The sequence below is a fragment of the Aeromonas sp. QDB34 genome, assembly GCF_027705405.1.
Taxonomy (GTDB): domain Bacteria; phylum Pseudomonadota; class Gammaproteobacteria; order Enterobacterales; family Aeromonadaceae; genus Aeromonas; species Aeromonas hydrophila.
On the sequence record NZ_JAPDBT010000005.1, the window covers coordinates 1 to 114544 of the forward strand.

The 114544-nt window shown below is 63.5% G+C and carries 102 protein-coding genes and 2 pseudogenes; 65 read left to right on the forward strand and 39 right to left on the reverse strand.

Annotation, left to right across the window (positions count from 1 at the left end):
• Positions 1-403: 403 nt before the first annotated feature.
• The gene (locus OKC29_RS08930; RefSeq protein WP_073351258.1) at positions 404-2893 is read left to right on the forward strand and encodes a penicillin-binding protein 1A; all 2490 of its coding nucleotides are present in this window, start codon (positions 404-406) and stop codon (positions 2891-2893) included.
• Positions 2894-2968: 75 nt separating this feature from the next.
• On the opposite strand, the gene oxyR is transcribed toward OKC29_RS08930, so the two are convergent.
• The 4 genes from oxyR to OKC29_RS08950 form a co-directional block, all read right to left on the reverse strand.
• Positions 2969-3865 (reverse strand): DNA-binding transcriptional regulator OxyR, encoded by an 897-nt coding sequence (oxyR, locus tag OKC29_RS08935; RefSeq protein ID WP_029299361.1) that lies wholly within the window; start codon positions 3863-3865, stop codon positions 2969-2971.
• Between the two features lie 147 nt (positions 3866-4012).
• A complete protein-coding gene (locus OKC29_RS08940) occupies positions 4013-5653 on the reverse strand; it encodes a methyl-accepting chemotaxis protein (RefSeq protein WP_073351260.1) in 1641 nt (546 codons plus the stop codon).
• Between the two features lie 222 nt (positions 5654-5875).
• The gene (locus OKC29_RS08945) at positions 5876-6511 is read right to left on the reverse strand and encodes a DsbA family protein (protein WP_073351262.1); all 636 of its coding nucleotides are present in this window, start codon (positions 6509-6511) and stop codon (positions 5876-5878) included.
• An 80-nt stretch (positions 6512-6591) separates the two neighbouring features.
• Positions 6592-7452 (reverse strand): Vmh family MBL fold metallo-hydrolase, encoded by an 861-nt coding sequence (locus tag OKC29_RS08950; RefSeq protein WP_016351638.1) that lies wholly within the window; start codon positions 7450-7452, stop codon positions 6592-6594.
• 126 nt (positions 7453-7578) lie between these two features.
• Between OKC29_RS08950 and OKC29_RS08955 the strand changes: the two genes are divergently transcribed.
• Entirely contained in the window at positions 7579-8478 is a 900-nt protein-coding gene (locus OKC29_RS08955; protein ID WP_073351264.1) for a LysR family transcriptional regulator, read from the forward strand.
• Between the two features lie 82 nt (positions 8479-8560).
• Here the strand turns inward: OKC29_RS08955 and OKC29_RS08960 are convergent, their stop codons facing one another.
• Positions 8561-9337: a BPSS1780 family membrane protein gene (locus OKC29_RS08960; protein ID WP_073351271.1), complete on the reverse strand. Its 777-nt coding sequence runs from the start codon at positions 9335-9337 to the stop codon at positions 8561-8563.
• A 176-nt stretch (positions 9338-9513) separates the two neighbouring features.
• On the opposite strand from OKC29_RS08960, the gene OKC29_RS08965 reads away from it, so the two are divergent.
• Positions 9514-10368 (forward strand): hypothetical protein, encoded by an 855-nt coding sequence (locus OKC29_RS08965; protein ID WP_073351273.1) that lies wholly within the window; start codon positions 9514-9516, stop codon positions 10366-10368.
• Between the two features lie 43 nt (positions 10369-10411).
• A pseudogene (locus OKC29_RS08970) lies at positions 10412-11237 on the forward strand (peptidoglycan DD-metalloendopeptidase family protein).
• Between the two features lie 76 nt (positions 11238-11313).
• Here the strand turns inward: OKC29_RS08970 and OKC29_RS08975 are convergent.
• Entirely contained in the window at positions 11314-12648 is a 1335-nt protein-coding gene (locus OKC29_RS08975) for an MATE family efflux transporter (RefSeq protein ID WP_162275756.1), read from the reverse strand.
• 155 nt (positions 12649-12803) lie between these two features.
• Between OKC29_RS08975 and mscM the strand changes: the two genes are divergently transcribed.
• The 7 genes from mscM to frdD all read left to right on the forward strand — a co-directional run bounded on the left by mscM (position 12804) and on the right by frdD (position 22740).
• Positions 12804-16082, forward strand: coding sequence for a miniconductance mechanosensitive channel MscM (gene mscM, locus OKC29_RS08980; protein WP_073351275.1), 3279 nt, complete (start codon positions 12804-12806; stop codon positions 16080-16082).
• Between the two features lie 22 nt (positions 16083-16104).
• Positions 16105-16824: a glycerophosphodiester phosphodiesterase gene (locus tag OKC29_RS08985; RefSeq protein ID WP_073351277.1), complete on the forward strand. Its 720-nt coding sequence runs from the start codon at positions 16105-16107 to the stop codon at positions 16822-16824.
• A gap of 125 nt (positions 16825-16949) precedes the next feature.
• The gene (locus OKC29_RS08990) at positions 16950-18827 is read left to right on the forward strand and encodes a methyl-accepting chemotaxis protein (protein WP_029299351.1); all 1878 of its coding nucleotides are present in this window, start codon (positions 16950-16952) and stop codon (positions 18825-18827) included.
• A 517-nt stretch (positions 18828-19344) separates the two neighbouring features.
• Positions 19345-21129: a fumarate reductase (quinol) flavoprotein subunit gene (frdA, locus tag OKC29_RS08995; protein WP_011706984.1), complete on the forward strand. Its 1785-nt coding sequence runs from the start codon at positions 19345-19347 to the stop codon at positions 21127-21129.
• Entirely contained in the window at positions 21122-21856 is a 735-nt protein-coding gene (locus OKC29_RS09000) for a succinate dehydrogenase/fumarate reductase iron-sulfur subunit (RefSeq protein WP_011706985.1), read from the forward strand. Before frdA ends, OKC29_RS09000 begins: the two co-directional genes overlap by 8 nt.
• Positions 21857-21872: 16 nt before the next feature.
• The gene (locus OKC29_RS09005; RefSeq protein ID WP_005298336.1) at positions 21873-22271 is read left to right on the forward strand and encodes a fumarate reductase subunit C; all 399 of its coding nucleotides are present in this window, start codon (positions 21873-21875) and stop codon (positions 22269-22271) included.
• Between the two features lie 112 nt (positions 22272-22383).
• Positions 22384-22740, forward strand: a complete 357-nt coding sequence (gene frdD / locus OKC29_RS09010) for a fumarate reductase subunit FrdD (protein ID WP_011706986.1) — start codon at positions 22384-22386, stop codon at positions 22738-22740.
• Positions 22741-22872: 132 nt separating this feature from the next.
• Here frdD and OKC29_RS09015 read toward each other — a convergent pair whose 3' ends face one another.
• Entirely contained in the window at positions 22873-23571 is a 699-nt protein-coding gene (locus tag OKC29_RS09015; protein ID WP_073351279.1) for a DAPG hydrolase family protein, read from the reverse strand.
• A gap of 93 nt (positions 23572-23664) precedes the next feature.
• On the opposite strand from OKC29_RS09015, the gene OKC29_RS09020 reads away from it, so the two are divergent.
• The gene (locus OKC29_RS09020) at positions 23665-24306 is read left to right on the forward strand and encodes a TetR/AcrR family transcriptional regulator (RefSeq protein WP_073351281.1); all 642 of its coding nucleotides are present in this window, start codon (positions 23665-23667) and stop codon (positions 24304-24306) included.
• Positions 24307-24440: 134 nt separating this feature from the next.
• On the opposite strand, the gene OKC29_RS09025 is transcribed toward OKC29_RS09020, so the two are convergent.
• The 3 genes from OKC29_RS09025 to OKC29_RS09035 all read right to left on the reverse strand — a co-directional run bounded on the left by OKC29_RS09025 (position 24441) and on the right by OKC29_RS09035 (position 27409).
• Positions 24441-25217: a substrate-binding periplasmic protein gene (locus OKC29_RS09025; protein ID WP_073351283.1), complete on the reverse strand. Its 777-nt coding sequence runs from the start codon at positions 25215-25217 to the stop codon at positions 24441-24443.
• Between the two features lie 55 nt (positions 25218-25272).
• Positions 25273-26493 carry a winged helix-turn-helix domain-containing protein gene (locus OKC29_RS09030; RefSeq protein WP_073351285.1) on the reverse strand — a complete coding sequence of 407 codons (1221 nt, stop codon included), beginning with the start codon at positions 26491-26493 and terminating at the stop codon, positions 25273-25275.
• Between the two features lie 277 nt (positions 26494-26770).
• Positions 26771-27409 (reverse strand): class I SAM-dependent methyltransferase, encoded by a 639-nt coding sequence (locus OKC29_RS09035; protein WP_073351286.1) that lies wholly within the window; start codon positions 27407-27409, stop codon positions 26771-26773.
• A 218-nt stretch (positions 27410-27627) separates the two neighbouring features.
• Here OKC29_RS09035 and OKC29_RS09040 point away from each other — a divergent pair, with 218 nt between their 5' ends.
• From OKC29_RS09040 to OKC29_RS09070, 7 genes are all read left to right on the forward strand, one after another.
• Positions 27628-28272, forward strand: coding sequence for a thermostable hemolysin (locus OKC29_RS09040; RefSeq protein ID WP_073351287.1), 645 nt, complete (start codon positions 27628-27630; stop codon positions 28270-28272).
• Complete coding sequence (locus OKC29_RS09045; protein ID WP_073351290.1) at positions 28269-29735, forward strand: AMP-dependent synthetase/ligase; 1467 nt, start codon at positions 28269-28271, stop codon at positions 29733-29735. The genes OKC29_RS09040 and OKC29_RS09045 overlap by 4 nt, the downstream gene beginning before the upstream one ends.
• Positions 29732-30391: a TenA family transcriptional regulator gene (locus OKC29_RS09050; RefSeq protein ID WP_060389966.1), complete on the forward strand. Its 660-nt coding sequence runs from the start codon at positions 29732-29734 to the stop codon at positions 30389-30391. The genes OKC29_RS09045 and OKC29_RS09050 overlap by 4 nt, the downstream gene beginning before the upstream one ends.
• Positions 30388-31233, forward strand: a complete 846-nt coding sequence (locus OKC29_RS09055) for an SDR family oxidoreductase (RefSeq protein ID WP_024944214.1) — start codon at positions 30388-30390, stop codon at positions 31231-31233. Before OKC29_RS09050 ends, OKC29_RS09055 begins: the two co-directional genes overlap by 4 nt.
• 1 nt (position 31234) lies before the next feature.
• Positions 31235-31873, forward strand: a complete 639-nt coding sequence (locus OKC29_RS09060; RefSeq protein ID WP_073351292.1) for a tetratricopeptide repeat protein — start codon at positions 31235-31237, stop codon at positions 31871-31873.
• A gap of 82 nt (positions 31874-31955) precedes the next feature.
• Positions 31956-32645: a response regulator gene (locus OKC29_RS09065; RefSeq protein WP_073351294.1), complete on the forward strand. Its 690-nt coding sequence runs from the start codon at positions 31956-31958 to the stop codon at positions 32643-32645.
• Complete coding sequence (locus OKC29_RS09070; RefSeq protein ID WP_073351296.1) at positions 32642-34075, forward strand: ATP-binding protein; 1434 nt, start codon at positions 32642-32644, stop codon at positions 34073-34075. Before OKC29_RS09065 ends, OKC29_RS09070 begins: the two co-directional genes overlap by 4 nt.
• A 56-nt stretch (positions 34076-34131) precedes the next feature.
• On the opposite strand, the gene rloA3 is transcribed toward OKC29_RS09070, so the two are convergent.
• On the reverse strand, positions 34132-34638 hold the full coding sequence (gene rloA3 / locus OKC29_RS09075; RefSeq protein WP_043119333.1) for a retropepsin-like aspartic peptidase RloA3: 507 nt from the start codon (positions 34636-34638) through the stop codon (positions 34132-34134).
• 405 nt (positions 34639-35043) lie between these two features.
• On the opposite strand from rloA3, the gene OKC29_RS09080 reads away from it, so the two are divergent.
• From OKC29_RS09080 to OKC29_RS09105, 6 genes are all read left to right on the forward strand, one after another.
• A complete protein-coding gene (locus OKC29_RS09080; protein ID WP_011707000.1) occupies positions 35044-36087 on the forward strand; it encodes a GMP reductase in 1044 nt (347 codons plus the stop codon).
• Between the two features lie 198 nt (positions 36088-36285).
• On the forward strand, positions 36286-37494 hold the full coding sequence (gene earP, locus OKC29_RS09085) for an elongation factor P maturation arginine rhamnosyltransferase EarP (protein WP_073351297.1): 1209 nt from the start codon (positions 36286-36288) through the stop codon (positions 37492-37494).
• A 43-nt stretch (positions 37495-37537) separates the two neighbouring features.
• Positions 37538-38104, forward strand: a complete 567-nt coding sequence (efp, locus tag OKC29_RS09090; protein ID WP_011707002.1) for an elongation factor P — start codon at positions 37538-37540, stop codon at positions 38102-38104.
• Positions 38105-38245: 141 nt separating this feature from the next.
• Positions 38246-38872 carry a DUF2238 domain-containing protein gene (locus tag OKC29_RS09095; RefSeq protein ID WP_073351299.1) on the forward strand — a complete coding sequence of 209 codons (627 nt, stop codon included), beginning with the start codon at positions 38246-38248 and terminating at the stop codon, positions 38870-38872.
• Positions 38873-38939: 67 nt separating this feature from the next.
• Positions 38940-39692: a DUF3530 family protein gene (locus OKC29_RS09100; protein ID WP_011707004.1), complete on the forward strand. Its 753-nt coding sequence runs from the start codon at positions 38940-38942 to the stop codon at positions 39690-39692.
• Positions 39693-39809: 117 nt separating this feature from the next.
• Entirely contained in the window at positions 39810-40766 is a 957-nt protein-coding gene (locus OKC29_RS09105; protein ID WP_011707005.1) for a D-2-hydroxyacid dehydrogenase, read from the forward strand.
• 61 nt (positions 40767-40827) lie between these two features.
• Here the strand turns inward: OKC29_RS09105 and OKC29_RS09110 are convergent, their stop codons facing one another.
• Positions 40828-41298, reverse strand: a complete 471-nt coding sequence (locus OKC29_RS09110) for a YMGG-like glycine zipper-containing protein (protein ID WP_073351301.1) — start codon at positions 41296-41298, stop codon at positions 40828-40830.
• A 209-nt stretch (positions 41299-41507) separates the two neighbouring features.
• Positions 41508-43061: a GGDEF domain-containing protein gene (locus tag OKC29_RS09115; protein WP_073351303.1), complete on the reverse strand. Its 1554-nt coding sequence runs from the start codon at positions 43059-43061 to the stop codon at positions 41508-41510.
• Positions 43062-43349: 288 nt separating this feature from the next.
• Here OKC29_RS09115 and OKC29_RS09120 point away from each other — a divergent pair, with 288 nt between their 5' ends.
• On the forward strand, positions 43350-43952 hold the full coding sequence (locus OKC29_RS09120) for a nitroreductase family protein (RefSeq protein WP_016351664.1): 603 nt from the start codon (positions 43350-43352) through the stop codon (positions 43950-43952).
• Between the two features lie 48 nt (positions 43953-44000).
• Here OKC29_RS09120 and OKC29_RS09125 read toward each other — a convergent pair whose 3' ends face one another.
• Together OKC29_RS09125 and OKC29_RS09130 are read right to left on the reverse strand one after the other, a co-directional pair.
• Complete coding sequence (locus tag OKC29_RS09125) at positions 44001-44651, reverse strand: HAD-IA family hydrolase (RefSeq protein ID WP_073351305.1); 651 nt, start codon at positions 44649-44651, stop codon at positions 44001-44003.
• The gene (locus OKC29_RS09130; protein WP_011707010.1) at positions 44648-44893 is read right to left on the reverse strand and encodes a hypothetical protein; all 246 of its coding nucleotides are present in this window, start codon (positions 44891-44893) and stop codon (positions 44648-44650) included. The genes OKC29_RS09125 and OKC29_RS09130 overlap by 4 nt, the downstream gene beginning before the upstream one ends.
• 117 nt (positions 44894-45010) lie before the next feature.
• Between OKC29_RS09130 and OKC29_RS09135 the strand changes: the two genes are divergently transcribed.
• Positions 45011-45919 carry a LysR family transcriptional regulator gene (locus OKC29_RS09135; protein WP_073351306.1) on the forward strand — a complete coding sequence of 303 codons (909 nt, stop codon included), beginning with the start codon at positions 45011-45013 and terminating at the stop codon, positions 45917-45919.
• A 71-nt stretch (positions 45920-45990) separates the two neighbouring features.
• Here the strand turns inward: OKC29_RS09135 and OKC29_RS09140 are convergent, their stop codons facing one another.
• From OKC29_RS09140 to OKC29_RS09155, 4 genes are all read right to left on the reverse strand, one after another.
• Positions 45991-46947 carry a diguanylate cyclase domain-containing protein gene (locus OKC29_RS09140; protein ID WP_073351308.1) on the reverse strand — a complete coding sequence of 319 codons (957 nt, stop codon included), beginning with the start codon at positions 46945-46947 and terminating at the stop codon, positions 45991-45993.
• A gap of 161 nt (positions 46948-47108) precedes the next feature.
• Complete coding sequence (locus OKC29_RS09145; protein ID WP_073351310.1) at positions 47109-47747, reverse strand: cold shock domain-containing protein; 639 nt, start codon at positions 47745-47747, stop codon at positions 47109-47111.
• A 116-nt stretch (positions 47748-47863) separates the two neighbouring features.
• Positions 47864-48430: an isochorismatase family cysteine hydrolase gene (locus OKC29_RS09150; protein ID WP_073351313.1), complete on the reverse strand. Its 567-nt coding sequence runs from the start codon at positions 48428-48430 to the stop codon at positions 47864-47866.
• Positions 48431-48463: 33 nt separating this feature from the next.
• Positions 48464-49627 carry an FAD-dependent oxidoreductase gene (locus tag OKC29_RS09155; protein WP_073351315.1) on the reverse strand — a complete coding sequence of 388 codons (1164 nt, stop codon included), beginning with the start codon at positions 49625-49627 and terminating at the stop codon, positions 48464-48466.
• 267 nt (positions 49628-49894) lie between these two features.
• Here OKC29_RS09155 and miaB point away from each other — a divergent pair, with 267 nt between their 5' ends.
• From miaB to lnt, 5 genes are all read left to right on the forward strand, one after another.
• On the forward strand, positions 49895-51328 hold the full coding sequence (gene miaB / locus OKC29_RS09160) for a tRNA (N6-isopentenyl adenosine(37)-C2)-methylthiotransferase MiaB (protein WP_011707016.1): 1434 nt from the start codon (positions 49895-49897) through the stop codon (positions 51326-51328).
• Positions 51329-51383: 55 nt separating this feature from the next.
• Complete coding sequence (locus OKC29_RS09165) at positions 51384-52427, forward strand: PhoH family protein (RefSeq protein WP_073351317.1); 1044 nt, start codon at positions 51384-51386, stop codon at positions 52425-52427.
• Positions 52424-52888 carry an rRNA maturation RNase YbeY gene (ybeY, locus tag OKC29_RS09170; RefSeq protein WP_017409246.1) on the forward strand — a complete coding sequence of 155 codons (465 nt, stop codon included), beginning with the start codon at positions 52424-52426 and terminating at the stop codon, positions 52886-52888. The genes OKC29_RS09165 and ybeY overlap by 4 nt, the downstream gene beginning before the upstream one ends.
• A gap of 95 nt (positions 52889-52983) precedes the next feature.
• Positions 52984-53868 carry a CNNM family magnesium/cobalt transport protein CorC gene (gene corC / locus OKC29_RS09175; protein ID WP_011707019.1) on the forward strand — a complete coding sequence of 295 codons (885 nt, stop codon included), beginning with the start codon at positions 52984-52986 and terminating at the stop codon, positions 53866-53868.
• Positions 53869-54078: 210 nt separating this feature from the next.
• Positions 54079-55623: an apolipoprotein N-acyltransferase gene (gene lnt, locus OKC29_RS09180; RefSeq protein ID WP_039215572.1), complete on the forward strand. Its 1545-nt coding sequence runs from the start codon at positions 54079-54081 to the stop codon at positions 55621-55623.
• Positions 55624-55838: 215 nt separating this feature from the next.
• On the opposite strand, the gene OKC29_RS09185 is transcribed toward lnt, so the two are convergent.
• Positions 55839-56327: a zinc ribbon-containing protein gene (locus tag OKC29_RS09185; protein WP_005298255.1), complete on the reverse strand. Its 489-nt coding sequence runs from the start codon at positions 56325-56327 to the stop codon at positions 55839-55841.
• 145 nt (positions 56328-56472) lie between these two features.
• Here OKC29_RS09185 and leuS point away from each other — a divergent pair, with 145 nt between their 5' ends.
• From leuS to OKC29_RS09270, 17 genes and pseudogenes are all read left to right on the forward strand, one after another.
• The gene (gene leuS / locus OKC29_RS09190; RefSeq protein WP_073351319.1) at positions 56473-59052 is read left to right on the forward strand and encodes a leucine--tRNA ligase; all 2580 of its coding nucleotides are present in this window, start codon (positions 56473-56475) and stop codon (positions 59050-59052) included.
• Positions 59053-59169: 117 nt separating this feature from the next.
• Positions 59170-59652 carry an LPS-assembly lipoprotein LptE gene (locus OKC29_RS09195; RefSeq protein WP_016351676.1) on the forward strand — a complete coding sequence of 161 codons (483 nt, stop codon included), beginning with the start codon at positions 59170-59172 and terminating at the stop codon, positions 59650-59652.
• Positions 59653-59679: 27 nt separating this feature from the next.
• Positions 59680-60711: a DNA polymerase III subunit delta gene (gene holA / locus OKC29_RS09200; RefSeq protein ID WP_073351320.1), complete on the forward strand. Its 1032-nt coding sequence runs from the start codon at positions 59680-59682 to the stop codon at positions 60709-60711.
• Between the two features lie 40 nt (positions 60712-60751).
• Positions 60752-61396 carry a nicotinate-nucleotide adenylyltransferase gene (gene nadD / locus OKC29_RS09205; RefSeq protein ID WP_073351321.1) on the forward strand — a complete coding sequence of 215 codons (645 nt, stop codon included), beginning with the start codon at positions 60752-60754 and terminating at the stop codon, positions 61394-61396.
• Positions 61397-61581: 185 nt separating this feature from the next.
• Positions 61582-61923 (forward strand): ribosome silencing factor, encoded by a 342-nt coding sequence (gene rsfS / locus OKC29_RS09210; protein WP_011707026.1) that lies wholly within the window; start codon positions 61582-61584, stop codon positions 61921-61923.
• A 22-nt stretch (positions 61924-61945) separates the two neighbouring features.
• Positions 61946-62413, forward strand: a complete 468-nt coding sequence (gene rlmH, locus OKC29_RS09215) for a 23S rRNA (pseudouridine(1915)-N(3))-methyltransferase RlmH (protein WP_005298242.1) — start codon at positions 61946-61948, stop codon at positions 62411-62413.
• Positions 62414-62518: 105 nt separating this feature from the next.
• Positions 62519-64435 carry a penicillin-binding protein 2 gene (mrdA, locus tag OKC29_RS09220; RefSeq protein ID WP_073351323.1) on the forward strand — a complete coding sequence of 639 codons (1917 nt, stop codon included), beginning with the start codon at positions 62519-62521 and terminating at the stop codon, positions 64433-64435.
• Positions 64428-65531 carry a rod shape-determining protein RodA gene (gene rodA / locus OKC29_RS09225; protein ID WP_016351680.1) on the forward strand — a complete coding sequence of 368 codons (1104 nt, stop codon included), beginning with the start codon at positions 64428-64430 and terminating at the stop codon, positions 65529-65531. The genes mrdA and rodA overlap by 8 nt, the downstream gene beginning before the upstream one ends.
• Positions 65532-65563: 32 nt before the next feature.
• Positions 65564-65665 (forward strand): annotated as a pseudogene (locus OKC29_RS09230) (FtsW/RodA/SpoVE family cell cycle protein); the annotation flags it as partial.
• Positions 65665-66663, forward strand: coding sequence for a lytic murein transglycosylase B (mltB, locus tag OKC29_RS09235; protein WP_073351328.1), 999 nt, complete (start codon positions 65665-65667; stop codon positions 66661-66663). The pseudogene OKC29_RS09230 and the gene mltB, both read left to right, overlap by 1 nt.
• Complete coding sequence (locus OKC29_RS09240; RefSeq protein WP_073351330.1) at positions 66605-67567, forward strand: septal ring lytic transglycosylase RlpA family protein; 963 nt, start codon at positions 66605-66607, stop codon at positions 67565-67567. The genes mltB and OKC29_RS09240 overlap by 59 nt, the downstream gene beginning before the upstream one ends.
• Positions 67568-67761: 194 nt before the next feature.
• Complete coding sequence (locus OKC29_RS09245) at positions 67762-68952, forward strand: D-alanyl-D-alanine carboxypeptidase family protein (protein ID WP_011707032.1); 1191 nt, start codon at positions 67762-67764, stop codon at positions 68950-68952.
• A gap of 292 nt (positions 68953-69244) precedes the next feature.
• Entirely contained in the window at positions 69245-69508 is a 264-nt protein-coding gene (gene ybeD, locus OKC29_RS09250) for a DUF493 family protein YbeD (RefSeq protein WP_005298227.1), read from the forward strand.
• A 96-nt stretch (positions 69509-69604) separates the two neighbouring features.
• On the forward strand, positions 69605-70309 hold the full coding sequence (lipB, locus tag OKC29_RS09255; RefSeq protein WP_270669263.1) for a lipoyl(octanoyl) transferase LipB: 705 nt from the start codon (positions 69605-69607) through the stop codon (positions 70307-70309).
• 85 nt (positions 70310-70394) lie between these two features.
• Entirely contained in the window at positions 70395-71360 is a 966-nt protein-coding gene (lipA, locus tag OKC29_RS09260) for a lipoyl synthase (RefSeq protein WP_011707035.1), read from the forward strand.
• A 164-nt stretch (positions 71361-71524) separates the two neighbouring features.
• The gene (locus OKC29_RS09265) at positions 71525-72022 is read left to right on the forward strand and encodes a GNAT family N-acetyltransferase (protein ID WP_162275757.1); all 498 of its coding nucleotides are present in this window, start codon (positions 71525-71527) and stop codon (positions 72020-72022) included.
• Between the two features lie 136 nt (positions 72023-72158).
• Positions 72159-72728 carry an RBBP9/YdeN family alpha/beta hydrolase gene (locus tag OKC29_RS09270; RefSeq protein WP_073351335.1) on the forward strand — a complete coding sequence of 190 codons (570 nt, stop codon included), beginning with the start codon at positions 72159-72161 and terminating at the stop codon, positions 72726-72728.
• Positions 72729-72772: 44 nt separating this feature from the next.
• Here the strand turns inward: OKC29_RS09270 and nqrE are convergent, their stop codons facing one another.
• The 6 genes from nqrE to OKC29_RS09300 all read right to left on the reverse strand — a co-directional run bounded on the left by nqrE (position 72773) and on the right by OKC29_RS09300 (position 78443).
• Positions 72773-73372: an NADH:ubiquinone reductase (Na(+)-transporting) subunit E gene (gene nqrE / locus OKC29_RS09275; protein WP_011707038.1), complete on the reverse strand. Its 600-nt coding sequence runs from the start codon at positions 73370-73372 to the stop codon at positions 72773-72775.
• A 154-nt stretch (positions 73373-73526) separates the two neighbouring features.
• Positions 73527-73937 carry a hypothetical protein gene (locus OKC29_RS09280; RefSeq protein WP_049048182.1) on the reverse strand — a complete coding sequence of 137 codons (411 nt, stop codon included), beginning with the start codon at positions 73935-73937 and terminating at the stop codon, positions 73527-73529.
• Between the two features lie 218 nt (positions 73938-74155).
• Positions 74156-74659 carry a GNAT family N-acetyltransferase gene (locus OKC29_RS09285; RefSeq protein ID WP_073351339.1) on the reverse strand — a complete coding sequence of 168 codons (504 nt, stop codon included), beginning with the start codon at positions 74657-74659 and terminating at the stop codon, positions 74156-74158.
• A gap of 39 nt (positions 74660-74698) precedes the next feature.
• On the reverse strand, positions 74699-75880 hold the full coding sequence (locus tag OKC29_RS09290; RefSeq protein WP_073351341.1) for a MerR family transcriptional regulator: 1182 nt from the start codon (positions 75878-75880) through the stop codon (positions 74699-74701).
• Positions 75881-76030: 150 nt separating this feature from the next.
• On the reverse strand, positions 76031-77761 hold the full coding sequence (gene recJ / locus OKC29_RS09295; RefSeq protein ID WP_073351343.1) for a single-stranded-DNA-specific exonuclease RecJ: 1731 nt from the start codon (positions 77759-77761) through the stop codon (positions 76031-76033).
• Positions 77727-78443 carry a disulfide isomerase DsbC N-terminal domain-containing protein gene (locus tag OKC29_RS09300; protein WP_024944245.1) on the reverse strand — a complete coding sequence of 239 codons (717 nt, stop codon included), beginning with the start codon at positions 78441-78443 and terminating at the stop codon, positions 77727-77729. Before OKC29_RS09300 ends, recJ begins: the two co-directional genes overlap by 35 nt.
• Positions 78444-78702: 259 nt before the next feature.
• Between OKC29_RS09300 and mscL the strand changes: the two genes are divergently transcribed.
• Together mscL and OKC29_RS09310 are read left to right on the forward strand one after the other, a co-directional pair.
• On the forward strand, positions 78703-79110 hold the full coding sequence (mscL, locus tag OKC29_RS09305; RefSeq protein WP_017409264.1) for a large-conductance mechanosensitive channel protein MscL: 408 nt from the start codon (positions 78703-78705) through the stop codon (positions 79108-79110).
• Positions 79111-79301: 191 nt separating this feature from the next.
• Positions 79302-80840, forward strand: coding sequence for a sensor domain-containing diguanylate cyclase (locus tag OKC29_RS09310; RefSeq protein ID WP_162275758.1), 1539 nt, complete (start codon positions 79302-79304; stop codon positions 80838-80840).
• Here the strand turns inward: OKC29_RS09310 and xerD are convergent.
• Complete coding sequence (xerD, locus tag OKC29_RS09315; RefSeq protein WP_073351345.1) at positions 80837-81736, reverse strand: site-specific tyrosine recombinase XerD; 900 nt, start codon at positions 81734-81736, stop codon at positions 80837-80839. The two genes, OKC29_RS09310 and xerD, sit on opposite strands and share 4 nt — an antisense overlap.
• Positions 81737-81923: 187 nt before the next feature.
• Here xerD and fldB point away from each other — a divergent pair, with 187 nt between their 5' ends.
• From fldB to OKC29_RS09335, 4 genes are all read left to right on the forward strand, one after another.
• A complete protein-coding gene (fldB, locus tag OKC29_RS09320; protein ID WP_016351694.1) occupies positions 81924-82442 on the forward strand; it encodes a flavodoxin FldB in 519 nt (172 codons plus the stop codon).
• A 300-nt stretch (positions 82443-82742) separates the two neighbouring features.
• Positions 82743-84143 carry a TldD/PmbA family protein gene (locus OKC29_RS09325; protein ID WP_073351346.1) on the forward strand — a complete coding sequence of 467 codons (1401 nt, stop codon included), beginning with the start codon at positions 82743-82745 and terminating at the stop codon, positions 84141-84143.
• Positions 84143-85483 (forward strand): TldD/PmbA family protein, encoded by a 1341-nt coding sequence (locus tag OKC29_RS09330; protein ID WP_073351347.1) that lies wholly within the window; start codon positions 84143-84145, stop codon positions 85481-85483. Before OKC29_RS09325 ends, OKC29_RS09330 begins: the two co-directional genes overlap by 1 nt.
• 175 nt (positions 85484-85658) lie before the next feature.
• Positions 85659-86051, forward strand: a complete 393-nt coding sequence (locus OKC29_RS09335) for a VOC family protein (protein WP_162275759.1) — start codon at positions 85659-85661, stop codon at positions 86049-86051.
• A gap of 75 nt (positions 86052-86126) precedes the next feature.
• Here OKC29_RS09335 and OKC29_RS09340 read toward each other — a convergent pair whose 3' ends face one another.
• The 5 genes from OKC29_RS09340 to OKC29_RS09360 form a co-directional block, all read right to left on the reverse strand.
• Positions 86127-87053 (reverse strand): L,D-transpeptidase family protein, encoded by a 927-nt coding sequence (locus tag OKC29_RS09340; RefSeq protein WP_011707051.1) that lies wholly within the window; start codon positions 87051-87053, stop codon positions 86127-86129.
• Positions 87054-87331: 278 nt separating this feature from the next.
• Positions 87332-88615 carry a glycosyltransferase gene (locus OKC29_RS09345; protein ID WP_073351348.1) on the reverse strand — a complete coding sequence of 428 codons (1284 nt, stop codon included), beginning with the start codon at positions 88613-88615 and terminating at the stop codon, positions 87332-87334.
• Positions 88615-89490 carry a TauD/TfdA dioxygenase family protein gene (locus OKC29_RS09350; RefSeq protein WP_024944250.1) on the reverse strand — a complete coding sequence of 292 codons (876 nt, stop codon included), beginning with the start codon at positions 89488-89490 and terminating at the stop codon, positions 88615-88617. The genes OKC29_RS09345 and OKC29_RS09350 overlap by 1 nt, the downstream gene beginning before the upstream one ends.
• Positions 89491-89500: 10 nt before the next feature.
• Complete coding sequence (locus OKC29_RS09355) at positions 89501-90475, reverse strand: L-tyrosine/L-tryptophan isonitrile synthase family protein (protein ID WP_011707054.1); 975 nt, start codon at positions 90473-90475, stop codon at positions 89501-89503.
• Between the two features lie 555 nt (positions 90476-91030).
• A complete protein-coding gene (locus OKC29_RS09360) occupies positions 91031-91867 on the reverse strand; it encodes a patatin-like phospholipase family protein (protein WP_073351350.1) in 837 nt (278 codons plus the stop codon).
• A gap of 139 nt (positions 91868-92006) precedes the next feature.
• On the opposite strand from OKC29_RS09360, the gene OKC29_RS09365 reads away from it, so the two are divergent.
• Positions 92007-93368, forward strand: coding sequence for an endonuclease/exonuclease/phosphatase family protein (locus OKC29_RS09365; RefSeq protein WP_162275760.1), 1362 nt, complete (start codon positions 92007-92009; stop codon positions 93366-93368).
• A gap of 56 nt (positions 93369-93424) precedes the next feature.
• Here the strand turns inward: OKC29_RS09365 and OKC29_RS09370 are convergent, their stop codons facing one another.
• Genes OKC29_RS09370 through dsrO form a run of 3 tightly spaced genes read right to left on the reverse strand, consistent with a single transcriptional unit; the run spans position 93425 to position 98416 of the window.
• Entirely contained in the window at positions 93425-96532 is a 3108-nt protein-coding gene (locus OKC29_RS09370) for a tetrathionate reductase subunit A (protein ID WP_073351354.1), read from the reverse strand.
• Entirely contained in the window at positions 96532-97638 is a 1107-nt protein-coding gene (gene nrfD / locus OKC29_RS09375) for an NrfD/PsrC family molybdoenzyme membrane anchor subunit (RefSeq protein WP_073351356.1), read from the reverse strand. Before nrfD ends, OKC29_RS09370 begins: the two co-directional genes overlap by 1 nt.
• Complete coding sequence (gene dsrO, locus OKC29_RS09380; RefSeq protein WP_042649144.1) at positions 97628-98416, reverse strand: sulfate reduction electron transfer complex DsrMKJOP subunit DsrO; 789 nt, start codon at positions 98414-98416, stop codon at positions 97628-97630. Before dsrO ends, nrfD begins: the two co-directional genes overlap by 11 nt.
• A gap of 259 nt (positions 98417-98675) precedes the next feature.
• Here dsrO and OKC29_RS09385 point away from each other — a divergent pair, with 259 nt between their 5' ends.
• The 7 genes from OKC29_RS09385 to fumC all read left to right on the forward strand — a co-directional run bounded on the left by OKC29_RS09385 (position 98676) and on the right by fumC (position 108293).
• Positions 98676-100619 (forward strand): sensor histidine kinase, encoded by a 1944-nt coding sequence (locus OKC29_RS09385; protein WP_162275761.1) that lies wholly within the window; start codon positions 98676-98678, stop codon positions 100617-100619.
• Between the two features lies 1 nt (position 100620).
• Positions 100621-101232, forward strand: coding sequence for a response regulator transcription factor (locus tag OKC29_RS09390; RefSeq protein ID WP_073351360.1), 612 nt, complete (start codon positions 100621-100623; stop codon positions 101230-101232).
• 223 nt (positions 101233-101455) lie between these two features.
• Positions 101456-103150, forward strand: a complete 1695-nt coding sequence (locus tag OKC29_RS09395; protein WP_073351362.1) for a sensor histidine kinase — start codon at positions 101456-101458, stop codon at positions 103148-103150.
• Positions 103144-103881 carry a two-component system response regulator BtsR gene (gene btsR / locus OKC29_RS09400; protein ID WP_073351363.1) on the forward strand — a complete coding sequence of 246 codons (738 nt, stop codon included), beginning with the start codon at positions 103144-103146 and terminating at the stop codon, positions 103879-103881. Before OKC29_RS09395 ends, btsR begins: the two co-directional genes overlap by 7 nt.
• 215 nt (positions 103882-104096) lie before the next feature.
• Positions 104097-105905, forward strand: coding sequence for a carbon starvation CstA family protein (locus OKC29_RS09405; protein WP_073351364.1), 1809 nt, complete (start codon positions 104097-104099; stop codon positions 105903-105905).
• A gap of 191 nt (positions 105906-106096) precedes the next feature.
• Positions 106097-106825, forward strand: coding sequence for a dipeptidase PepE (gene pepE, locus OKC29_RS09410; protein ID WP_041216229.1), 729 nt, complete (start codon positions 106097-106099; stop codon positions 106823-106825).
• 73 nt (positions 106826-106898) lie between these two features.
• Positions 106899-108293, forward strand: coding sequence for a class II fumarate hydratase (gene fumC, locus OKC29_RS09415; RefSeq protein WP_073351365.1), 1395 nt, complete (start codon positions 106899-106901; stop codon positions 108291-108293).
• Positions 108294-108362: 69 nt separating this feature from the next.
• On the opposite strand, the gene OKC29_RS09420 is transcribed toward fumC, so the two are convergent.
• Positions 108363-108737, reverse strand: a complete 375-nt coding sequence (locus tag OKC29_RS09420; protein WP_073351367.1) for a DUF1090 domain-containing protein — start codon at positions 108735-108737, stop codon at positions 108363-108365.
• A 179-nt stretch (positions 108738-108916) separates the two neighbouring features.
• On the opposite strand from OKC29_RS09420, the gene OKC29_RS09425 reads away from it, so the two are divergent.
• Both OKC29_RS09425 and OKC29_RS09430 read left to right on the forward strand, forming a co-directional pair.
• Entirely contained in the window at positions 108917-109270 is a 354-nt protein-coding gene (locus OKC29_RS09425; RefSeq protein WP_073351368.1) for a DsrE/DsrF/TusD sulfur relay family protein, read from the forward strand.
• A gap of 134 nt (positions 109271-109404) precedes the next feature.
• The gene (locus tag OKC29_RS09430) at positions 109405-110487 is read left to right on the forward strand and encodes a protoglobin domain-containing protein (RefSeq protein ID WP_043121007.1); all 1083 of its coding nucleotides are present in this window, start codon (positions 109405-109407) and stop codon (positions 110485-110487) included.
• 3 nt (positions 110488-110490) lie between these two features.
• Here the strand turns inward: OKC29_RS09430 and OKC29_RS09435 are convergent, their stop codons facing one another.
• From OKC29_RS09435 to rpsO, 3 genes are all read right to left on the reverse strand, one after another.
• The gene (locus tag OKC29_RS09435) at positions 110491-111786 is read right to left on the reverse strand and encodes an MFS transporter (protein ID WP_269149520.1); all 1296 of its coding nucleotides are present in this window, start codon (positions 111784-111786) and stop codon (positions 110491-110493) included.
• 48 nt (positions 111787-111834) lie between these two features.
• Positions 111835-113973 carry a polyribonucleotide nucleotidyltransferase gene (pnp, locus tag OKC29_RS09440; protein ID WP_011707071.1) on the reverse strand — a complete coding sequence of 713 codons (2139 nt, stop codon included), beginning with the start codon at positions 113971-113973 and terminating at the stop codon, positions 111835-111837.
• Between the two features lie 167 nt (positions 113974-114140).
• A complete protein-coding gene (gene rpsO / locus OKC29_RS09445) occupies positions 114141-114410 on the reverse strand; it encodes a 30S ribosomal protein S15 (RefSeq protein ID WP_005298162.1) in 270 nt (89 codons plus the stop codon).
• Positions 114411-114544: the final 134 nt, after the last annotated feature.

Genomic DNA, 114544 nt, shown 5'->3' on the forward strand with positions numbered 1-114544 from the left:
GAAGGGTACCACCAATCAGCAGTTGGCCACCTCTCGCCATTCATCCATGAGTGTCGCACTTATTATCTGAATTCCCGGAGAACCTTTGTTGAATAGCCCAAACATATACACATCCATGCGTTATTGGGTTTTAGGATTGATTGTAGGACAGCTAATCAGAAGATGATGGCTTAACGCATCCTAAATGCTCTATCTATCAATGTCATAAAGTTTATGCCGAAAAGTGATACAACTCGCTTTCCGGCTGCCCCTCGCCTCCCCTTGGTTATTGAGCCGCAGAATGCTAACCTCCCGCCTCTTCTCGAGGAGCCGGGCTGCCGTCAGGAAAACCTCGAATTTCCGGAGGCAAAAGGGCTATACTCTGCGCCCGTTGGCTAATTTTAAGACGATTGGTAGTTCTTCCATGCTGAAATGGCTCGTACGCCTGTTTATTGTCATGATGCTGGGTGCTGTGCTGGGTGTTGCCAGCCTCATCGGTATCTACTTCTACATCAAGCCCCAGTTGCCGGATGTGACCGCGCTGCGCGACGTCAAGCTGGCCACCCCGATGAAGGTGTACAGCCGGGATGGGGAATTGATCTCCCAATTTGGCGAAATTCGTCGCATCCCGCTGCATCTGGATGAAATCCCCCAGTCGATGATCGATGCGGTACTGGCGACCGAAGATGCCCGTTTCTATGAGCACCCGGGGATCGACCCCATCGGCATCATTCGCGCTGCCACCGTCTGGGCCGTCTCCGGTCAGGCCCGCCAGGGCGCCAGTACCATTACCCAGCAGGTCGCCCGCAACTTCTTCCTGAGCAATGAAAAGACGCTGGTGCGCAAGATAAAAGAGGTCTTCCTGGCCTGGCGCATCGAGCAGAATCTCTCCAAGGACGAGATCCTGCAGCTCTATCTCAACAAGATCCCGCTCGGCTACCGGGCATTCGGGGTCGGTGCCGCCGCCCAGGTTTACTTTGGCAAGGAGGTCAAGGACCTGACGCTGGACGAGATCGCCATCATCGCCGGTCTGCCCAAGGCGCCGTCCATGCTGAACCCGATCCGCTCGCCGGAACGTGCCTTTGCTCGCCGCAACGTGGTACTTGGTCGCATGCTGGAAACCGGCAAGATCACCCAGGCTCAGTTTGACGAAGCGTCCAAGATGCCGGTCAAGGCCCGCTATCACGGTGCCGAGATCACCTTGAATGCCCCTTATCTGGGGGAGATGGTGCGCCAGAAGATGGTGGAGCAATTTGGTGAAGATGCCTACACCATGGGCCTGCACGTCTACACCACAGTCACCGCCAAGCGCCAGCGCGCCGCCCGGCTGGCCTTGCTCGACGGCGTGTTCGATTATGACACCCGCCATGGCTACAAGGGCGTGACCGCCCAGCTGTGGAAAGCAGGCGAAGCCGATTGGGATTATGACAAGATCATGGCCCATCTGGCCAAGCAGCCCACCTATGAGCCGCTGATGGCCGCCGTCGTCACCAAGCTGGCTGACAAGAGTGCGACCATAGTGCTGAAGAACGGCAAGCAGGCTGAGCTCAGCTGGAACGGCATCAAGTGGGCACGCGCCTTCATCACCGACGATCGTCAGGGCTTTGCGCCCCGCTCGGCCCGCGACATGCTGAAAGTGGGCGCCCAGATCTGGGTACGGGAAAAGGGTGAAGAGCTGCTGCTCTCCCAGATCCCCGAGGTCAACGCCGCTCTGGTGGCCATGAACCCGCAGGATGGAGCCATCGAGGCGTTGGTCGGCGGCTTTAGCTTCGAGCTCTCCAAGTTCAACCGGGTCGATCAGGCACGCCGCCAGATAGGCTCCAACATCAAGCCTTTCCTCTATGCCACCGCGCTGGAACAGGGCTACACCCTGGCCTCCCTCATCAACGATGCGCCGATCAACCAGTGGGATCCCTCCAAGGGCCCCATGTGGCAGCCCAAAAACTCCCCGGCCATCTATGAAGGCCCCACCTCCCTGCGCCTCGGCCTCGCCAAGTCGAAGAACGTGATGTCGGTGCGCCTGATGCGCGCCATCGGGCTGGATACCTACATCGACGGCCTGACCCGCTTCGGCTTTGCGCGCGATACCATCTCGCCCAACGAGTCACTGGCTCTGGGTGCCGCCGAGTTCACCCCGCTGGAAGTGGTGCGCGGCTACTCGGTCATGGCCAACGGCGGCTTCCAGGTCACCCCCTATTTCATCACCGAAGTCACCGACAGCTTCGGCGCGCCTCTCTATCAGGCCAACCCGGCAGCCGCCTGCCGTGACTGTGGCGTGCTGGCCGCCGCCGGTCTCGACAGTGCGGATGCCTATGCCAATACGGCGCCGGACTGGAAAGCCCAGTGCCCCATCGATCCGGTTGTTCCCGGCAACATGGCACCGCAGACCATCAGTGCCCAGAGCACCTTCCTGGTGACCGACACCCTGACCACCGCAATCTGGGGTGGCAACGGCTGGCGCGGTACCGGCTGGCGGGCGGCGCGCGACCTCAAGCGCCACGATATCTCCGGCAAGACCGGGACCACCAACGAATCCCGTGATGCCTGGTTCTCCGGCTATACCCCGAATCTGGTCGCCACCTCCTGGATCGGTTTTGACAACCACCAGCGTGGTCTGGGCCGGGCCGAATTTGGCGGCGGTGCCGCACAGCCCATCTGGATCGACTTCATGAAGACGGCGCTCAAGCAGGTGCCTGAGCGCAAGATGCCGGTACCGGAAGGGATCATCACGGTGCGGATCGATCGTGAGACCGGCCTGCTGACCAATCGGACCGACGGCAGCAGCACGGAAGAGTTCTTCAAGGAAGGCACCGAGCCGACCCGCTACGCGACACAGAGCTCGGATGGCAATCAGGTGTACGGCGGTGAGGGCTCGCCCACCGATGGCCCCGTCTCCACCGACGATATCTTCTAAACCACAGTAGAAGATAAAAAAACCGGCGCAATGCGCCGGTTTTCTTTTTTGTGGCCTTGTAGTAGCGATGCGCAGTTAGCCAAGCAGGCTCTGCATCAAGCGCGAGATACGAGCGGCCAGCTCGTTGAAGCAGGGCCGGCGCACCGAGTAGTGGCGATAGAGCAGCGCGATGGTGCGCCCAGGCACGGGGTCTATCACCGGCCGATAGCTGACGCCGCCCTCTTCGGCATTGGCGGGCACGGCGAGCCTGGGTACCAGCGTCATGCCGCTGCCGGCAGCCACCATGTTGCGCAGCGTCTCCAAACTGGTGCCCTTGAAGCGCTGATCCTCGCCGATACCGGCGGCAAAGCAGAATCCCATCGCCTGATCCCGCAGACAGTGGCCATCGGCCAGCATCAGCAACTTCTTGCCCTTGAGATTGCTGAGCGGCACCGCCTTGGCCTTGGCCTCCGGGTGCTGCTGGGGCACCGCCAGCCACATGGGTTCCTGATAGAGCGGGATCGAACCAAACCCCTCCATGCCCTCCAGCTCGGCCAGGATCAGGCAATCCAACTCCCCCTCTTCCAACCGTTTGAGCAATACCTGGGTCTGCTCTTCATAGAGGTAGAATTCCAGCTTGGGAAAATGCTCGCGCAGATCCTGAATGATGTGAGGTAGCAGATAGGGGCCGACGGTAGGAATGAAGCCGATGTGGATTTCGCCGGACATCGGCTCGGCAAAGTGCTGGCCGATGCTCTTGAGCTCGCGCACCTCTTTGAGCACCTTGCGGGCCTGCTGGGCCATGGCATCGCCAGCCGGGGTAAACAGCACCTTGCGGGAGGTACGCTCGATCAGGATCACCCCGAGTTCATCCTCCAGCTTGCGCAGCTGGCCGCTCAGGGTGGGCTGACTGACGAAGCAGCGCTCCGCTGCCTTGCGAAAGTGCTTCTCCTCTTCCAGCGCCACCAAATACTCAAGATCGCGAAGGTTCATACATCCAGAATCCTGCCAACCAATGGGGCCATTAGCATGCCCAAGAACGGCGGAGCGAACAAGGGATGGGGAAAGTCGACATGCCGATAAAACAAGGCGGGCCCGGATCCTGGATCCGGGCCCGCAGCAGCGAGCATCCAACCCGCCTTACACCCGGAAGCGGCGCACCATCTCCTGCAACTGGGTCGCCAGGTGATTGAGGTCGTTACAGGCCTGTGCCATCTGGGTTGCACCGGCGGCCACTTCCTCGGAGGCATGACTGATATTGACCACATTGCGGTTGAGCTCTTCACTCACCGCCCCCTGCTCTTCGGTGGCGGTCGCGATCTGGATATTCATGTGGGAGATGCTCTCCACCGAGCCGCTGATCTCGGAGATGGATGCCCCCGCCTCCCGCGCCGTGCTCACGGTGGAATTCATCATGTCCTGGCTTTGCTGCATGGTGGTGCCGGCCTGCTCGGCCCGCTGCTGCAGTTCAGCGATGATGGTGTTGATCTGGGAGGTGGAGTCCTGAGTCCGCTTCGCCAGAGTACGCACCTCGTCGGCCACCACCGCAAAGCCTCGGCCCTGCTCGCCGGCCCGGGCCGCTTCAATGGCGGCGTTGAGCGCCAGCAGGTTGGTCTGCTCGGCGATCCCGCGGATCACCTCCAGCACCATGCCGATGTTGCGGCTGTCGTCGCCGAGCTGGCGGATCACCACGGCGGTGCTCTCGATGGCGCCGGCGACCTGCTCAATACGCTTGATGGAGTCGTTGACGGTGCGAGCCCCCAGTTCGGCGGTGCTGCTGGCGGCGCTGGCGGCACTGGCGGCATCGCTGGTGTTGCGGGACACCTCCTGCACCGTGGCTTGCATCTCGTTCATGGCGGTGGCCAGCTGATTCAGCTCGTGCTGCTGGCTGTTCATGTTGTTGGCGGACTGGCGCGCCACCGCACTGATCTCTTCGGCTGCCGAGCTCAGTTGCACTACGGAGCCGGAGACTTCGCTGACCAGGGTACGCAGGTTCTTCTGCATCTCGCCAAAGCCCTTGGCCAGTTGCCCCAGTTCATCGTTGTTGAATTGGCTGGCATCAAGATGGGCCGCCAGATCGCCTGCCGCTACCTTGCGGGTCTGCTCCAGCAGCGCCATCACCGGATTGCGGACCTGACCGGTCAGCAACCAGGCCACCACCACCACGAACAGCACTGTGATGAGGCTCACCACGATGCTCATGGTGCGCGAGCTGCTGTAAAGGTCGGCCACCGACTTCACCATGTTGTCAGCCAGCTCGTTGTTGATCTCGCGCAGACGGTAGGATTTGGCCCCCGCCTCTTCCAGTGCGGCACGAGTCTCGTTCTTGCGCAGGCTCTTCACTTTTTCCAGATCGCCGCTGGCAAAAGCCGCAATCAGCTGCTCGTGTACCGAGAAGTACTTAGCACCAGCGGCCACCAGCTGTTCGTAAGTCTGCTTCTCCTCATCGGTGCTGAAGGGCAAGGAGCCGTACTTTTGCGCCGCCGCGTCAAACTCCTGCTTGGCCTTGTTGAAGGTGACGGTACGTTCGCTTACTTCCTGGGCATCCTTGTTGAGGCCACCAATCACCTGCGCCAGTTCGGAACGACGGGCATCGAGAATGGCCACGTGCATCTGGCTGGCATAGCGGGTCGATGGCAACAGGTTGCCCGAAATGGTGGCGGTATCCGTGTAGAGACGGGACAGCTGAGTGATGGAGAACCACGCCAGTCCCACCACTAGCAGGGCCAATACGGCAAAACCGGCGCTCAACTTCTGACCTATAGACATATTTTTGAACATGATTGGTATCCTTGGCGGCTAGACGCAAGCCTGCAGAGCCGAGCTCCCAGACTATCCCCATAGAGCATAGCGCGATGATCGCAAGCGGATGATTTTCAAACTGTCCGCTACTGAATATATCGTCTCGCCTGGGGATAGCATGAGCGCCGGACAGGTAGGAAAAATCTGCAACGAGCACCTCGGGCGCTGCACATCCGCCACCGGATACGACCTGCTGTTCGCTCAACGATTCATCATGAGCTGGATCTGGCGAGCAAACGCCTCTGGCTCACCCAGGAAGGAGGAGGCGGACAAGGGGGTCACTTTGTCGCCCTGCACCAATCCCAGAGTCGGGTAGCCCTGCCCGCCGAGACGGCGCATCCAGCGCTGGCTGTCGGCCAAATGGCTCGCCAGGTCGACCTGCTGGTAGGCCTTCACAAAATCATCCGCGCCAATGTTCTGCTCTGCCGCCAAGCTGGTCAGATGATCGAGCGAACCGATCCAGATGCCATCGCGATAGTGGGATTGCTGGATGCGGTGCAGCAGGCTCAGACCGTTGCCACCCAGAGCCGTCACCGCCAGGATGGCGCGGATGGGCTGCTCCGAGTCGAGCAGCAGACCATCGCGCAGCAGCAGCTCGTTGAAATAACGCTCGCCGAAAGGCTGGCCGGTCAACGCCTGGATCCGCTCGTCATGGGGACGGACGTAATCGCGCAGGGCCTGGCCCATCGCCTGCCTGCGCCCGCCAAGCCAGAGGCCACCGGCGTTCAGCTCGATGCGCAGCTCCGGGATGGCAGCCGCAGCCTTCAACAGCGGGGCGGCGCCGTAGCACCAGCCACAGAGGGGGTCGTATACATAATGCAGAGTCGTTTCGTTCATGTGATTCACTCGTTCATTCGGCTAAAAAAACCGGGCCCTTGGGCCCGGTAAAAAAACTCAGGGAAGTAGGCGTCAGGGGTTTACCACTTCATCTCACCGGTGTTGACCTTGGCACCGATGGCCAGACCATCGTCGACCGGCAGGGACGGATAAGCCTTCTTCAGTGCTTCAATCAGCTGGCCGGAGTTCTTGGCTTTGGCCAGCTCCTGCTCAAAGCGCTCTACGTAGTCACGGGTGAAGGTCACGGCGGCGCTGCCTTTGGGAGCAGTCCCCAGGAAGTGACCCGGCACCACGCGCTCGGGTTTCAGCGCCAGCAGATTGTTCAGCGCCTTGACCCAGTTGCTGCGAGCCGCTTTGGTCTGGCTGTCAGCCATCCACACGTGCACGCCGCTGTAGACCGGTACGCCACCAAACGCCGTCTTGATGGACGGTGCCCACAGGTAGGCATTCGGGGTATTCATCTCTTTGATCTCGATCTTCTCGCCATCCAGGGTCAGATGGCTGGCCGTCATCACTTGTGGCACGGTCAGGCTCTTCGGTGCACCCTTGCCGAGGATGGGGCTCCAGTAGCTCAGCTTGGCGTCCTTGGTCTGGTTGATATGGTCGACCACATGCTGGTCTGCCAGTACCTTGACGTCCGGGAAGGCTGCCTTGATGGGCTCCAGACCGAAGTAGAAGTCGGGGTCACCGGCACTGATATAGACGGTGGTCAGCTTCTTGCCGCTCTTCTTGATCATGTCCACCAGCGCCTGGCCGTTTTGTACGTCGAACTGGGCATCGATCAGGATCGCTTCTTTGTCGCCGGTCACCAGGGAGGAGGAGACCGGGAAGATAGCCTTCTCGCCCGGGTTGTAGACGGTCACGGTGAGCGGGGCGGCCATGGCGGCACCGCTCAGCAGGGTGGTGGCCAGGGTCAGATTGCGGATCAGGGTGTTGTTCATCGGGTATTCCTCATCAAGTCATCAGGGGTTCATCAGATGGACACAGTTTATTGGATCAATTACGGTACAAATACAGCATAATAAGCGCATCACTGTTGCATTAATCGAGCATATAGAGAGCCTGAAATGGATCGACTGACCGCATTGCGGGTCTTTGTCAGCGTAGTCGAACAGGGCAGTCTGAGCGGCGCCGGGGAGAAACTGGAGATGTCGCGCGCCATGGTGACGCGCTACCTGGCGGAGCTGGAACAGTGGATGGGGGCACGGCTGCTGCACCGCACCACTCGCCGGCTCAGTCTGACCGGCCCTGGGGAAGAGGCGCTGAACCGGGCCCGGGCCATGCTGGCACTGGGGGAAGAGATGGAGCAGATCGCCGTGCGCGGCGACGAGGCCCCCAAGGGGCAACTGCGCATCACCAGCAGCTATTCACTCTCGGAAGCCCTGCTGGTGGGCGCCGCCAACGACTACCTGGCGCGCTATGCGGGCACCGCCATCGACATCCTGCTGCTGGACCGCACCGTCAATCTGGTGGAGGAGCGGATCGATCTCGCCGTTCGCATCACCAATGACCTCGACCCCAACCTGGTGGCCCGCCGGCTCGGCACCTGTCACTCCGTGGTCTGTGCCAGCCCGGCCTATCTGGCCAGGCACCCGACCCCGCACAAGGTGCAGGATCTCGCCCTGCACAACTGCCTCACCTACACCTATTTCGGCAAGAGCCTGTGGGAGTTTCAGGGACCGGGCGGGCCCGAATCGGTGCCGGTGAGCGGCAACCTCAGCGCCAACATCTCCAACCTGCTGCTGGAGGCGACGCTGGAGGGCGCCGGCATCAGCCTGCAGCCCCGCTACTCGGTCCAGCCCCACCTCGACACCGGCACCCTGGTGCCGCTGCTGGCGCAGTGGCAGCCTAAGCGACTCGGCGTCTACGCCGTCTACGGCACCCGCAAGCAGATGTCACCGCTGTTGCGCAGCTTCCTCGACTTTCTGGTGGAACGCATGGCCGTCGACCCCATGTGGCGAGAGTAGTGGCGGGAACAAGAGGCAACGCAAACATGCGAAAGGGGCCAGCAGGCCCCTTTCGCGCATATGTCACACCAATCCGTTGGCGTCAGGCTTCGAAGCCGGTCAGCGGGGCTTCGGCAGGTGTCTCCTGCGTCACGTCCAGATAGATATCCCGATAGGCCACATAGATGGAGTAGTTGAGCGCCGGGATCACCACCAGCAGACCCACCAGCATCAGCGCCGCGCCAAACAGCATCAGGATGGCGGCGATCAGTCCCCACCAGAGGAAGGGCCACATGTTGGTCAGGCAGCCTTTGAAACTCAGTTTGGCGGCCTGCAGGATCCCCACATCGTGGAAAAAGATGAGGGCGGGGGCGAAGGTGATGGCCATCAGCACCGGGATCAGCAGTGCCAGCCCCAGCAGCAGACAGAGCAGCAGGCCCTGGGCCTGGGCTGCAGTGACCACCAGAGATTCGGGATCCTGGGTCAGCAGGGAGGTGAGCCCCCACATGGAGAGCAGCCCCAGGCAGATGAGGCCGATCAGGCTGAACAGGGTCAGCACCAGCAGACCCCCCAGCATCAGCGGGGTCAGCTTGTGGCGAAAACCGGAGAAGAAATCGGCGAAGCGCAGCGGATTGCCTTCATAACCGTGACGGGCTACCGCCACCCAGCCGGCACCCCAGACCATGTAAAGCAGCTGGGAGATGAGGCTGCCCGCCGGCAGACGCTCCAGCAGCAGACCGACCGCAAACCAGATGAGGACCATGGCGACACTGACCCCCATCCCCTTGTTGAAGACATCGAAACCGGATCGCACCCAGACCCAGCCACGCCCGATGGGGTGACGAGCAGGTTCTGCGCGCAGGGGGGACAATCCATTCATAACATTTCCTCGGTTCAAAACGGCTGGTTGCCGATTCTAGAGCCATGGGCCGACCGACTCAATGGCGGGTCACCGCCGAGGCCGGTTTTGCACGTCATGGCTGCTTGTATCAGACGTTACGGTTATCATAAGAGACCCCTTTGCAAGGGGCATTCACTTATTCAAGAGAATCCAAGATGCGTACATCTCACCTGGCGCCAATTCTGCTGGCCTCCCTGTTGCTCAACCTCTGGCAGTGGCAGGCCGACCCTGTCAAACCTCAGCCGGGATCCGGCACCGCCAGCCCCGCCAACAGCCCGTCACAATGCGATTCGGCCACCAGCCAGAACAGCGGCCAGAGCACCGGGCAGAGCCTGCTGGCCAAGCTGCCCGGCAAGGGCAGCCAGAACGAGCCCGCCCCCGCCCAGGAGGTGCTGCCTCCCAACCCCGAGCTGGAGGCCGCCATCAGCCAGTGGAGCCAGTCGAGCGAAGGATCCGTGCTGATCGAGCGGCTCTATGACGCCGAACAGGGCAGCCAGCTCACCACCGTCTTCGACCGGCTCGACATCGTGGAAGACGTGCGCGGCCAGGTCCAGGAGCAACTGCGCGAGCTCTATCGCCTCGGTTTCGACCATCCCGATGCCTATGAGCAGGAGAGCCAGCGCATCTGGGGCAACCTCAGCAACCTGCTGGGGGAGGATACCCGCACCCGGCTCGAACAGGAGATCTACTCGGGCGATACCAACCGCCTGCTGGAGATCCAGGGTCGCCTGGCGGAGCACGGCGAGCTGCTGGCACCGGCCCAGCGCCAATCCCTGACGCGTCTGCTGAGCGAGGCGAACCAGCAGCTGGCCCAGCAGGAGAGCGGCGATGCCGGCACCTATCTGGAGAACCAGCGCGCCTATACCCAGCGGGTGCTGGAGAGCAGCCGCAGCTTCCTCAATCCGGATCAGCTCAAGGTGGTACAAGACATGCTGGAGCTGGACCTGGTACGCCAGGAGGTGTCGGTCCAGATGGAGGCCATCTACCAGCGCTTCCAGCCAGCGTCCTGATTTCGTTACCGTTTCGTTTTAGTCAACCCAGCCTGGAATCATCATGAGAGTCGTTTGTTGTCTATTGTTGCTGCTGGCCAGCCAGTCCGCCCTCGCCGAGGGCTTCATCAGTCGCCTGCTTAACCACCCGGTGCCGGGGGGCGTCGCCGTGGTGTCGCTCGGCAGCGAGGCTGCAGGCCCCGACCGCCCGCTATCAGGGCAAGCCGGTGCTGGTGGTGCGTGAAGAGGGCAAACGCTGGATTGCCATCGTCGGCATCCCCCTCAAGAGCCAGCCCGGCCCGCACCAGTTGCAGGTGAGCGATGGCCGCACTCTCGGCTTCACGGTCGGCACCAAGCACTACCGGGAGCAGCACATCAAGCTCAAGAACAGCCGTCAGGTCAACCCGCTGGCCGAAGACATGACCCGCATCAACCGCGAACTGGCGGAGCAGACCCGCGCCTACCAGACCTTCAGCCCGGCTCAGCCGAGCAACCTGCTGTTCGACAAGCCGGTGGAAGGCCCGCTCTCCAGCCCGTTCGGGCTGCGCCGCTTCTTCAACGGCGAGGAGCGCAACCCCCACTCCGGCCTCGACTTCGCGGTCGGTGCCGGCACCCCCATCAAGTCGCCGGCGGCGGGCAAGGTGATCCTGATCGGCAACTACTTCTTCAACGGCAATACGGTGTTCGTCGATCACGGTCAGGGTCTCATCAGCATGTTCTGCCACATGTCGAAGGTCGACGTGACGCTGGGCCAGAGCCTGCCCCGCGGCGGCATCGTCGGCCGGGTCGGCGCCACCGGCCGTGCCACCGGTCCCCACATGCACTGGAATGTCAGTCTCAACGACGCCCGGGTCGACCCCGCCATCTTCATCGGTGCCTTCAAGCCATGAGCTGGTGACCTGTCAGGGGCGCTCAAAACGAAAAAGGCAGCCTAGTCTGCCTTTTTGATGGCCGACTGACGACATATCAGGCGGCGGCGTGCTGGCGCGCCTCCTTGCCCATGGCTCGCCACATCACCAGCACCAGCAGGGTGCTGCAGGTGGGCAGCGCCAGCCAGACGCCGGATACCCCCCACAGGGAGGAGAAGCCCCACAGGAAGCCGCCAATCAGCACCAGCTTGCCACCGGTGAGCAGGGAGGCGATGCGGGCCCGGTTGATCGCCTGAAAGTAGGTGGCCCCCACCAGCAGCAGGCCTTCCATCGGCAAGCCCCAGAAGTAGAGCCAGATGCCGAGGCTGGCCACCGGCAAGAGGGCCGCGTTGTCCCCGGCAAACAGGTAGACCACCCCCTCCGGCCACAGATAGAGCGGCAGCATGCCGCACAGGGCCACCAGCAGGGTCACCCCCAGCGCCAGGTTGCGCACCCGCAGCACCCGTGCCCAGTTGCCCGCCCCGGCGTTGAAGCTGGCGATGGGCTGGATGCCCATGGCGATCCCCTCGAAGATGAGATAGAAGAAGGCCTCGCTGTAGCTGATGACGCCGTAGGCCGCCACGTGCAGCGAGGTGCCCACCGCCAGCAGCGCCTTGTTGTGCAGCGCCAGCACCACCGACAGGTAGAGGTACATCAGAAAGCTCGACACCCCGAGTCGCAGCGTCTCCCCCATCAACCGCCAGTCGGGTCGCAGGGTGTCCCAGCCAATGCGCAGCTGGCTGCGCGGGGTGAAGAAGTGCCACAGACAGAGGCCGCCGGTCACCGCCTGGGAGAGCATGGTCGCAATGGCGGCCCCCGCCAGCCCCCAGGGGATCACCGCCATCAGCAGGTAATCGAGCAGCACGTTGAGCACGCCCCCCCCCACCAGGATCCAGGTGGTGAGGCCGGGTCGCCCGTCATTGCGCAGCAGGGCGGTAAATGCCATGGAGAGCACCGCAAAGACCCCGAGCCAGGCATACCACTGCAGATAGGCGAAGCCGGCGTCAAAGATCACTCCCTCCGCCCCCATCCAGATCAGCATGGCCTCGCCGTAACGAATGCCGATGAAGGCGAGCAGCCCAGAGGCGATGATCACCATCACCAGCGCATTGCCGACGATGTGGCGGGCCCTCGCCTGCTCCCCCTTGCCCAGATAAAACGAGGCGAGCGCCGAGGAGCCCATGCCGATCAGCGCCCCCACCGCATAGAGCACGGCGCAGATGGGGTACGCCAGCATCATGCCGGCCAGCCCATCCTGACCCAGAATATGGCCGACGAAGATGCCGTCTATGGTGACATAGATGCCGGTGACCAGCATGGCGGCCACGGTCGGGGTGACGTAGCGCCAGAACAGGCGGGAAAGAGGGGCCGTGCCCAGATCGACTGCGGACATAAAACGCTCAACGGAGGGAAAAACGGCCAGAATGATAGCCAAAGCGGGCCAGGAACGCCCGTTATTTATGTTACAAATCATTAATATGGAAAACTTTACCCGCCCCGGCCCCTGCTTTAGGCTAGGGCGACCTCACCTGAACGGAAACGTGCGCCATGTTGCAACGCCTGCTCTGCCTGCTGCTCTCTCTCACTCTCCTCACTCCCCTTGCCCAGGCCGATGACGCCATCACCCAGGTGGAAGAGCTGCTGCAGAGCGTGCCCAAGACCGACACCCCGGAAAACCAGAAGTTGCGGGAAAGTTACCAGCAGGCGCTGCAATTTGCCCGGGAGGCCCAGCGCTATCGCGAGCAGGGCAAGACCTATCAGCAGATCCTCATCGACTATCCCAAGGAGTCGGCCCGCCTCAAGGAGAGCCTGCACAACTACCAACCCCAGCCTCGCCCGGCCCTCTCCTCCCTGAAGGAGGAGGCCCTGCGCCAGGCCATCGGCCTGAGCAGCAACCGCCAGCTCAACCTGCGCAAGGAGCGCCAGGGGGTGATGGACAGCCTCAACCAGCTGGAGAGCACCGGCCAGGAGTATCACCTGCGGGTCGACGAGCTGCGCAAGCAGTTGCAACAGACCCGCGCCCTGCTCGACCGGCTAAGCTTCAGCAGCGAATCGGATCGCCTGCAGGATGCCCAGCAGCTGGTCACCCGCCTCAAGGAGCAGAGCCTGTCGGATCGGATCCAGATGCTGGAACTGGAGCAGCTCTCCGCCCAGCAGCGCAACGATCTCGGCAAGCTCAGGCTGCAGGAGCTCAACCTCGCCATCACCGACGAGGATGAGTGGCAGACCAGCCTGCTCAACCAGCAGAACCAGCTGCGCCGCGACAAGACCGAGCAGGCGCTGGCTGAGAGCGAGCGGCTGCGCAAGCAGCTCACCTCCGACATGCCGCTGCTGCTGGAGCAGCAACAGCAGAACCAGGCGCTCTCCATCCAGCTCGGCGCGCTGGAGGACCAGATAGAGCGGGTGCAGGATGAGCAGCGGGTGATCGACAAGAACCTGTCGAGCCTGAACGACCTGGTCAACTCAGTGCGCGAGCAACTGGAGTGGCTGCAGATCAGCAACGCCTACGGCGAGAACCTGCGCAGCAAGCTCTCGGATCTGCCCGCCTACTTCCCTCTCGACAAGCTGGAGTCGGCCATCGTCAACGCCCGCATGGCCAAGTACCAGTACGAGACCGAGCAGGATGCGCTCAAGGATCCGCGCCAGATGCGCGATCAGCTGCTGGCCACCGACGAGGTAGCCCTCGATCGCGCCCAGCAGGCGGTGCTCGACAACCTGCTCAAGGCCCGTCGCCAGCTGCTGACCCGGCTCAACGACGCCTCCGACAGCCTCATTCAGGAGCAGACCCGGCTCAAGCTGCTCTACAGCCGCCAGAACAGCAAGATCGACGAGATCCGCGAGCTCAGCGCCAGCCACCTGTTCTGGATGCCGGACGTGCGCCCGCTCACCCCGGCCGTGCTGCTCGGGGTGCCGGCGGCCCTCGGCCTCGCCCTCAACCCGGTCAACTGGCTGCAACTGCCCCAGGCCATCGCCGAGAACAACCCCATCACCCTCACCTTCGCCGGTATCGGCATCCTGGTGCTGGCCTGGTGCTGGTTCAAACTGGCTCGCCACCTGACTCACTACAGCCAGCACATAGCGCCCCGCATCGGCAAGGTGACCCAGGACAAGTTCAGCCTCACCAGCCGGCTGCTGATGCGCTCCCTGCTCGCCTCCCTGCCGCTGCCCGCCATGGTGCTGATGGTGCGCGGCCTGCTCGACGGCGCCTGGCAATATCCGTTCGCGGTGGCGGTGGCCCGTGGCCTCGGCGAGATCTGGTTCCTGCTGCTGGCACTCTTGATGGCCCGTCACCTCACGCTGGAGAAGGGGATCCTGATCCTCCATTTCCGCTGGCAGAAGGAGCGGGTGCAGAAGGTGTGGAGCCAGTTCCGCACCCTCTTGCTGGTGATCATCCCGAGTTTCTTCGTGCAGGGCATGGCCAACAGCTATCAGGAGCACGCCTTCTACGACTCCCTCGGCCGGCTGGCCTTCATCGTCGGCGCCCTCTGGCTGCTGCTGTTTTTCGCTCGCCTCAACCGGGAGCGGCTGCCGCTCACCTGGGGCCAGGCCGACATGACCAAGCCGCACCTGCTGCACCACTTCATCTGGAACAGCCTGATGCTGGCCCCGCTGCTGGCGGTGATTGGCTCCCTGCTCGGCTACTTCTATACCTCCCGCATCCTGTTGCGCCAGCTGGAGCTGAGCCTGCTGATGGGGCTGGGCTGCCTGCTCGTCTACTACCTGGCGCACCGCTGGATGCTGATCCAGCGCCGCCGTCTCGCCTTCGAGCGGGCCAAGAGCAAGCGGGCCGAGATCCTGGCCCAGCGCGGCCGGGAAGAGGGGCATGACGAGCTCAGCTCCGAGATCCCGGACGTGGTGGAAGACACCGAGCTGGATCTGGATACCATCAGCGCCCAGTCGCTCGGGCTGGTGCGCACCCTGCTGATGCTGGGCTTCACCATGCTGGTGGTGGTGCAGTGGTCCGAACTCAACTCGGCGTTCAGCTTCCTGCGCAGCATCGAGGTGTGGCAGGTGAGCAGCAAGATTGGCGGTATCGAACAGCTCTCCGCCATCACCTTGCAGGATCTGATGCTGACGGTGTTTACCTTCATCCTGACCGTGGTCACCGCCCGCAACCTGCCGGGCCTGATGGAGCTGACCCTGCTCCAGCACCTGAGCCTCTCCCCCGGCACCGGCTTTGCCATCACCACGGTGACCAAGTACATAGTGCTGGTGGTGGGGGCGCTGACCGGCTTCTCCATCCTCGGCATCGACTGGTCCAAGGCGCAGTGGATGGTGGCGGCCCTCTCTCTGGGTCTGGGTTTTGGGCTGCAGGAGATCTTCGCCAACTTCGTGTCGGGCCTCATCATCCTGTTCGAGAAACCGATCCGGCTCGGCGACACCGTCACCATTCGCGAGCTGACTGGCACCGTCACCAAGATCAAGACCCGCGCCACCACCATAGTGGACTGGGACAGGAAGGAGATCATCGTCCCCAACAAGGCCTTCATCACCGAACAGTTCATCAACTGGTCGCTGTCAGACGCCATCACCCGGGTACGGCTGCGCATCCGCATCGGCCTGACCCAGGAGCCCAGAAAGATACAAACCATTCTGGAAGAGTCGATCCGGGCCTCCACCCTGGTACTGGAGACCCCCTCCCCCGAGGTGTTCCTGATCGAATTCACCGACTCGGCGCTGATCTACGAGATCCGGCTCTACGTCAACAGCATGGATCACCGCATGCCCATCACCCACGAGGTCCACTCGCTGGTGCTGGAGAAATTGCAGCAACAGGGGCTGGGGCTGCCGCACCAGCAGATCGACATTCGTCTGAGCCGGGCCTGAGCAGGCACCACAGGAGTACATCATGCAGATCATTGCCCATCGCGGCGCCAGCGGGCTGGCACCGGAAAATACCCTCAAGGCCATCCGGCTGGCACTGGCGCTGGGTGCCGGGGCCATCGAGATCGACGTGCAGCTGGCCGACGGCGAGCTCTGGGTATTCCACGACCGGCGGCTGGAACGCTGCACCGACGGCAGCGGCGTGTTGACGGCCCAGTCGCACGCCTATCTGGCGAGCCTGAATGCCGGTGAGGGAGAAGCGATCCCGACCCTGTGGCAGGTGATGGAGGCGATTGCTGGCCAGGCCGAGCTGCATATCGAGCTGAAAGGAGCACAAACAGCCGATGAGGTGGCCCGACTGACCCGGCGTGCTGAGGCAGAGCTTGGCTTCGCGTCCACGCAGTGGGTCGTCTCCTCCTTCCATCACCCGGAGCTCGCCCGCTTTGCCGCTCTGCGCCCCGACATCCGGTTGGGGGCGCTGACTTCCACCATTCCCCTCACCCTCGCCAAGTTTGCCGCCGAGCTGGGGGCCTGGTCGCTCAACTGCGACGTGGATTTTGTCGATCAGTCGCTGGTGCAGGATGCCCACGACCGCGGGCTCAAGGTGCTGGTCTATACGGTCGATGAACCCGCCGATCAGGCGATGCTGGCTGCCATTGGCGTCGATGGCATCTTTACCAACCGGCCGGACCGCTTCCTGCCGCCGGCCAAAAACGGACTCATTGTGCCAGGGGGAGTTCGATAACCGCTGATTTAAGCTATAAATTTAAAGGCGCACCGGGATACAAAAAGTTCTACTTTGGCCGATACAGTGTTGGCCCATAACAATAAAACCACACATCGCAGACTGACGCTCACAAGGATGTAAACATGAACTTATCCATCAAGAACAAGCTTGTCCTCGCCATCGGGGTCATTATCCTGGTCATCACCGGCCTGCAGGTCTGGTACAACACCACCCAGCTGAGAAGCGAAACCCAGCGCCTGATCTGGAGCTTCATCGACGACAGCTCGGCATCCAATGTTAAAGGCATCTCCCGCTGGCTGGATGCCCGCATCAGCATGGTCACCTCCACCAAGGAGGCCTTCGCCAAGGAAGACGAACCCATCAGCCATCTGGCCCAATCCATGAATGCCGGCAACTTTGACCTGGTCTACGTCGGCACCAAGGATGGCAAGATGATCCAGAGCAAGCCGACCGACCTGCCGGCCGGCTATGACCCTCGTCAACGCCCCTGGTACAAGGACGCCATGGCCGCCGGCAAGCTCGTCATCACGGCCCCCTACGCCGACATCACCACTGGCCAGCTGATCATCACCATCGCCGAGCCCTTCACCCGGGGCAATACCCAGGGGGTCATCGCCGGTGACGTCTCCATCGACGCCTTGGTACGCGATGTGCTGGCCATCAACTCGGAAGGGACCTACGCCATCCTGGTGGACAGCAATGGCACCATCATTGCCCACCCGGACAAGGATCTGACCCTCAAACAGGCGACCGCCATCTCCCCGGAGCTGACCGCCGCCAAGGTCAACGAGCTGGCCCATGACAACACCATCTCCGAGATGGATATCAGCGGCAAACCCAGCGTGTTCGACCTGACCGAGATCCCCAACACCAACTGGTATTTCGGCATAGTGGTGGATGAAGCGGTCGCCTATCAGTCCGTCTCCCGCATGGTGACTTCCGCCCTGCTGCAAGGCCTGCTCACCATCCTCATCGTCGCCGGCTTCTCCTATGTCGCCATCAACGGCTCGCTGGCCCCGCTGAAAACCCTGGGCGAAGCAATTGCCGATCTCTCCCGCGGCAACGGCGACCTGACCCGCCGCGTCAAGATCGAGCGTGAAGACGAAGTGGGTATCGTCGCCAAGCACGTCAACACCTTCATCGACCGGATCCACGTGATGGTGCAGGACATCTCCAACTCCTCCGGACAGCTGAACCAGCAAGCCAAGTCTTCCCACAACATGGCGGAAAAATCGAGCCAGGGTCTGGCTCGCCAGCAAAACGAGATCTCCCAGATCGCCACCGCGGTGCACGAGATGTCCGCCACTGCTGTAGAAGTAGCCAGCAACGCCGAGCAGACCGCCGATGCGGCCCGCAGCTCTTCCAGCAGCTGCGAGCACGGCAAACAGGTGATCGCCCGCAACCAGCGCTCCATTACGGATCTGGCCACTCAGGTCAAGCAGGCTTCCGGCATCATTCAGGAATTGGAAAAGAACGCCCAGGAGATCAACACCATCCTCTCCACCATTCAGGGCATCGCCGAGCAGACCAACCTGCTGGCGCTGAACGCCGCCATCGAAGCGGCCCGGGCCGGTGAACAGGGTCGCGGCTTTGCGGTGGTGGCCGACGAGGTGCGGGTGCTGTCCCAGCGTACCCACAGCTCCACCGTCGAGATCCGCAGCATGATCGAAACCCTGCAGCGCAACACCCAGGGCGCCGTCAGCACCATGCACGAAGGTCAATTGCTGGCCCAGAACAGCGTGGAAGATGCCAACGATGCCACCCAGGCACTGGAGCAGATCACCGCCTCCATCAACCAGATCTCCGACATGGCCACCCAGATCTCCAGCGCCGCCGAGGAGCAGCGGGCGGTGACCGACGAGGTCAGCCGCAACATCCAGGCGGTCAAGGATGTCTCGGACGAGCTGGCGGTCGATGCCGACAGTTCGCGCCATCTGTCTGAACAACTTAAAAATATTTCAGGTGAACTGAGCAATCAGGTCGGCATGTTCCGGATCTGATCAACCGAAATCAAAGGGGCCACTCAGGCCCCTTTTTTTATGAAAAAATGCTTTTGTTTCAATAGTTATTACCACACCAACCATCGGGAGTATGGGGATGGAAATCCCCATACGAAGCGCTACCCCGTCATAAAGCAACGCTTCAAGGCTGACATTCGGATTAGTTTTTTGAACTCAAGCACAGTATTGTTCTACCCGTGAATAATTCTTATTAAATATTTTTGATAAAAAACTTAAAAACTTTATGGGTAATACCTAAAAAGAGAGGTGTTTCTCATTTTTTTGAAAGAAAACTACGTATAATCCTGAGCTTAAAATAACCATAGCAATGACAGCGGCTGATACCGATAACTGAAGGATGGCGATAATTACGGCGTTTTCATCCAAGGAATGGGGTGATTTTGATAAAAGTCACCATTGCCAAGCACTAAAACAAACCAGTTTGACTTGCATCAAGCCTGAATTTTTTTCATAGAGCAAAATCGTGCCCAGCAAATCTATCCCTAAGGAGGCAGATGTGGATATTATCAAGACCGATGTCGCCATCATCGGTGCTGGTGGCGGTGGCCTGCGTGCCGCAATCGCCATAGCAGAAGCCCACCCGGAGCTGGAGATCGCCCTGATCTCCAAGGTCTACCCGATGCGCAGCCACACCGTGGCCGCAGAGGGCGGTGCCGCCGGTGTCGTCCGTGATGATGACTCCCTCGAAAACCACTTCAACGACACTGTATCCGGTGGCGACTGGTTGTGTGAGCAGGACGTGGTCGACTACTTCGTCAACAATGCCACCAACGAGATGATCCAGCTGGAGCACTGGGGTTGCCCCTGGAGCCGCAAGCCGGACGGCAAGGCCAACGTGCGTCGTTTTGGCGGGATGAAGATCCCCCGCACCTGGTTCGCGGCAGACAAATCCGGTTTCCACATTCTGCACACCCTGTTCCAGACCTCCATCAAGTACCCGACCATCAAGCGCTTTGACGAGCACTTCTGCATGGATCTCATCGTGGAAGATGGCCGCGTCCAGGGCGTATTGACCTTCGACATCCAGAACGGCATCACCCGCTTCATCCAGGCCAAATCCGTCATTCTGGCCACCGGTGGCGCCGGCCGTGTCTACCGCTACAACACCAACGGCGGCATCGTCACCGGTGACGGCATGGCGCTGGCCTACCGCCACGGCGTGCCGCTGCGCGACATGGAGTTCGTGCAGTACCACCCGACCGGCCTGCCGGGTACCGGCATCCTGATGACCGAAGGTTGTCGTGGTGAAGGCGGCATCCTGCTCAACAAGGATGGCTACCGCTACCTGCAAGACTACGGTCTGGGCCCGGAAACCCCGGTCGGCCAGCCGAAGAACAAGCACATGGAGCTGGGCCCGCGCGACCGTCTCTCCCAGGCCTTCTGGCAGGAGCAGCAAAAAGGCCGCGTGATCCAGGGCCCGATGGGCGATGTGGTTCACCTCGACCTGCGCCACCTCGGCGAGAAGTACCTGAAAGAGCGTCTGCCCTTCATCTGCGAACTGGCCAAGGCCTACGTGGGTGTGGATCCGGTGAAAGAGCCGATCCCGGTACGTCCGACTGCCCACTACACCATGGGCGGCATCGAGACCAACGGTCAGTGCGCCACCCGCATGCCGGGTCTGTACGCTCTGGGCGAGTGTGCCTCGGTCGGTCTGCACGGCGCCAACCGTCTGGGTTCCAACTCCCTGTCCGAGATCGTGGTATTCGGCAAGGTCGCCGGTGAGCACGCCGGTGAGTTTGCCAAGACCCAGCAACACGGCAACACCCAGGCGCTGGCCGCCAAGGCCGAGGCGCTGATCAAGCAGCACCTCTCCCTGCTCGATATCGACGGCACCGAAAACCCGGCCGATATCCGCAACGAGTTGGGCATGTCCATGGAAGCCGGGGTCGGTATCTACCGTACCGAAGAGCTGATGCAGGGCACCATCGACAAGATCAACGAGCTGAAAGCCCGTTACAAGAAGATCAAGATCAACGACAAGTCCTCGGTCTTCAACACCGACCTGCTGTACGCCATCGAACTGGGCTACATGCTGGACGTGGCCGAAGCCATGGCGCACTCCGCCCTCAACCGGAAAGAGTCCCGTGGTTCCCACCAGCGTCTGGACGGTTACGAAGAGCGTGATGACGTGAACTTCCTCAAGCACACTCTCTCCTTCTACAACGGTGAAGGGGCCCCGACCATCGATTACTCCGATGTGAAGATCACTAAATCCCAACCGGCGAAACGCGTATACGGTTCCGAGGGTGAGAAACAAGACGAGGCTAAGAAGAATGGCTGAGATGATCGAAATTGAAATCCTGCGCTACCGTCCCGAGCAGGATAACGAGCCCTGGATGCAGACCTTCCAGGTGCCCTACCTCAAAGAGATGTCCCTGCTGGATGCGCTGCAATACATCAAGGATCATCTGGACTCTACCCTGAGCTTCCGCTGGTCCTGCCGGATGGCGATCTGCGGCTCCTGCGGCATGATGGTCAACGGCATTCCCAAGCTGGGTTGCAAGACCTTCCTGCGCGACTACCTGCCGGGCAAGATGACTATCGAGCCGCTCAACAACTTCCCGATCGAGCGCGATCTGGTGGTCGACATGTCCGACTTCATCGAGAAGCTGGAGAGCATCAAGCCGTACATCATCCCGGCCGAGCCGCGCAGCCTGTGCGACGGCGAGTACACCCAGACCCCGGCTGACATGGCGAAATATCATCAGTTCTCCATGTGCATCAACTGCGGTCTGTGCTATGCGGCCTGCCCGCAATATGGCATCAACAAGAAGTTCACCGGTCCGGCAGCACTGGCGCTGGCCTATCGCTACAACGCCGACAACCGCGACAGCGCGTCCAGAGAGCGGATGAAGATCATCAGCCAGGACGAGGGCGTCTGGGGTTGTACCTTCGTGGGCTACTGCTCCGAAGTGTGCCCAAAAGGCGTGGATCCGGCGGCGGCCATCCAGCTTGGCAAGGTCGAGAGCGCCAAGGACTACATGATCGCCATGTTCAAGCCAGATTGAGATCAGGAATGAGACCATGAACAACACCAATAGCAAACGTAAGCCTTACGTCCGCGAAATGAAGAAAGACTGGTGGCTGAAGAATGCCTTCTACACCGGTTACATGATCCGCGAAGGCACCAGCATCTTCGTCTCCATCTATGCCGTCGTGCTGATGTGGGGTCTGTTGCGGCTGGTACAGGGTCAGGAGGCGTTCAACGGCTGGCTGGAATCCCTGCAAAGCCCGATCGCCATCCTGTTCCATGTCATCGCCCTGGCAGCCTGCCTGTTCCACGCCAAGACCTGGTTCGCACTGGCCCCGAAAGCCATGCGCATCTTCCGTGGCGAAGACCTGGTGCCGGAGAAGCCGATCGTCATCGCCCAGTATGTGGCGCTGGCGGTGGTATCCCTGCTTGTCCTGATCATCGTGGCCTGAGGAGAAAACCATGAGACGTTCTGACGAACCCAGTTATTGGTGCCTGTTTGGTGCCGGGCTGTCACTCAGAAACGTCGGCCACGATCTCTCAATCATGATTTGAGGAAAAAATATGAGACGTTCTGACGAGCCTATATATTGGGGACTGTTTGGTGCCGGTGGCATGGTGGTTGCCATGCTGCTGCCGGTCATTGTCCTCATCACCGGTCTGCTGGTGCCCATGGGCATCATGGACGTGGAGACCATGAGCTACGAACGCGCACTCGAGTTCGCCAGCTCCTGGTGGGGTGCCTGCATCCTGCTGGTCATCATCGCCCTGCCCATCTGGCACGGCATGCACCGCATCTACCACGGTCTGCATGATCTGGGGATCCACACCACCAAGCTGCACCACTATGTGTTCTATGGCTTCGCCTTCCTGGTGTCCGCCATCACTCTGGGTCTGCTGATGGTACTGGTATTCCAGTAAGCGCATCCTGACGCAATGACAAACCGGGCCAAGTGCCCGGTTTTTTTATGGCCCCTCGGCGGCTCACGCCACAGCCCGATAGCCGGCATGCTCCCTGCTCCCAGCTACTTTCAATGCCAACTATCAGCCCCGTCACCAGAGCGTCGGCGCCGGTTCACGACCATTTTCCGCGTAGTAGAGCGACGGCAGAAACTGCGCCAGATAGCTGAACTCGCTGTAGCAGTGGCGCATCAGGTTGAAGCCTATCTCGTCCAGCACCTCGTCAAACGGGTTGGCGCAGGCTTTGCCCAGCAGGAAGCGGCTACGCAGCACACAGCCATAAGGGGTATCACGCGCCAGGTGCAGCATCTCGCCATCCAGCGGCGCACCGTTGTCATCCAGAGCTACCTCGTCGCCAAAGCCGATGCGGGCGCAGATGGCGGCAGAGAGAGCCTGCGTCTCCCGCGCCTCCTGCAGCGGTTGCGGGGCGAACACCTCTTCGGCACAGTGGAACTTGAGGCGGGCCGCCACCGGTGGCAGCTCGGCAAGCCACTCCACCGCATCTATGCTGGCCCCCACATAGCGCTCTCCTCTTTTCCAGTGATGGTCCCAGCCCCGGTGCTCGACGTGGTCGTGCGGGTGCCACCATCTGATGTGCTGGGTCGTTTCGAAGAAGGTGAACCACCAATCCAGCATGCGCCCCTTGCAGCCGTGCAGATCGGTGCGGATCGCGACCGTCAGCAGGCCATCGGTGCTGCGGGTCAGGCCCATTTCCAGGCGCAGCGGCTGCGGCCTGAGCAACTCATTGATGTCATTGACGCCCCAGGGGGCAAACAGCGGGGAAGTATCCATGATGAGACTCCAATAAATTAGGAAACCAATTTCGTTTCCTAATTTAAGCTATGCCTGTATGCTGGGTCTGTCAATGCTTTCCAGGAGCCAATCATGTCACAGCAAACCGATGAAGAGACACGCTCACGGGGCCGCCCGCTCACCCCGGAAGCCGACCTGCGCGCCGCCCTTGCCGAAGCGACGCTGACCTTGTTGCTCAAAGGGGGTTACGGCGCCGCGACCGTGGATGCGGTGGCCAAACAGGCGGGGGTTGCCAAGAAGACCCTCTACCGCTTCGCCGCCAACCGTGACGAGCTGGTGGCGCAGGCGGTGCGCAGCTGGACCGATGCCTTTCAACCGGCCTTCGAGCAGGATGCAACCCACCCCGAGGTACTGGGAGAGATGCTGGAGCAGGGCTTGCAAGCCATTGCCAGTCAGGTGTTGAGCGCGCAGGCGGTGGGCATGTTCCGACTGTTGCAGCATGAGTTCGCGGGGCGCGATACCCTGCTGGCGGCCTATCAGGAGAACGGCATTGCCCGCGGCAGAGCGACGCTGGCGGCGTGGCTACAGCGCCAGCAGCAACTGGGCTGGCTGCGCGAGCTGGACACCGCCCAAACCAGCGACCTGCTGCTGGCGATGACCATGGCGGAGCCGCTGCGCCAGATGGCGCTCGGCTTGCTGGCGCCGGGCAGCGACATCCGCGCGCGCATCACCGCCGCCGTAGCTCTGGTCCTGCCCGGCCTGGTGCGAGGGTAAAGCCCCCTCGGCAAGGAAGCTGCGCCAGGGCAACGGGGGAGATGACATCCGAACGCGGAACCTGCCCAAAAGCCGCCAACCCCCCCATCACCGCCATAAAAAAACCGGGCGCCAGGCCCGGTTGTTGATGGTGGTCACTCTGTCGGCGGCAAAAAGCGGCGCATCACCTCGTCGCTGTAACCGCTGTCCTGAAACTCGATGAACACCTGATTGAGGCGGGTCACCAGCTCATAGGCCCGTGGCGACCCCTTGCTCACCAGCAGATAGAAGCCCTTGCGGCTGGGCAGGGCCAGGTTGAGCAGGCCGCTCTCGCTCTGGTAGATGCCAAGGCCGATGCCGCTCATCAGCGGCTCAATCTCGCTGGGCAAGAAGTCGCAGCGATCACGCCCCAGCATGTCCAGCGCCTGCTGCAGCTGCTTGACCCGGCGCGGCTCCAGAACCAGTCCGTAAGGGGCATAGTTGTAGCCGATCACCCCGCACACCCGGGAGCGATTGACCGTCTGCAGATCAGGCGCCTCGGGAAAGCGCCGCTTGAGGTAGAAAAATCCGAGGTGGGTGTAGTAGAGCGGCACGCTGTAGAAAGCATATTCCGCCCGTTCCGGCTTGTAGCTGGCATCCCAGGTCAGCTCGCACAAGCGATTCTGGCGATAGTCGGCCAGCTCCTGCTGCACCCGCGCCCAGGGCAGATAACGGATCTTGTAGGGCAACCCGAGCTTTTTCAGGGCCTCGAGCACCTGGGTTGTGGCGGAGCCGGTGAGACGGCGGGTGTCGGGCACGCCATCCTTGCGCTCCCAGTAGGTGAAGGGAGCCCACTCGTTGCCCTCCCCCAGACAGATCTGCACCTCAGGCTCCGCCGCCTCCACCAGCCCGGCCAACCCCCATCCCAGCAGCAACAACATGGATCGCGTCATCGTCTCACTCCTTTGCTTCCCTTGCAGCTTAGTTCAGGCGGGAGTAACGCCCCCGTCAGGAGGCTCTCTCCTGCCACAGGGCCAGCAGGGGCGCGGGGATGGCGCCGTAGCGCAAGATCGGGGTCTGATGCCAGTCGGCCAGCCGCTGCAGCGCTTTGGCCAGATCCTGCGCCAGGGTCCGGGTCACCCTGATCCCCGCCTCCAGATAGAGGCTCTTGATCTCGAAGATCCCCTGCTGGCGATGGGCCTTGGCGTCCATTCTGCCCACCAGCTTGCCACGATGCAGCAGCGGCAACACGAAGTAGCCGTACTGACGCTTGGGCGCCGGGGTGTAGCACTCGATGCGATAGTCGAACTGGAACAGCTCGCTGGCCCGTTTGCGATCCCACACCAGCGGGTCAAACGGCGACAGCGCCGTGGTGTGGCTGGCCTTGAGAATGCCGGACTGAGCCTGGGCCAGCTCATCTGCCAGCGAGGCGTGCACGAAGGCGCCGTGCTGCCACCCCTCCACCCGCACCGGCAGCAGCTCTCCCTCGTCCGCCAGCTGGTGGAGCAGGGCGTCGTATTTGCCGCGTCGCAACCGATAGTAGTCGGCCACCCAGCCGGTCTTGACCAGCCCCAGCGCCCGGCAACTGGCTCGCACCATGTCCCTTTGCGCCTGTTCCAGGCTCGGCAGATCCCGCTCGTCGCGCCACTCGGGCATCACCCGCTCGGCCAGATCATAAACCCGTTGAAAATTGCGCCGCTCGCGCACCATCAGCTGGCCTGCGGTAAACAGCACCTCCAGGTGGCGCTTCTCCGGCTTCCAGTCCCACCAGCCGTTGCCCTTCCCCTCCTTGCGTTCAAAATCCGCCGCCCGCACCGGGCCGTGCTGGCGAATGCGCTCGATGATCTCGCCAATCTCCTGCTGATGGGTGGCGAGCCAGTTGGCCGAAAACTTCCAGCCCATGGCGGCGGGATCCAGCATGCGATGGCGCAGCAGGCGGTAATCCTCGCGTGGCACGAAGCAGGCCTCGTGCGCCCAGTATTCGAAGATTTCGCCATCGGCCAGCAACTGCTCCAGCCAGCGCGGATCGTACTGCCCCAGCCGGCTGAACAGCACCAGATAGGGGCTGCGGGCCACCACCGAGATGGTGTCTATCTGCAGCAGCGCCATGCGACGGATGGTGGCCAGCAGGTCGGTCGCTCGCGCCTTGCCACGGCGCGGCGTCAGCAGGCCCTGGGCCGCCAGTTGCAGATGGCGGGCATCCTGCAGTGAAAGATGGGGAATCGACATGACGAACCACTCCTTGGTGTCGGGGTACGGGCGGCTGGCGGCGCCTGGGGCTCAATGCAGGGAAACAGGCAAGCGGGCCCCGCCAATCAGGCCATCAGCATGCCCAAGCCCCCGCCAAATGAAAATGCCCGGCTCAGAACCTGTTCACGATCTGTGACGAGAGGTCGTCAGCAAGGTAAAGAGCAGCGCAGGAACCAGAGTGTATATAAATACATGAGGATTCCGAGCAGCACATGAGCCTTGATCACGACCTCACAGTAAGAACATGAGCAGGTTCTCAGGGTTTGGTGATGACCGCCACATCCGCGTGGGGAAACTCGACCTGCGCCTGCCAACGGGCCGCCAGGGCACGAAAGGAGGCCTCGGCGAAGAAGACGATGTGGGTCGGATCGTGGCGATAGCGCCACTGCCGGAAGCGCTCGTCCCCCAACACCCGCTGGGTCTGCAGCACCAGCAGGCCGCCGGGCTTGAGGCAGCCCCACAGCCCGTCCAGCACGGCGCGCGGGGTGGCGATGTGCTCGATCACCTCGGTGCTGGTGATAAAGTCATACTGCTGCGCCAGCAGCTCCGGCTCATCGGCATAGAACTTGTCGTAACCCGCCATCTGGTAGCCCGCCTCGCGGCCCATGGCGATAAGCGCCGGGCCCGGGCCGCAGCCAAAATCGAGGCCGCTGGCCGGCGGAGGCAGGCGGTACTGCACCTCGCCGAAGGCCCGCTGCAGAAACTGGCGATAGCGGGGATCATCCACCTGGTTGTCGTGGCCATCATAGACCGCCTTCTCGCGCGCGGGATCCAGGAGCTCGGCCGCATCCAGCCAGACCAGCTCGCAGGCCCGGCAGCGATGGTACAGCTTGCCGGCCACCGGCAGCTCATAGGCATCGGCGGCATAGCAGAGCGGGCAGGATAAGGGGGTCATGACATCTCCTCTCGAAAGCGGGGCGGGCAGAAGTGGCCGCAGCTTGCCTGCCCGTCTGGCGGCTGACAAGGTTTTTGTCCGGCAGCCCCGCAATCGCGGTCGCAGCATTATCTATTTTTTCAGCCAGTTGCCTCTGTGTGAAACAGATTTTTTACCTCTTAAGGGTTTCTTAAGTTTGCCCCTTTAGTCTGATGACAATCGACAAGAAGGAGCCATCCATGACCACAGACATTCAAGCCCCCTATCGGCTGACGCTGGCCGACACCCCGCAGCAGGTCATGGCTCTGCAGGGCTACATCCAGGCCGCCTACAGCCAGGAATTCAACGCCCGCATTCCCCATTTTCTGCCCTGCCTGCTCGGCCTCTACCGGGCCGACAGCCTGCTGGTCGGCGCCTGCGGTCTCAAGCTGGCCAGCAGCGAGCGCCTCTATCTGGAGCAGTATCTGGAACAACCCATCGAGGCCGCCATCGAAACCCGGCTCGGCGCCCCCGCCCGGCGTGATCGCATCGTCGAAGTGGGCAACCTCGCCTGCAGCGAGCCCGGCAACGCCCGCCTGATGTTTGCGGCGCTCTGCCGCCTGCTGTGTGACAACGACCTCGATTACGTGGTGTTCACCGGCACCGCCAAACTGCGCAACAGCTTCCACCGCCTGCACCTCACCCCGGTGGAGCTGGCCCCCGCCCAGGCCGACAGGGTGGGTGACGACGCCAGCGCCTGGGGCGCCTATTACCACTGCCAGCCCAAGGTGATGGTCGGCGATCTCGGCATCGGACGACAGGCACTGGCTCAGGGCAGCCTGCTGCTCTCCCTGCTGGCGCCCATGCCGTCCCTGTTCAACTGCCCGCACCGGAGCGCCTTATGATGCTGTTTGACCAAATCGCCTACTTCGCCCGCCAGACGCCCCACAGCCCGGCTCTCGCCAGCAGCCAGCACAGACTCAGCTACGAGGCGCTGTGGCAACAGTTGCCAGCGCTGGCCGACCGCTTGCAGATGGCCGGGATCAACCGGCTGGCACTGCAGCTGGATAACGGCCTGCCCTGGGCGCTCATCGATCTCGCCTGCACCATGGCCGGCATCGTAGTGATCCCGATCCCCCACTTCTTCAGCCTGGAGCAGCAGGAGTGGCTGCTGGAGAGCAGCGGCGCCGACGCCCTGATCGGCCCCCACCATCCCGGTTGGCAGGCCAGCGATCCGCTGCAACTGGCGGTTGGCGAGCTGCCGCTGTGGCGCCGGACCCCTGCCCGGTTGCCGCCTCTGCCGGCCGGCACCGCCAAGATCACCTATACCTCCGGCACCACGGGTCAGCCCAAAGGCGTCTGCCTGTCGCTGACCCAGATGATGGCGGTCTGCGCGTCGCTGGCAGAGCGGGTTGCCCCAGCCAACGTCGAGAAGCACCTGACCCTGCTGCCGCTCACCACCCTGCTGGAAAACCTGACCGGCCTCTATGTGCCATTGCTCACCGGTGCCTGCAGCCGCATCCCTTCACTGGCAGAGCTCGGCTTTACCGGCTCCAGCAAGCTGGACCCGGCCACCTTGGCCCAGGCCCTGCTGCGCTGGCCCACCCACAGTCTGGTGCTGGTGCCCGAGCTGCTGCGCCTGCTGCTGGCCCTGTGCAGCGCCAACCCGGCGCTGGCCGAGCAGCTGGCCGGCCTGCGCTTCGTCGCGGTGGGCGGCGGCAAGGTCTCGCCCGAGCTCATCAGCCGGGCCCGCAAGCTGGGGCTGCCGGTCTACGAGGGATACGGCCTGTCGGAGTGCGGCTCCGTCGTGGCCCTCAACGGCCCCGACGGCCACAGCCTGGGCAGCGTCGGCCAGCCACTGCCCCACTGCCGGGTATCGATCGCCGCCGACGGCGAGATCCTGGTGGAGGGAGCCGCCATGCTCGGCTATCTGGGCAGCGACGAGCCGACGCCAGTACTGGTCGCCACCGGCGATCTGGGCCACCTGGATGAGGAGGGTTATCTGCACATCACCGGGCGCAAGAAGAACGTCCAGATCACCGCCTTTGGCCGCAACTTCTCCCCCGAGTGGGTCGAGGCGGAAGCCCAGCTCTGTCCGGCCATCGCCCGCATCGTGATCTTCGGCGACGGCCAGCCGGCCAACGTCGCCCTGATCCAGCCACTGCCCGGCGCCGACGCCCAGCTTGCCCAGCAGATCGAGCAGCTCAATCACCGCCTGCCCGACTATGCCCGCATCCATCACTGGCTGCCGGTGGCGCTGGATCAGCATCCGGAGCTGCTGACCGCCAACGGTCGTCCCCGTCGCGAACGGATTTATCACCACTTTTCCCGGCAGATCAGCCAATGCCTTACAGGAGAGACTTCATGAGCTTCTATCAAGTGCTGCAACAAGCCACCGCCCCGGCGCGGGAGCATCTGTTCAACGCCCCCATCATAGAGGCGTGCCGCAAGGGGGAGATCTCCCGCGACATCTACCTGCGCTTCCTCGCCCAGGCCTTCTATCACGTGCGCCACACGGTGCCGCTGCTCATGGCCACCGGCGGCAAGCTGGGCCAGGAGTATGAGTGGGTGCGCGGCGCCATCGCCGAGTACATCGACGAGGAGTACGGCCATCAGGAGTGGATCCTGAGCGACATCCGCGCCTGCGGCGGCGATGCCGAGGCGGTGCGCCACGGCCAGCCCGAGCTGCCCATCGAACTGATGGTGGCCTTTCTCTACGACCAGGTACAGCGCGGCAACCCCATGGGGTTCTTTGGCATGGTCCAGGTGCTGGAAGGTACCAGCGTCGCCATCGCCCTGACCGTGGCCGATCAGCTCAAGGCGGGTCTCGGCCTGCCCCCCCAGGCCATGAGCTACCTGAGCTCCCACGGCGCGCTGGATCAGGAACACCTCAAGTTCTTCGAGTCCCTGATGAACCGGGTAGAAGCCCCGGCCGATCAGGCGGCCATCATTCACTCGGCCAAAGTGGTCTACCGCCTCTACGCCGACATGCTCTATCAACTGACGGAAAACCAGACATCATGAAGCTTGAAGGAAAACTCGTGCTGCTCACGGGCGCCAGCGGCGGGATCGGCGAAGCGCTGGCCCAGGAGCTGGCAGCCCAGGGGGCGCGCCTGTTGCTGCACGGACGCAGGGCCAGTGCGCTGGAGCGGCTTCGCAAGGAGCTGCCGCACCCGGAGCGCCACCAGACGGTGATCGCCGATCTGGGCTCGCCCCAGGAGCGGGCCAAACTGCTGCAGCACCCGGCGCTGGACGAGGGGCTGGACGTGCTGATCAACAACGCCGGCTGCAACCAGTTTGCCTGGCTGGAGGATCAGAGCAGCGAGCAGGTGGAGCGCCAGCTGCTGCTCAACGTCGAGGCGCCGATCCAGCTCACCCGCATGCTGCTGCCCCGCCTGCGCAAGCCGGCGGTGATCATGAACGTCGGCTCCAGCTTCGGTGCCATCGGCTACGCCGGCTACAGCGTCTACTGCGCCAGCAAGTTCGCCCTGCGCGGCTTCAGCGAGGCGCTCGGCCGCGAGCTGGAGGGAACCGGTATCCAGGTGCTGCACTTTGCCCCCCGCGCTACCCGTACCCGCCTCAACTCGGAGGCGGCCTACGAGATGAATGCCGAGCTCGGCACCCACACCGACAGCCCGCAGGACGTGGCTGAGGAGGCCGTCATCGCCCTGTGCAACGAAACCCGCCGCAGCTGGCTCGGCTGGCCGGAGAAGCTGTTCGTGCGGCTCAACGGCCTGCTGCCCGGCCTGGTCGACCGGGCGCTGGCCAAGCAAAAACCCATCATAGAGCGCTATGCCCGCCACGCGGCGCCCGCTGCCGGCAATTCGGGGCACACCACTTCCGTCATGACAGAGAAGGAACGTTAAGATGAAGCACGCCACTTTCCGCCCCCGTTTCACCCACGGCGCCCTCCTGCTGCTCATGCTGGGCTCGGGGATGGCCCAGGCCGCCGACGCCCTCCCCATCATCCAGCAGCAGTGGGCCGTCTGTCAGTATCAGCAGACCGGCAAGGCCAAGGAGAGCTGCCTCGAACAGCTGAGCAGCCAGGCCGATCAGGCCAGCGCCAAGGAGGCCTTTCGCACCGACCTGCTGATCTGGTCGGCCATCGTCAAGAGCACCTGGGCCGGCGCCAAGGGCGGGCTGGGGGCACTGGGTCTGGTCAAGGAGGCCAAGGCCAAGCTGGAGATCGCCCTCAAACAGGACCCCAAGGCACTGGACGGCTCCGCCTACACCAGTCTGGGCTCGCTCTACTATCAGGTGCCGGGCTGGCCGGTGGGCTTTGGCGATGACGAGAAGGCCGAACAGCTGCTCAAGCAGGCGCTGGCCATCAACCCGACCGGCATCGACCCCAACTTCTTCTACGGCGACTTCCTGCTGGATCAGGGTCGCAAGGCCGAAGCCAAGAGCTATCTGGAGAAGGCCCTGAGTGCCCCGCCCCGGCCGGGTCGCGAGCTGGCGGATCAGGGTCGACGCATCGAGATCCGCGATCGCCTCGACAAGCTGTAAACCCAAGTCGGATCAGAGCGCTATTTAAACTCTGCCCACCAGCTTGCATACTGGTGGGCAGTGTCTTTTCAGGGGAATAACAATGCGGATCCTGTTGGTGGAAGATGATGTGATGCTGGGTGACGGCATGGTGGATGCCCTGCGCAGCAGCGGCTACACGGTGGACTGGCTGCAGCAGGGGCTGCCCGCCCTGTCGGTGCTCAAGAGCGAGGAGTTTGCCGCGCTCATTCTGGATCTCAACCTGCCGGACATCGACGGCATCAGCCTGCTGCGCAAGCTGCGGCGGGAAGGCCAGACACTGCCGGTGCTGATCCTCACCGCCCGCGACGCCCTGGACGACCGGGTGCTGGGGCTGGATGCCGGCTCCGACGACTACATGGTCAAGCCGTTCGCCCTGCAGGAGCTCAACGCCCGCCTGCGCGCCCTGGTGCGACGCAGCAAGGGCCAGGCCCAGGCGGTGCTCGAATACGGCGAGCTGCAGCTCTATCCCGAGTCTCAGCAGGTCACCTATCGGGGCGAGCCGGTCAAGCTCACCCCCCACGAATACAAGCTGCTGCAGGAACTCATCACCCAGAGCGGCCGGGTGCTGAGCAAGGATCAGCTGCAACAGAGCCTCTACGGCTGGGATGAGGGGGCCGAGAGCAACGCGGTGGAGGTGCACATTCACCACCTGCGCAAGAAGTTCTACAGCGACCTCATCCGCAATATCCGCGGGGTCGGCTATATAGTCCCCCAGCTTGAACAGTCCCAGCGCCGGGACCACCGGGCATGACGCGTCCCCGCTCCATCCGCCGCTTCCTGCTCTCCGGCATCCTGGCGTTGGTCAGCGCCAGCCTGGCCATCAGCGCCCTCATCGGTTATCTGGAGGCCAACCACGAGATGGAGGAGCTGTTCGATGCCCGTCTCGCCCAGTCCTCCCGCATCACCAACCAGCTGCTCAGCCGCTATCTGGAACAAAATGGCGAACTGCCCGCCAACGGCACCGTCTATCAGGACTGGGAACAGCACAACCCGGATCAGTGGCAGAAGGACACCAGCTTCAATCTGCGGGGGGAAGACAGGGAACTCACCCCCTTCGGCCACGAATTCGAGCGCAACCTCTACTTCCAGCTGCTGAGCGAGCAGGGCCACATATTGCTGCGCTCCCCCAGTGCCCCCAGCCAGCCCCTCGGCGCCCTGGCTCCCGGCTTCAACAACGTCACCAAGGACAACCACGAGTGGCGCACCTTCACCCTCTACAACCAGGACGAGCACACATGGCTCATCGTGGCGGAGCGGGATGACGAGCGCAGCGAGCTGGCCAGCAAGATGGCCACCCTGGCCATGCTGCCGCTGCTCATCACCCTGCCCTTCCTGCTCGGCCTGCTGTGGTGGCTCATCTCCCGCGGGCTGGCGCCGCTGCGGCAGCTGGCCCAGGCCATCGGTGAGCGCCACCCGGCCAACCTGAGCCCGCTCACCCTGAAGATCCGGGCCCAGGAGCTGACCCCGCTCACCAACGAGATCAACCGGTTGATGCACGCGCTTGCCGACACCATAGAGCGGGAGAAGCAGTTCACCAACGAGGCGGCCCACGAGCTGCGCACCCCGCTGGCGGTGCTGCGCATCCACAGCGAGAACGCGCTGGCCGCCGAGGATGCCGAGAGCCGTCAGCACTCCCTGCAGAAGATGCTGCTGGCGCTTGATCGCAGCGATCGGCTGCTGCGCCAGCTGCTGACCCAGGCCCGCATCGACAACCAGCAGGGGCTGGAGCTGACCGAGCTCAACCTGAACCAGCTGTTGCAGGGCACCCTGGCCACCCTGGCCCCCATCGCCCTGAAAAAGGATCAGCAGCTGTCGCTGGAAGGCACCGAACAGCTGACGGTGATGGGGCAGGCCACCCTGCTGGAGCTGATGTTCAGCAATCTCATCGACAACGCCCTGCGCTACACCCAGGCACAGGGCGAGATCGCGGTCGAGGCGCGCCAGGAGGGGCACAGGGTCAGGGTCGACATTCGCGACAACGGCCCAGGCATCCCCACCGCCGCCCTGTCGCGCCTGTGCGAGCGCTTCTTTCGGGTCAATCCCCAGCAGGGGGACGGGGTCGGCCTCGGCATGGCCATCGTCTCGCGCATCGCCCAGCTGCACGGCGCCGATCTCGACATCCACAACCGGCCGGAAGGGGGACTGGAGGTGAGCGTACTGCTGCCCTCCCGCTCTGCCTGATCATCACCATCAAAAACGGGGGCCTGGCCCCCGTTTTTTTATATCGTTCACTTCTCTCAGCGACAGCTCGGCTGCACAGTGAAGGTACGGCTCGAATCCACCGCGCCAAGATCCGCCAGCAGGCGGCGCCCCAGCAGCACCGGATAGATCATCTTGCTGCGATCGCGCAGGGTGAACCACTCCTCATACACCTTGTCACCCAGGCAGATGGACATGGTGACCGTGGGGCGCTGCTCCATGCCGCCGGCGCCACGCACCGTCACCATGTGCTCCACCGGTCGCTCCAGGGTCTGACTCACCTGCCGGTCGGTGTTGGCATCGGTCACCTGCAGGGTAAAGCGCACCCAGGACTTGCCGTCACGCTTGAAGTGGCGCAGATCCCGCGCATCGAGCGAGGAGGTGAGCGCCCCGGTATCCAGCTTCATCTTCACCGCCACCCCGCTCGGCATGATGAGTCCCTTCTCAATCCAGCCATAAACGGCGGGATCGGAGGCAGCCCGCGCCGCTCCCGGCAGGGCGAGACCGACCAGCAACAGCAGCGGCATCATTCGCAATCCGAACATCTTCACTCCTTGTCAGGGCAGGGCCGACGCTGGCCCGAGCAGCCCAGAGTGGGGATGGAAAAGGCTGCTGTCAACTGGTGAACGTGGCCGCCTCGCCGCCACCAGCGCGGCCATGGCGCGCAACGTCAGGATCACGCAGCAACATGCCAAACAGGATTCAATCAGGATCTTTCAAGTGGACGAACGGGGAGACATGAGCGGGGCTGGATGAAACCCGAGGCTGCGCTCAGGTTGTGACGCCAAAGGCTACCACAACGCTGAGTGAATTATCAGTCTTGTTCCGACGGGATTTTTGCCTACACTGTTGTAAACCGGAGGGCCTGAAAACCACCGGTTTTTTTGCGCCTGCCGAAAAGTTGCCACTGCAAAGTGACCTATCAAACAAGGCTCAATAAGGAATTCGTAATGCGTATCGAAGAAGACTTGAAGCTCGGTTTCAAGGATGTCCTGTTCCGCCCCAAGCGCTCTACTCTCAAGAGCCGTTCCCAAGTCAGCCTGACCCGTCAGTTCACCTTCAAGCACACCCAGACCCAATGGCAAGGCGTACCCGTCATCGCCGCCAACATGGATACCGTCGGCAGCTTCGCCATGGCGCGTACCCTGGCCAGCTTCGAGATGATGACCGCAGTCCACAAGCACTACAGCCTTGCGCAGTGGCAAACCTTCGTGAGCGAAACCGACCCGGCGCTGCTGGGTCACGTGATGGTCTCTACCGGCACCTCCGAGGATGACTTTACCAAGACCCGCCAGATCCTGGCCATGTCCAGCGCCCTGCGCTTCATCTGCGTCGACGTGGCCAACGGCTACTCCCAGCACTTCGTCGAGTTTCTGCGCAAGATCCGCGAAGCCTGCCCGAACCACGTCATCCTGGCGGGCAACGTGGTCACCGGCGAGATGGTCGAAGAGCTGATCCTCTCCGGCGCCGACATCGTCAAGGTGGGCATAGGCCCGGGCTCGGTCTGCACCACCCGGGTCAAGACCGGGGTCGGCTACCCGCAGCTCTCCGCCATCATCGAGTGTGCCGATGCGGCCCACGGCCTCGGTGGCCAGATCGTCGGTGACGGCGGTTGCACCTGCCCGGGCGACGTCGCCAAGGCGTTTGGCGGCGGTGCCGACTTCGTCATGCTGGGCGGCATGCTGGCAGCCCACGAGGAGTGCGGTGGCGAGATCGTCGATGTAGACGGCGAACCCTTCATGAAGTTCTACGGCATGAGCTCCTCCAGCGCCATGGACAAGCACGCCGGCGGCGTCGCCGAGTACCGCGCCTCCGAGGGCAAAACCGTGCTGCTGCCCTATCGCGGCCCGGTCGAAAACACGGTGCGCGACATCCTGGGCGGGGTGCGCTCCACCTGCACTTATGTGGGTGCCAGCCAGCTGAAAGAACTCACCAAGCGCACCACCTTTATCCGGGTGCGTGAGCAAGAGAACAACGTCTACGGCAAGGAGTAAACCCGGTTCATCTGCTTTACCGCCAGCTTAAAGAACTGCACAAAGCGCACACCACCTTTATCCGGGTGCGCGAGCAAGAGAACAACGTCTACGGCAAGGAGTAACCTGCCGCAGCCACCGTCACGCGCTGACGGTTAGAAGCCAGTCAACCGGTGTGCTACCCTGCGCACCGGTTTTTTTGTATCTGGATGCCCTGACATGACCAGCCCCCTCCCCCAATTTGACTGGGATATCTTCTGCTGCGTAGTGGACAACTTCGGCGACATCGGCGTCACCTGGCGGCTGGCCCGCCAGCTGAAACAGGAAGGTGCGCTCCCGACCCACGGCAATGAGGTCCAAGTGCGGCTCTGGGTGGACGATCTGGCCAGCTTTGCCCGCATCTGCCCGGGGCTCGACCCCGCGCAGGATAGCCAGTGGGTCGATGGCATCCATATCCAGCACTGGCACGACACCTTGCCGGCCGATACCCTCCCGGCCAAAGTGGTGATCGAGGCCTTTGCCTGCCAGCTGCCCGCCCCCTTCATTGAACGAATGGCCGAGCAGATGGCGAGCCAGCCCAGGCCCCCCTGCTGGATCAACCTCGAATACCTCTCGGCCGAGAGCTGGGTCGAGGATTGCCATGCCCTCGCCTCGCCCCAGCGGGTCGGCAACCAGAGCCTCAACAAATACTTCTTCTTCCCGGGCTTCACGGCCAGAACCGGCGGTCTCTTGTGCGAGCGCGGCCTCATCGTCGAGCGCGAACGCTGGCAACAGGATGAAGCCGGGCTTGCCGCCTACTGGGCCAGCCTCGGCCTGCCGCCCAAACAAGAGCACGAGCTGCGGGTCAGCCTCTTTACCTACGAGAGCCCCGCCCTGACCAGCCTGGTCGAGAGCTGGTGCCAGAGCGCCACGCCCGTCACCCTGCTGCTGCCGCTCGGGCGCTCCCTCAACGACGTGCTCACCGGCGCCGGGCTGGCAGCGGCCATTCCGACGGCCAAGGCAGGGGAGCTGCTGCAAGCGGGCAACCTCACCATCAAGCTGCTGCCGATGACCGATCAGGCCGGTTACGATCGGCTGCTGTGGAGCTGCGATCTCAATCTGGTACGCGGGGAGGACTCCTTCGTGCGGGCCCAGTGGGCCGCTCGCCCCTTCCTGTGGCACATCTATCCGCAGGAAGAGCAGGCTCACATGGTCAAGCTGGACGGCTTTCTCGACCACTATCTGGCAAAGCTGCCCACCGCCACCGGCCAGTGGCTGCGCGGTTTCAGCCACGCCCTCAATCAGGGGGAAAACTGTCGCGATTGGTGGGCGCAATGGCCGGAACACGCCGCGATATGGCGGCAACATGGGCGACCTTGGTCACAGAAGCAGCTCAGGGATGGGGATCTCGTCACTCGGCTGGTGAAATTTTTAGAAAGCCGTATATAATCTGGCAGTTTTTATCTGCCCGTATACGAACAGGAATTTTTACATGAAAACCGCACAGGAAATCCGCGCTGGTAACGTCGTCATGATCGGTACCGAGCCGATGGTGGTCCAGAAAGCCGAATTCAACAAATCCGGCCGTAACTCCGCCGTGGTCAAGATGAAGCTGAAAGGCCTGCTGAACGGCAGCGCCACCGAGACCGTATTCAAGGCCGACGACAAGCTGGAAGTTGTTCAGCTGGAACGTAAAGAGTGCACCTACTCCTACTTCTCCGACCCCCTGTATGTCTTCATGGACACCGAGTACAACCAGTACGACGTCGAGAAAGACAACCTGGGTGATGCCCTGAACTACATGGTTGACGGCATGGAAGACATCTGCGAAGTGACTTTCTACAACGAGAAAGCCATCTCCGTAGAACTGCCGACCACCATCGTTCGCGAAGTCGAGTACACCGAGCCGGCCGCCCGTGGCGACACCTCCGGTAAAGTGACCAAGCCGGCCCGTCTGAAGGGTACCACCTACGAGCTGGCCGTTGCCGCCTTCGTAGAGATCGGCGACAAGATCGAAATCGATACCCGCACCGGTGAGTTCAAGCGTCGCGTCAACTAAGTTGACCCCCTTGAATCCATGGTGAAAAAGCGAGCCTTTGGCTCGCTTTTTTTATGGGTGCACGACGCCACCCGGCTGTATTCGCAGCGCAAACATGGCTAAATGGGGCATGCTGGTTTGTACCATCCCCCGGAGCGCCCCATGACATCTCTGCATAAAGGTCTGTTGCTGCTGTTGATCCTGGTACTGCTGCTCCTCTCCGGCTGGCAACCCTATGACCGTGCAACCTGGCTGATGGAGGTCACGCCGGTGCTCATCGCCATGCCGCTGCTTACCCTGACGCACCGCCGTTTTCCGCTCACCAACCTGCTCTATCTGTGCATCGCCCTGCATGCCATGGTGCTGATGCTGGGCGGCGCCTATACCTATGCCCGCGTCCCGCTGGGATTCGAGCTGCAGCAGTGGCTCGAGCTCAGTCGCAACCCCTATGACAAGATTGGCCACTTCTTCCAGGGCTTCGTGCCCGCCCTGGTGTGCCGGGAGATACTGCTGCGCGGAGGTTATGTGCAGGGCCGGCGCATGCTGGCGTTTCTGGTGGTCTGCGTGGTGCTCGCCATCAGCGCCACCTACGAGTTCATCGAGTGGGGGGCCGCCCTCGCGCTCGGCCAGGGGGCGGATGAGTTTCTCGGCACCCAGGGCGACCCCTGGGATACCCAGTCCGACATGTTCTTCGCCCTGATTGGCGCCGTCACTGCCCTGCTGCTGCTCTCGCCCCTGCACGACCGCCAGCTGGCCGGGTTCGCCAGCCCCGACAGGCCGTCACCCTAGCGCTGCCACTTCCCCCTTCAGAAAACCGGCCTGGTGCCGCTAACCCGAGTAACCAGGGGAGCGCACTATGGCCAGATTGTTCTTATCACTGCTGTTACTGACCCTGCTGGCAAGCAACCCCTTGCAGGCCAGCGAGGGCACACCGCTGACGCCGCTCGACTACTGGCAGAACAACGACTGGCAGGGGCTGCCCAACAGCACCCAGATCGACAAGCAGACAGTGCTGTTCGCCAAGCACGACAGCGACAGCTATGTGGGGCTGGCCATCCTCTTGCCCGACTGGCAGCGCAGCGGCCAGCTGTGGCAGCTGACCCGGGCCCTCGGCCGGCTCGGCTTCGACACCCTGCTGCTGCTCCCCTCACCCCAACAGACCGAACTGGACCCCGCCGCCGAGAAAAAGCAGCAGGCCATCGACGACTTTCGCAAGCAGTTTGCCACCCGCATCAGCAAGCTGGGAGATGCCAAGCTGCAGGAGGGGGGCTTCAAGCTGATACTGGCGCAGGGCACCGGCGCCGCCTGGGCCACCAACCTCATCGCCAGTGAACAGCTGCCCGCCCCCGATGCGCTGGTGCTGCTCGACGGCTTCTTCCCCGACCAGCAGAGCAACCAGATCTTCGCCAAGGAGATCGCCCAGGCCACCATGCCGACCCTCGACCTCTATCAGGAGGATGGCGGACGCTGGCCGCTGCTGGCCGCCGAGGCGCGCAGAAGCGAGAGCCGCCGCAGCCACAAGCTCAACTACCGCCCCTACGCCCTGCTGGAGCTGGATGAAACGCCGACCCGGATCCAGGGCTGGCTCACCCACCTTGGCTGGCTCTGACCCGAAAAATGCCGCCTGCCTCACATCCGGCGCGATTGCCAAGCCATTGAGGCGCAGCAAACTGGCTCTCGGTCGCCGATGTTTGGCATCATGAACGCCTCAACGGCAGGAGGCTCCATGCAGCAAATTGTGTTTCTCGACAGCGATACCCTGGATACCGGCATCACCCTGCGCCACCCCGATTTTCCCCATCACTGGCAGAGCTACCCGAGCACGGCCCCCGAGCAGGTGGTGGAGCGGCTCAAAGACGCCAGCATCGCCATCATCAACAAGGTACGCATCGGCGCCGCCGAGCTGGCCCGGCTGCCGGACCTGAAACTCATCGCGCTGGCCGCCACCGGCAGCGACAACGTGGATCTGGAGGCGTGTCGCGCCGCCAACGTCGGCGTCTGCAACATCCGCAACTACTCGGGCCCCTCGGTGCCGGAACACGCCATGGCGCTGATGCTGGCCCTGGCGCGCAACCTCTTCTGCTGGCGCCAGTCGCTGCTGGAGGGGCGCTGGCAGCAGAGCGGCCAATTCTGTTTCTTCGATCACCACATCACGGATCTGCACGGCAAGCGGCTCGGCATCATCGGCAAGGGGACGCTCGGTCAGGCCCTCGGCGAGCGGGCCAGGGGGATCGGCATGGAGGTACGCTACGCCCAGAGCCAGGTCGGCGCCAGCCACGACGAGGATCGGCTGCCGCTGGACGAGCTGCTGCAAAGCGCCGACGTCATCAGCCTGCACTGCCCGCTCACCCCCTACACCCGCAACCTGATTGGCGAGCGGGAGCTCGAGCTGATGAAGCCGGGCGCCCTGCTGATCAACGTCGGCCGCGGCGGTCTGGTGGACGAGGAGGCCCTGCTGCGGGCACTGGCCAACGGCCGCCTCGGCGGCGCCGGTTTCGACGTGGCGAGCGTCGAGCCGCCCCCTCCCGACCATCCGCTGATGCAGGCGCTGCAGTACCCCCACTTCATCCTCACCCCCCACGTGGCCTGGGCCAGCGAGGAGTCGATGCAGCGCCTCGCCGATCAGCTGATCGACAACATCAACGCCTTCGCCGAGGGGCGCCGCCAACACCGGCTGGTGTGAGCGGCCAGCCGACCCAAACAAGAGAGGGGCCTGTCGGCCCCTCTCTCATTGCTGGCTGCGATCAATCATCGTCGTGCCATCTGTGTTTCTTGTGCTTCTTGTGTTTCTTGTGGTGCCTGTACTCATCGTCGTAGTAACGGTCGTTGTTGCTCTTGTGGCCATCGCCCGTCTTGGCACCGATGGCGGAGCCGCTGGCCCCGCCGACCCCAGCCCCGATCAGCTGACCCGTGCTGCCACCCACGCTCTTGCCGATGGCCGCGCCACCGAGGGCCCCGACCGCGCCACCAAGGGCCGCTTCATTCTTGTTGCCCTTGTTGGCCGTGGCGGCGCCACCGGCCGCACCGCCCAGCGCCGCCCCCACCAGAGCACCGGTATCACCGCCCAGCTCCTTGCCGATCATGGTGCCGGCCACGCCACCCGCACCGCCACCGAGGATGGTATTGAGTGTCTCCGAGGCCTGCGCTGCGCCGCTGACCAGCAGCAGTGAGCCCAGCAGGGCCAGGGCGCTCATGCCACGCTTGTTCATCTCCATGGGGTACTCCTGTCAAACCTGATTAATTTCCCCGAACTATACGATTCCCGCCAAAGGGCGCCACTGTCGCAGGAGAGCGACACCGCCTCCCGCGCCGCCTTCGATGTCGATCAATTCACACATAAGGCATTGAATTCAAATACGTAAATAACATCGCATGGAAATTGGACAGCAAGCGGTGCCGGGGCCCACCGAGCGGCAGCGCTCGCTTAGCCGTTATCCATATGACAGGATCTGTCAGCGCCCTGCTCCTGCCGGGTCCGCTCCGTCAAAGACCAGCCATCGCGCCCCAGCCGCTTGCTCCGATAGAGACACTCGTCGGCCCGCTCGAACAGCAGCACACCCTCATCCGGGCTATGGGCTCCGCCCACGCTCAGGGTCACCGCCTCGCGAAACTCACGCCACTGCTGATTGCGCACCCGCGCCAGCAGTCGGGTCAGCCCGGCCTCCAGCTCGCTGCGCGGCCAGGGCAGCAGGGCGGCGAACTCGTCTCCCCCGATCCGGTAGACGCAGCCACTGCCCAGCTCCGCCACCAGCAGTTCGGCGACCCGGCAGAGCACGCCGTCCCCCACCGTGTGCCCCCAGTTGTCATTGATGCGCTTGAAGTTGTCGACGTCGAACAGCAGCAGCCAGTGGGGAGTGGCGCTCTCCTCCAGTTCGCTGCGGCGCTGGGTGAAGGCCCGCCGGTTCATGATGCCGGTGAGGGGGTCGTGCAGCAGGGCATCCTGTCCCTGCAGAAAGCTGGCCCGCACCTGATCTATCTCGCTCAGGCTGCTGTGTACGAACCAGGTCTTCAGCTGGCAGGGAGTCTGGGTCGGATCCCGCACTATGCCGGTCAGCGAGCCGGCCACCAGCGCCTGCTCCTGATTGAACACCCGCACCAGAAAGTTGATGCTGCAAAACCAGATGGCAAACAGCGAGAGCAGCGGCAGCACCACCATCAGCAGGGCCTCCTCGAGGCCGTCGTGAAACAGCTCGGGCGGCAGATAGATGTTGAGATCCCAGTCGATCCCCTCCAGCTCCCGGCGCAGATGGCGGCCATGCCAGATCACCTCCAGCCCGCTGCCCACCACGCCCGCCATGGTCACTGGCGGCTGATAGAGCGCCATGTTGCAGCCCACCACCAGCTGATCTCCCCCCCGCGAGCTGATGTAGATGGCCGCCTGGTTGCGACCCATGGCCCGCTGCAGTGCCTGCTGGATCGCGTTGAACGACATGTCGACCATCAGCAGGCCGAGCAGCTGACCATCCAGCCCTTTTACCCGCTTGATCAGGGTCAGGATCTGCTTGTCCGAGCCGTACTCCTGATAGGGACCCAACCAGATGAGCTCATCCCCCGGCATCGACAGTGCCCGATACCAGGGCCGGCTGGCGGCGCGATACTCGGCCGGCTGCTGCCAGGCCGGGTAGCTGCTGATGCGGTCCGTTTGCGGGTTGTAGAAGTAGATGTAGTGGCTGTCGCGCTTGATCTGGTGGGCAATGGCCCAGAGCGGGTTGTCGGCCGGCTCGCTACGGGCGATGGCGGCCTTGTCCAGCGACGCCTCCAGCACCGCCAGCTGACGCTGGTTGGCCAGCACCAGCTCGTGGATCAGGGCCGCATCGAGGGAGGAGAGCATGTGGCCGTAGCCGGCCACCGTCTTGTCGATGCTGCGCAGATAGCTGGCCGTCGCCAGGGCCAGGGTCACCACCAGCACCAGGGTGCCCAGCAGCAGGGTCAGCGAGGTCAACAGGTAGTAACGCCGACTAATCAACCATTGGATCATCAACACCCCGCAAAAAATTCTGTAATGCGAGGATTCTATGGCGGCCGAACGGAATCATTCATTGATTAAAATCAGCCGCCCTCCGCCTAACTGACAAAAAACATATAAACGTGATACTGCTCATCCATGCCGTGGATATGTATATCAACAAAAAGTAAAAACAGTGACCACTGTGCGTTGACGGCTAACCAGGAAGGGGGTGTTATAGTCTATAGCTTGAACAATCGGAGCCGGATGGCCTTGCCAAGGACCACCGAAGACGATTCCCTGTCAAACAAAGGAGATGTTATGAGCAGTCCGTTTATCGAACAGATCAAAGTACGTCGTACCATCTATGCCCTGGGTGACCAGGTTTCCCATACGCCGGAGCAGCTGACCACTCTCATCCAGGATGCCATCAAGCACAGCCCCTCCTCATTCAACTCCCAGAGCTCCCGCGCAGTCATCCTGTTTGGCGCCCAGCACCACAAGCTGTGGGACATCGTCAAGGCGGAGCTGAAGAAGATAGTGCCGCCGGAAGCCTACCCCCAGAGCGAAGCCAAGGTGGACGGCAGTTTCCGCGCAGGTTTCGGCACCGTGCTCTTCTTCGAGGACACCGACGTCATCAAGGATCTGCAGCAAAAATTTGCCCTCTACGCCGACAACTTCCCCATCTGGTCGGAACATGCCACCGGCATCGCCCAGTTTGCGGTCTGGACCACCCTGGCCCAGGAGAAGATCGGCGCGTCCCTGCAGCACTACAACCCGCTCATCGACCAGGCGGTACACAAGGAGTGGAACCTGCCCGCCAGCTGGCTGCTGCGCGCCCAGATGCCCTTTGGCAGCATCAAGCAACCGGCCGGTGACAAGACCTTCATGGACGACGCCGCGCGTTTTCGCGTGTTCAAATAAGCGCGTCGTCCACCATCCAAGCCCCCGCTCGACGGGGGCTTTTTGTTGTCAGGCCAGCAGCGTCAGCTGCAGACCCGCCGCCTCCTCCACCACGCTCACCTGGCGCCAGTCCTGGATCAGGGTACTGATGTTCGGATCCAGCCGCTGCCGGCCCCCCACCTGTACCACGCGGCAACCCGCCCGCAGCGCACTGGTGATACCGGCCGACGCATCCTCGAACACCAGGCAATCGGCCGCCGCCAGCCCCAGACGCTCGGCCGCCAGCAGGTATGGCTCGGGATCCGGCTTGCCATGCACCACATCCTCGGCCCCCACCAGCAGGGCGGGCAATGGCAGAGCGGCGCTGCACAATCGATGACGGGCCACCCGCTGGCTGGCGGAGGTCACCAGCGCCCAGCGATCGCTCGGCAAACCTGCCAGCAGAGCCCGAGCCCCGGCGATGGCCTCCGCCTGGCCGGTGTGGTTGATCTCCAGCTCGTCGAGCAGGGCCACCTCCTGCGCCATGTCCAGTTGCGGGGCCAGTGCTCGGAGCACCTCTCGCGAGCGCACCCCGTGACACATGGCCAGCACCGGCTCGGGCGCCAGCTGATGACGGCGGCACCAGAGCCGCCATACCGTCTCCACTTCGCCGGTGGAGTGCACCAGGGTGCCATCCATGTCCAGCAGCAGGGCGCTGGCCCGCAGCACAAGCCGGCTCATGCGCCGACCCCGGCCAGGCCGGGTTCGCTCCCCGCCAGAATATCGCCGAAGGCCCGCCGCTGGGCCGCCTGTTCATAGCAGGCCAGCGCCTGTTCGGCATTGCTCGCCCAGACTTGCAAGGGGCCGACCGCAAAGCCCTGCTGCAGCAGACTGGTAAGCAGCTCCCCCGTCTCCGGCGCAGCCAGCGGCTGGGCCAGCACCAGGGTTCCCTTGATCAAAAACAGATAGCGTTCGGCAGGCATGAGATGACTCCTTGTGACGGATCGGATGGGGCCAATGGGGCCCGCTACCAGACCATTAGAACAAGGCGGTTAGATAATTTATAATCACAAAATGGCCACTTTAGATAACCACATGGAATGAAATTCGATCTGAAGCAACTGCAGGCATTCGTCACCCTGGCCGACACCGCCAACTACCGGGAGGCTGCCAACCGGCTGTTCATCACCCAGCCGGCCCTCACCAAGCAGATCCAGGGGCTGGAGCAGACCCTCGGCAGTACCCTGTTCAACCGGGGTCGCCACGGCGCCGAACTGACCGCCATCGGCGCCCAGCTGCTCACCCAGGCGAGTGCCCTGGTCGAACACGGCAAGGGCTTTGAGCGCCATGCCATGGCGTTGGCCAGCGGCATCGCCGGGCGCCTCAAGATTGGTTTCGGCCTGTCGAGCTTCGCGCTGGCACCGGCATTGGTGGCCAGCTTCAAGCAGCAGGTGCCCGAGGTGATGGTGCATCTGCAGGACATGACCTCCGCCATCCAGCAGGAGCGGTTGCTGTCGGGCCAGCTGCAGCTCGGCTTCATGCGCCGGCCCCAGGCGCCGCAGTTGCAGGAACACAGACTGCTGACCGATCGGCTGGTGCTGGCGGTGCCAACCCTGATGACGCAGCCGGATCCGGCCGCCTTCGACGTGGAGCAGGCGCTGGCCAGCCAGCCCTTGCTGCAGATGGTCGGTCACCGTTGCCCCGGCCTCAGCCAGCAGATCGCCGGCTTCCTCGGCGCCAACCGGCTGACCGGCATGATCCAGGAGGCGGAGGATATCCAGACCCTGGTGGCGCTGGTGGCTGCCGGCATCGGCAACGCCATCCTGCCGCGCAGCGTCAGCTTCATCGCCGGCCCGGACGTCACCCTCTACCCCTTGTCCGGCCCCTGCTCCGAGTGGGAGATAAGCCTGGTGTGGAACCCGGAATTTGCCGATCCCATCCGCGATCGCTTCGTGCAGCTGGTCATCGATGCCCACCCGGCGCCGCAGCCAGCCCTGCCGGGTCGCTGATGCGATAGGTTCAGGGAGTCGATATCAGGGGGCAGGCGAGGTATCGCCATGGGGAGTGTGGCAATCGAGTATCAGGCGGCCGGCAGCGCGCTGCAGCTGACGCAGTGACAGCGATTCTTGCCCCCCTGCTTGGCCAGATAGAGCGCCATGTCGGCGGCGGTCAGCAGCTCCTCTTCCGAGACGCGAGCCTGCTGCGGCAACAGGGTGGCGATGCCGACGCTGGCGCTGAGTCTAAGCCCATCCGCCCCCGGGATCAGCAGCTCGCCGATGCCGACGCGAATGGCCTCCCCCATGCGGGAGGCGGCCTCGTCCCCGGTGTTGCCGAGGATCAGTGCAAATTCGTCGCCGCCAAAGCGGCACGGCAGATCGGTGGCCCGCTGGCAGAAGGTGCTCAGCAGCTGACCCACCTGCTGCAAGAAACCGTCCCCGACCTGATGGCCGAAGTGGTCGTTGCACAGCTTGAAGTTGTCCAGATCCAGCATGATGAAGGAGATGGGGGTCTGTTCGCGCATGCTGCGCCGCCACTCGTTGTGCAGAAAGCTGTTGAACAGCCGCCGGTTCGCCAGCCCGGTCAGCGGGTCGTGCAGGGAGAGGTAGGCCATGTCCAGCTCCTGCAGCTTGCGCTCGGTGACGTTGATGTGGCTGATGGTGTAGAACTCGACCTCGATACCGGGGATGGCGGAGACCCGCATCATGAACCAGTGCTGGGTATCCGGGCTGTGACAGGGGTACTCCAGATGAAAGTGCTGCTGCTCGTGGCGCAGTACCCGCCGGATCCCCTCGGCTGCCATCTGGGCCAGCGGCTCTACCGAGTTGTCGCACACCCTCAGATAGTTGACGCCCAGCCAGTCGTACTCCTCCGGCATGCCGTTCTGTTCGGCGAAGCTATTCCAGGCGAGATTGGTGTAGTGGATGACGCCATCCCGATCGATCACCGAGATCTGCTCCTCCAGCGAATTGAGCAATGCAGACAGGTATTGCGCCCGATCGGAGAAGTGAAACAGTGATCCCTGAAAATAGTCCGCCATGACCCTGCTCCTCACCCAACAACGACGCACCGCACCTGCCGCCACCACCAGCGTAATGCCGGCGTTCCGTCCATGACGAAGGGGCATCGGCGGCCATGGCCCGCCCCCGGCCTGCAAGATAAAGATAGATGATCAACCACTTGCACCCGCCCCACCCCTCGCTAGTAACTGCACCACTGGTTTTCACATGGAATGCCGTCACCTTCGCCGTCCATCTTGGTATTGGGGCAGTTTTGCAAAAACCAGGTCGCCTCCTCGCAGGAGGTCATCTGGGAGCAGTACTGCCGACCGTCGCACTGGCGGACGAAGGTGGGCGCCGCCTGCGGGCTGTCTGTGCTGTCCGCTGTCTGCTGACTGAAAGAAGAGCTTGGCGAAGGCGAGACCGACTCGGCCGAGAAGCGGGAGTAAATGGAGAAGATCCCGGCCAGCACCAGCAGCGGGATCAGCTTGCCACGCCAGTTGCTGCGGCGCCGATAGACGGGGCGCGGGCGTGCCCTGGCTGGCGTCGGCCGCTCCCCGGTCACAGCCTGTCTGCCCGCAGAGGGCGCGGGTTGGGCGCCTGCCAGCGACAGCGGCCTATCCGGAAAGAACACCTGCTCGGCCCTGGGTTTGCCATCCTGGCCGCAGCCAAGCTGATAGGAGACCCGCTCGCCAATCTTGGGCAGCGAGCCATCTGACTGCAGCGCCGAGATATGCACGAACAGCTCGGCTCCTTTCGGCTCGCCATCCCCCTGCTCGGGGGCGATAAAACCAAAGCCGCGCGCCTCGTTCCAGCGCACGATCCGTCCCTGATAACGCATGCCCTCATCCTTGTGGCCATCGATGCTCGCTTCATGTTGCCCAAAATGGCTGCGGCCCGACAGGGGGCCGCAGACAAAATGTCAAAACAGTGAGCAAGCTCCGCCTGCCGCCGGGATCAGGCCAGCTGGGCCACCTTGCAGATCTCGGCGATGCGGCCGAGCAAACGCAGCGAGGCATGGTGCTCATTGGCATCCGCCGCCGCGCAGGCATCCTCCAGGATGGTGATGGCGTAATCCCGATCATGCCCCTCCCGCGCTGCCGCCTGAATGGCCCAGCTGGTACTCACCCCGCACAGATAGAGGTGGTCGATGTGGTTGGCCCGCAGCGCCGGCTCCAACGCGGTGCCGTAGAAGGGGCTGACTCTGGGCTTGGTCAGCACCAGATCCCCTGGCTGCACGTCGAGGTCGGCGTGAAAGTCGGTGCCGCTGTCGCCAAGCGAGAGCGCCCCGAACTGGTGAGCCCGGCCAAACATGGGCGAGCCCTTGGGTTGCAGCAGATAGTGCGGGTCAAAACCCACCTTGATCAGCACCACCAGCCAGCCGTGGGCGCGGGCATGGGCCAGCGCCTGATTGGCGTGCACGATGGTGTCCTGTTCCAGCACATGAGCCGCCGAGGCGGCAATGCGCCCGTCCGGGTGGGCGATGTCGTTGATGAAATCGATCACCAGCAATGCCTTGTTCATGCTGCCTGCTCCCTCATGATGGCGCCGCGCGCCTTAAACCAGCCCCAGCGCATAGCGTAGCGCCATCTCCTTGAGCAGGCCCGCCTTGTCCGCCAGATTGAGGGCCAGGTTGCGCGCCAGCTTGAGCGGGCCTATCTCGTTGCTGAACACCCCGTAGAAGAGATCCATCCCCGACTGCATCAGCAGGTTGTCGGGGTGGCGGCGCCGCTCGTAGCGCCCGGCCAGCGCCAGCTGATGCCAGTCGGCGCCGGCCCCCTGCAGCAGATCGTTCCAGCAGGCCACGTCCTTGAAGCCGAGGTTGACCCCCTGACCCGCCAGCGGGTTGATGGTGTGGGCAGCATCGCCCAGCAGCACCACCCGGCCGGCGTGATAATCGTTGGCATGACGGCGCACCAGCGGGAAGCTCCCCTTGGCCGTCACGGCAAACCCGCCGAGCCGGCTCGGGAAGTGGCGGCGCACTTCGGTGGCGAGCGCCTCGTTGCTCATGGCGGCCAGCGCCCGGATGCGGGCCGGACTGTCATACCAGACCAGGGAGCCATGCTGGCCCGGCAGCGGCAGGAAGGCGCGCGGGCCGTGCGGGGTAAACTGCTGCCAGGTGATGTCTTCCTGTTCGAAGTCGGTGTCGATGTTGATCAGCATGCAGTGCTGGCGATACTCAAAGCGCGACACCCCGATGCCGGCCAGCTTGCGGGTGTGGGATTCGGCGCCGTCGCACGCCAGCACCCAGCGGGCGGCCAGCTCGCTGCCATCATCCAGGGTCAGCACCGCCTCGTCCACGCTCTGGCGCAGGCTCTTGACCGCCGCCGGGGTGTGGGTCTGGATGTTGGGGAAATCTTCCATGCGTCTGAGCAACGCCAGCTGCACCAGCCGGTTCTCGATGATGTAACCGAGCTGGGGCAGGCCGAGATCGGCGGCATTGAAGCGGGTGGCAAAACCGTCCAGCTCCCAGGTCTCCAGCCGGCGATAGGGGCACAGCCGCATCTGTTGCAGGTGCTGCCAGGCGCCGGCCTGCTCCAGCAGCGCCACCGAAGCCTGACTGATGGCGGAGACCCGCAGATCCAGCGGCTGCTCGGGGGCGTATTGCTCCGGCAGCCGGGTCTCGATGACCCGCACCGAGAGACCCTGCGCCGCCAGCAGACAGGCGGTGGCGGCGCCGACCATGCCGGCCCCGACGATGGCGATATCACACTGTTCCATAACTTGATTCCTGCAAGGGGTGAGCCCGGGCAAGGGGAAAACACAGCCGGACCGAATGATCACATGATACCGCAAGGGGCGCCGGGAAACAGTGAAGGGTGTGGAGAATTAGTGCGCCAAATCAAGGAGAAAGCCGATGCCGACAGGAAGCCCGCCGGCGGCGCTCCGGCCGTGGCCGGCTGGATATTCGCTAGGCAGTCTCCGGATTGCGGAGTAAAATGCCCGGTCCTTTGACCATGCCGCATTCAAAACAAGTCAAGAGAAGCAATGAGCAAAAAACTTCACATCAAAACCTGGGGTTGCCAGATGAACGAGTACGACTCGTCCAAGATGGCCGACCTGTTGGATGCCAGCAATGGCTACACGCTTACCGAAGAGCCCGAAGAGGCAGACGTTTTGCTGCTCAACACCTGCTCCATCCGCGAAAAAGCGCAGGAGAAGGTGTTTCACCAGCTGGGACGCTGGAAGAAGCTCAAGGCAAACAAACCCGGTCTGGTGATCGGCGTGGGCGGCTGCGTCGCCTCCCAGGAGGGGGACAACATCCGCACTCGCGCCCCCTATGTGGACATCGTCTTCGGCCCGCAGACCCTGCATCGCCTGCCCACCATGATCAAGCAGGTGCAGGAAGGGCGCGGTGCCCAGGTGGACGTCGCCTTCCCGGAAATCGAGAAGTTCGACAGCCTGCCCGAGCCGCGCGCCGAAGGGGCGACCGCCTTCGTCTCCATCATGGAAGGCTGTTCCAAATACTGCTCCTTCTGCGTGGTGCCCTACACCCGCGGCGAGGAGGTGAGCCGTCCGCTCGACGACGTGCTCTATGAAATCGCCCAGCTCGCCCAGCAGGGCGTGCGCGAAGTGAACCTGCTCGGCCAGAACGTCAACGCCTATCGGGGCCCGACCTTCGACGGCGGCATCTGCACCTTCGCCGAGCTGCTGCGGCTGGTGGCCGCCATCGACGGCATCGATCGCATTCGCTACACCACTAGTCACCCCATCGAGTTCACCGACGACATCATCGAGGTCTACAAGGATACCCCGGAAGTGGTCAGCTTCCTGCATCTACCGGTGCAGAGCGGCTCCGACCGTATCCTGACCATGATGAAGCGCCCGCACACCGTGCTTGAGTACAAGTCCAAGATCCGTCGCCTGCGCGCCGCCCGTCCCGACATCACCATCAGTTCCGACTTCATCGTCGGCTTCCCGAACGAGACGGACGAAGATTTCGAGGCCACCATGAAACTCATCGAAGAGATCAACTTCGACATGAGCTTCAGCTTCATCTACAGCCCGCGCCCCGGTACCCCGGCCGCCGACCTGCCCGATGATGTCGACATGGAGGTGAAGAAAGCCCGCCTGACCCGCCTGCAGCACGTCATCAACAACCAGTCGATGCAGATTGGCCGCGCCATGCTGGGCTCCACCCAGCGCATCCTGGTGGAAGGGCCCTCCAAGCTCGACCCCATGCAGCTGTGCGGTCGCACCGAGAACAACCGGGTGGTCAACTTCGAGGGCCCGCATACCCTGATCGGCGGCTTTGCCGACGTGGAGATCACCGAGGTGCGGCCCAACTCCCTGCGCGGCAAATTCCTGCGCGGCGAGAACGAGATGAACCTGCGCATCGCCACCGCCCCGAGCGAGATCCTCGCCCGTCGCCCGGACAACGTACCGGACCCGCTGGGCGTAGCCGCCTTCACTCCCCACTAATCTGTTCACCCCATCCGGCCCCGGCCGGATGGGATCGCGTCAAGACGAGGACACTTTGAGCCGACACATCTCGACCCTGAATCTGCATCTGGAACCCGCCGACAACCAGCGTCTCGCCAGTCTGTGCGGTCCGTTCGATGACAATGTCAAACAGCTGGAACGCCGCCTCGGCGTCGAGATCAGCTACCGCGACAACCACTTCCAGCTGCTGGGCAAGCAGGCCCAACTGGATGCCGCTGCCGTCATCATCAAGCACCTTTATGTGGAAACCCAGCCGCTCAAGGGTGGCAAGGTGAGCGACATCACCCCCGACATGGTCCATCTGGCCATTCAGGAGTCGCGGGTGCTGGAGCAGGATGACGAGCCGGCGCCGAGCATCCCTTACGGCAAGGAGGTGACGGTCAAGACCAAGCGCGGCCTCATCAAGCCGCGCAGCCCCAACCAGGCCCAGTACATCGCCAATATCGTGCGCCACGACATCTGCTTTGGCATAGGCCCTGCCGGGACCGGCAAGACCTATCTGGCGGTAGCGGCGGCGGTGGACGCGCTGGAGCGTCAGGAAATTCGCCGCATTCTGCTGACCCGCCCGGCGGTGGAAGCGGGCGAGAAGCTTGGTTTCCTGCCCGGCGATCTCTCCCAAAAGGTCGACCCTTACCTGCGCCCGCTCTACGACGCCCTGTTCGAGATGCTGGGCTTTGAGCGGGTGGAGAAGCTGATGGAGCGCAACATCATCGAGGTGGCGCCGCTCGCCTACATGCGAGGCAGAACCTTGAATGACGCCTTTATCATCCTGGACGAGGCCCAGAACACCACCACCGAGCAGATGAAGATGTTCCTGACCCGCATCGGCTTCAACTCCAAGGCGGTGGTGACCGGCGACATCACCCAGGTAGACCTGCCCCGCAACCAGAAGTCGGGCCTGCGCCACGCGCTGGAAGTGCTGCAGGACGTCGACGGCCTGTCGTTCAACTTCTTCGAATCCAAGGACGTGGTGCGCCACCCGGTGGTGGCCCGCATCGTGCAGGCCTACGAGGCGTTCGATGCCAAACAGGCGGCCGACAAAGTCGCCCCCCACACCAGCAAAGAGAGTGCCCAATGAGCGTGACCCTGGATCTGCAACTGGCCAGTGCCAGCACCGACGGCCTGCCGAGCGAGGCCCAGTTGCAGGGCTGGCTCGACGGCACCATTCTCGGCTTCCAGCAGGAGGCTGAAGTGACGGTGCGTATCGTCGACGAGGCGGAGAGCAACGAGCTCAACCTCACCTATCGCGGCAAGGACAAGCCCACCAACGTGCTCTCCTTCCCGTTCGAGGCCCCACCCGGCCTGGAGCTGCCGCTGCTCGGCGATCTGGTGATCTGCCGCCAGGTGGTGGAGCACGAAGCCGCCGAACAGGGCAAGCCGCTGATGGCCCACTGGGCCCACATGGTTGTGCACGGCAGTCTGCATCTGCTAGGTTATGACCATATCGAGGATGACGAGGCCGAAGAGATGGAAGCGCTCGAGCGCGACATCATGCAGGAGCTCGGTTTCGCCGATCCTTATCTGAACGACGAAGAGTAAAGAACCGGATGGTCATCGTCTTGAAACAGCCGATGCCCATCCTCATATAGCCACAACGATTTCAAGTGTGTTCATACGAGTAACCAAGAGAGAAAATGACCGACGATCACCCTAGTACCGGCTCGCCGAAGAAAACCTGGCTCGACAAACTCAGCCAACTCTTCCAGGGCGAGCCAAAAGACCGCAACGATTTGGTGGAAGTGATAGCCGACGCCGAAGAGCGCGATCTCATCGATCAGGACACCAAGGACATGATCGAGGGCGTGCTCGAAATTGCCGAGCTGCGCGTACGCGACATCATGATCCCCCGCTCCCAGATGGTGACCATCGAGAAATCCCAGCCAGTGGACGAGATCCTGCCGGTGATCATCGAGTCGGGTCACTCCCGCTTCCCGGTGATCAACGAAGACAAGGATCACGTGGAGGGCATCTTGCTCGCCAAGGATCTGCTGCCGTTCGGGTTTGGCGGCCACCACGCCAGCGAACCGCTGCAGCTGGAGAAGATCCTGCGTCCCACGGTGATCGTCCCCGAGAGCAAGCGGGTCGACCGTCTGCTCAAAGAGTTTCGTGAAGAGCGCTACCACATGGCCATCGTGGTGGACGAGTTCGGCGGCGTCTCGGGTCTGGTGACCATCGAGGACATCCTCGAGCTCATCGTCGGCGAGATCGACGACGAATTCGACGACATCGAGGATGAGCCGGACGAGATCCGCCGTATCAGCAAGCGGGTGTTCGCCGTCAGCGCCCTCACCGAGATCGAAGATTTCAACGACTTCTTCGGCACCCAGTTCAGTGATGAAGAGGTGGATACGGTGGGCGGTCTGGTGATGCACGCTTTCAGCCACCTGCCCAAGAAGGGCGAGGAGATCGAGCTGGAAGGCTACCTGTTCAAGGTGATGCACGCCGACAAGCGCCGCCTGCAGCAGCTGCAGGTGAAGATCCCCGACAACCATGTCGCGGCCCAGTCCGAGGCCCAATAAGCCTTGCTCCGTGCCAACAGCGCCCCGCCCGTCGGGGCGCTGTTCGTTTGAGCGCACACCACCTCTGCTTCCCACGAGTCACAGGGCCCGTCATCGCCCTTTTATTCCCTCGCTTCGGACCGTCGGCCGGGAGGCTCGCCGTTGACCGCCTTTACGGGTTAAGATACCGGCCACTCAACCCATTGCAGTTCAATCCGAGCCTTATCGCCCGTGAAATTACAGCCCGTGAAATCAAAACTCCTGACCAGCCTGTTTGCCATGGCCAGTGGCGCCATCGCCGTGCTCGCCTTCTCGCCCTTCAACTACTGGCCGCTGGTGATCCCCTCCCTGCTCGGTCTCTACGCCCTGCTGGACAAGGCCAACCCCAAGCAGGCGGCCTGGCGCGGCTTTGGCTACGCCATGGGGCTGTTTTTGCCGGGGCTGTGGTGGATCCACGTCAGCATGACCATGTTCGGCGGCATTCCGCTGCCGGTGGCCTTCGTGCTGCTGGCCGGGCTGTCGGCCTATCTGGCGCTCTACCCGACCCTGGCCTGCTGGGCCTTTGCCCGCTTCTTCAGCGGTCGCCACTGGAGCCGCTGGCTGCTCGCCTTCCCGGCGCTCTGGCTGATGGCCGACTGGCTGCGCGGCTGGGTGATGACCGGCTTCCCTTGGCTCTGGTTCGGCTACAGCCAGATCGATGGGCCGCTCAAGGGCTTTGCCCCCATTCTCGGCGTGCAGGGCATCACCCTGGCACTGCTGTTGACCGCCTCCGCCCTATGGCTGCTGTGGCAGAGCCGCAAGCCGGCCTGGCTGCTGGTACCGGTGGCCCTGGTGGGCGCCGCCCAGGGGCTGATGCAGCTCAACTGGGTGACCCGCGGTGAACCCGTCAAGGTGGCGCTGGTGCAGGGCAACATCGAGCAGTCCCTCAAGTGGGATCCGGAGGCGCTGGTGCCGACCGTGCGCAAGTATCAGGATCTCAGCCGCGAGAACCAGGACGCCGACATCATCGTCTGGCCGGAATCGGCCATCCCGGCCATCGAGAAGGAGATGGGCAACTATCTGGAGAGCCTGGACAAGGCGATGAAGGTGAACGATACCGGCCTGCTGGCGGGGATCATCCACTACGATCTCGAGCAGCAGCGCTTCTTCAATACCGTGCTCGGCATGGGGGTGCAGGATGCGGAAGGCAAGGAGTCCTACTACTACCAGCACAAGAACCGTTACTACAAATACCACCTGCTGCCCATCGGCGAGTTCGTGCCTCTTGAAGATCTGCTGCGTCCCATCGCACCCTTCTTCAACCTGCCCATGTCCTCCTTCAGCCGCGGTGACGAGGTGCAGCCGAACCTGATCGCCAAGGGGCTCAAGTTTGCCGCCGCCATCTGCTACGAGATCATCTTCCCGGACGAGGTGCGCCGCAACGTGCAGCCGGATACCGACTTCCTGCTGACCGTCTCCAACGACGCCTGGTTCGGCACCAGCATCGGCCCCTGGCAGCACATGGAGATCGCCCGCATGCGTGCCCTCGAGCTGGCCCGCCCGCTGCTGCGCGACACCAACACCGGCATCACCATCGTCACCGAGACTGACGGCAGCATCATCGCCCAAATCCCGCAGTTCGAGGCCGGCGTGCTGCGCACCGAGGTGCGTCCCGCCCACGGCGAGACCCCCTACCTGCGCTTTGGCAGCTGGCCCATGTATGGCATCGCCGCCCTGCTGCTGGCGCTGGGACTGGGGCTGCGCCCCCGCGCCCACCCCTGGGCGCGCAAGGGCTGACCCAGTCGTACAACCCGATAAATAAGAGAGGCGCCCAAGGGCGCCTCTCTTCTGTTCAGTCTGATACCCGATCAGAACCTGTTCAGGCTCTGTAACGAGAGGTCGTCAGCAAGGTGAAGAGCAGCGCAGGAACCGGAGCGTATAGATATACGTGAGGATTCCGAGCAGCACATGAGCCTTGATCACGGCCTCGCAGCAAGAGCGTGGGCAGATTCTCAGGGAGAGAGCGGCTCACGGTGATACTCATCGGCCCCGCACTCGGGGCAGGTGCCTAGCTGTTCGGGATGCAGCACGGTATGGCGCCACTCGCAGTGATCGCACACCAAGACCCCGAGCCCCACCCAGTCGCCGGCCCGGTAGACGCCCTTGTGCTCCAGCTCGTCCGCCAGCTCCTGCCACTCTACCTGGGTGCGGTCGGTCACATCCGCCAGCCATGACCAGGCGGTGTCTTTGAGTGCCAGCATGAAGGCGGACTCCTCCACCTGCTCATCCTTGCGCCCCTCGTCATAGTTGCCCAGATCCCGCTTCACATACTCGGCGATCAGCGCCAGCTCGTCCTGGGTCAGATCCCCGGCCGCCTCCAGATAGGCCTGCACCTTGGCGATCATCCGGTTGAGGCGCTCCCCCTGGAACTGTTCTGTCTCTTGCCACTGCTTTTGCAGCTCGGCAATGAAGGCTTCGTACCCTTTTTGACGTTTGTCCATGGCCGTTACTCCTCTACTGAACCCTGATCAGGCCCGGCTTAAGGCCCGAGGGACGCTGGCGGTTGTTGCCGCCGCAGGATATGGGTATTCTATTGCGATTTCCCAGCTGATTTATCTATCCATTTCACAGATCCGGATGTCACCAATGCAAGAGCAATACGTTCCCCAATCCATAGAACCAGCAGTGCAAAAGCACTGGGATGCCAAGAAAACCTTCAAGGCGGTGGAGAAAGTAGACAAGGAAAAGTTCTACTGCCTCTCCATGTTCCCCTATCCGTCTGGTCGTCTACACATGGGGCACGTTCGCAACTACACCATAGGTGATGTGATCTCCCGTTATCAACGCCTCAATGGCAAGAACGTGCTGCAACCCATCGGTTGGGACGCATTCGGCCTGCCGGCGGAAAACGCCGCCATCAAGAACAACACGGCACCGGCGCCCTGGACCTACGAAAACATCGAATACATGAAGAACCAGCTGAAGATGCTGGGTCTGGGTTATGACTGGGATCGCGAGCTGGCCACCTGCAAGCCGGACTACTACCGCTGGGAACAGTGGTTCTTCACCAAGCTCTACGAGAAGGGTCTGGTCTACAAGAAGACCTCCTCCGTCAACTGGTGCCCGAACGACATGACCGTACTGGCCAACGAGCAGGTTGTCGACAACTGCTGCTGGCGCTGTGACACCCCGGTGGAGCAGAAAGAGATCCCCCAGTGGTTCATCAAGATCACCGACTACGCCGAAGAGCTGTTGAACGACATCGACAACCTCGAAGGCTGGCCTGAGATGGTCAAGACCATGCAGCGCAACTGGATTGGCCGCTCCGAAGGGGTCAACATCAGCTTCGCCATCGAGGGTCAGGCTGAGCAGCTGGAGGTCTACACCACCCGTCCGGACACCTTCATGGGCGTTACCTATGTCGGTATCGCCGCCGGCCACCCGCTGGCGCTGCAGGCCGCCGAGAGTAACCCCGAGCTAGCCGCCTTTATCGAAGAGTGCAAGAACACCAAGGTGGCCGAGGCCGAGCTCGCCACCATGGAGAAGAAGGGCATGGCCACCGGCCTCTACGCCATTCACCCGCTGGATGGCCGCAAGGTGCCGGTCTGGGTCGCCAACTTCGTGCTGATGAACTACGGCACCGGCGCCGTGATGGCGGTACCGGGCCACGACCTGCGTGACCATGAGTTCGCCACCAAGTACGGCCTCGAGATCAAGCCGGTCATCAAGCCGGTCGATGGCGAGCTGCCGAACGTGATCGACGCCGCCTACACCGACAAGGGCGTGCTGTTCAACTCCGGCGAGTTCGACGGCCTCGAGTTCCAGCCGGCATTCGATGCCATCGCCAGCAAGCTGGAGAGCCTTGGCTGTGGCAAGCGCACCGTCAACTTCCGTCTGCGCGACTGGGGTGTCTCCCGTCAGCGCTACTGGGGTGCCCCCATCCCGATGCTGACCCTGGCTGACGGCACAGTCGTGCCGACCCCGGAAGATCAACTGCCGGTACTGCTGCCGGAAGACGTGGTGATGGACGGCATCCAGAGCCCGATCAAGGCCGACGCCGAGTGGGCCAAGACCACTTACAACGGCCAGGACGCGTTCCGCGAGACCGATACCTTCGACACCTTTATGGAGTCCTCCTGGTACTACGCCCGCTACTGCTCCCCGGACTACGACAAGGGCATGCTGGATCCGGCGGCTGCCAACCATTGGCTGCCGGTGGATCAGTACATCGGCGGCATCGAGCACGCCTGTATGCACCTGCTCTACGCCCGCTTCTTCCACAAACTGCTGCGTGATGCGGGCCTCGTGAACAGCGACGAGCCGTTCAAGCGCCTGCTCTGCCAGGGCATGGTGCTGGCCGACGCCTTTTACTACAAAGACGAGAAGGGCGGCAACGTCTGGGTCAGCCCGACCGACGTCAAGGTGGAGCGTGACGAGAAAGGCCGCATCACCAAGGCCGTCGACAATGAAGGCCGTGAAGTGATCCACTCCGGCATGACCAAGATGTCCAAGTCCAAGAACAACGGCATCGACCCGCAGCTGATGGTGGAGCGTTACGGCGCCGATACCGTGCGTCTGTTCATGATGTTCGCCTCGCCGGCCGAGATGACCCTGGAGTGGTCAGACTCCGGCGTCGAGGGTGCCCAGCGCTTCCTGCGCCGTCTGTGGCGCATCACCTTCGAGCACGTCAGTGCCGGGGCGGCTCTCGCACTGAATGTGGCGGCACTCAGCGTCGACCAGAAAGCCGTGCGCCGCGAGCTGCACAAGACCATCGCCAAGGTGAGCGACGACGTGGGTCGCCGTCAGACCTTCAACACCGCCATCGCCGCCATCATGGAGCTGATGAACAACCTGGCCAAGCTGGGCAGCGACGAGCAGGATCGCGCCCTGATGCAGGAAGCGCTGGAAGCGGTCGTGGTCATGCTCTACCCCATCACCCCGCACATCGGCTTCGAGCTGTGGAAGATGCTGGGCAAGGGCGACGACGTGGATCACGCCACCTGGCCGGTGGCCGACGAAGCGGCCATGGTCGAGACCGAGAAGCTGGTGGTGGTGCAGATCAACGGCAAGATGCGCGGCAAGCTGACCGTGCCGGCCGAGATCAGCCAGGCCGACGTCGAGAAGCTGGCCATGGCCGATGCCTCGGTACAGAAGTTCACCGACGGCCTGACCGTGCGCAAGGTGATCTACGTGCCGGGCAAACTGCTCAACATCGTGGCCAACTGATGCCATACCGCCTGGCCATGCAGACTGACCGTCTGGTTGCCAGGCGGTAACAGCAAACGGATGATAACGGCGGGCCCTGCGCCCGCCGCTCTTCACTTCATGCAAAGAGGATTTTCTATGGGCACCACCCTCACTCGCTGGCTGACCATACTGCTGACCGGTCTGCTGCTGCAGGCCTGCGGTTTTCAGATGCGCGGCACCGCCATCCCGCCCGAGTTGATGACCATGAAGGTGGTCGGTGACAACAAGAGCGACTTCTATCGGCTGGTCACCACCCGCCTCAAGGCGGCCGGCGTGCAGCTCGCCGACAAGGAGGGCATCCCGGTGCTGACCCTGTCCGGCGTCGGCAGCACCAGTCAGGTCGCTTCCGTCGACTCCATCGGCCAGGCCCGTGAATACGTGCTGGGCTACAACACCCAGTTCACCGTCTCCATGCCGGGCAAACCGACCCAGGTCTTCCCCATCGCCTTCAACCGCAGTTTCCTGAACAAGCCGGACGCGGCGCTCGCCTCCTCCCGCGAGCAGGAGCAGCTCGGCAAGGAGATGCAGGAGCAGGCCGCCAACCTGGTGATCCGCCAGCTCAGCCAGGTCAAGTTCTGATGCAAGTATCTTGATGAGAGTACGTTGATGAGAGTCTATCCCGAGCAGTTTGCGGATCACCTCAAAGCAGGGCTCAAGCCCTGCTATCTCATTTTTGGGGACGAGCCCTTGCTCAAGCTGGAGGCCATCGACGCCGTGCGCCAGGTGGCGCGCAAACAGGGTTTCGACGAGCGCCACAGCTTCGTGGTGGAGCAAGGGCTGGACTGGAATCAGGTCTACGATGCCTGCCAGGCCATGAGTCTGTTCTCGGCCCGCCAGATCATCGAGCTGGAGCTGCCGGCCAAGGTCGACAAGGAGTTGGCCGCCCGCATCAGCGAGATCGGCAAACAACTGCACCCCGACCTGCTGCTGGTGCTGAGCGGTAATCGCCTCAACCAGACCCAGATGAAGGCAGCCTGGTTCGACAAGCTGAGCCAGAGCGGCACCTATGTACCGGTCAACCACCCCGAGCCCCGCTTCTTTCCGCGCTGGATGAGCGCCCGCTTCCAGCGCTTCGGCCTCAAGGCGCTGCCGGATGCGGTCAACTTCATGTGCCACTCCTACGAGGGCAACCTGCTGGCTGCCAGCCAGGAGATCGAGAAGCTGACCCTGCTCTCGCCGCCCCAGCCCATCAGCGTCGCCTATCTGCAGGAGACCATCATCCGCCACGCCCACTTCACCCCGTTCCAGCTCATCGACACCCTGCTGGAAGGGAAGGTGAACCGGGCCCAGCGCATCCTGCTGGCCCTGCGCGCCGAGGGCACCGAACCCGGCATGCTGGCCTGGACCCTGTGCCGCGAGCTGGAGCAGCTCACCGAACTGGCGCTGGCGGCCAGGGCCGGTCAGCCGCTGGTGGAGCACTTCTCCCGCCTGCGCATCTGGCAGAGCCGCCAGCAGCTCATTCAACAGGCACTGACCCGGCTGCCCTTCGCCAAACTGCAGCAGTTGTGGCAACTGATGGCCCGGCTCGACGACGCCCAGCGTCGCTTCGATACCGAGCAGGCCTGGCTGATGCTGCAGACCCTCGCCCTCGGTTTTCGCGATGGCACCCCCTTGCCGCTGGCGGGATCTGACGCATGATCCAGCCCGTCGACATCCCGGCCGTCACCGGAGGAAGCCCATGTTGAAACCGCCCATCGGCATTCTGGGGGGGACGTTCGATCCCATCCACATCGGTCACCTGCGCCCGGCCATCGAGGCCCGCGACGCCCTGGGCCTGGCCGAAGTGCGCCTGCTGCCGAACCATATTCCGCCCCACCGGGCCAGCCCCTTCTGCTCCAGTGAGCAGCGCCTGGCCATGGTCGCCCTGGCTGCGGCGGAAAACCCGGGCTTCGTGGTGGATGAGCGGGAGCTCAAGCGGGATACCCCCTCCTGGACCATCGACACCCTTATCGAGCTGCGTCATGAACTGCCGGACACTCCGCTCTGCTTTTTGATGGGGATGGACTCCCTGCTCGGCCTGCCGAGCTGGCACCGCTGGCAGGAGCTACTCGATTACGCCCACCTGGTGGTGAGTACCCGCCCCGGCTGGCAGCCGGACTACCCGGCCGAGGTAGCCGAGCTGCTGGCCCGCCACCAGAGCTGGCAGGTGGCGGATCTGCACCTGCTGCGCCACGGCCGCATCTGGCTGGCGGACAATCTGCCGGTCGAGCTGTCGGCCACCCGCCTGCGGGCGCTGCTGGCGACGGGCGCGGATCCCCGCTATCTGCTGCCGCCGTCGGTGGCACAATACATCTGCCAGCAGGGACTGTACCGGCCGGCATGAACCCGATCACTGCCGGCGGTTGTCCGGCACGGATCGCGCACTATAGTGATCAACAGGGGGCGAGTTTGCCAAGCGGGCACGGCCCCTGTTCCACTCCCCTTCGCCGCACTGGGAAACGGGAGTGACCATGATATAATCCGCCGCCCTCACGCCGTGAAAGCGCGCCGGAATACAGGAGAGACTCATTGCAAGGTCAAGAATTGCATGCCTTTATCGTCGACAAGATCGATGACATGAAAGGCCGCGACATCATCACCCTCGATGTACGCGGCAAATCCAGCATCACCGACACCATGATCGTCTGTTCCGGCAACTCCAGCCGTCACGTCAGCGCCATCGCCCACCATCTGGCCAGCGAGGCCCGCCATGCCGGGCTCGATCTGCTGAGCGTGGAAGGCCAGCTCACCGGCGAGTGGGTACTGGTGGATCTGGGATCGGTGATCGTGCACGTGATGCAGGATGAGCATCGCGACTTCTACCAGCTGGAAAAACTCTGGAGCGGCACCGCTCAAGTGAACGCGCAATAACCGAGTACAAGTGTAATAAACGATGAAGATCCAGTTGATTGCGGTGGGCACCAAGATGCCCGCCTGGGTAGAGCATGGCTTCGAAGAGTATCGTCGTCGTTTCCCCAAAGACATGCCGTTCGAGCTGGTCGAGATCGGCGCCGGCAAACGTGGCAAAAATGCCGACATCCCCCGCATTCTGCAAAAAGAGGGGGAAGCCATGCTGGCGGCGGCCGGTCGTTCGCGTATCGTGACCCTGGATATTCCCGGCAAACCCTGGACCACCGAGCAGCTCGCCGTGCAGCTGGAAGCCTGGAAGCTGGATGGCCGCGACGTGGCCCTGCTGGTGGGCGGCCCTGAAGGGCTCTCGCCCGAGTGCAAGGCTGCCGCCGAGCAGAGCTGGTCGCTGTCGCCGCTGACCCTGCCCCACCCGCTGGTGCGGGTGCTGGTGGCCGAGAGCCTCTATCGCGCCTGGAGCATTACCACCAATCATCCGTATCACAGAGAGTGAACCATGCACTATTCCAGCATTCCCCTCTCGACCCAGAATCACAGAGCGTGAGCATGCACATCTGCACCCCGTTTCTCATCTGCTCGACAGTCATAAGGTAGCGGCATGCTGAAGAATCGCATCGAGATGCGCGACCACAGCGCCGAGGGTCGCCTCTTCTTCCGACGTACCCTGGTCGCCTACATCGGCATGATAGTGCTGATGCTGGTGCTGCTGGGCAATCTCTATTACCTGCAGGTCGAGTCTTACGACACCTACCAGACCCGCTCCAACGACAACCGCATCCGAGTGGTGCCGGTGGCGCCGCCGCGCGGCCTCATCTATGACGCCAACGGCGTGCTGCTGGCGGAGAACCGCCCGGTCTACAGCCTGGAGATAGTGCCGGAAGAGACCAAGGATCTGGAGAGGACCGCCGACGAGCTGATCGCCCTGCTGAAGCTGCCGGAGGGCACCAAAGAGAAGTTCCTGGCCGAGGTCAAGCGCCAGCGCCGCTTCAAGCCGGTGGCCCTGTTCGAGAAGCTGACCGAGTATCAGGTCGCCCTCTTCTCGGTCAACCAGCACAACTACCCCGGGGTCAGCATCGAGGCCTACCTCAAGCGCTACTACCCGTTCGGTGACACCCTCACCCATGCGCTGGGTTATGTGGCCAAGATCAACACCCGCGACGTGGAGCGCCTCGACAAGGAAGACAAGCTCGCCAACTATGCCGCCACCAAGGACATCGGCAAGCAGGGGGTGGAGAAGTACTACGAGGATCAGCTGCACGGCGTGGCGGGCTACCAGGAGGTCGAGGTCAACAACCGCGGCCGGGTGGTGCGTACCCTCAAGTTCCAGCCGCCCGAGCCCGGCAAGGATATCTACCTCAACATCGACATCCGCCTGCAGCTCAAGGCGCAGGAGTTGCTGGCCGGTCGCCGGGGCGCCATCGTGATGATGGATCCCAATACCGGCGCCATTCTGGCCATGGAGTCGAGCCCGAGCTACGACCCCAACCTGTTCGTGACCGGCATCTCCAGCGCCAACTACTCGGCGCTGCTCAACGATCCGGCAAGGCCGCTGGTGAACCGCACCACCCAGGGCATCTATGCCCCCGCTTCCACCGTCAAGCCCATGATGGCGGTGATGGGGCTCAACGAGGGGGCCATCACCCCCAACTACCGCTACTTCGGCGGCCCCAGCTTCTCCATCCCCGGCACCACCAAGAAGTTTCGCGACTGGCGCCGCTGGGGTCACGGCTGGCTCGACGTCTACCGCGCCATCGAAGTGTCGGCAGATACCTACTTCTACGATCTCGCCTACCGGGTCGGCATCGACAAGATCAACAACTACATGACCAAGTTCGGCTTCGGTCAGTACAGCGGCGTCGATCTGTACGAGGAGACCAAGGGAGTGATGCCGTCGCGCGACTGGAAGATGGCCCGCTGGCGCCAGCCCTGGTATCAGGGTGACACCATCTCCATCGGCATCGGCCAGGGCTACTGGAGCGCCACCCCGATCCAGCTGGCCAAGGCCATCAGCATCCTGACCCAGAACGGCCACGACGTGACGCCGCACCTGCTCAAGAGCACCGCCTCCATCGATGGCGTGGTCAATGCCCCCATCAACCCGAACATGGCCATCCAGACCAAGAGCGACAGCTACTGGCAGGTGGCCAAGGACGGCATGTGGCGGGTCATCAACGGTCACGAGGGAACGGGTCGGCGCGCCTTTGCCAACACCCCCTACAAGGCGGCAGGCAAGTCCGGTACCGCCCAGGTGGTGGGGCTGAAAGAGAACCAGGTCTACAACGCGGCCACCACCAAGGTGGAGCACCGCGACAACGCCCTGTTCGTCTCGTTCGCCCCGTTCGAAGCACCCAAGGCGGTGGTCGCCCTGGTACTGGAAAACGCCGGTGGCGGCAGCAGCATGGCCGCCCCGGTGGCCCGCCAGATGCTGGATGCCTACCTGCTGCCGCCGGAGCCGCAACTGCCGCCGGCGCCGGTCAAGAAGCCCCAATCTGAAGAGGTCGCTCCTCATGAGTAATTCCGCTCGCCAGCAGAGCATCTGGTACAAGCTGCACATCGACTTGCCGCTGCTGCTCGGCCTGCTGACCCTGATGTCCCTCTCCATGGTGGTGCTCTACTCCGCCTCCGGCCAGGACGTCGACTCCATCGTGCGCCAGCTGGTGCGCGGCGGGCTGGCGTTCGCCCTGATGATCGGCATGGCCCAGCTGCCCCCCTCCCTCTATGCCCGCTGGTCGGTGCCGCTGTTCGTGGTGGTGGTGCTGCTGCTGGTCGCGGTGGACGTGTTCGGTCATATCGGCAAGGGGGCCCAGCGCTGGCTGGACCTCGGCTTCATGAAGTTTCAGCCCTCCGAGGTGATGAAGCTCTCCATGCCCATCATGGTGGCCGCCTGGCTCAGCCGCCACTCGCTGCCACCCAAGTTCAGCCACCTGGTGCTGAGTCTCATCATGGTGCTGCTGCCCACCCTGCTGATCGCGGCCCAGCCTGACCTTGGCACCTCCATCCTGGTGGCCGCCTCCGGCTTCTTCGTCATCTTCCTGGCGGGGATCAGCTGGTGGCTGATCGGGCTGGCGGTGCTGCTGATCTGCGCCTTCATGCCGGTGCTCTGGTTCTTCCTGATGCACGACTACCAGCGCCAGCGGGTGCTGATGCTGCTGGACCCTGAGAAGGACCCGCTCGGTCGCGGCTATCACATCATCCAGTCCAAGATAGCCATCGGCTCCGGCGGCGTGTTCGGCAAGGGCTGGCTGCAGGGCACCCAGTCCCAGCTCGAGTTCCTGCCCGAGCGCCACACCGACTTCATCTTCGCGGTGTTCAGCGAGGAGTTCGGCCTGGTGGGCGTGGCCCTCCTGCTGGTGATCTACCTCTACATCATCAGCCGCTGTCTGTTCATCTCCATGCAGGCCCAGAACAGCTTCGAGCGCCTGCTGGGCGGTGCCCTGACCCTCACCTTCTTCGTCTACGTGTTCGTCAACATGGGTATGGTGAGCGGCATACTACCCGTGGTGGGGGTCCCCCTGCCGCTGGTGAGCTACGGCGGCACCTCCATGGTGACCCTGATGGCCGGCTTCGGCATCCTGATGTCCATCCAGACCCACAGAAGGCTGCTGGCATGATGAGGTGGATATATTCTGCCGGTGGTAGCGGCCCCCTGCCGCTGGTGAGCTATGGCGGCACCTCCATGGTGACCCTGATGGCAGGCTTCGGCATCCTGATGTCCATTCAGACCCATAGAAGGCTGCTCGCCTGATGCGACTGGCCGGTTTGCTGCTCTCTCTCGTTGCCCTCACAGCAACGGCGGCCGTCGAGCCCCCGGGGCTCGCCCGGCTCGCCGAGCAGCAACAAGTGCCACTGGCCGAGCTGCAGGCCGCCGCGGCCCAGGCCAGCTTGCGCCAGGAGGTGCTCGACACCATCAGCCGCCCCTGGGAAGCCAAACCCTGGCACCGCTACCGGCCACTGTTCATCACCCCGGAGCGGATCCGGGATGGTGTCGACTTCTGGCAACGCCACGCCGCCACCTTGAAGCGGGCCGAACAGACCTACCAGGTGCCGGCGTCGCTCATCGTCGCCATCATCGGTATCGAGACTTTCTACGGCCGCCAGATGGGCCGCCATCCGGTACTCGACAGCCTCTATACCCTGGGCTTCCACTACCCGGAACGGGCAGACTTCTTTGCCAAGGAGTTTGCCCAGCTGGTGCTGCTTGCCCGGGAAGAGAAGTGGCCACTCACCCGCCTGAAGGGCTCCTATGCCGGCGCCATGGGCATGGGTCAGTTCATGCCCTCCAGCTATCGCCACTACGCAGTCGATTTCGACGGCGACGGCAAGCGCGATCTGTTCGCCAACCCGGTGGATGCCATCGGCAGCGTTGCCCACTATTTTGCCGAGCACCAGTGGCGCTGGGGGGAGTCACCGGTCGAACCCGCCTTGATCGGGCTGGCGCCAGTGGGTACCCTGCTGGGGCCTGCCCCCGAGCTGACCCAGACCTGGGCCGAGCTGGCCACCGCAGGCATTGAACTCGCCACCCCGCTGGCACCCGATACGCCGGTGAAACTGCTGGCATTGGAACAGGCCGATGGACCGGAATACTGGGTCGCGCGCCACAATTTTTATGTGATCACCCGCTATAACCGCAGCCCGCTCTATGCGATGGCGGTGCATCAACTCAGTCAAGCAATCCAGGACGCGTATGCATTACAGCCACAAACTTCTCCCGCTCAGCCTGACCTTGTTGCTGGCCGCCTGTAGCAGCCAGCCGGAGCAGCTTCCCCCGCCTCCCGAACCGATCCAGCCGGAAAAACCCCAGGTCATCGAGATCCCGCAGGCCACCGGTGCCATCCCGCGCCCCGAGCCCCTGAGCGCCAGCGGCAACCGGGATTACTGGATAGGCAAGCAGAAGAACGAGGTGTGGCGCGACATCAAGCACTACAGCGAAGAGGGCACTGCCAGCTGGCTGGCGCAGGATCTGGACGGCCAGAAGACCGCCAACGGCGACGTGCAGGACAGCAAACTGTTCAGCGCCGCCCACCGCAACCTGCCGCTGCCAAGCTATGTGCGGGTCACCAACCTGGACAACGGGCTGGAGACCATAGTACGCGTCAACGATCGCGGCCCCTTCGGCAGCGAGCGGCTGATCGATCTCTCCCATGCCGCGGCCAAGCAGCTGGAGATGGTGGAAGGGGGCGAGGCTCGGGTGCGGATCGAGCTCATCAACGACACCCCGGACCAGATGGTGATCATGGCCCCCATGAAGCCCATCGAGATGACGCCGACCACGCCGGCGGCCGCGGCCCCTGCTGCTCAGGACGGCTTCGTCGGTCAGCCCACCGAACTGGCCATGGCCACACCGGCCGCCGAACCGGCCCCCGTCAAGGCTCCAGTCACCAAACCTGCCAAACCGGCAGCGGCCAAGGCGGCCACGCCCGCCAGCAGCGGCGAGGGCAAGATGATCCAGGTGCTGGCCAGCGGCTCGCAGGCGCGGGCCGAGGCGATGGGCAAGGTGATGACCCAGCGCCATGGGGTGCCCTACCAGGTGGCGGCCCACGGCGCCATCTTCCGGGTCCTGCTGGGGCCGGTCCCCGCCGCTCAGCAGACCGCCCTGCTCGAACAGATCCGTCAGGGGGGGCTGGAGCAAGCCTTCATCGTCCCCTGATAGGGAGTGGCTCAGCCAGCATGAACCACCGCCAACCGCCCGCCATCACGTCGTTTCCCGGCGTGATGGCGGCAACGGATGGATAAAAAACCAGGCCAGATGGCACGTCGGGCTTTGACCGACGGTCGCTTCTGGTATAGTGAAGCCCGCATTTTTAACTTGGGTTACCCCAACCAGGCTCCAGGAATTTCAAGATGTCCAAATTTGCCCGTTCAGTTATTCTGGCCTCCCTGATAAGCGCCACCGCTCAGGCCAACACGCCTGTACCGACCCCGAACGCCAACCCCGTGGTCGTTCCCGCCGCGCCGGAGATCTCCGCCAAGGCCCATATTCTGATCGACTACTACTCGGGTCAGGTGCTGGCCGAGCAGAACGCCGAAGAGCGTCTGCCGCCCGCCAGTCTGACCAAGATGATGACCTCCTACATCATCGGCCAGGAGCTGCTGAAGGGGAACATCAAGCGCACCGACATGGTGACCATCAGCCAGAACGCCTGGTCCAAGAACTACTCCGACTCCTCCAAGATGTTCATCGAGGTGGGCAAGCAGGTCTCGGTCGATGACCTGAACAAGGGCATCATCATCCAGTCCGGCAACGACGCCTGCGTCGCCATGGCCGAATTCCTGGCCGGCAGCACCGACTCCTTCGCCAGCCTGATGAACAGCTGGGCCGCCAAGCTCGGCATGAACGACAGCCACTTCATGAACCCGCACGGACTGGATGCGGAAGGTCACTACAGTACCGCCCACGACATGGCGCGCCTGGGCCAGGCCCTGATCCGCGACCTGCCGGACGAGTACAAGATCTACGCCCAGAAGTCCTTCGTGTTCAACGGCATCACCCAGCACAACCGCAACCGTCTGCTGTGGGATCAATCCCTGCAAGTTGACGGCATCAAGACCGGCCACGTCAGCCAGGTCGGCTACAACCTGGTCTCCTCCGCCACCAACAACGAAGGCATGCGCCTGATCGCCGTGGTGCTGGGTGCCAGCAGCGAAGCCTCCCGCGCCGCCGAGAGCAAGAAACTGCTCACCTACGGTTTCCGTTTCTTCCAGAGCCTGACCCCCTACAAGGCCGGCACCGAGCTGGTGACCCAGAAGATCTGGATGGGCGACAAGTCTGAAGTGAAACTGGGCGTCGACAAGGACGTCTCCGTGCTGGTCACCCGTGGCCAGGGCAACAACCTCAAGGCCGACTTCCAGCTTGAAAGCGAGCTGAAAGCACCGCTGGCCAAGGGCCAACGGGTCGGTACCGTGTTCCTCAAGCAAGGCGACAAGGAGATCAAGCAGGTTCCGCTGGTCGCCCTGGAAGAGGTGCAGGAAGGTGGCCTGATGAGCCGTCTGTGGGATTACCTGGTGATGCTGGTCTCCAGCTGGTTCAAGTAACCTGCGCACAAACCTGACCAAACAGCGGCGCCAACAGGCGCCGCTGCTGTCTTTTGCGGTCGGGCCAGTCAATAACCCTGCAATCTGCAGGTTCCGCCGACTGACGATTTGTGGTAAAAAGCAGCACCTCCATGCCTCGTCTGCCAGACCGGACCTTGATCCCGGCCTGGGCAATGCCCATATACACTTGAGCAGTGCCCGCCACAGACGGGTAGATGGCGGCCCTGATGGGCCATCGGCCACTAGCCACAAGCGATGAAGTCGTCCCGTGACGACACCAAAAGGTGAGTAAATGAATACCAAGTTTGATGAACTGCTGGAGTTCCCCTGCAAGTTCCCGTTCAAGGTGCTCGGCGTTGCCGACCCGGCGCTGCCGGACATGGTGGTGGAAGTGCTGCAGCAGCACGCCCCCGGTACCTACAGCCCGACCGTGCAGCCCAGCTCCAAGGGCAACTACCACTCGGTCCGGGTCACTGTGACCGCCCAGAGCAAGGAACATATCGAAGCCATGTATACCGCACTCGGTAACATAGAGCTGGTTCGCTACGTCCTGTAAGTCGCCTCTCTCGCCCCGCCACCGGGGCGACTGATTATTTGCCAGCCGGCTGTCGTGGCCGCGCTGGCCGACCCCAGCGCCTGTCAGTGAGGAAAGATGTCACTCCAAACCCCCGCCGAATCACCATCGTCAGCCCCCCGGCTGCTGGTCAGACAGCTGGGCCGCCGTCCCTACCAGCCGGTATGGGATGCCATGAAGGCCTTCACCGACAGCCGAACCCCCGATACCCCGGACGAGTTCTGGGTGGTGGAGCACGATCCCGTCTACACCCAGGGTCAGGCCGGCAAGGCAGAACACCTGCTCGCCCCCGGCGACATCCCGGTGGTGCAGAGCGATCGCGGTGGTCAGGTGACCTATCACGGCCCCGGCCAGCTGGTACTCTACGTGCTGGTGGATGTGCGTTGCAGCAAGCTGACGGTGCGCGAGCTGGTGACCTGCCTCGAGACCGCCATCATCAACACCCTGGCCAAGAGCGGGATTGAGGCTTATGCCAAACCAGACGCCCCTGGCGTCTACGTGAAGAACCAGCTCGGCGCCTCGCTGCAGACAGAAGCCAAACTGGCCTCGCTCGGCCTGCGCATCCGCAAGGGCTGCTCGTTCCACGGCCTGGCCCTCAACGTCAACATGGACATGACCCCCTTCCTGCGCATCAATCCGTGCGGCTATGCGGGCATGGCCATGACCCAGACCAGCGCCTTGGGCGGCCCGCAGAGCGTGGCCGAGGCGCAAGCGATGCTGGTGGCCGAACTGGCCAGCCTGATCGGCTATGAGACAATCACGAATACCGAAGAGGCGGCATGAGCAAGTCCATGCTGCCTGGCCATGAGGGCACCGAGATGACCCTGGTGGCTATCAACCAGACAATAACAAACACCGAGAGTGAATCATGAGCAAACCCGTTCGTATGGAGCCGGGCGTCAAGCTGCGCGATGGTGACAAGATGGCCCTGATCCCGGTGAAATTCATGCCGGATCCCAACGAGGAAGTGCTGCGCAAGCCGGACTGGATGCGGATCAAGCTGCCGCCGTCGAGCCAGAAGATCGAGCACATCAAGAGCACCCTGCGCAAGAACAAGCTGCACTCAGTGTGTGAGGAGGCCTCCTGCCCCAACCTGGCGGAGTGCTTCAACCACGGCACCGCCACCTTCATGATCATGGGCGCCATATGCACCCGTCGCTGCCCCTTCTGCGACGTGGCCCACGGCCGCCCGCTGGCGCTCGATCCGGACGAGCCGAAGAAGCTGGCGCTGACCATCAAGGAGATGGGGCTGAAATACGTGGTGATCACCTCGGTGGACCGCGACGATCTGCGCGACGGCGGTGCCCAGCACTTCGCCGACTGCATCAAGCAGATCCGCGAGCACAGCCCGCAGACCCGCATCGAGATCCTGACCCCGGACTTCCGTGGCCGGATGGAGCAGGCGCTGGAAGTGTTCCGCGAGACCCCGCCTGACGTGTTCAACCACAACCTGGAAACCGCCCCGCGCATGTACCGGGTCGCCCGTCCGGGTGCCGACTACAAGTGGTCGCTGGAGCTACTGCGCCGCATCAAGGAGATGCACCCCCATGTGCCGACCAAGTCCGGCGTCATGATGGGTCTGGGCGAAACCAACGAAGAGATCGTGCAGGTACTCAAGGACTTGCGCGAGCACGGCGTCAACATGCTGACCCTGGGCCAGTATCTGCAGCCGAGCCGCCACCATCTGCCGGTGAAGCGCTACGTGCCGCCCGCAGAGTTCGACGAGCTCAAAGACGTGGCCATGGGGCTGGGCTTCTCCCACGCCGCCTGCGGTCCCTTCGTCCGCTCCTCCTACCATGCGGACCTGCAAGCCAAGGGCGAAGAGGTGAAATAACCTCGCTCCCCCTGGTCAAAAAAGAGCGCCCAAAGGCGCTCTTTTTTTATGGGCTGGTAGCAGGCTGATGCCGTTCCGGCTGCCGACCACGACCAGCGCCGTTTGCACTCACTTCGCCGCCGGGTTAACGTGAGCCTCCCTTCTCCCCTTGAGTGATCTGCAGGATGCCGACACCGCTTATCCGCTTGCTGCCCATGAACGAGCAGCACTACCCCGCTTATTGCGCCTGCTTCATCGAGGAGTACGCGCAGGATCTCGCCAGCAACCAGGGCCACGATCTCGCCACCGCCCGCCACAAGGCCGAGGCTTCCCTGCAGCGCTATCTGCCGCAAGGGGTGGCCAGCGCCGGCCACAGCCTGCTCTGCATCCTGCCCGCAGAGGGAGCAGTTGCCCCCGCCGAGGAGGAGCCACTGGGTTATCTCTGGCACGCCATCGACAGCGACGGCGCCGCCACCTTTATCTATGACTTCTATGTCGCGCCGGCCCACCGCAGCCGGGGGATCGGCAAGGCCGCCATGGCGCTGCTGGAAGCCGAGCTCAGGCGCAGCGGCATCCGCCAGATCACCCTGCGGGTCGCCCATGACAACCCGCGCGCTCTCGCCCTTTACCAGGAGGCGGGCTTCGCCATCACCGGCTACAACATGGCCAAACGGCTGGGTTGAACGGTTTATCCCGCCCTTGGACCACCCGGACAGGGGTGTGCCACCACCCGGCTGACGCTGATATGATGAGGCCGCGCCGGCCTGCGTCGCTGCGCACGCCTTTTGTTCCCTGTCGCCCCGTTTCAGGATCCTGCTTATGTCACACACCCGCGTCTTCATCGTGCACGGCTATACCGCCTCCCCCCACTCCCACTGGTTTCCCTGGCTCAAGGCACAGCTTGAAGCCCGCGATATCCGGGTCGAGGTGCTGGCCATGCCAGACCCCCACCATCCGCAACCCGCCGCCTGGGACGCCGCCATGGACAGCCTGGTGCGGGATCACGATGAACGGACCTTTCTGCTGGGCCACAGCCTCGGCTGCATCACCATCTTGCGCCAGCTGAGCCGCCTGCCTGCCTCCCGCCGGGTGGGAGGGATCCTGCTGGTATCCGGCTTCGATCAGCCGCTGCACACCCTGCCTGAGCTGGATCCCTTCATGACCCAGGGTTACGAGCCGGCCCACATCATGGCGCTGGCGCCCCGACGGGTGGTGGTCGCCTCCCGCGACGATGCCATCGTGCCCTATAGCTACTGCCAGCATCTGAGCGAACAGCTGGCCGCGCCGCTCTACAGCCTGGAACATGGCGGTCACTTCCTCGATCGGGACGGTTTTCTGGCGCTGCCGCTGGTACACGACCGCCTGCTGGGGATGATCGAAGACCAATAGATGGCAAAACGGCCACTTGCGTGGCCGTTGCAACACTCAGCCGGCTAGAGCGATATGCCGGAAAAAGACATGAAGCCGAGCGACATCAGCCCGGCCACGATGAAGGTGATGCCGATACCGCGCAGCCCCTCTGGCACATCCGAATACTTCATCTTCTGGCGCAGACCGGCGATGGCGACGATGGCCAGCAGCCAGCCCAACCCTGAGCCCGCCCCGTACACCACGGATTCGATGAAGTCGTAATCCCGCTGGGCCATGAACATCACCCCGCCGAAGATGGCGCAATGCACCGTCAGCAGCGGCAGATAGATACCGAGCGCGTGATAGAGCGCCGGGAAATGTTTGTCGAGCACCATCTCCATCACCTGCACCAGCGCCGCCAGCACCCCGATATAGACGATGAAATCGAGAAAGCTCAGATCAAACTCGCCGAGGAAGGTACTCTCGGGACGCAGGATATGGCGGTAGATCAGGTTGTTGAGGGGAATGGCGATCACCATGACCACCAGCACCGTCATGCCAAGGCCGAAGGCGGTGTTGATGTTCTTGGAAACGGCCAGGAAGGTGCACATGCCAAGGAAGAAGGCCAGCGCCAGGTTTTCGACAAAAATCGAGTGAATAAACAGGTTTACATAATAATCCATCGGGTCGGCTCACAACGTGTACGGGGCGGGAGCCGCCTTCGTGCTCGCCGGCGGGCAAGCATGAAGACGGTGCAAGGAGGGCACCGGACCGCACGGGCATGCCTTCGCGGCTGACATCAATCAGCGAGGGAGCAAGCCTTGGGCGGACGGGCGCTCAGCAAGCAGCCGGGTACGAGTCGCTGTGGCAGAAACGAAATTGCAGGTGATGGCAGCTCAAGCGCCACCGGTGCAGATAACCGAAGTAGTCGCTCAGTTGTCTGAGGTAGATGAGGGGCAGGAAGAACAGCAGGCCGCAGAGCAGACCGAGGATATCGTGCTGGAACCAGGCCAGCAGCACCTGATAGAGCTCGGTTTGAGCAGTCCCTTCCAGCCGTCGACCCTGCTCGAAGCTGAGCCGCCACTGGCCGCCCGGCGGCAGGCTGACGCTGTTGACCAGCCCGGGATCGGCCGGCTCATGCAACTGCATCGAGGCACCCTGACCGACCGCGGCCTGACGTACGGCTGCACCGACCTCTGCCGCGGCGAAGGCGGCAAGCCACAGAAGGCAGGCGATGGCGAGGGCCATCGGCCAGGTCGAGCGTCGGCCAGCGGGTGACAAGCGGGGAGTCCCTTCTTTAAAAGAGGATTCAGCGAGGCCGAATATATCACAATTCATCTTTTTATTGAATTTGAAACCCTGCAAACACCCACGAATTGATACTAAAAACCCTCGTTATCAATAAAGCCGGCAATTAAAAACCACAATGAGCGCAAGGAGCCCCCTCTTTTCCCTCACGATGCCCCTCACGCCTGCACAAAGGCCGGGTGGTAGCACACTTCGCCACGGGGCATGACGGTGCCGAACGAGCGAGCCATGAAGTACTCCGCCGGCACGCCGGGCAGCGTCAACCCTGGCTCGGACACGAAGCCGAAACGACCGTAGAAGCCGGGATCCCCCAGCACCACGCAGCCGGCCGCCCCCATCCCCTCGAGCTGTGCCAGACCCGCGTCCATCAGCCGTGAACCCAGCCCCTTGCCTTGCAGCGCAGGAGAGACCGAAATAGGGCCAAGACCATACCAGTGCGGGCTGCCATCGCTGATGGTCACCGGCGAGAAGCAGAGGTGGCCGACCACCCGCCCCTCCAGCTCTACCACCAGCGACAGGCTGAGTGCCCCGGCCTGGCGCAAGGCGCGCACGATCCGCTGTTCGTTGTGATCGGTATGGGGCGCATTGAGGAATGCGGCCACGGTCAGCGCCTCAATGGCGTCGTGATCGGCGCCCGTTTCGGGCCGAATGATGATGTTCATAGGGATTCTCCGTTTGTTCTCTTGCAATGGATAACCTGATCAGGCTGCCTGCAGGCAGCAGATCACATAGCCGTAGCTGCCCAGGTATTGACGGTGGATGGCCACTTCCCGGCTCAGATCCTGCCAGGCGGGGCTATCCCCCAGCTCGGCGCGATGGCGCGCCAGATTGCGCTCGATGGGGTCCAGATAGTTGTGCCAGGCCCTTTGCGGCAACGGGGTGTGCGACAGACAGCGATAACCCGCCTCCTGCACCGTTTTGAGCAGGCCCGCCAGCGTCTGCATGGCGGGATAATCCCGCTGCCAGAACGCCAGTGCCTCCTCTGGCGGCGTGTCCGTCAGCCACACCAGGTCGCTCAGCACCAGGCAGGCAGCAGGGCCGGCAAGGTACGGCCGCCATGCTTGCAAGGCGTTGGCCACCCCTATGGTGTAGGCGCTCCCCTCGGCCCAGATGAGATCGGCAGGGGCCAGGTCCGCCGGCAAGTCCGCCATGTTGGCGCACAGGGTGGTGACCTGACTCAGCCCAGCCGCACTGGCGCTGCGGGCCACGGCGGCCAGCGCCTCCTCATCCAGGTCGATGGCCACTATGGTGGCATCCGTCACCTGTGCCAACGCCAGGGTGGCGGCGCCGCGCCCGCAACCCATGTCGAAGATCCTGCGAGGCTGGCTGGGCAACGCGGCAAACTGCTGCTGGGTGAAGAGGCTATCCCCCGGCCCCCAATAGCTCATGCCGTCCAGCAGCAGCTTGAAATCCCGGATGTAGCGCTCATGTTCGTTCATGTCTTTGCTCAGCCATTGCAGGTGGTAACGCTCTTTTTCACTGAATCCCTGCTTCATCACCCAGGCAAAGTAGGCCTGCGGGGCTTGATGCTGCAGTTGCCGCTGCCAGGCCTTGAACTCGTCGCCGGAGTGCGCACGCAAACCGGCGAGATCCGCCAGCAGATCCCGGGCGCGCTGCATCTGCGCCAGCTCTTCATCCAGCTCCCTGACCCGGGCCAGCAGTGTTGCCTGTTCCAGCTCGCCCGCCAGACAGGCGAGGCACTGCTTGAGGCTGAGGCCGCCGGCCTGCAGGGCCTGTACCATCAGCAACCGCTGCAGATCTTCATCGTCGTAGTGGCGATAGCCGTTGGCGGCTCTCGTGCCCGCGATCACCCCCAGCTTCTCGTAATAGAGCAGGGTGGAGCGGGCCAGGCCACAGCGCCGGGCCAATTCGGATATTTTCATGACAGCTACTCGCTGAGGGATCTGTGACTCGATGAAGGGAAGCTTAAACTGTGAAGCAATAGACGGGTCAACGGCAAAATCCGGGTTCACACCATAAAAAAACGGCCACCCTGAGGTGGCCGTCATCGGCAGCAAGAGAGACTCGCGGGATCAGAGGCCGGCGGCCTCCAGATGCTCCACCAGCAGCTGCACGCTGCGGTTGCCGCGCCACTCGTTGACGTCGAGCCGGTAGACCAGCCGCACCCGCTTCACCGAGGCATCGGGCCAGCGCTGCAAGTCGACGCCAAAGGCGATGGCATCCACCGCGTGGCCGGAATCCGTGGTCAGCATCATCTTGAGGTGCTTCTCTCCCACCAGCCGCTGCTGCACCAGCACGAATTCGCCGTCAAACAGCGGCTCGGGGAAGGCCTGACCCCAGGGGCCGGAGGCGCGGATCAGCTCCGCCAGCTCCAGACTCAGTTCATCGGGCAGCAGCTCGCCATCGGTGAGCAGCACCCCGGTCAACAGCTCAGGGGTCACCAGCTCGCCGATGACCGCCTCAAACGCCCGGCCGAAAGCCTCGATATTGGCCTTCGGCAGGGTCAGCCCGGCCGCCATGGCGTGGCCGCCAAATTTGCCCATCAAGCCGGGGTGGCGGGTGTCTAGCAGTTCCAGCGCATCGCGCAGGTGCACCCCGGGGATGGAGCGCCCGGAGCCCTTGAGCTCGGTCTCGCTGCTCTCGGCAAACGCGATGACCGGGCGGTAGTATTTCTCCTTCACCTTGGAGGCCACCAGCCCCACCACCCCCTGATGCCACTCGTCCCGGTGCAGCACGATACCCGACGGCACCTCGCCGTCGCGAAAACGGATCTGCTCCAGAGTGGCGAGCGCCTCCTGCTGCATCCCCTGCTCGATCTCCTTGCGCTCCTGGTTGAGGCTGTCCATTTCGGAGGCGAGCTGGCGCGCCAGGTTGATGTCCTCGCTCAGCAGGCAGGCGACCCCAAGCGACATGTCGTCGAGCCGGCCCACCGCGTTGAGGCGCGGCCCCAGCGCAAAGCCGAGATCGGCGGCGCACAGGCGACGACCGTCGCGACCCGACACATCCACCAGCGCCTGGATGCCGGGGCGACAACGGCCGGCCCGGATCCGCTGCAAGCCCTGATGGACCAGGATGCGGTTGTTGCCATCCAGCGCCACCACGTCGGCCACTGTGCCGAGTGCCACCAGATCCAGGTAATCCGCCACGTTGGGCGCGCGCAGCCCCTGGCGCTCATACCAGCCGCTCTGGCGCAGCTGGGTGTTGAGGGCCGCCATCAGATAGAAGGCGACCCCAACCCCGGCCAGCGACTTGGAGGGAAAGTCGCAGCCATGCTGGTTGGGGTTCACTATCGCGTCAGCATCAGGCAGCTCCTGGCCTGGCAAATGGTGATCGGTAACCAGTACCTGCATGCCGGCCGCCTTGGCCGCCGCCACCCCGGCGATGCTGGAGATGCCGTTGTCCACCGTGATCAGGAACTCGGCGCCGCGGGCCACCGCCAGCTCGACGATCTCGGGGGTGAGGCCATAACCGAACTCGAAGCGGTTGGGCACCAGAAAATCGATGTGACGACCGCCCATGGCGCGCAGGGCCAGCACGCACAGCGCCGAGCTGGTGGCGCCGTCGCAGTCAAAGTCACCGACGATGAGAATGCGTTTTTGCGCCGTCAGCGCCTCGGCCAGCAGCGGCACAGCCTGCGCCATGCCAAACAGGCGCTGGGGCGGCAGCAGCTGGTTGGCGCTGCGCTCCAGCAGAGCGGGATCTTCAACCCCGCGGCTGGCGAAGATTTGACGAAGCAGCGGGTGCAGAGTGGCGGGCAGATGGGAATCATCAACTCGCGGACGACGACGGATTTGCAGGGGCATTGATGTGATCCAGTATCTTGAGCAGTTGTTCAGGGCTCTGATAACCGCGCACCAGGTCGCCATTTGGCAGGACCCAGCTCGGCAGCGCCTTGATCCCGAGCCACTGGCTCAGGCCGATATGATGGGCAAGGATCTCATTACAGCCGGTCTCAGGCAAACGATCACTGAGATCCAGTGCATCGAACTGCCGGGGATCGCACCAGCGCGCCTGCGCCTCGGCCAGATCGGCAAAGGTGCCGAGCACCGGCAGCAGCTGCACGCTGACCCCTCTCGCCTGCAGGACCGGCAGCTCTGCCAGGGTGGTGCGACAGCTGCTGCAGGCGAGATCGGTGAACAGGGTGACGCGATGGCGCTCCTGCTCGGCCCGCAGCTGTACCCGCCGCTCGCCGATCTGCGCCAGGGCCAGTTGCCGCTGCTGACGCAGCCCCAGCATGGTGAGGTTTTTCATGTCGTGGGCCAGATCCAGCATGGTGCCCTGCAGCACATAGTCGCCCCTGGCATCGGTATAGAGCAGCCCCTGGGCGGTGCCCAGCATGTAGAGACCGGGCATGGGGGTCTCGTCCACCAGATAGACCTGTACCCCGAGCCGTTGCTCTATGGTCTGCTTCAACAGTTGGGGATCCATCCCCGCGCTGGCGGCAAAAGAGCCCAGCAGCATCATTCCCAGCAGTAAATACTTCACTCTTTTACTCACTTGGCATGAACGAATGGACTCACAAGGTAACTCAGTGAATATTCTCTCCTCAACCGCTTAATTACCGATTGATTAATAGCGAGGACCGCAAAAAAATCCCGATCTGACAGGTTGCCAATCGGGCAAAGGCCCAGCAAGCTAACCGGGACGACAGGAAACACGACGGTCATCCTCTGTTTTCCTGAAGCTTTATTATTCAAATACCGGTGCGGCGCTGGCCGTACCCTGCCCATTTTTGGAGGGGAAAATGAGTCTGATTCAAGAGTTCAAGGCCTTTGCGTCCAGAGGCAACGTGATCGACATGGCGGTCGGTATCATCATTGGTGCCGCCTTCGGCAAGATAGTCTCCTCCTTCGTCGGGGACGTGATTATGCCGCCCATCGGCCTGATCCTGGGGGGGGTGGACTTCAGCGACCTCGCCGTGACCCTGAAGGCCGCCGAGGGGAGCACCCCGGCCGTGGTCATCGCCTACGGCAAGTTCATCCAGACCATCATCGACTTCCTGATCATCTCCTTCGCCATCTTCATGGGGCTGAAGGCCATCAACACCCTCAAGCGCAAGCAGGAAGAGGAAGCGGCCCCGGCCGGCCCGACCAAGGATCAGGAGCTGCTGACCGAGATCCGCGATCTGCTCAAATCCCAGCAGGGAAAATAAGCGCCAGCTCCTGTCGTGTATTCGAAAAAAACCGCCTTATGGCGGTTTTTTTGATACCAGAAGTTAGACTGAGGGCAACCAACAAGACGCATGAAGGCCCCTGCCATCACGAAATGGGTCACCCACCCTCCCCGCCCGACAGAACGGGCGTAATATCGAGTCGAACCGCATTCGCTACCGGAGTCGCCATCATGCCCCCCCTCACAGTGACAGCCAGGCCCCATCACAGCTTCATCCTGCGATATCTGCTGCTGCTCGCCCTGCCCCTGCTGCTGCTGACTGCCGGCAGCGGCTATCTGTTCGTCACCAAGCAGCAGGAGACGATGCGCAACCGGTTCGAGTTTTTCAGCAACAGCTCCGCCCAGCAGTGGGATGGCGCACTGGCCTCCGTCGATGCACAGATCAACATTCTGGCGGCGGATCTGGAGCTCAATGACGGCATCCTGCCCCCCGTGCTCAGCCAGCGCCATCACCAGGTGTGGCAGCAACTGAGCCGCACCGGCAGCATGCTCAAGGGGCTTTACTATGTGCAGCGGGACAACAAGCTGGTCAACTTCGCCCATCTGCCCATTCCCGGTTCGTTCGATGCAAGCCGGCGCAACTGGTATCAGGCGGCGATCAAGACCCCCGGTATCAACGTCTGGAGTGCCCCCTACCTCGACGCCATTCAGCACGTCCCCGTCATCACCCTGTCACGGGCGGTACTGAACCGGCAGGGGGAGCTGCTGGCGGTGATCGGCATCGATATCGACCTGTCGGAGATATCGCAACGGATTGGCCGGCTGCTGCAGGGAGGGCGCCAGATAAGCTATCTGCTGTACGACATGAAAAACCACAGCGTGGTGGCCCACAGCGATCCCCTCAAGAACGGCGCACCGCTTGATGACGAGCGACTGGCCGAACTCAAGGGACGCAGCGGCTCCCTGCTGAGCGACAATGATGAACTGATCGCCTACTACACCCTGACCAACAACCCCAACTGGCGGGTCATCATCATCTACCCGTTCAGCAACTCCTTCGTCATCAAGGAGTTGCTGCCCACCATGATGGTCGGGCTGCTCCTCTCGCTCGCCATGTACATACTGGTGGCCGTCATCTTCCATCAGCGCCTGGAAAACACCATCGGCATGCTGGTGCAGGTGGTGCGCCAGCTGCGGATCACCCCGCCGGGTCAGCCCCTCATCATTCCTCGCATTCCGGGTATCGAAGAGCTGGAAGAGGAGATCACCATGATCTCCGACCAGATGCAGGCCGAGAGCGAAAAAGCCCAGCGCGATGCCCTGACCGGGCTCTACAACCGCCGCTACATGGACACCCTGCTGGCCGAGCTGCACCAGCAGCATACCCCCTATGTGCTGGCCATCATCGACATCGACAACTTCAAGCAGATCAACGACCAATATGGCCACCCCGCCGGCGACAGCGTGCTCAGGCGTACCGCCTCCCTCGGCAGCAAGCTGCTGGAGGGCAAGGCTACCCTCTGCCGCTTTGGCGGCGAGGAATTGGTCGCCATCTTCGAACAGGGTCGGCTGAAGGAGGCCCATCAGCAGATGGAGCAGTGGCGCCGCGCCATGGGCAAGCAGAACTGGCGCGAGCCCGGCCTGACCGTCACCTTCAGCGGCGGGCTGGCCGAGGCGCTGGACGCGCCCCCCGCCCAGGTGCTTGCCCAGGCAGACGCCGCCCTCTATCGAGCCAAACAGGAAGGTAAGGACCGCCTCTCTCTGGCCTAGGCGCGCGGATGGTGCTGGCCGTGCAGCGCCTTGAGCCGCTCGTTGGCCACGTGGGTGTAGATCTGGGTGGTGGAGAGATCCGCGTGCCCCAGCAGCATCTGCACTACCCGCAGATCGGCGCCATGGTTGAGCAGATGAGTCGCGAAGGCGTGGCGCAGGGTGTGGGGGGATAGCTCGCCCTGGATGCCGGCGCGCTGGGCATAGAGCTTGATGCGGTGCCAGAAGGTCTGACGGGTCATCATGCGCGCCTGCTTGGAGGGGAACACCACGTCCGAGCTGGTGCCGCCGAGCAGCAGGGTACGCGCCTCCCGGTAGTAGCGCTCCAGCCAGTGCACCGCCTCCTCCCCCAAGGGCACCAGCCGCTCCTTGTTGCCCTTGCCGACCACCCGCACCAGCCCCTGGCGCAGGCTGACATGCTCGGCGGTCAGCCCCACCAGCTCGGAGACCCGCAGCCCGGTGGCGTAGAGCAGCTCGAGCATCGCCTTGTCACGCAGCTCCAGCGGCTCGTCCACCAGCGGCGCTTGCAGCAGCGCCTCTACCTCGGCTTCGCTGAGATCCGATGGCAACTTCTTGGGCAGCTTGGGCCCCTCCAGCAGCACGGTGGGGTCGTCGCTGCGCAGCTTCTCCCGGTTGAGGTACTGATAGAAACGGCGCAGGGCCGAGAGGAAGCGGGCCGTGCTGCTGGCCGCAAACTGCTGGTCCACCCGCCAGGCGAGATAGTGCTGGATGTCGTCCAGCCCCGCCAGCAGCAGGGAGCCACCCTGCTCGTCGAGCCAGAGGGCAAATTTTTCCAGATCGGTGCGATAGGAGCTGACCGTGTTGTCGGAGAGACCCCGCTCCAGCCAGAGGGCGTCCAGAAACGGCTCGATCAGGGGATGGGATTCAGACTTGCTCATGGTACGCCGCGCTCAGGGGAAACATGGCCCATTGTAACGTGCCGACCCACCGCCGCCGCAAGTTGCCGTTGTCCATCGCCCGCCAGGCGGTGAAGCGCGCCGGGCAATCTGCTAGACTGACGCCCTCCCCCGGGCGCCACCCTGCGGTTGCCCGCCCCCATTGCCGACTGCGATCAAGAGAAGAGCGATGAAGATAGGTTTGTTTTACGGCTCTACCACCTGCTACACCGAGATGGCCGCCGAGAAGATCCGTGCCCTCATTGGCCCCGAGCTGGTCGATCTCCACAACATCAAGGATGTGCCCCTCACCCTCATGCAGGAGTACGACATCCTGATCCTGGGCATCTCCACCTGGGACTTTGGCGAACTGCAGGAAGACTGGGAATCCCGCTGGGAAGACATTCAGGATGTCGAGCTGGAAGGCCGCATCATCGCCCTGTTCGGCATGGGCGATCAGCTGGGTTACGGCGAATGGTATCAGGATGCCCTCGGCCTGCTGCACGATCAGCTGGTCCCCAAGGGAGTCAAGCTGGTGGGCTACTGGCCCAATGAGGGGTACGAGTTCGATGCCTCCAAAGCGCTGATCGACGATGGCCGTCACTTCGTCGGCCTGGCGCTCGACGACGCCAACCAGTACGACCAGACCGAATCCCGTATAGAGCAGTGGGTTGACCAGATCTTGGGGGAAATTCACGAGCTGCTCTGACGCAGGGTTGCCTGACACCAGTGGCGATGGCCCCCAGCCATCGCCCTCTCCCCGCACGGCATGACGAAAAAGGCCTGGTGAAAGGCCCCCTTGAACAAACGTCAGCTGCGACGCTTCCCTGACTGCCGCCCCCGGTTTCGGGCCACCGGGCGCATAAATCGCACCGATTTTCTCAATCGGTATCATCGCATGACGCTATAGCGACTTTTTTGTGCTGGTCTGCAACAATGGAAACGGTACCCCATAACAATCACAGCCGGGTATCGGAAGCAAACGGACAGACCAGAATAAGGAAATTCTATGACCCCATTCTCCCTGTTGGCCCCCGCCATCGCCCGCGACGTGTTCGATCACGCGCTGGCGCTGGGTGCCGACTTCGCCGAGCTGTTTGTGGAGCGCAAGCGCCGCAGCCAGCTCAGCCTGCTCTCCAGCCAGATAGAAAACATCAGCGGCGGCCTCGATTTCGGCATCGGCGTGCGCCTGTGCTACGGCCACAAGGTGCTCTACGGCTACACCAACCTGGCCAGCCGCGATGAGCTCTTGCGCATCGTCAGCCTGCTGGCGGCCAAGGACCGGCGTGATCCCGTGGTGACCGCCACCGCCTTCGATTTCAGTCGCCTGAGCGATCGCAACCCGGTGGCCTTGCCGCTGTCGGCCGACAAGCTGCTGGAACAGAAGATCGCCTACCTGCACGCCATGGATGCCGCGGCCCGCGCCGAGAGCACCAAGGTGAGCCAGTTTGCCGGCAACGTGCTGGGCTGGGAGCAGGAGGTGGAGATCTTCAACAGCGAAGGGGTGCAGGTGAGCGATCGCCGCCACTACAACCGCATCATGGCCCAGACCATCGCCGCCCTTGGCAGCGAACAGAGCGTCGGTTACGAAGCCCCCGGCGCCATGATGGGCTGGGAGCACGCCGCCGGCGTGGATCCCCGCGAGCTGGCCCTCACCGCCACCCGTCAGGCGCTGGTGAAGCTGGGCGCCGCCCCCTGCCCGAGCGGCAAGCTGCCGGTCATCATGGAGAGCGGCTTTGGCGGCGTCATCTTCCACGAGGCGTGCGGCCACCTGCTGGAGACCACCTCGGTGGCCAAGAAGGCCTCGGTGTTCCACGACAAGATGGGCCAGCTCATCGCCAATCCGGCGGTCAGCGCGGTGGACGAGGGGCTGCAGGGCAACGCCTGGGGCTCCATCAACGTCGATGACGAGGGAATGGCGACCCAGCACACCCAGCTCATCAAGGATGGCGTGCTCACCGGCTTCCTGGTGGACCGGATGGGGGCCCTGCGCACCGGCTACGCCCGTACCGGTTCCGGGCGCCGCGAATCCTACAAGTTCGCGCCAGCCTCGCGCATGCGCAACACCTACATAGAGCCTGGCAATCACAGCCTGGACGAGATGCTGGCGACCGTGGAGCACGGCATCTATGCCAAGCGGATGGGGGGCGGCTCGGTGCAGCCCGGCACCGGCGAGTTCAACTTCAACGTGCAGGAGGCCTACCTCATCGAGGGGGGCAAGATCACCCGGCCGCTCAAGTCGGCCACCCTGATCGGCACCGGCCCGCAGGTATTGAAGGAGATCTCCATGGTGGGGCGCGATCTGGCTCTCTCCGCCGGCATGTGCGGCTCGGTCTCAGGCTCCATTCCCGCCTCGGTCGGCCAGCCGCCGCTCAAGGTCGACAATATCCTGGTCGGAGGGAACGCCTGATGAGCCAACTCGACATGAACCAACTGCTTGCCCGCCTGCTGGACCAGGTCGCCGATCTCGGTGCCGAGGCCGACATCATCGCCAACCAGGACAAGGCCTTCTCCCTCAAGGCCGACAAGGGCGAGCTCAGCGAATACAAGGTCACCAGCAGCCAGCAGATCGGCATTCGGCTGATAAAAGAGGGCCGGGTCGGCATCGCCTATTCGGAGTCCCTCGACGAGTCGGCATTGGCCGCCATGCTGCAGGATGCGCTGGATGCCAGCCGCTTCGCCAAGGTGGACCCGGATCAGACCATCGCCGTGCAGCAGAGCCGGCTCACCACCGACTGCGCCGAGATCAATCAGCCCGACACCACCCCGGTGGAGGAGAAGATTGCCCTGGCCCTGCGCCTCGAGTCGGACATGCTGGCGCTGCCGGACGTGACCGGCGCCCCCTACAACAGCTTCTTCGAGGGAGAGGGTCGGCTGTGGCTCGCCAACAGCCAGGGCAGCCTCTGCCAGCATCAGGCGTTCAGCGTCGGCTGCTACAGCTCCGCCCTCATCGAGCGCGACGGCCGTCAGTCCATGTTCTCCCAGGGGCAGTATGAACGCCGCTTCGATGCACTGGACAGCCAGACCCTCATCCGCCAGATCCACGCCGTGGCCGACGGCCTGCTGGCGGGAGAAGCGGTACCGAGCGGCCACTACAGCGCCATCTTCGACACCAATGCCCTGGCCAGCCTGTTCGGCTGCTTCCAGGCCGCGCTGTCGGGCAAGTGGGCCCAGCAGGGGATCAACCCTTGGCGCGACAAGCTGGGCCAACGCGTGGCCTCCCGCTGGCTCACCCTGGAGAGCCGGGCCTATATGCCGGGCGGCATGCACATCAAGGCCTTCGATGGCGAGGGTGCCCCCACCCGGGATCTGCTGCTGATCGGCGGAGGGGAGCTCAAAACCCTGCTGCACAACAGCGCCACCGCCCACCACTTCGGCCTGGCCAGCAACGGCTCGGCGGCGCGCAGCGCCCGCAGTGCGCTGGATGTCAGCCCGCGCCACCTGGTGTTCGGGCTCGGTCCCCACAGCGAGGCCGAGGCGCAAGGCGGCGAGTACCTGGAGCTGGTCAAGCTGGACGGCCTGCACTCCGGTGCCGATGCGGTGAGCGGCGACTTCTCGTTCGGCGCCTCCGGCTTCCTGTGCCGGGACGGCGTGCGGGTGGCGCCGGTGCGCGGCATCACGGTGGCGGGTAACTTCTATCGCCTGCTGGGTGAGCTGGAAGCGGTCGCCAACGTGCTGCACCACGACGATGGCAAGAGCTTCTATGCGCCTCTTATCCGTTTCGGCGGTCTGAGCATCGCAGGCAAGTAACTGTATATCGAGGGAAAAAACCTCCAGCTCCCCACCCGAAAGCGGCGCCATCAGGCGCCGCTTTTTTAGCTCTGGCACCCCTCATGGGCCGCTCCTAACCTCTAGGAAGCTGTCTGCGAGCTGCCGCCAGAGGCCCTCAGCAAGGAACAGCGCCGCCGGTCGCATCGGCCGGAACATGCTGGAGATCACCAAGATGGACAATACCCTGGTCTGGACCGACATTCCGACACGGGATCTGGATCGCGCCATGGCCTTCTACTCGGCCCTGCTCGACGTGCCGGTCACGCCGATACAGGAGGAGATCCGCTTCGCCATGCTGCGCCACGATGGCAACAACGCGGCGGCCTGTCTCGGCCCCATGGACAAGTACCACCAGCCGGGGCACACGGGCCCCCTCATCTACCTCGCCCTTGGCGAGCGTCTGCAGGAGGCCGAACTGCTGGTGCCCAAGATCGGCGGACGGGTGCTCGAGCCCCTGCACAGCATCGGCAGCGGCCATGGCTCCCGGGTCATCATCGAAGATACCGAGGGCAACTGGCTGGCCCTCTATGCGCCCCCCACCAGCTGATGACCGGTGGCTGTGCCAGAAACAACAACGGCGACCTCATGGTCGCCGTTGTGCATTAGCCAGTCTCCCCGGTCATCAGACCTGCGGGTTGAGACGGGTCGGCATGCCGGTACGCTGTTCCAGCACCTGCTTGACCACATTGGAGTCGCTGTCCATGTGGGCGATGAAGCGGGTGGTGGCCTGGGTCATGGGCAGCGGCACGGAGGCGGTGGAGTTGAACTCCTCCTCGTTGCGTGACAGCGGCTCGTGCACTTCCATGTAGCGACCGCCATCCGGCTCGACCGTGGTCTTGACCGGCTGGTTGACGAACTGGACGCGAGTGCCGACCGGCACGTTGTCGAACAGGTACTTGATGTCGTCGGCGCGCAGACGCACGCAGCCGCTGCTCACCCGCAGACCGATGCCGAAGGTGGCGTTGGTGCCGTGAATGGCATACAGGTTGCCGATGTAGAGCGCGTGCAGACCCATGGGGTTGTCCGGGCCGGCCGGCCAGACTGCCGGCAGGGTCTTGCCCTGGGCGGCGTAGCGGCGACGGATGTTTTCAGTCGGGGTCCAGGTCGGGTTGGCGCGCTTGCGCTCCACCTTGGTGATCCAGTTCTCCGGGGTGTTGACCCCCAGCTGGCCGATGCCGATGGGCAGCACCTGCACCACGTTCTTGCCTTTCGGGTAGTAGTAGAGACGCATCTCAGCCACGTTGATGACGATCCCTTCGCGGGGAGCGTTCGGCAGGATCAGCTGATGGGGGATGACCAGTTTGCTGCCCGCCTTGGGCAGGTAGGGATCGACACCCGGGTTGGCTTCCATGATGTTGGTCAGACCCAACTGGAAGTCGGAGGCGATCTGCTCCAGCGGACGGTTGTCCGCGGGTACCACGTACTCCTGGTTCTCACCGATCAGACGGCTGTTGGCTGCAGGCAGCTGGTATTCAACGGCGGCGGCCTGCTGGCTGACCAGCGCCAGAGTACATAAAAGAGCCGAAGCGGCAGTGCGAAGGGGATTCATAAAATTCCTGTGTGGTTTCCTGTACCAAGTTGGCCGACGGCCATTTCATCCTCGGTCTGGCCCGTGACGAGTCACCTTGCGTCCGAGGTCGATTACCGAGCGCGCATTCTTTCCTGAGTCGGCCAAAAATTCAACGTCGGGATCGCTCTTTTTGCATGAAAAAGCGCATCCGGCGCCGCTGACGCCGCCTCTTGTCACCCTAGCCACCCTAGCAGCCACAAACTGAGCGCAAGCTGAACAACAGGGAGGCCATCGAGCCCCCCTGTTTCATCACGGGATCACCCTTGCCCGCCGAGCAGGGCCGTCACCGCCCCGGCGATGGCGGCGCGGGCATCGAGCGCAGCCATCTCGTCGGCCAGCAGCCGGGCCCTGGCCCGATAGCGCGGCTCGTGCACCAGCTTGCGCACCGCCGCCGCCACCGCGTCCGCCGTCGGCTCGTTGCTGTGCAGATTGATGCCGGCGCCGCTCCACGCCACCCGGGTGGCCACCTCCGCCTTGTCCTCCCCGGTGCCCGCCACCACCAGCGGCACCCCGTGCGCCAGCGCGGCCTGCACCGAGCCATAACCGCCGTTGGTCACCAGCACGGCGGCGCGGGGCAGCGCCAGCTCGAATGGAACGTGTTCGGTGACGATGGCATTGGCCGGGACGGCGGCGTCCAGCCGCGCCGGATCCCGCCCGCCGGTGGTCAGCAGCAGTCGCAGCTCGTCGCTGGCCAGCCCCTGCATGGCCGGCAGCAGCAACTGCCCCAGATCCACGTTGGCCAGGGTGCCCTGGCTGACGATGACCAGCGGCCGCTCATCGAGCCGCTCCCACCAGGGCGGCGGCGTCAGCTCAATCCGGGGTGGCAACAGCGGGCCGACATAACGGATCACCCCCTCCAGCTCCGGCCGCTCGTATTCAAAGCCGGCGCAGGAAAGCTGCAAAAAGGCATCGGGTGCCGTCACCATGACATCGGTGAAGGGAGCCGTCAGCGGCGGCGCCCCCGCCTCGGCCAGCGCGGCATCGAAGCTCTGCTGAGCCTCCCTTTGCAGTTGCCGGGTCTGCTCATCGAGCCAGGGCAGCTCGCCAAGGGAGCGGCGCAGCTCGGGAGGAATACGCGGACCGTAGAAGATGGCGTCCGGGCTCGAGAAGGAGACCGGGTTCACCCCCAGCATCAGGATGGGAAGGCGCCGCCCGTCCCCCTGCTGCAACAGCGGCAACACGCCGTAGAAGCCGTTCTCCACCAGCAGCAGATCCACCCCCTCTGCCGCGATCAGCGCCCGCAGATGACTGTCGTGCCGCGCCATGGGGGCGGCGAAGAAGCGCTTGAGCGCCAGCGCCATCTGGGCGGTGCCGCTCAGGCTGGCCCGCTCGGGAAAATGCCGCTCCAGCGCCCGGTAGTCAAAGTCCACCTCGGGGGCGAAGGGCACGAACTCGGCACCGGTTGCGCGGATGCGCTGCTCGAACAGGGCGCCGCACAGCATCAACACCCTGTGCCCTTCCCCCACCAGCAGACGGGCCGCCGCCAGCATGGGATTGACGTGGCCAGGGGTGGCGGTGGCCGCCAGCAAAATGGTCGCCATCACGCCGCCCCTTGCGGCGCCAGCGCCGGGTTGAGACAGACCGGGCTGGCCTGGATGTGGACCCGCTGGATGTGGCGGGCGGAGCGGGCGGTGAACCCCTCGCGGCCGTGCAGCAGACCGAGGTTGTCGGCGATCACCACGTCTCCCCCTTGCCACTGGTGGGCATAGAAGTAGCGCGGATCGTAGAGCCGCTGGTGCAGATCCTGCAGGAAGGCGGCCTGCTCGGCCGGTGCCACCCCCTCAATCTCGAGGGCATGCTGATTGAGAAAACGCACCCCCTCCCGCGGCGGCTCGTTGTAGCGCAGTACCGTTTCGCCGCTCACCGGGTGGGGCACCAGCAGCGGCGAGCGCACCTGGCCGCCGTAGTGCACCACCTGCTTGATGCGATAGGTGATGTGCACCCGCTCCCAGCGGGCCAGCCGCTCGCCGTCGAGTTCGGTGAGCAGCTGACGGGTATTGATGAAGGTGGTGCGCCCCCCTTCGTCCGCCGCCGGGGCGTGCACGCAGTGAAACAGCTGGAACTCGGGCAGGGTCGGCTTGTACATGCCGTCCCAGTGCAGCGGCACATAGCTGGAGTCGAAGATGTGGTCGGTGGCGTTCTCGTGCTCTTTCACGTCCAGCACGGCGCCGAACGGCCACATCATGATCTCGCCCCACCCCTCGCCGTAGCGGGTCAGCCGCTCGGGATCGGTGAAGCCGGACTCGAACCCGCGCAGGATCAGCACGCCGTGACGGCGGGCCAGTTCGCGCAGCGCCTCGATAGCCAGGCTCTGCACCGGCTGGGCGTTGCGGGCCGGTTCAATCAGCAGGCCGAACGGGGCCTGTGGCAGGATGCGGCAGCGCTCGCCGCCGAGGGTAACGATGGATGCAGTCATGGGAAACTCCTCAGGCGGCGGCCTGCTTGCCGTTGATCAGGTAGTGGCTCGGACGGCCGTGGATATGGACCAGCTCATGCTCCATCGCCAGCACGTCGCGCCGCTTCATCAGCACGAACTGGCCATCCAGGTTGGCCGCCACCCCGTGCCAGGGGGTGAGCCAGTCATCCCGGGTCGGCAGCATGTGGATGCCCATCTTCAGGCTGTGGCTCGCCTGGGGGTGGATGGAGAGACGGATCGCCTCGGGGAAGCGCTCCGCCAGCAGGTTGCCCCAGGCGCGGCTGCGCTGGATCACCGCATGGGTGCGCGCCTTGGCATCCCGCTGCAACGCCGTGTTGGAGAGCGGGGTGTCCGGCAGCTGGCTGTCTTCATAGAGGAAGCGGGTCATGGCGCGATAGAGGCGAATGCCCTCCTCGGTGCTTCTTACCTCTTCCGTTATCTGTGCCAGCGGCTCGGCATAGCGCTCTACCAGCTGTTCGCGCAGGGTGTCGAAGTCGCGGCTGGCGCAAAACTCGGCCATGCCCGCCACCATGCCCAGGTGGAAGACCCCGAGGTGGGTCGCCCCCAGCTCCAGGATCAGCTGCTCGATGTGGGCTTGATAGGCGTCGATGGCCGGGTCCGCCACCCGGATGAGGTCACCGAACACGTGGCCGTCCGAGCAGATGAGGATCCGCATGCCGGGCGCGTAGTGCAGCTGGATGCGCTGGCAGAGGTGATTGAGAAAGCTGAGGGAGAGCCGCTCCGCCATGTCCGGCAGGGTGCCCAGCACCTTGTTCGGATTGGGTGACTTGGTGGGGAAGGCGGGCAGCACACAGGTGATGGTCTCGCCCCGCTCGATGAAGGCCTGCAGACGGGGGATCTGGATGGCGGCCACCTCTGCTTCCTCCTGCTGCCGATCCAGAATGGGATCGGGGAAGCGGCGGCGATAAGGCAACAGCTCGGCAAATATATTTTGGGCAATATGATGGGAAGATAAACCACTCATTATTCCGGCTCCTTTGGCAGGATTAAAATCAATAAAGATGACTCTTTATCAATGCGTCCAGTCTCTGTCGTTATTATTTTTGTATCCGTTTGCTACCCAAACGAATCGAGAGGGGACAGTAGCCGAGATGAAGTCAGGCTATCAATTCGCCATTGATGTAAACAGATTCAACCCGCAGCGAATAATCTATTTAGCATAAGTCAAGTTGAACTATGCATATGAATAAAAACAGATTTTATTTAAATTGATGCGTATCAAATATCACCAATCAGAAAAGTTCCCCAACCGTTATATTATTCAGTCACAATTTGACTCGTGGATTATTTAGCACAACTTAATAGTGATATTTTTTCATGGCGGCAATCCTGACCATTTCGCTGTAAATATCGCAAATAATTATCCAGCTACATATTAAGCAGACGAACGGAGTGCAGCCACCACCACGCAAAAGGGGAATGACCGGGCGAAATGACGCGTCGCAGATCTGCTGCGCCATCGCCATGCGCTTTCATGGTGGCGGCCCAGGTTGGGGCCGCAATGGTGTGCAAAGAGCGCCTAAGCGCTCCCTAGATAGTCGAGGGCCGCCTGCCAGCCCATCTGGTAACCCTGCTCCAGCCGCCCCCGGTCGGTGGTCATGCGGCCGACCCGAAAACCCGCCGGCGGCACTATGACCCGGATGCGGCAATCGGCCGGCGGCTGGCGGATGAAGTCGATGGCATCGTTGTAGCTTTGATGACGCGACAGGCTGGCGCGAGCCAGAGCCGGCGTCTCGCGCAGCAGATAGCGATGCAGGGCTGGCAGGCGCGGCGCCCGCTTGCGATAGCCCAGCGGGCGGGAAAGCACCACAGTGATGTCGCGCGCCCCCTGCTCATAGGCGTGGCGCACCGGAATGGAGTCGGCCACCCCGCCGTCCGTCATGGCCTCCCCGTCGATGCGCACGAAGTCCCGGTAGACCAGCGGCACCGAACAGGAGGCCTTGATCTGCTGCTCCAGCTCGGCGGCGTTGGCCTTGAGGTAGGCGGCCTGGCCGTCCGCTACCCGGGTGGCCACCACGGTCAGCGGCACCGGGTTGGCGGCAAAGCGTGCCAGAGCGAGCCGGCACTCGCGGATGGTGATCGCCCACAGCCAGTCGAGATCAAGCCAGTGTCCGCCGCGCAAGAACTTGGCCAGGTTGATGAACTCGGGACGGCAGGAGTAGTCGGTGATGACGTTGTGGTTGCGCCCCTGCTGACCGGCCAGAAAGGCCGCCAGATTGACCGCCCCGGCCGATACCCCGATGCAGTGATCAAATGCCGTGCGGCCCTTGGCCAGAAACGCATCCAGCACCCCGGCGGCGAAAATGCCGCGCATGGCGCCCCCCTCGACCACCAGGGCCGTCTGTCGCCGACTCATCTCGCCTCCCGTTTTGCTCTGTGAATGGTCTCACACTTTGGCCCATTCAGAGCCCGGCTGCCGGCCGGGATCCCTATAATGGGCACGCCTTCGCTCCCCATGAGCAAGGTATAACTTATTGATGCTACGGAATATTACAATGAAAAATATCAGCAAATCCCTACTGGCCGCTGCCATTTCCCTCGGATTGATGGCAGGCTGTAACAGCCAAAATGACTCCGAGACCCCGACCCCCATGGTTCGCTTCGCTACCTTCAACCTCTCCTTCGATCGCACCGCCGCCGGCATGCTGGCCGGTGAACTGGCCCTCAGCCGCACCGAGCAGGATGCCCTGCTGGCCCGCCTCGCCGACGGCACCTTGAGCGGCGCCGAGAAGACCAAGGCCCTCGACGTACAGCAGATCCGCAACATCGCCGAAATCATCCAGCGCACCCGGCCGGACGTGTTCCTGCTCAACGAATTCGACAATGACGGCAAGGGCAGCGACACCACGGACCTCAAAGCCTTCAACGACAACTACTTGGCCCACGCCCAGCACGACGAAGTGAAGGCCATCAGCTACCCGGTGCTGCAGAACTTTGCCACCAACACCGGCCTGATGAGCGGCCATGACCTCAACCTGGACGGCAAGGTCAACAACGGGCCGGACGACGCCTGGGGTTTTGGCAACTACCACGGCCAGTACGCCTTCGCCGTGATGTCCCAGTACCCCATCGATACCAAGCAGATCCGCACCTTCCAGAAATTCAAGTGGAAGGACATGCCGGGCGAAGTGAATCCCGTCATCGACGACTGCAACAATGCCAAGGCGCCGATCCCGGCAGGCCGCCAGTGTGGCGATGCCTGGTATGACGACGCCGCCTGGCAGGCCTTCCCGCTCTCATCCAAGAACCACGCCGACGTGCCGGTGCGCATCAAGCGTGGCAACAAGGAGGAAGTGATCCACTTCCTCATCTCCCACCCCACTCCGCCCATCTTCGGCAACGCGGCGCGCCACAACGTCAAGCACAACCGGGCCGAAGTCGCCTTCTGGCAGGATTACGTGGAGACCGCCAGCTACATGGTGGATGACGCCGGCAAGGCCGGTGGCCTGCCCGCGGGTGCCAAGTTCGTCATCGCTGGCGATCTCAACGCCGATCCCCAGATTGGCGATGGGGATCTCACCGCCATTCAGGATCTGCACAACCATGCGCTGGTCAATCAGTCCGTCACCAACGGCGCCCTGATCCCGGTCAGCCAGGGCGGCCCCGAGTGCCTCGCCAGCCAGCCGGATCAGTGCAAGCGCAACAACAACCGTCCCACCCCGGAGCGCATCACCAGCAGCAGCGGCCTGCAGCTCGACCACGTGCTGCCCTCCGCCAACCTGAACGCGGTCGCCTCCGGCGTGTTCTGGCCGGCCAGCTTCGAGCCGGGCTACCACCTGGTGTATGACGCCAAGCTCGGCATCGCCAAGGGCGTCAGTTCGGATCACCGTCTGGTGTGGGTCGACTTCAAACTGTGACAGTGACGCAGAGCAGATAAGCAACGGGGCCCGCAGGCCCCGTTTTCATTGGGTCGTCATACCAGCTTCTCCACCCGGGCCGGCAGCCCCTGACGGGCCGACGAGCCGATGGCCCAGTCCACCAGGGGGTAGCGGCCATGGCGGCTGGGATCCAATACCGCCAGATCGTTGAGATTGACTCCGGCCCCGCGCAGCGGATTGGCGAGCACTTTCTGGCCGTCTATCCAGTGTTCCCGCGCCCCCAGCTCCTTGTGGCCGAAACCGTGCTCGATGGCGATGGCATCGGCCTGCACCCCGGCCACGCACTCGGCCACCCCGATCACGCTACCATCCGGGGTGCTGACCCGCACCCTATCCCCACTCTCTATTCCCAGCTGCGCCGCCGTCTGCGCATTGAGCCGCACCCGGTTGCTGGGGTTCACCTGGCGCAGACGATCCGAGCCGATGCTCATGGAGCTCATGGTGTGAGATTTGTAACTGGTAAGCAGCAGCGGCCACTGGGCCGGCTTGAACGCCTCATTGAGCGGCGTGCCGTCCGCCAGCTGGGGGCGGAAGAAGCGCGGGGTACCGCTCAAGAACTGGCCGCTCTGGCTGTGACGGCAGCTGCCCACCTCGGGGTTCCACACCATCAGCGGCTTGGGCCAGCGCTTGCTCGGTTGACCCGCTGCGTCGCGCCCCTTGGCCGCCGGCTCGAAGCGCCCGCCGCGGGCGAAGAGATAGGCGGCGCGGCCCGCCTCCTCCACGCTCAGGGTGGCATTCAGCACTGGCAGGATCCGCTCCACCCCGGACCAGGCGAGATCCTCAGGCTCTATGGCTGGCACCGGCTCGCCGAGATAGGCGACGTTGGCCGCGCCGTAGAGGGAGAAGTCCGCCGCCCGGTTCAAGCCGTGCAGCTTGCCGTCCGCCCCTTTGAGCGCCCCCTCGCCAAAGCCCGGCAGCCCCAGCCGTTTGGCCACCGCGATAAAGAAGGACTCCATACAGACCGGCTCTCCCTCGGCGGTCTTGGCGACACGGGACTCCACGATGGGCCAGCGGCCGGTGGAGACCTTGGTCATCACCCCGTGCCAGGCACTGGCCCAGCCCCAGGACTCGTAGGTCAGGGTATCCGGCACCAGGTAGTCCGACAGCGCCGACGACTCGTTGATGAAGCTGTCGATGCTGATAAAGAGCGGCAGCACCTTGGGATCTTTCAACTGCTCGCCTATGGCCTTGGCGAGCCCGGCCTGGCCGTAGAGGGGGTTGCCCATGTGATTGATCCAGGCCTTGAGCCGGTAGGGATAGCCGTTCACCGCCGCGGTCAGGTGTTCGCCGAGCAAGGGGCCCGAGAGCGGGAACCAGGGCTCTTGCGCCGGATAGGGATTCTGGCCGGCCTCGCGCTTGCGCCGATATTCGGAGGTCTTCTCGTAGGGGAACTTGGAGCGCGACAGGAAGACCCCGGCGGGCTTGACCATGCCGGGGAAGCTCGCCAGATCGTAGCGCGGCCCCGCCCCGAAGGGGTCGAACTTGCCGCCGCTCGCCACGGCGCCACCCCTTGCGTTCAAGTTCCCTACCATGACGTTGAGCATCATGATGGCCCAGGCCGAGTAGAAGCCATTGGCGCTCATGGTGCCGCCGTGGGAGACCACGGCCGCCCGGGTGCCGTGGCTGGTGAACTCCCGCGCCAGCGCCTCGATGTCGGCCACCGGCACGGCGCACTCGGCGCTGTATTGCGCGAGGGAGTGCTCCCGGCACGCCTCGGCCAGCAGCTGGAAGCTGCTCTTCACCATCAGCACCCCCTTGGGGCCCTGAATGGGGCGAGCCACCCAGAGGTTGGCCCGCTCACACTGGCTGGCGGGTCTCGGCTCGCCGCTGCTCGCCTCCTCTACCAGCATGGCGTCGCCCTCCCCATAGGCTTCCCCATCAAAGGGCAAGCCAAGATCGCTGGCCCGCAGCATCTGGCCGAAGCGCGGATGCCCCTCGTCGCAGAGCACCAGGTGGCTGGCGTTGCAAAAACCGCGATAACCGGCCCGCTCGGCGGCGGCAGCATTGGGTGCCGTCAGGAAGGGCTCGGCGTAGCGTTGGTTGTCGATGATCCAGCGCAGCATGGCCATGGCCAGCGCCGAGTCGGTGGCAGGGCGGATGGGCAGCCAGCGGTTGGCGGGGGCGGACGGCATGTTCACCGTGTTGGGCAGGCTGGGGGCCACCACCACGTAGGAAAATGGCTTGCCCGGCCGCGCCCGGTTCGCCGCCAGCTGACGGGACTGGCGCTTGAAGGGATTGCCCGATTGCTGGGGCGAGGTGCCCATGAACAGCAGGAAGTCGCTCTCGTCCCAGTCCGGCTTGAGGTGGGCGTTCTTCTCCAGATCGTCCAGCAGGGCGCCGGCCCCGACCCGGAACGACAGGCCGCAGTATGCGCCGTGGTTGGCGAAGTTGCGGGTGCCGAAGCTGTTGAAGGTGAAGCGCTTGATGAAGTGATCTCGCCCCTCGTCCGAGGCGTTGCTCACCAGCAGCTGGTTGGCCCTGGGGCCGTATTCCGGGTTGGCCGGGTCGAGCGGCTCGCCGAGGTTGCGAATGGCCCGCAGCCCCTCGACAACCCCCTCGCCAAACAGATCCCCCCCCTCCACCACCTCGGCCACCAGCTGCTCGAAGGGGATGCTCTGCCAGCGACCGCTGCCACGGGGCCCCACCCGCTTGAGACAACGGGTGACTCGCTGCGGGCTGTCGAGCTGCTCCAGCATGGCGTTGCCCCGCGCGCAGGCGGTGGAGCGCCCGTCCAGCCCCCCTTCCTGGTAGCCACTGGTTGCGAGCAGCGCCTGTTTGACCGGGGTCTTGAAGTCAATGTGATGGCGGGCGGAGAGGGGGTGATAGGGGTTGCCCAGGATCCGCACTATCTGGTCGCGCTCGTTGTCGATGCGAGCCCGCACTCCGCACAGGGTCCAGCAGCCGAGGCACATGGTGTTGGCAACCCGCTGGGCCGGGTTGGGGTGCAGCTCCCCCCGCTCGTCAACCCGGTACTCCACGGCCAGCGAGTTGCCATGGATGGGATCCCGGGTCGGCTTGCCCGAGCTGCCGGTGGCGAGACCAGTCGCCACCTGCTTGAGGGTGTCGCTGTAACCGGCGACGAACAGCCCGGTACCGCCGGCGATGGCGGCGCCCTTGAGAAACTTGCGCTTGCTGTGATCCATCAGAGTGCCTCGCGTGCAAAAGTTGTGGATGCCTTGATGGCGGGGGAAACAGAGGGGCACACCAGCTCCGAGAGGGCCACCAGCAGGGCCAGCAGCAGACCGAAGGTGCCGAGAATGCCGAGCACACCGGCCGGGCCCCAGGCGATTTCATAGAGGTAGACGCCGGCCCCGTACTTGGGGGCGAGCTGCCCCTGGATCAGCACCAGCCAGCGCAGGCCCCACATCAGGTGCAGCCCCAGCAGCGCCAGCCCCCAGAGTGCCAGGCGAGCAGAGATCCTGGGCCGGAGCAGCATCAGCAGGCTGGCCAACACCAGGGTCAACAACAGCCAGTGGGCCGCCAGCCGCCAGCTCGGGTCGAACCGATAGAGGGCCGCGGCCTCTGCCGCCGAGGCACCGCCCAACAGGGCCCAGCCCAGCAGGGAGAGGGCCAGCAGGCTCAAGGTCCAGCCACTCTGGCGCAGCAGGGTCGACTCGGTCTGGGCACGCCAGCCCGCCAGCAAGCGGTTGAGCAGCAACAGGGCGCTCTGGGCCCCCAGCACGGCGCTCAGGGTCAGCAGCCAGGGCAACCAGGGGGTATGCCAGAGCGGGCGCGCCGCCACCGCCATGGTCTCGAACCCGGTGTAGAGGGCGATGCTGAGCCCGCTCACGGCCGCCAGCAGGGAGAGGGGCCGCTGCCAGACGTGCCCCGACCAGCTTCCCAGGCAGAGCAGCCGGGCAAGGCGGGCTATCTTGTCCCCTTCTGCGCCGCGCCGGGCCAGGGCAGGCCTTAGCAGCAGCCAGCCGAGCAGCATGGAGAGCAGGCTGAACAGCGGCAGCAGGTAGGCGCCATACCACATGACGGAGCCAAAACGCGTCTGGGCGTAGAAGTGCCAGGCCCGGGCCGGCTGGTGCAGATCCGCGGTCAGGGCGATGGGGGCCACCAAGCCGGCAGCCACCATCAGCACCGCCGCCAGGATCTGCAGCCGCGGATCCGGTGCCTTGCGCCACAGCTCAAACGCGCCGAGCCAGAGGGCCCCGTAGGCGAGGCCGATGAGAAAGAAATATTGCACCGCCCAGGGCAGCCAGGTGATGGGCTGAGCCGGGGCCAGCAGTTCGTTAATGACCATGGGCTATCTCCTTGCCATCGTCGGTGAGCAGGGTGCGCAGGGCCGGGTTGCCGTCGACCTTGCTGACGAAGGCCTCGTCCATACCGAGATAAAAGACCCGCGGCTGGGTATTGGCCTCCGGCTTGAGCACCTTGAGCGCCGGCTCGTGTTCGCGCAGCAAGCGGCTTATCCGGCTCTTGGGGTCGTTCAAATCGCCTATGATGCGCGCCTCGCCGACACAGCTCTCCACGCAGGCGGGCAAGAGCCCCGCCTCCAGCCGATGGGCGCAGAAGGTGCACTTGTCGGCGGTGTTGGTCTCGTGGTTGATGAAGCGGGCGTCGTAGGGGCAGGCCTGCACGCAGTAGCCGCAGCCGACGCACCAGTCGTTGTTGACCACGACGATGCCGTCATCGCGCTGGAAGGTGGCGCCGGTGGGGCAGACATCGAGGCAGGCGGGCTCGGCGCAGTGGTTGCACAGCCTCGGCAGCATCAAGAGGGAGGCGGGAGCCTCGAGGGCGGCCACGTCGCTCACCTCGTACTGGCTCACCGTGGTGCGAAACTGGCCGAGAGGGGGCTGGTTTTCGATGGTGCAGGCCACGGTGCAGGCCTGGCAGCCGACGCAGCGGCGCAGGTCGATCAGCATGCCGTAACGCTTGCGACCGTCCCCCCGGCTGATGGCCGCACGCCCGTTGCGGGGAGCGGGAACGGACTGCGCCTGAACCTGGGTGACGGGGATCAGGGCCGCCCCTGCGGTGAGGGCGGCGATCCCGGATAACAATCGGCGCTTGCTGGGCTCCATGGCGTCTTTCCTTCTGCTGAGCTGGCTTGAAAGGGGTTGGGCCGATTGTCCTCAACGCAGGAAGTCGCCTCTATTGTGGTTTTCCACATACCGGGAGCCGGGTTGATCCAGCGCAATAAAAAATGCCCCAGCCCTGTTGAACTGTGACCGGGGCGGCGTTTGCCGCCCCTCCCGGCCCCGTTCGCGTGCAAGCGCACGCCCCGGTGATAGACTGCCCCCTTTGCACCGAGAGGAAAGCCCCCTGCACGTCCCAGTTCCCTTGCCCCTGCTCAGCCTGCTGCTCTGGCTCGCCCTGTCAGCCCTGCCGCTGCGGGTGCATGCCGCCCCGACCCCCTCTTTGCCAGCGCCGGCCCGACAGGAATCCGCACCATCCCAGGCCACGCCAGTGCAGGCCTTGGCCGAGCCGATACGCATCGGCGTACTGGCGACCCGCGGCCCGGCACTGGCCAGAGCCCAGTGGCAACCGCTGCTGCGCTGGCTGGCACAGCGCGTGCCCGACCATCGCTTCGTACTGCATCCGCTGGGGCTCGATGAACTGGCCAAGGCCGTCGCCCGCGAGCACCTCGATTTCGTCATCACCAACCCGGGCCAGTCGGTGAGCCTGGCACGCCAGTATCCACTGGCCTGGCTCGCCACCCTCAAGAGCCCGGCCGGGGGGGACAACCTTGCCATCGGCGCCGCCCTGGTGGTGCCCGCCCAGGCCCCCTACCGACACTGGCGTGACCTCGAGGGGCAAGCGGTCGCCGCCGTTTCGGAGAACGCCTTCGGCGGCTACCTCGCCTATCGCTTTGAGGCGGGCGAACAGGGGGTCAGGCTGGAACACTTCTTCTCCACCGTGCAGTTCACCGGCTTTCCGCTGGACCGGCTCATCGAGCGGCTGGCGGCAGGCGAGGTAGCCGCCGCCATCGTGCCGGTGTGTCAGCTGGAGCGCATGGAGCGGGAGGGCAAGGTCACCAGGGGGGCGTTTCGGGTGCTGGACGATCAGGCACCGGCCGGCTTTGGTTGCCAGAGCTCGACCCGGCTCTACCCCAACTGGTCCTTCGCCAAGACAGAGCGGGCCTCCCCCGCGCTGGCGCTGGCGGTGACCCGTGCGCTGTTCGACCTGCCCGCTGATAGCGAGGCGGCCATCGCCGCCGATTCGGCGGGCTGGACCGTGCCCACCAGCGAGCTCGCCATCGACCGCCTGCTCAAGGCGCTGGATCGCCACCCGCTGCAGGGCCCCTGGTGGCAAGCGGCCTGGCACTGGCTGCGCCAGCATCAACAGTGGGGCTGGGGCGCCCTGGCGCTGGTACTGCTGCTGGGGGGTCACCACCTGCTGCTGCAATACCTGTTCAACCGCAGCCAGCGCCGGCTGCTCAAAGCCCACCACCAGCTCGAGCAGAAGGGGCGTCAGCTCGAGCAGGCCAGACGGCTCGCCGAACTGGGCGAGCTGGGCGCCAACGTGGCCCACGAGATCAATCAGCCCCTCAGCGCCATCGCCAACTACAGCCAGGGGGCCTTGTTGCGACTGGACAGATTGGCACAGGATCCGGCCCAGGCTGCCGCCCAGGCCTCCCTGCGTCAGGCCCTGGAGCAGATAGGGCTCCAGGTCCAGCGCATCACCCAGACCGTCAACCGGCTCAGGGCCCGGCTGCAAAAGCGCCCTCCCCGCGTCGAGCCTTGTGACCTGCCCACCCTGGTGGCGGAGTTGCGCCCCCTGCTGGAGCAGATGCTGGCGCCGCTCGACGTCGCCTTCACCCTGCACTGGCGGGGCCAGCCGCGCCGGCTGCCTCTGGACGGCACCGGGATGGAGCAGCTGCTGGTCAACCTCATCAAGAATGGCGCCGAGAGTGCGGCGAAGAGGGCGGCGCAGAGGGCCCGCGCTGCTGTTCACTCTCCTGCTCACCCCCCTGCGCAAGCACCGGCACAGGAGCCTGCCCGGGTCGAGCTGCTCATCGCCTTCGAGTCGCAGAGTTTGCTGCTGGAGATCCGCGACAACGGCGCCGGCCTGAGGATCCCCGTGACCGAACTGCAGCAGGCGTTTTACAGCGACAAGCCCGATGGCATGGGGCTGGGGCTGGCCATCTGCCGGGAGGTGGTCGAGAGCCATCGCGGCCAGTTCAGTCTGGAGAACCTGAGCCCCCACGGCTGCCTGGCCCGGGTCATCCTGCCCGTGCCACCACCCGAAACCCTCCCTTCATCCACCGACATCCCGAGGAACTGAGATGACGTCCCCCTCCCGCCCCCCGCTCTATCTGGTTGACGATGACGAGGCAGTGCTCGACTCCCTGCGCTTCATGCTGGAGAGCTGCGACGAACGGCCGCTGTTCAGCTTTGCCGATGGTGAGCGCTTTCTAACCGAGGTCGACCTGCACCAGCCCGCCTGCCTCATCCTCGACTGCCGCATGCCGGGACTGTCGGGCCCCGAGGTACAGCAGCGGCTGAAGGCGGCCCAGAGCCCCATCGCCATCCTATTTCTCACCGGCCACGGCGAGGTGCCGCTGGCGGTGGAGTCCCTCAAGCAGGGGGCGGTGGATTTCTTGCAAAAGCCGGTGCAGCTGGCCCCCCTGCTCGCCGCCATCGGCCGGGCCGAGCAGGCAACGCTGAGTGCGGCCACCCGTTTCGCCCAGCTGGCCGCCTACCGGCGGCTCACCCCGCGCGAGCACCAGCTGCTGCAACTCATCGCCCGGGGCCACAAGAATCAGCAGATAGCGCAGGACCTCTGCATCTCGGTGCGCACCGTCGAGGTGTGCCGCGCCAGCCTGATGCGGCGCCTCGAGGTCGATTCCCTGGCTGAGCTGATGCTGCTCTATGCAAACGTCCATTCAGCCCCCTGAGCCAAGCCACTAATCCAGGCCCCTGAGCCGGGCCGGGAGAGTGACCCACTTGCCGGGCCTATGGCCATCCCCCATCGGCCGCACAGGGGATGCCTTTGGCTCAGGGTGCCGGCAAATCTGTGCGCAGGCGCGCTATTCCGGCGCCCGCGGCTTGCAGCGCAAATCGGGGTTTGCTAATACTCCGCGTCCATTGGATGAGCATCCCCTTTCGAGATAGTGTGCCGTGGCTTTCGAACAATTCGCGCTCGTGATATCTCTCTTCCAGCAGCTCTGCGTCTATCTGGTGATCGCCTGGCTGCTCTCCAAGACGCCGCTGTTCATGCCGCTGACCCAGGTGACCCTGAGCTGGCCCCACAAGATCCTCTGCTACCTCATCTTCTCCGGCTTCTGCGTGATGGGCACCTATTTTGGCCTGAGAGTCGAGGACTCCATCGCCAACACCCGCGCCATCGGCGCCGTGCTCGGCGGCATCGTCGGCGGCCCGGTGGTCGGGCTGCTGGTGGGGCTCACCGGCGGCATCCATCGCTACTCGCTGGGGGGCTTCACCGCGCTGGCCTGCACCTTCTCCACCATCGCCGAGGGGCTGCTCGGCGGCCTGGTGCACCGCCACTTCGTCGCCCGCCACCGGCTTGACCTGCTGTTCAGCCCCTGGGTGGTGGGATCTGTGGCCCTCATCGCCGAACTGATGCAGATGGGGATCATCTTGCTGGTGGCCCGCCCGTATGACGACGCCGTCCATCTCATCGAGAACATCATCGCCCCCATGCTGGTGGCCAATACCCTGGGGGCCGCCATGTTCATGCGGATGATCCTCGATCACCGCGCCATGCTGGAGAAGTATTCGGTCGCCTTCTCCGCCCGCGCCCTCAAGATCGCCGAGCGGGCGATGCGGGTGCTGGACAAAGGCTTCACCCAGCAGGCGTGCCAGCAGATGGTGCGCATTCTCTACGAGGAGACCGGGGTGGGCGCCGTGGCCATCACCGATCGGGAGAAGCTGCTCGCCTTCATCGGCATCGGCGAGGATCACCACCTGCCGGGTACCGCCATCAACTCGGCCCACACCTTCAAGGCGATCCAGCACAACGAGGTGGTCTATGCGGACGGCAACCTCATCCCCTACAGTTGCAACCTGCATCCCCAGTGCCGGCTCGGCTCCTCGCTGGTCATTCCGCTGCGGGGGGAAGAGGGGTCGGTGGTGGGCACCATCAAGCTCTACGAGCCCAAGCGCAAGTTCTTCTCCTCCATCAACCGCACCCTGGGGGAAGGGATTGCCCGGCTGCTCTCCGGCCAGATCCTGGCCAGCAAATACAACGAGCAGAAGCGACTGCTGGCCCAGTCGGAGATCAAGCTGTTGCAGGCGCAGATCAACCCGCACTTCCTGTTCAACGCCCTCAACACCCTGGCGGCGGTGATCCGGCGCGACCCCGAGGATGCCCGCACCCTGGTGCACCACCTCTCCACCTTCTTTCGCAAGAACCTCAAGCGCCAGGGGGACGAGGTGACCCTGGCCGACGAGCTGGAGCACGTGAACGCCTACCTGCACATCGAGCAGGCCCGTTTTGCCGAGCACCTGAGCGTGCAGATCCAGATTCCCGAGCCGCTGCTGGAGTACCGGCTGCCCACCTTCTCCCTGCAACCCATCGTCGAGAACGCCATCAAGCACGGCATCTCCCAGATGTTCGAGCCCGGCCGGCTCACCCTCACGGCGCGGCAGGAGAGCGAGCAGCTGGTGCTGGAGGTGTGTGACAACGCCGGCCTCTATCAGGCCAAACGGGAGGAGAGCGGCCTTGGCATGAACATAGTGGACCGGCGCATCAAGGCCCGTTACGGCGCCGAGTACGGGGTCACCATTCACTGCGAGCCCCATCAATCCACCCGGGTGAGGATCACCCTTCCCCTGCAGGAGAGCCCATGCTGACCGCCCTGATCGTCGACGATGAACCCCTCGCCCGCGAGGAGCTGCGGCTGCTGCTGGAGCAGGCGGGCAACATCAGCCTGCTGGGGGAATGCGCTCACGCCATGGAGGCGCTGCCCGCCATCCATCGCCTCAAACCCGACCTGCTGTTTCTCGACATCCAGATGCCGCGCATCAGCGGGTTGGAACTGGTGAGCATGCTGGACCCGGACTTGCGTCCCCACATCGTCTTCATCACCGCCTACGACGAGTTTGCCCTGCGCGCATTCGAGGAGAATGCTCTCGACTACCTGCTCAAACCGGTCACGGCAGAGCGAATGAACAAGGCCCTGGAGCGCATCCAGCGGCTGCTCTCGCCAAAGGGGGAGCTGGCGGGCCAACCACTGCCGGACCCGACCCGCATCGCCCAGCCCCTGCGCAGCATCCCCTGCAGCGGCCACAACCGCATTCTGCTGCTGCCCCTTGGCGAGGTAGAGTTCGTCCACAGCGATCTGGCCGGCAACAAGGTGGTGAGCGCCCAGCAGCAGGGCACCACAGAGCTGACCCTGCGCACCCTGGAGGAGAAGACCGGCTTCGTGCGCTGTCACCGCCAGTACCTGCTCAACCCGGGCCAGATCCGCGAGATCCTGCTGCTCGACGGCGGCCTGGCGGAGGTGGTGACCCAGGGCGGCCACAAGGTGCCGGTGAGTCGCCGCTACCTCAAGCCCCTCAAGGAGTTGCTGGAGATCCCCTGAGGAGCGGGCCACTCCCCCCGCTCCTGCTCTGCCCGTTACCACTCACCCGCTTGCCGAGCCCGCCGGCTCATCCCTCAAACCGCTCGGGGCCGCTTTTCTGCCGCTCGCGGGCGGCCCTCTGCCACTGACCTTTTCTGCGCTCCCCTTTCCCTGCCGCATCGGTAGAGTGCAGCCTGAGCCCGGCCGGATTGGCCGCAGGAAAAGGAAACTCCGTCATGCAACACGCAATCACCTTCGTCATTGCGGCCCTCTGCATCCTCGCCATCGCCTATCGCCTCTACGGCGTGTTCTTTGTGCGCAAGGTGCTGATGGCCGACGACAAGCTGGTCACCCCCTCCCACCAGCTGGAAGATGGCAAAAACTATGTGCCGACCAACAAGTGGGTCAACTTCGGCCAGCACTTCGCGGCCATCGCCGCCGCCGGCCCGCTGGTGGGCCCGGTCCTGGCCGCCCAGTACGGCTACCTGCCGAGCTTTCTCTGGCTGCTGATCGGCTGCGTCATCGGCGGCGCGGTGCACGACACAGTCGTGCTGTTCGCCTCCATGAAGCATCAGGGCAAGTCCCTCTCCGAGGTGGCCAAGGCCGAGCTCGGCCCCATCGCCGGCTGGTGCACCGGCCTTGCGATGCTGTTCATCATCACCATCACCATGGCGGGTCTCTCCATGGTGGTGGTACACGCGCTGGAGCGTAACGCCTGGGGCGTGTTCGCGGTGTTCATGACCATCCCCATCTCCATGGTGGTGGGGATCTGGCACAAGCTGACCGGCAACCTGCAAGCCGCCTCCTGGGTAGGCTTCATCGCCGTGCTGGCCTGCGTCTTCTTCGGCCCCTACGTGCAAGAGAGCGCCTTCGGTGCCTGGCTGACCCTGCGTGCCGAGACCATCAGTCTGGCGCTGCCCATCTACGCCTTCTTCGCCACCGCGTTGCCGGTCTGGCTGCTGCTCACCCCGCGCGGTTACATCTCCAGCTTCATGAAGATCGGTGTATTCGGCGCCCTGGTCATCGGCGTCATCTGTATCAACCCCGAGATCCAGTTCCCCGCCATGACCCAGTTCGTCCACGGCGGCGGCCCGGTACTGGGTGGCCCGGTCTGGCCCTTCATCTCCATCACCATCGCCTGTGGCGCCATCTCCGGCTTCCACGCCTTCATCGGCTCCGGCACCACCCCGAAACTGGTGGACAAGTGGAGCGACATCCTGCCGGTCGCCTTCGGTGCCATGCTGGCCGAGTGCGTGGTGGGCGTGATGGCGCTAATCGCCGCCACCGCCCTGCACCCGGCCGACTACTTCGCCATCAACGCCACCCCGGAAGCCTTCGCCAAACTGGGGATGCAGGTGGTGGACTTGCCGTTCCTCTCCCAGGAGATCGGCATGGACCTGAACGGTCGCACCGGCGGCGCCGTCACCCTGGCGGTGGGCATGTCCTACATCTTCACCAAGGTGCCCTGGTTCAGCAACCTCGCCTCCTACTTCTTCCAGTTCGTGGTGATGTTTGAAGCTGTGTTCATCCTGACTGCCGTCGACTCCGGCACCCGGGTCTCCCGCTACCTCATTCAGGACTTCTTCGGCGAGTTCTATCCGCCCCTCAAGCGCATCGACTGGATGCCGGGCGCCATCGGGGCCAGCGTGCTCGCCTGCGTGATGTGGGGGTATCTGCTGATGTCCGGTGATATCGGTTCGGTGTGGGCGCTGTTCGGGGTCTCCAACCAGCTGATGGCCTCGGTGGGCCTCATCATCGGTGCCACCATCATCTTGCGACTGGCCAGCAAGCGCCGCTACATGCTGACCTGCCTGATCCCGCTGGCCTACCTGTTCGTCACCGTCAACTACGCCGGTTACTGGATGGTCAGCCACGTCTACTTCAACCCCGAAGCCAAGGGCTACAACCTGCTCAACGGCGGCATCTCGCTGCTGATGCTGGGCCTTGGCGCCGTCATCCTGGTGTCGGCCATCCGCAAGTGGATTGAGCTGTGGAAGCTGCGCCAGCAGCCCGAGTTCCGGATAGCCCCGGCCAGCGCCAGCTGACCCATCCGCTGCAACCACAAACCCCGGCATGCTGGGGTTTGTGGCATCTGGCGATCAAAAAACGGCCTCATCAGGATACATGGCGCCATCGATCACAGAACCCGAGCAGCGATCGGGCTAGAATGGGGGCTTCCGTCACCCGGCTAGGGCCGGTGACCTCTTCGCGCTTTCACTTATCGAGGACACGCTTCATGGAACTGCTTCTTCTCAGCAACGGCAAAGCCACCGAATGCCCGGGCCTGCTCGGCTGGGCCCGGGATCGGGTGCAGACCCTGCTCGCCCGCAAACAGGTCAAGCGCATCCTGCTCATCCCCTACGCGGTGATCCGCAGCGACTGGGATGCCCGCGCCTTGGAGCTCAGCGAGAGCCTGGGGGTGGAGGCCATCAGCATCCATCAGTTCGATGACCCGGTGGACGCGATCAACCATGCCGACGCCATCTTCATCAGCGGCGGCAACACCTGGCGCCTCAACCAGCTGCTGCACGAGAACGGCCTGGTGGTGCCCATCCAGCGTGCCGTGCGCGAGCGGGGCGTGCCCTATGTGGGCTGGAGCGCCGGTTGCAACGTGGCAACCCCGAGCATCCGCACCACCAACGACATGCCGGTCTGCAGCGCCGCCGTGCTGCCTGCGCTGGGGCTGTTCCCGCTGCAGATCAACCCCCACTATCTGGATGCCAGCATCAGCGGCCACATGGGGGAGACCCGCGACGAGCGCCTGGCCGAGTTCTGCGCCATCAACCCGAGCGAACACGTGGTGGCTTTGCGCGAGGCGAGCCTGCTCCAGGTCAGTGGTGAGCACATCGAATACTGGAGCGCCCGCGGCGAAGGCTTCAAAATCTTCAAACACGCCGAGACCACCCAGGAGTTCAGCACGGCCGCGCCGCTGGCCGAGTTGACGCCGTTTCGCCCGCGCGGCTGAATGATGCTGACCGGCTGAAAACCCACTGGGGGCGCAGGATGTCGCCCCTTTCTTGCAATGAAGGGAGGATGAGATGAAGAGCAGGACTGAACACGACAGCTTCGGCGCGATCGCCGTGCCGGCCGATCGGCTGTGGGGGGCCCAGACCCAGCGCTCCCTGCAACACTTCGACATCTCCGGCGAGCGCCAGCCGATGGCGCTGATCCACGCCCTGGCCCGCATCAAGTCGGCCTGTGCCCGGGTCAACCACGCCAACGGACTGCTGCCCGCCCGCACGGCCCAAGCCATCATGAGCGCCGCCGACGAGATCCTGTGCGGCCAGCATGATGAGGAGTTCCCGCTGCGGGTATGGCAGACAGGCTCCGGCACCCAGACCAACATGAACCTCAACGAGGTGCTGGCCAACCGGGCCAGCGAGCTGCTCGGCGGCACCCGTGGCGAGGGGCGGCTGGTGCACCCCAACGACGAGGTGAACAAGAGCCAGTCGAGCAACGACGTCTTCCCGAGCGCCATGAACCTGGCGGCCGTCACGGCCATCACCCAGCAACTGCTGCCCGCCCTGGCCGCCCTGCGCACCACCCTGGCCGGCAAGGCGGCAGCCTTCGACAACATCGTCAAGATCGGCCGCACCCATCTGCAGGATGCCACCCCGCTCACCCTGGGGCAGGAGTTCTCCGGCTGGGTCGCCCAGCTCCAGCAGGGGGAGCGCCATATCCGGGCCGCCCTGCCCCATCTGTGCGAGCTGGCGCTGGGGGGCACCGCCGTCGGCACCGGCCTCAACACCCCGCCCGGCTTCGCCGAGGCGGTGGCCGCCACCCTGGCCGAGCAGACCGGGCTGCCGCTGGTGAGCGCCCCCAACAAGTTCGAGGCGCTGGCGGCGAGCGATGCCCTGGTGCATGGCCACGGCGCCCTCAAGACGCTGGCCGCCTCCCTCATGAAGATCGCCAACGACGTGCGCTGGCTGGCGAGCGGTCCCCGCAGCGGGCTGGGGGAGCTGCTCATCCCGGAAAACGAGCCTGGCTCTTCCATCATGCCCGGCAAGGTCAATCCGACCCAGTGCGAGGCACTCACCATGCTGTGCGCCCAGGTGATGGGCAACGACGTGGCCATCAACATCGGCGGTGCCAGCGGCAATTTCGAGCTCAACGTGTTCAGGCCGATGATCGCCCACAACTTCCTGCAGAGCGTGCGGCTGCTGGCGGACGGCATGCAGAGCTTCCACGACCACTGCGCCGTCGGCATCACCCCAAACCAGCCCCGAATCGACGAGCTGCTGGCCCGCTCCCTGATGCTGGTGACGGCGCTCAACCCCCATATCGGCTATGACAAGGCGGCAGAGATCGCCAAGCGGGCCCACCATGAGGGGCTCAGCCTGCGGGAGGCGGCCATCGCCTCCGGCCACCTGACGGCGCAGCAGTTCGATGCCTGGGTGGTGCCGGCCGACATGGTGGGTCGGCGCGGCGGCTGAGCCAGCCCGGCGGGAAACACGAGATAAAAAAGAAGCCGGACTGCGCCGGCTTCTTTTTTCATCAATGAGTCAGGGTTTGGCAAGCTTGCTCAGCGCATCCAGCTCGCGCTGGGCGGCCAGCAGCTTGGTCTGGGCCTCTTCCAGCTTGGCCTGCTTCTTGGCGATCTTGTCGGGCTTGCCCGTCACCCTGGCGTTTTGCAGCTCGACCAACCGTTCGTTGACCTGCACCTTGAGCTCCGCCACCCGCTGCTGCTGCTCCTTGAACAGGCCGGCGTCGGTGCAGTGAGTCTCGATATTGCGCAGGGCCCGCTCCAGCCCGGCGACCTGATCCGCATTGTCGTGCGCCTTGGCAAACACCAGCTGATCCTTGACGGCCTGCTGGCGCGCCTTGCAGCCAACGGCCTCACTGCCATAGGCCTGGCCGGCCAACAGCAGCATGCTCATTCCGATAACCTTCCACATAACGACCTCGTTCCCCTGTCATGTTTGATGGCCGCCTATCAGACCGTACTCGGCCGGCCGGGTCAAGGCGCGGGCAAACCAGCTACGACAGAGTTTGTGCGACATCACGCCAACGGGGTGCCGATGGGCCTACAATGGCTACTTTCATCAAGGAGTCCGTTATGAATCAAGAGATTGTCATCATCGCCAACGGCGCCCCCTATGGCAGCGAATCCCTGTTCAATACCCTGCGCCTGGCCATCGCCCTGCGCGAGCAGGGCGGTGCCAACCTGAAACTGTTTCTGATGTCAGATGCGGTCAGCGCCGCACTGGCGGGCCAGGCCCCGGCCGAGGGCTACAACCTGCGCCAGATGCTGGAGATCCTGCTGGCTCAGGGGATCAGCATCCGCCTTTGCAAGACCTGTACCGATGCCCGTGGCATCACGGCGCTGCCGCTCATCGAGGGGATCGAGATCGGCACCCTGCCGCTGCTGGCCCAGTGGACACTGGCGGCCGACAAGGTGTTGACCTTCTAGCAGTGAGAGAACCAGGCGCAGGCATTGATCTGCAACAATCCTGCGCCATTTGAAAACCTGTTCACAGCTGTTAATGTCTACACTGTCAGTTAGATAACAACGTGCGCGCTTTCATTTTCGTTCAGGGAACTGCCATGAATCCAACCGAACAGACTCTGCTGGAACAAATGCGGATCACCGAGTTCGAAATCGCTCATCGCAAGGAGCTGTTGCTGCTGGATGAACGGGATTTCGCCCTGCTCGCCAGCTACCGTCCCAAAATCGAGCCCCACATCGACGCCCTGGTCGACAAGTTTTACACCCTGCAGACCGGGATCACCGAAATTGCCCTGCTGATCGGCGACGCCGACACCCTCACCCGGCTGCGGGCCGCCCAGCGCCGCTACATTCTCGACCTGTTCAGCGGCCTGTACGACCTGGAATACGTCAACAACCGGCTGCGGATCGGGCTGGTGCACAAGCGGATCGGGGTAGAGCCCAAGCTCTATCTGGCCGCCATCAACACCCTCAAGGGGCTGCTCATCGAGGATATCTTTACCCAGATAGACCATGAGCCGGACCGCATCACCATGCTGACCGCCCTCGACAAGCTGTTCCTGTTCGACATCACCCTGGTGTTCGAGACCTATATTCGCAGCCTGGTGTCGGAGATAGAGTCCTCCAAGGAGAAATCGGAGATCTACGCCAAGTCGCTGGAGGAGAAGGTGCGCGAACGTACCCAGCAGCTGGAGGAGATGAGCCGGACCGATGCCCTCACCGGCCTGCTCAGCGTACGCCACCTGCAGGAGAACCTGACCCGCACCCTGCGTACCTGCCAGCGCCGCTCAGAGCCGGTGGTCATCGCCTATCTCGACATCGATGACTTCAAGCAGATCAACGACAGCCAGGGCCATCAGCGCGGGGACGAGATCCTGCGCATCGTCGGCGACTGCATTCGCAAGGTCTCACGGGCGGAGGATTGCTGTTTCCGTTACGGCGGGGACGAGTTCTGCCTGATCCTGCCCAACTGCAACGAGGAGCAGGCCAGAGACGTCTACCTGCAGCGGCTGACCAACGCGCTGGCCGAGCAGATCAGTGACGTTACCCTCAGCATCGGTCTGGTACAGACCGGGCCGGTCCAGTTCGACGAGGGCAACAGCCTGATCCGGCTGGCCGACGAGCGCATGTATGCCGCCAAGAAGGCGATGAAGCTGGTCAACCAGAACAGTACCCACTGAGGTTCAATCCTGCCTGACCCGAATCCGTTCCGGGCGCGCAATGCGGGCGCCCCACTCATAGAGCAGGAAGGTAAACAGGCAGAGCACCGCCATCAGCACATAGAGCGCCTGACCGCCCCACACGGCAAGGATCCAGCCCCCCAGTAGAGCGCCGATGGCGCCACCCAGCCCGGCCAGCGCACCGGCACCGAAGTAGCTCCCCTTCAGGTGCGGGGGCGACATCTGATCGATCAGCACGTTGAGCAGCGGAAACAGTATGGTCTCCCCCACGCTCAGCATCAGTACCGCCCCAACCCAGTGCGACCACTGCTGCGGATCCCCCAGCGCAAACAGCACCTGAGCCCCCAGAAACAGGGTGATGCCGACGTGCAGGCGCACCTTGCCCGGCCAGCGGGCCAAGAAGTGCAGCAGGGGAAACTGCAGCAGCACCACGGTCAGGGCGTTGGTGGCCACCAGAAGGGCGATGAGGCTCGCCACCTCTGGCGTCCCGGCCCGGGTCAGGTACTGCACCAACGGTGAGTGAAACTGGGAATAGACCAGGTTCATCAGCAGGTTGGCCAGTACCAGCAGCAAGAAGCCCCGGTCCAGCCACAGCACCTTGATGGCCGCACGCAGGCCCAGCTCGCTGCCGTGGGTCGCCACTACCCTGTTTTGCGCAAATCCCCAGAGGAAGGCAGCCCCCAGCAGCAGATAGCTGCCACTGAGCAGCAGGAAGGTCTGCTGCTGGGCACTGATGCCGAGGGTCACCCCCAGCAGGGGGCCGAGAGCCGCCCCCAGGTTGAGCAGGAAGTAGCGCAGGTGCAACGCCAGCTCGCGCGCCTTGGCCGAGGCCAGGCTGTCAGCCATCAACGCCTTGCCGGGTGCATCGATGAGCCCGGAGGAGAGGCCGCTGCCGAGCACCCCGAGTCCGAGCCAGAGCACCGAATGGGAGAAGCCAAGCAGACCGTAGCAGAGCACCGAGACCAGACAACCCGCCAGCAGGATGTTGCGCCGCCCCAGCTTGTCGGACAGCCAGCCGCCATAGAAGCTGACCAGGGTGGAGATGGCGGCAGTCGCCCCCAGCATGGCGCCGATGGCGGTCGCCGAGAGGCCATACTCCCGATAGAGCAAGATGGAGAGAAACGGCCAAACCATGTAATAGTTGGTGCGCACCATGAAGGTGCCCAGGATCACGGTCCAGACCAGGGGAGGAAACTGCCTGAGGAGGGCCCACGACATCACACTGCTCCTTGTTGCCCGTCGCGCGGGAAGCCTTTCGTTATAACAAGAGGTCTCAAAAGAGACAACATCAAGCCGCAAATATAAAAAAAGCCGACCCTGAGGTCGGCTTTTTCACTGCTCGGCGGCTTATTCGGCGGCCGGCTCTTCGACGGCGGCAACAGCCGGCTCGGCTGCGGCTTCGGTCGGGGCGTTCGCTTCCTTGATGGAGAGACGCACGCGGCCCTGACGGTCCACTTCCAGTACCTTCACCTTCACCACGTCACCGATCTTCAGATAGTCGGCCACGTTCTGCACGCGTGCATCGGTGATCTGGGAGATGTGCACCAGACCGTCCTTGCCCGGCAGGATGTTGACGAAGGCACCGAAGTCAGCCAGACGTACAACCTTGCCTTCGTAGATGCGGTTCACTTCGATCTCGGCGGTGATGGCCTCGATACGGCGGATCGCTTCCTTGGCGGCATCACCGTCAACGGCGGCGATGCGGACGGTACCGTCATCATCCAGCTCGATGTTGGTGCCGGTCTCTTCGGTCAGGGCACGGATCACGGAGCCACCTTTACCGATGACGTCCTTGATCTTCTCCGGGTTGATCTTGATGGTGTGGATGCGCGGGGCGAAATCGGAGATCTCGGCACGCGGTGCCTGGATGGCTTCGTCCATCACTTTCAGGATGTGCAGGCGAGCACCACGAGCTTGCTTCAGGGCAATCTCCATGATCTCTTTGGTGATGCCTTCGATCTTGATGTCCATCTGCAGCGCGGTCACACCTTCGGTGGTACCGGCAACCTTGAAGTCCATGTCGCCGAGGTGATCTTCGTCACCCAGGATGTCGGACAGCACGACGAAACCTTCTTCTTCCTTCACCAGACCCATGGCGATACCGGCAACGGAGGCCTTGATCGGCACACCGGCGTCCATCAGTGCCAGGGAGGAACCACAGACGGAGGCCATGGAGGAGGAGCCGTTGGATTCGGTGATTTCAGACACCACGCGTACCACGTACGGGAACTCGTCGGCGCTCGGCATCACGGCAGCAACGCCGCGCTTGGCCAGACGACCGTGACCGATTTCACGACGCTTCGGGCTACCCATCATGCCGGTCTCACCGACGCAGTATGGCGGGAAGTTGTAGTGCAGCATGAAGCGATCGGCGCGGTTGCCGGTCAGCTCGTCGATGTTCTGGGCGTCACGCTCGGTACCCAGGGTGGCAACGACCATGGCCTGAGTCTCACCACGGGTGAACAGGGCGGAGCCGTGGGCACGCGGCAGTACGCCGGTGGCGACGGACAGGGCGCGGATCATCTCCGGATCGCGACCATCGATGCGCGGCTCGCCACGGACGACGCGACCACGGACGATGCGGCTTTCCAGGCTGTGGAACTCTTCGCCGATCTTCTTGGCATCTTCTTCCACGCCGGAAGCGATGACTTGCTCAACCACGCGAGCCTTGATGGCGCCGATGGTTTCGTAACGCACGGCCTTCTCGGTGATGCGGTAGGCTTCACCCAGCTCAGCTGTCGCCAGCTCGGCAACCTTGGCTTTCAGCGCTTCGTTGACGGCAGGAGCAGTCCAGTTCCACGGCTTGGTACCGACGTCGGCAGCGAATTCGTTGATGGCGTTGATAACGGCCTGCATCTGCTCGTGACCGAACACCACGGCACCCAGCATCACCTCTTCGGAGAGGATAGCCGCTTCGGATTCAACCATCAGCACGGCGTTGGCGGTACCGGCCACTACCAGGTCCAGATCGCTCTGCGGCAGTTCGGTAGTGGTCGGGTTCAGCACGTACTGACCGTTCATGTAACCCACGCGGGCTGCACCGATCGGGCCGCCGAACGGGATACCGGAGATGGCCAGCGCCGCGGAGGCACCGATCATGGCAACGATGTCGGGAGAAACGGCCGGGTTCACGGACATGACGGTGGCAACCACCTGAACCTCATTGAGGAAGCCTTCCGGGAACAGCGGACGAATAGGACGGTCGATCAGACGGGAGATCAGGGTCTCGCCTTCGCTCGGACGGCCTTCACGACGGAAGAAACCACCCGGGATACGACCAGCAGCATAGGTACGCTCCTGGTAGTTGACGGTCAGCGGGAAGAAATCACGGCCGTGATCGGCCTCTTTCTTGCCAACTACGGTCACAAATACGCAGGTATCGTCCATGCTGACCATGACGGCCGCAGTGGCTTGACGGGCCATCACTCCGGTTTCCAGAGTGACGGTGTGTTGACCGTACTGGAATGACTTTACAATAGGATTCACGTGAATTTCCTTTTTACAATTTGGCGCTTTAAATTCGCGTGCAAGTATACTTGATTCGATGCAAAAGGTAAGCAGCGACACAAATTCTGTGAGGGCGGCAACAGCCTGACGCGCAATAAAAAAGGGGAACCCGGAGGTTCCCCTTTTTCGCGAAATCTGATGGTCGATTAACGACGCAGACCCAGCTTGGCGATCAGAGCAGCGTAACGCTGAACGTCTTTACGCTTCAGGTAGTCCAGCAGCTTACGACGCTGGGAAACCATGCGCAGCAGACCGCGACGACCGTGGTGATCCTTGGAGTGCTCCTTGAAGTGACCTTGCAGATGGTTGATCTGGGCAGTCAGCAGGGCAACTTGCACTTCGGGGGAGCCAGTGTCGTTGGCGCAACGAGCGTTGTCAGCAACGATTTGAGCTTTGATCTCAGCATTTAGAGACATGGTATTACTCCAGTAGAGTGTTTAAAGGTTCACAGCCAATCTCTAATTCAGCCGTGAAATGAGGGCGGTATCATAATCGTCCCCGTCACTTTTCGCAACGGGAAAGCGCCACAACGGCCAACACGCGTCGATAC

Bases quoted from the DNA above. Each gene is read 5' to 3' on its own strand.
- OKC29_RS08930 (WP_073351258.1), top strand. From the start codon at position 404: ATGCTGAAATGGCTCGTACGCCTGTTTATTGTCATGATGCTGGGTGCT.
- oxyR (WP_029299361.1), bottom strand. From the start codon at position 3,865: ATGAACCTTCGCGATCTTGAGTATTTGGTGGCGCTGGAAGAGGAGAAG.
- OKC29_RS08940 (WP_073351260.1), bottom strand. From the start codon at position 5,653: ATGTTCAAAAATATGTCTATAGGTCAGAAGTTGAGCGCCGGTTTTGCC.
- OKC29_RS08945 (WP_073351262.1), bottom strand. From the start codon at position 6,511: ATGAACGAAACGACTCTGCATTATGTATACGACCCCCTCTGTGGCTGG.
- OKC29_RS08950 (WP_016351638.1), bottom strand. From the start codon at position 7,452: ATGAACAACACCCTGATCCGCAATCTGACCCTGGCCACCACCCTGCTG.
- OKC29_RS08955 (WP_073351264.1), top strand. From the start codon at position 7,579: ATGGATCGACTGACCGCATTGCGGGTCTTTGTCAGCGTAGTCGAACAG.
- OKC29_RS08960 (WP_073351271.1), bottom strand. From the start codon at position 9,337: ATGAATGGATTGTCCCCCCTGCGCGCAGAACCTGCTCGTCACCCCATC.
- OKC29_RS08965 (WP_073351273.1), top strand. From the start codon at position 9,514: ATGCGTACATCTCACCTGGCGCCAATTCTGCTGGCCTCCCTGTTGCTC.
- OKC29_RS08975 (WP_162275756.1), bottom strand. From the start codon at position 12,648: ATGTCCGCAGTCGATCTGGGCACGGCCCCTCTTTCCCGCCTGTTCTGG.
- mscM (WP_073351275.1), top strand. From the start codon at position 12,804: ATGTTGCAACGCCTGCTCTGCCTGCTGCTCTCTCTCACTCTCCTCACT.
- OKC29_RS08985 (WP_073351277.1), top strand. From the start codon at position 16,105: ATGCAGATCATTGCCCATCGCGGCGCCAGCGGGCTGGCACCGGAAAAT.
- OKC29_RS08990 (WP_029299351.1), top strand. From the start codon at position 16,950: ATGAACTTATCCATCAAGAACAAGCTTGTCCTCGCCATCGGGGTCATT.
- OKC29_RS09000 (WP_011706985.1), top strand. From the start codon at position 21,122: ATGGCTGAGATGATCGAAATTGAAATCCTGCGCTACCGTCCCGAGCAG.
- OKC29_RS09005 (WP_005298336.1), top strand. From the start codon at position 21,873: ATGAACAACACCAATAGCAAACGTAAGCCTTACGTCCGCGAAATGAAG.
- frdD (WP_011706986.1), top strand. From the start codon at position 22,384: ATGAGACGTTCTGACGAGCCTATATATTGGGGACTGTTTGGTGCCGGT.
- OKC29_RS09015 (WP_073351279.1), bottom strand. From the start codon at position 23,571: ATGGATACTTCCCCGCTGTTTGCCCCCTGGGGCGTCAATGACATCAAT.
- OKC29_RS09020 (WP_073351281.1), top strand. From the start codon at position 23,665: ATGTCACAGCAAACCGATGAAGAGACACGCTCACGGGGCCGCCCGCTC.
- OKC29_RS09025 (WP_073351283.1), bottom strand. From the start codon at position 25,217: ATGACGCGATCCATGTTGTTGCTGCTGGGATGGGGGTTGGCCGGGCTG.
- OKC29_RS09030 (WP_073351285.1), bottom strand. From the start codon at position 26,493: ATGTCGATTCCCCATCTTTCACTGCAGGATGCCCGCCATCTGCAACTG.
- OKC29_RS09035 (WP_073351286.1), bottom strand. From the start codon at position 27,409: ATGACCCCCTTATCCTGCCCGCTCTGCTATGCCGCCGATGCCTATGAG.
- OKC29_RS09040 (WP_073351287.1), top strand. From the start codon at position 27,628: ATGACCACAGACATTCAAGCCCCCTATCGGCTGACGCTGGCCGACACC.
- OKC29_RS09045 (WP_073351290.1), top strand. From the start codon at position 28,269: ATGATGCTGTTTGACCAAATCGCCTACTTCGCCCGCCAGACGCCCCAC.
- OKC29_RS09050 (WP_060389966.1), top strand. From the start codon at position 29,732: ATGAGCTTCTATCAAGTGCTGCAACAAGCCACCGCCCCGGCGCGGGAG.
- OKC29_RS09055 (WP_024944214.1), top strand. From the start codon at position 30,388: ATGAAGCTTGAAGGAAAACTCGTGCTGCTCACGGGCGCCAGCGGCGGG.
- OKC29_RS09060 (WP_073351292.1), top strand. From the start codon at position 31,235: ATGAAGCACGCCACTTTCCGCCCCCGTTTCACCCACGGCGCCCTCCTG.
- OKC29_RS09065 (WP_073351294.1), top strand. From the start codon at position 31,956: ATGCGGATCCTGTTGGTGGAAGATGATGTGATGCTGGGTGACGGCATG.
- OKC29_RS09070 (WP_073351296.1), top strand. From the start codon at position 32,642: ATGACGCGTCCCCGCTCCATCCGCCGCTTCCTGCTCTCCGGCATCCTG.
- rloA3 (WP_043119333.1), bottom strand. From the start codon at position 34,638: ATGTTCGGATTGCGAATGATGCCGCTGCTGTTGCTGGTCGGTCTCGCC.
- OKC29_RS09080 (WP_011707000.1), top strand. From the start codon at position 35,044: ATGCGTATCGAAGAAGACTTGAAGCTCGGTTTCAAGGATGTCCTGTTC.
- earP (WP_073351297.1), top strand. From the start codon at position 36,286: ATGACCAGCCCCCTCCCCCAATTTGACTGGGATATCTTCTGCTGCGTA.
- efp (WP_011707002.1), top strand. From the start codon at position 37,538: ATGAAAACCGCACAGGAAATCCGCGCTGGTAACGTCGTCATGATCGGT.
- OKC29_RS09095 (WP_073351299.1), top strand. From the start codon at position 38,246: ATGACATCTCTGCATAAAGGTCTGTTGCTGCTGTTGATCCTGGTACTG.
- OKC29_RS09100 (WP_011707004.1), top strand. From the start codon at position 38,940: ATGGCCAGATTGTTCTTATCACTGCTGTTACTGACCCTGCTGGCAAGC.
- OKC29_RS09105 (WP_011707005.1), top strand. From the start codon at position 39,810: ATGCAGCAAATTGTGTTTCTCGACAGCGATACCCTGGATACCGGCATC.
- OKC29_RS09110 (WP_073351301.1), bottom strand. From the start codon at position 41,298: ATGGAGATGAACAAGCGTGGCATGAGCGCCCTGGCCCTGCTGGGCTCA.
- OKC29_RS09115 (WP_073351303.1), bottom strand. From the start codon at position 43,061: ATGATCCAATGGTTGATTAGTCGGCGTTACTACCTGTTGACCTCGCTG.
- OKC29_RS09120 (WP_016351664.1), top strand. From the start codon at position 43,350: ATGAGCAGTCCGTTTATCGAACAGATCAAAGTACGTCGTACCATCTAT.
- OKC29_RS09125 (WP_073351305.1), bottom strand. From the start codon at position 44,651: ATGAGCCGGCTTGTGCTGCGGGCCAGCGCCCTGCTGCTGGACATGGAT.
- OKC29_RS09130 (WP_011707010.1), bottom strand. From the start codon at position 44,893: ATGCCTGCCGAACGCTATCTGTTTTTGATCAAGGGAACCCTGGTGCTG.
- OKC29_RS09135 (WP_073351306.1), top strand. From the start codon at position 45,011: ATGAAATTCGATCTGAAGCAACTGCAGGCATTCGTCACCCTGGCCGAC.
- OKC29_RS09140 (WP_073351308.1), bottom strand. From the start codon at position 46,947: ATGGCGGACTATTTTCAGGGATCACTGTTTCACTTCTCCGATCGGGCG.
- OKC29_RS09145 (WP_073351310.1), bottom strand. From the start codon at position 47,747: ATGCGTTATCAGGGACGGATCGTGCGCTGGAACGAGGCGCGCGGCTTT.
- OKC29_RS09150 (WP_073351313.1), bottom strand. From the start codon at position 48,430: ATGAACAAGGCATTGCTGGTGATCGATTTCATCAACGACATCGCCCAC.
- OKC29_RS09155 (WP_073351315.1), bottom strand. From the start codon at position 49,627: ATGGAACAGTGTGATATCGCCATCGTCGGGGCCGGCATGGTCGGCGCC.
- miaB (WP_011707016.1), top strand. From the start codon at position 49,895: ATGAGCAAAAAACTTCACATCAAAACCTGGGGTTGCCAGATGAACGAG.
- ybeY (WP_017409246.1), top strand. From the start codon at position 52,424: ATGAGCGTGACCCTGGATCTGCAACTGGCCAGTGCCAGCACCGACGGC.
- corC (WP_011707019.1), top strand. From the start codon at position 52,984: ATGACCGACGATCACCCTAGTACCGGCTCGCCGAAGAAAACCTGGCTC.
- OKC29_RS09185 (WP_005298255.1), bottom strand. From the start codon at position 56,327: ATGGACAAACGTCAAAAAGGGTACGAAGCCTTCATTGCCGAGCTGCAA.
- leuS (WP_073351319.1), top strand. From the start codon at position 56,473: ATGCAAGAGCAATACGTTCCCCAATCCATAGAACCAGCAGTGCAAAAG.
- OKC29_RS09195 (WP_016351676.1), top strand. From the start codon at position 59,170: ATGGGCACCACCCTCACTCGCTGGCTGACCATACTGCTGACCGGTCTG.
- holA (WP_073351320.1), top strand. From the start codon at position 59,680: ATGAGAGTCTATCCCGAGCAGTTTGCGGATCACCTCAAAGCAGGGCTC.
- nadD (WP_073351321.1), top strand. From the start codon at position 60,752: ATGTTGAAACCGCCCATCGGCATTCTGGGGGGGACGTTCGATCCCATC.
- rlmH (WP_005298242.1), top strand. From the start codon at position 61,946: ATGAAGATCCAGTTGATTGCGGTGGGCACCAAGATGCCCGCCTGGGTA.
- mrdA (WP_073351323.1), top strand. From the start codon at position 62,519: ATGCTGAAGAATCGCATCGAGATGCGCGACCACAGCGCCGAGGGTCGC.
- rodA (WP_016351680.1), top strand. From the start codon at position 64,428: ATGAGTAATTCCGCTCGCCAGCAGAGCATCTGGTACAAGCTGCACATC.
- mltB (WP_073351328.1), top strand. From the start codon at position 65,665: ATGCGACTGGCCGGTTTGCTGCTCTCTCTCGTTGCCCTCACAGCAACG.
- OKC29_RS09240 (WP_073351330.1), top strand. From the start codon at position 66,605: ATGCATTACAGCCACAAACTTCTCCCGCTCAGCCTGACCTTGTTGCTG.
- OKC29_RS09245 (WP_011707032.1), top strand. From the start codon at position 67,762: ATGTCCAAATTTGCCCGTTCAGTTATTCTGGCCTCCCTGATAAGCGCC.
- ybeD (WP_005298227.1), top strand. From the start codon at position 69,245: ATGAATACCAAGTTTGATGAACTGCTGGAGTTCCCCTGCAAGTTCCCG.
- lipB (WP_270669263.1), top strand. From the start codon at position 69,605: ATGTCACTCCAAACCCCCGCCGAATCACCATCGTCAGCCCCCCGGCTG.
- lipA (WP_011707035.1), top strand. From the start codon at position 70,395: ATGAGCAAACCCGTTCGTATGGAGCCGGGCGTCAAGCTGCGCGATGGT.
- OKC29_RS09265 (WP_162275757.1), top strand. From the start codon at position 71,525: ATGCCGACACCGCTTATCCGCTTGCTGCCCATGAACGAGCAGCACTAC.
- OKC29_RS09270 (WP_073351335.1), top strand. From the start codon at position 72,159: ATGTCACACACCCGCGTCTTCATCGTGCACGGCTATACCGCCTCCCCC.
- nqrE (WP_011707038.1), bottom strand. From the start codon at position 73,372: ATGGATTATTATGTAAACCTGTTTATTCACTCGATTTTTGTCGAAAAC.
- OKC29_RS09280 (WP_049048182.1), bottom strand. From the start codon at position 73,937: ATGGCCCTCGCCATCGCCTGCCTTCTGTGGCTTGCCGCCTTCGCCGCG.
- OKC29_RS09285 (WP_073351339.1), bottom strand. From the start codon at position 74,659: ATGAACATCATCATTCGGCCCGAAACGGGCGCCGATCACGACGCCATT.
- OKC29_RS09290 (WP_073351341.1), bottom strand. From the start codon at position 75,880: ATGAAAATATCCGAATTGGCCCGGCGCTGTGGCCTGGCCCGCTCCACC.
- recJ (WP_073351343.1), bottom strand. From the start codon at position 77,761: ATGCCCCTGCAAATCCGTCGTCGTCCGCGAGTTGATGATTCCCATCTG.
- mscL (WP_017409264.1), top strand. From the start codon at position 78,703: ATGAGTCTGATTCAAGAGTTCAAGGCCTTTGCGTCCAGAGGCAACGTG.
- OKC29_RS09310 (WP_162275758.1), top strand. From the start codon at position 79,302: ATGCCCCCCCTCACAGTGACAGCCAGGCCCCATCACAGCTTCATCCTG.
- xerD (WP_073351345.1), bottom strand. From the start codon at position 81,736: ATGAGCAAGTCTGAATCCCATCCCCTGATCGAGCCGTTTCTGGACGCC.
- fldB (WP_016351694.1), top strand. From the start codon at position 81,924: ATGAAGATAGGTTTGTTTTACGGCTCTACCACCTGCTACACCGAGATG.
- OKC29_RS09325 (WP_073351346.1), top strand. From the start codon at position 82,743: ATGACCCCATTCTCCCTGTTGGCCCCCGCCATCGCCCGCGACGTGTTC.
- OKC29_RS09330 (WP_073351347.1), top strand. From the start codon at position 84,143: ATGAGCCAACTCGACATGAACCAACTGCTTGCCCGCCTGCTGGACCAG.
- OKC29_RS09335 (WP_162275759.1), top strand. From the start codon at position 85,659: ATGCTGGAGATCACCAAGATGGACAATACCCTGGTCTGGACCGACATT.
- OKC29_RS09340 (WP_011707051.1), bottom strand. From the start codon at position 87,053: ATGAATCCCCTTCGCACTGCCGCTTCGGCTCTTTTATGTACTCTGGCG.
- OKC29_RS09345 (WP_073351348.1), bottom strand. From the start codon at position 88,615: ATGGCGACCATTTTGCTGGCGGCCACCGCCACCCCTGGCCACGTCAAT.
- OKC29_RS09350 (WP_024944250.1), bottom strand. From the start codon at position 89,490: ATGACTGCATCCATCGTTACCCTCGGCGGCGAGCGCTGCCGCATCCTG.
- OKC29_RS09355 (WP_011707054.1), bottom strand. From the start codon at position 90,475: ATGAGTGGTTTATCTTCCCATCATATTGCCCAAAATATATTTGCCGAG.
- OKC29_RS09360 (WP_073351350.1), bottom strand. From the start codon at position 91,867: ATGAGTCGGCGACAGACGGCCCTGGTGGTCGAGGGGGGCGCCATGCGC.
- OKC29_RS09365 (WP_162275760.1), top strand. From the start codon at position 92,007: ATGAAAAATATCAGCAAATCCCTACTGGCCGCTGCCATTTCCCTCGGA.
- OKC29_RS09370 (WP_073351354.1), bottom strand. From the start codon at position 96,532: ATGGATCACAGCAAGCGCAAGTTTCTCAAGGGCGCCGCCATCGCCGGC.
- nrfD (WP_073351356.1), bottom strand. From the start codon at position 97,638: ATGGTCATTAACGAACTGCTGGCCCCGGCTCAGCCCATCACCTGGCTG.
- dsrO (WP_042649144.1), bottom strand. From the start codon at position 98,416: ATGGAGCCCAGCAAGCGCCGATTGTTATCCGGGATCGCCGCCCTCACC.
- OKC29_RS09390 (WP_073351360.1), top strand. From the start codon at position 100,621: ATGACGTCCCCCTCCCGCCCCCCGCTCTATCTGGTTGACGATGACGAG.
- btsR (WP_073351363.1), top strand. From the start codon at position 103,144: ATGCTGACCGCCCTGATCGTCGACGATGAACCCCTCGCCCGCGAGGAG.
- OKC29_RS09405 (WP_073351364.1), top strand. From the start codon at position 104,097: ATGCAACACGCAATCACCTTCGTCATTGCGGCCCTCTGCATCCTCGCC.
- pepE (WP_041216229.1), top strand. From the start codon at position 106,097: ATGGAACTGCTTCTTCTCAGCAACGGCAAAGCCACCGAATGCCCGGGC.
- fumC (WP_073351365.1), top strand. From the start codon at position 106,899: ATGAAGAGCAGGACTGAACACGACAGCTTCGGCGCGATCGCCGTGCCG.
- OKC29_RS09420 (WP_073351367.1), bottom strand. From the start codon at position 108,737: ATGAGCATGCTGCTGTTGGCCGGCCAGGCCTATGGCAGTGAGGCCGTT.
- OKC29_RS09425 (WP_073351368.1), top strand. From the start codon at position 108,917: ATGAATCAAGAGATTGTCATCATCGCCAACGGCGCCCCCTATGGCAGC.
- OKC29_RS09430 (WP_043121007.1), top strand. From the start codon at position 109,405: ATGAATCCAACCGAACAGACTCTGCTGGAACAAATGCGGATCACCGAG.
- rpsO (WP_005298162.1), bottom strand. From the start codon at position 114,410: ATGTCTCTAAATGCTGAGATCAAAGCTCAAATCGTTGCTGACAACGCT.